At 71.4% G+C, this 115,343-nt stretch carries 90 protein-coding genes and 1 pseudogene (2 of these 91 cut by a window edge); 22 read left to right on the top strand and 69 right to left on the bottom strand.

Features of this window, described 5'->3' with window-relative positions; genetic code table 11:
• The 3 genes from DEI99_RS07445 to DEI99_RS07435 all read right to left on the bottom strand — a co-directional run.
• On the bottom strand, positions 1–240 hold the beginning of the coding sequence (locus DEI99_RS07445; protein ID WP_111042774.1) for a DUF1990 domain-containing protein. Its footprint begins 408 nt before the window's first position; the window shows 240 of its 648 coding nt (coding positions 1–240); it begins with the start codon at positions 238–240; the stop codon falls past the left edge of the window.
• Positions 241–307: 67 nt separating this feature from the next.
• Positions 308–2,155, bottom strand: coding sequence for a translation elongation factor 4 (gene lepA / locus DEI99_RS07440; RefSeq protein ID WP_111042773.1), 1,848 nt, complete (start codon positions 2,153–2,155; stop codon positions 308–310).
• Positions 2,156–2,310: 155 nt separating this feature from the next.
• Positions 2,311–3,477: a pyridoxal phosphate-dependent aminotransferase gene (locus tag DEI99_RS07435; RefSeq protein ID WP_111042772.1), complete on the bottom strand. Its 1,167-nt coding sequence runs from the start codon at positions 3,475–3,477 to the stop codon at positions 2,311–2,313.
• A 200-nt stretch (positions 3,478–3,677) separates the two neighbouring features.
• On the opposite strand from DEI99_RS07435, the gene rpsT reads away from it, so the two are divergent.
• On the top strand, positions 3,678–3,938 hold the full coding sequence (gene rpsT / locus DEI99_RS07430) for a 30S ribosomal protein S20 (protein WP_071254639.1): 261 nt from the start codon (positions 3,678–3,680) through the stop codon (positions 3,936–3,938).
• 840 nt (positions 3,939–4,778) lie between these two features.
• On the opposite strand, the gene holA is transcribed toward rpsT, so the two are convergent.
• From holA to DEI99_RS07365, 13 genes and pseudogenes are all read right to left on the bottom strand, one after another.
• The gene (gene holA, locus DEI99_RS07425; RefSeq protein ID WP_111040571.1) at positions 4,779–5,798 is read right to left on the bottom strand and encodes a DNA polymerase III subunit delta; all 1,020 of its coding nucleotides are present in this window, start codon (positions 5,796–5,798) and stop codon (positions 4,779–4,781) included.
• A 673-nt stretch (positions 5,799–6,471) separates the two neighbouring features.
• Positions 6,472–7,494 (bottom strand): annotated as a pseudogene (locus DEI99_RS17255) (ComEC/Rec2 family competence protein); the annotation flags it as partial.
• A 715-nt stretch (positions 7,495–8,209) separates the two neighbouring features.
• Entirely contained in the window at positions 8,210–9,007 is a 798-nt protein-coding gene (locus DEI99_RS07415) for a helix-hairpin-helix domain-containing protein (protein WP_284180983.1), read from the bottom strand.
• A 99-nt stretch (positions 9,008–9,106) separates the two neighbouring features.
• Positions 9,107–11,647, bottom strand: coding sequence for a leucine--tRNA ligase (gene leuS, locus DEI99_RS07410; protein WP_111040573.1), 2,541 nt, complete (start codon positions 11,645–11,647; stop codon positions 9,107–9,109).
• A 50-nt stretch (positions 11,648–11,697) separates the two neighbouring features.
• Positions 11,698–13,386, bottom strand: coding sequence for a thiol reductant ABC exporter subunit CydC (gene cydC, locus DEI99_RS07405; protein ID WP_111040574.1), 1,689 nt, complete (start codon positions 13,384–13,386; stop codon positions 11,698–11,700).
• A complete protein-coding gene (gene cydD / locus DEI99_RS07400; RefSeq protein WP_111040575.1) occupies positions 13,383–15,035 on the bottom strand; it encodes a thiol reductant ABC exporter subunit CydD in 1,653 nt (550 codons plus the stop codon). The genes cydC and cydD overlap by 4 nt, the downstream gene beginning before the upstream one ends.
• Positions 15,036–15,045: 10 nt before the next feature.
• Positions 15,046–16,050 (bottom strand): cytochrome d ubiquinol oxidase subunit II, encoded by a 1,005-nt coding sequence (gene cydB / locus DEI99_RS07395; RefSeq protein ID WP_111040576.1) that lies wholly within the window; start codon positions 16,048–16,050, stop codon positions 15,046–15,048.
• Between the two features lie 16 nt (positions 16,051–16,066).
• The gene (locus DEI99_RS07390; RefSeq protein ID WP_111040577.1) at positions 16,067–17,479 is read right to left on the bottom strand and encodes a cytochrome ubiquinol oxidase subunit I; all 1,413 of its coding nucleotides are present in this window, start codon (positions 17,477–17,479) and stop codon (positions 16,067–16,069) included.
• A gap of 273 nt (positions 17,480–17,752) precedes the next feature.
• Complete coding sequence (locus tag DEI99_RS07385) at positions 17,753–18,673, bottom strand: ABC transporter substrate-binding protein (RefSeq protein ID WP_111040578.1); 921 nt, start codon at positions 18,671–18,673, stop codon at positions 17,753–17,755.
• Complete coding sequence (locus DEI99_RS07380) at positions 18,670–19,398, bottom strand: ABC transporter permease (RefSeq protein WP_111040579.1); 729 nt, start codon at positions 19,396–19,398, stop codon at positions 18,670–18,672. The genes DEI99_RS07385 and DEI99_RS07380 overlap by 4 nt, the downstream gene beginning before the upstream one ends.
• A complete protein-coding gene (locus DEI99_RS07375; protein ID WP_111040580.1) occupies positions 19,395–20,111 on the bottom strand; it encodes an ABC transporter permease in 717 nt (238 codons plus the stop codon). The genes DEI99_RS07380 and DEI99_RS07375 overlap by 4 nt, the downstream gene beginning before the upstream one ends.
• Positions 20,108–21,022, bottom strand: coding sequence for an ABC transporter ATP-binding protein (locus DEI99_RS07370; RefSeq protein WP_111040581.1), 915 nt, complete (start codon positions 21,020–21,022; stop codon positions 20,108–20,110). Before DEI99_RS07370 ends, DEI99_RS07375 begins: the two co-directional genes overlap by 4 nt.
• A 239-nt stretch (positions 21,023–21,261) precedes the next feature.
• Entirely contained in the window at positions 21,262–21,909 is a 648-nt protein-coding gene (locus DEI99_RS07365; RefSeq protein ID WP_111040582.1) for a TetR/AcrR family transcriptional regulator, read from the bottom strand.
• 144 nt (positions 21,910–22,053) lie between these two features.
• Between DEI99_RS07365 and DEI99_RS07360 the strand changes: the two genes are divergently transcribed.
• Positions 22,054–23,118 carry an App1 family protein phosphatidate phosphatase gene (locus DEI99_RS07360; RefSeq protein WP_071297300.1) on the top strand — a complete coding sequence of 355 codons (1,065 nt, stop codon included), beginning with the start codon at positions 22,054–22,056 and terminating at the stop codon, positions 23,116–23,118.
• Positions 23,119–23,173: 55 nt separating this feature from the next.
• Positions 23,174–25,060, top strand: coding sequence for a glycoside hydrolase family 15 protein (locus DEI99_RS07355; protein ID WP_111040583.1), 1,887 nt, complete (start codon positions 23,174–23,176; stop codon positions 25,058–25,060).
• A 703-nt stretch (positions 25,061–25,763) separates the two neighbouring features.
• Here the strand turns inward: DEI99_RS07355 and DEI99_RS07350 are convergent.
• From DEI99_RS07350 to DEI99_RS07325, 6 genes are all read right to left on the bottom strand, one after another.
• Positions 25,764–27,137 (bottom strand): glucose-6-phosphate dehydrogenase, encoded by a 1,374-nt coding sequence (locus DEI99_RS07350; RefSeq protein ID WP_111040584.1) that lies wholly within the window; start codon positions 27,135–27,137, stop codon positions 25,764–25,766.
• Between the two features lie 168 nt (positions 27,138–27,305).
• Positions 27,306–27,722, bottom strand: a complete 417-nt coding sequence (locus tag DEI99_RS07345) for a cytochrome c oxidase subunit 4 (protein WP_111040585.1) — start codon at positions 27,720–27,722, stop codon at positions 27,306–27,308.
• Between the two features lie 4 nt (positions 27,723–27,726).
• Positions 27,727–29,463: an aa3-type cytochrome oxidase subunit I gene (gene ctaD / locus DEI99_RS07340; RefSeq protein WP_181434316.1), complete on the bottom strand. Its 1,737-nt coding sequence runs from the start codon at positions 29,461–29,463 to the stop codon at positions 27,727–27,729.
• 11 nt (positions 29,464–29,474) lie between these two features.
• Complete coding sequence (ctaC, locus tag DEI99_RS07335; protein WP_111040586.1) at positions 29,475–30,377, bottom strand: aa3-type cytochrome oxidase subunit II; 903 nt, start codon at positions 30,375–30,377, stop codon at positions 29,475–29,477.
• Positions 30,378–30,643: 266 nt separating this feature from the next.
• On the bottom strand, positions 30,644–31,015 hold the full coding sequence (locus DEI99_RS07330; RefSeq protein ID WP_111040587.1) for a HesB/IscA family protein: 372 nt from the start codon (positions 31,013–31,015) through the stop codon (positions 30,644–30,646).
• 58 nt (positions 31,016–31,073) lie between these two features.
• Positions 31,074–32,519, bottom strand: a complete 1,446-nt coding sequence (locus DEI99_RS07325; RefSeq protein ID WP_111040588.1) for a dipeptidase — start codon at positions 32,517–32,519, stop codon at positions 31,074–31,076.
• A gap of 53 nt (positions 32,520–32,572) precedes the next feature.
• Here DEI99_RS07325 and DEI99_RS07320 point away from each other — a divergent pair, with 53 nt between their 5' ends.
• Positions 32,573–33,148, top strand: coding sequence for a DUF3043 domain-containing protein (locus tag DEI99_RS07320; protein ID WP_111040589.1), 576 nt, complete (start codon positions 32,573–32,575; stop codon positions 33,146–33,148).
• Between the two features lie 735 nt (positions 33,149–33,883).
• Here DEI99_RS07320 and DEI99_RS07315 read toward each other — a convergent pair.
• From DEI99_RS07315 to hisD, 3 genes are read right to left on the bottom strand one after another with little or no spacing between them, the layout of a single operon-like run.
• Positions 33,884–34,960, bottom strand: coding sequence for a quinone-dependent dihydroorotate dehydrogenase (locus DEI99_RS07315; RefSeq protein WP_111040590.1), 1,077 nt, complete (start codon positions 34,958–34,960; stop codon positions 33,884–33,886).
• Positions 34,957–35,451: a transcriptional regulator NrdR gene (nrdR, locus tag DEI99_RS07310; protein ID WP_071297302.1), complete on the bottom strand. Its 495-nt coding sequence runs from the start codon at positions 35,449–35,451 to the stop codon at positions 34,957–34,959. The genes DEI99_RS07315 and nrdR overlap by 4 nt, the downstream gene beginning before the upstream one ends.
• A gap of 12 nt (positions 35,452–35,463) precedes the next feature.
• Positions 35,464–36,771: a histidinol dehydrogenase gene (hisD, locus tag DEI99_RS07305; protein WP_284180982.1), complete on the bottom strand. Its 1,308-nt coding sequence runs from the start codon at positions 36,769–36,771 to the stop codon at positions 35,464–35,466.
• 53 nt (positions 36,772–36,824) lie between these two features.
• On the opposite strand from hisD, the gene DEI99_RS07300 reads away from it, so the two are divergent.
• The 5 genes from DEI99_RS07300 to DEI99_RS07280 all read left to right on the top strand — a co-directional run bounded on the left by DEI99_RS07300 (position 36,825) and on the right by DEI99_RS07280 (position 43,539).
• On the top strand, positions 36,825–38,183 hold the full coding sequence (locus tag DEI99_RS07300; RefSeq protein WP_111040591.1) for a rhamnosyltransferase WsaF family glycosyltransferase: 1,359 nt from the start codon (positions 36,825–36,827) through the stop codon (positions 38,181–38,183).
• Positions 38,180–39,625 carry a glycosyltransferase family 2 protein gene (locus DEI99_RS07295; RefSeq protein ID WP_111040592.1) on the top strand — a complete coding sequence of 482 codons (1,446 nt, stop codon included), beginning with the start codon at positions 38,180–38,182 and terminating at the stop codon, positions 39,623–39,625. Before DEI99_RS07300 ends, DEI99_RS07295 begins: the two co-directional genes overlap by 4 nt.
• Positions 39,625–42,207: a glycosyltransferase family 2 protein gene (locus tag DEI99_RS07290; RefSeq protein ID WP_111040593.1), complete on the top strand. Its 2,583-nt coding sequence runs from the start codon at positions 39,625–39,627 to the stop codon at positions 42,205–42,207. The genes DEI99_RS07295 and DEI99_RS07290 overlap by 1 nt, the downstream gene beginning before the upstream one ends.
• A 101-nt stretch (positions 42,208–42,308) precedes the next feature.
• Positions 42,309–42,464, top strand: a complete 156-nt coding sequence (locus DEI99_RS07285) for a hypothetical protein (RefSeq protein ID WP_181434317.1) — start codon at positions 42,309–42,311, stop codon at positions 42,462–42,464.
• A gap of 22 nt (positions 42,465–42,486) precedes the next feature.
• Positions 42,487–43,539, top strand: a complete 1,053-nt coding sequence (locus DEI99_RS07280) for a glycosyltransferase (protein WP_111040594.1) — start codon at positions 42,487–42,489, stop codon at positions 43,537–43,539.
• Here the strand turns inward: DEI99_RS07280 and DEI99_RS07275 are convergent, their stop codons facing one another.
• Complete coding sequence (locus DEI99_RS07275) at positions 43,540–44,232, bottom strand: SGNH/GDSL hydrolase family protein (RefSeq protein ID WP_181434318.1); 693 nt, start codon at positions 44,230–44,232, stop codon at positions 43,540–43,542.
• 37 nt (positions 44,233–44,269) lie between these two features.
• Complete coding sequence (locus DEI99_RS07270) at positions 44,270–45,946, bottom strand: glycosyltransferase family 2 protein (RefSeq protein WP_181434319.1); 1,677 nt, start codon at positions 45,944–45,946, stop codon at positions 44,270–44,272.
• A gap of 134 nt (positions 45,947–46,080) precedes the next feature.
• On the opposite strand from DEI99_RS07270, the gene DEI99_RS07265 reads away from it, so the two are divergent.
• From DEI99_RS07265 to DEI99_RS07250, 4 genes are all read left to right on the top strand, one after another.
• Entirely contained in the window at positions 46,081–48,768 is a 2,688-nt protein-coding gene (locus tag DEI99_RS07265; RefSeq protein ID WP_111040596.1) for a bifunctional glycosyltransferase/CDP-glycerol:glycerophosphate glycerophosphotransferase, read from the top strand.
• Between the two features lie 63 nt (positions 48,769–48,831).
• Entirely contained in the window at positions 48,832–49,980 is a 1,149-nt protein-coding gene (locus DEI99_RS07260; RefSeq protein WP_111040597.1) for an acyltransferase family protein, read from the top strand.
• 95 nt (positions 49,981–50,075) lie between these two features.
• Positions 50,076–51,668: a polysaccharide pyruvyl transferase family protein gene (locus DEI99_RS07255; protein WP_181434320.1), complete on the top strand. Its 1,593-nt coding sequence runs from the start codon at positions 50,076–50,078 to the stop codon at positions 51,666–51,668.
• A gap of 70 nt (positions 51,669–51,738) precedes the next feature.
• A complete protein-coding gene (locus tag DEI99_RS07250) occupies positions 51,739–53,409 on the top strand; it encodes a glycosyltransferase family 61 protein (RefSeq protein WP_146247048.1) in 1,671 nt (556 codons plus the stop codon).
• Between the two features lie 28 nt (positions 53,410–53,437).
• Here DEI99_RS07250 and DEI99_RS07245 read toward each other — a convergent pair whose 3' ends face one another.
• Both DEI99_RS07245 and DEI99_RS07240 read right to left on the bottom strand, forming a co-directional pair.
• The gene (locus DEI99_RS07245) at positions 53,438–54,151 is read right to left on the bottom strand and encodes an ABC transporter ATP-binding protein (RefSeq protein WP_258369176.1); all 714 of its coding nucleotides are present in this window, start codon (positions 54,149–54,151) and stop codon (positions 53,438–53,440) included.
• An 11-nt stretch (positions 54,152–54,162) separates the two neighbouring features.
• Positions 54,163–54,984: an ABC transporter permease gene (locus DEI99_RS07240; RefSeq protein ID WP_111040601.1), complete on the bottom strand. Its 822-nt coding sequence runs from the start codon at positions 54,982–54,984 to the stop codon at positions 54,163–54,165.
• A 162-nt stretch (positions 54,985–55,146) separates the two neighbouring features.
• Here DEI99_RS07240 and DEI99_RS07235 point away from each other — a divergent pair, with 162 nt between their 5' ends.
• Both DEI99_RS07235 and DEI99_RS07230 read left to right on the top strand, forming a co-directional pair.
• On the top strand, positions 55,147–56,517 hold the full coding sequence (locus tag DEI99_RS07235) for a glycosyltransferase (RefSeq protein ID WP_111040602.1): 1,371 nt from the start codon (positions 55,147–55,149) through the stop codon (positions 56,515–56,517).
• Entirely contained in the window at positions 56,514–57,971 is a 1,458-nt protein-coding gene (locus DEI99_RS07230; RefSeq protein ID WP_181434321.1) for a glycosyltransferase family 2 protein, read from the top strand. The genes DEI99_RS07235 and DEI99_RS07230 overlap by 4 nt, the downstream gene beginning before the upstream one ends.
• 168 nt (positions 57,972–58,139) lie before the next feature.
• Here the strand turns inward: DEI99_RS07230 and DEI99_RS07225 are convergent, their stop codons facing one another.
• The 22 genes from DEI99_RS07225 to DEI99_RS07120 form a co-directional block, all read right to left on the bottom strand.
• A complete protein-coding gene (locus DEI99_RS07225) occupies positions 58,140–58,370 on the bottom strand; it encodes a hypothetical protein (RefSeq protein ID WP_146247049.1) in 231 nt (76 codons plus the stop codon).
• A 58-nt stretch (positions 58,371–58,428) separates the two neighbouring features.
• Positions 58,429–61,911, bottom strand: a complete 3,483-nt coding sequence (gene dnaE / locus DEI99_RS07220) for a DNA polymerase III subunit alpha (protein WP_502867024.1) — start codon at positions 61,909–61,911, stop codon at positions 58,429–58,431.
• A 453-nt stretch (positions 61,912–62,364) separates the two neighbouring features.
• Positions 62,365–63,288 (bottom strand): RluA family pseudouridine synthase, encoded by a 924-nt coding sequence (locus tag DEI99_RS07215; protein WP_111040606.1) that lies wholly within the window; start codon positions 63,286–63,288, stop codon positions 62,365–62,367.
• Positions 63,285–63,965, bottom strand: coding sequence for a signal peptidase II (gene lspA / locus DEI99_RS07210; protein ID WP_181434322.1), 681 nt, complete (start codon positions 63,963–63,965; stop codon positions 63,285–63,287). The genes DEI99_RS07215 and lspA overlap by 4 nt, the downstream gene beginning before the upstream one ends.
• A gap of 2 nt (positions 63,966–63,967) precedes the next feature.
• A complete protein-coding gene (locus DEI99_RS07205) occupies positions 63,968–64,669 on the bottom strand; it encodes a DivIVA domain-containing protein (RefSeq protein WP_181434323.1) in 702 nt (233 codons plus the stop codon).
• A 184-nt stretch (positions 64,670–64,853) separates the two neighbouring features.
• Positions 64,854–65,150, bottom strand: coding sequence for a YggT family protein (locus DEI99_RS07200; RefSeq protein ID WP_071254551.1), 297 nt, complete (start codon positions 65,148–65,150; stop codon positions 64,854–64,856).
• Positions 65,151–65,218: 68 nt separating this feature from the next.
• On the bottom strand, positions 65,219–65,794 hold the full coding sequence (locus DEI99_RS07195; protein WP_071254549.1) for a cell division protein SepF: 576 nt from the start codon (positions 65,792–65,794) through the stop codon (positions 65,219–65,221).
• A 43-nt stretch (positions 65,795–65,837) separates the two neighbouring features.
• The gene (locus DEI99_RS07190; protein ID WP_111040609.1) at positions 65,838–66,563 is read right to left on the bottom strand and encodes a YggS family pyridoxal phosphate-dependent enzyme; all 726 of its coding nucleotides are present in this window, start codon (positions 66,561–66,563) and stop codon (positions 65,838–65,840) included.
• Between the two features lie 8 nt (positions 66,564–66,571).
• Positions 66,572–67,735 (bottom strand): cell division protein FtsZ, encoded by a 1,164-nt coding sequence (gene ftsZ, locus DEI99_RS07185; protein WP_071254545.1) that lies wholly within the window; start codon positions 67,733–67,735, stop codon positions 66,572–66,574.
• A 156-nt stretch (positions 67,736–67,891) separates the two neighbouring features.
• Entirely contained in the window at positions 67,892–69,112 is a 1,221-nt protein-coding gene (locus DEI99_RS07180) for a cell division protein FtsQ/DivIB (protein WP_284180981.1), read from the bottom strand.
• Complete coding sequence (murC, locus tag DEI99_RS07175) at positions 69,109–70,512, bottom strand: UDP-N-acetylmuramate--L-alanine ligase (protein ID WP_111040611.1); 1,404 nt, start codon at positions 70,510–70,512, stop codon at positions 69,109–69,111. The genes DEI99_RS07180 and murC overlap by 4 nt, the downstream gene beginning before the upstream one ends.
• Positions 70,509–71,657, bottom strand: coding sequence for a UDP-N-acetylglucosamine--N-acetylmuramyl-(pentapeptide) pyrophosphoryl-undecaprenol N-acetylglucosamine transferase (locus DEI99_RS07170; protein ID WP_258369177.1), 1,149 nt, complete (start codon positions 71,655–71,657; stop codon positions 70,509–70,511). Before DEI99_RS07170 ends, murC begins: the two co-directional genes overlap by 4 nt.
• Positions 71,654–72,907, bottom strand: coding sequence for a putative lipid II flippase FtsW (gene ftsW, locus DEI99_RS07165; protein ID WP_111040612.1), 1,254 nt, complete (start codon positions 72,905–72,907; stop codon positions 71,654–71,656). The genes DEI99_RS07170 and ftsW overlap by 4 nt, the downstream gene beginning before the upstream one ends.
• Entirely contained in the window at positions 72,870–74,402 is a 1,533-nt protein-coding gene (gene murD / locus DEI99_RS07160) for a UDP-N-acetylmuramoyl-L-alanine--D-glutamate ligase (RefSeq protein ID WP_111040613.1), read from the bottom strand. The genes ftsW and murD overlap by 38 nt, the downstream gene beginning before the upstream one ends.
• A complete protein-coding gene (gene mraY, locus DEI99_RS07155) occupies positions 74,392–75,495 on the bottom strand; it encodes a phospho-N-acetylmuramoyl-pentapeptide-transferase (RefSeq protein ID WP_071254536.1) in 1,104 nt (367 codons plus the stop codon). Before mraY ends, murD begins: the two co-directional genes overlap by 11 nt.
• Positions 75,492–76,997 (bottom strand): UDP-N-acetylmuramoyl-tripeptide--D-alanyl-D-alanine ligase, encoded by a 1,506-nt coding sequence (locus DEI99_RS07150; protein ID WP_111040614.1) that lies wholly within the window; start codon positions 76,995–76,997, stop codon positions 75,492–75,494. Before DEI99_RS07150 ends, mraY begins: the two co-directional genes overlap by 4 nt.
• On the bottom strand, positions 76,994–78,619 hold the full coding sequence (locus tag DEI99_RS07145; RefSeq protein ID WP_071256198.1) for a Mur ligase family protein: 1,626 nt from the start codon (positions 78,617–78,619) through the stop codon (positions 76,994–76,996). The genes DEI99_RS07150 and DEI99_RS07145 overlap by 4 nt, the downstream gene beginning before the upstream one ends.
• 14 nt (positions 78,620–78,633) lie before the next feature.
• On the bottom strand, positions 78,634–80,403 hold the full coding sequence (locus tag DEI99_RS07140) for a peptidoglycan D,D-transpeptidase FtsI family protein (RefSeq protein WP_111040615.1): 1,770 nt from the start codon (positions 80,401–80,403) through the stop codon (positions 78,634–78,636).
• A 61-nt stretch (positions 80,404–80,464) separates the two neighbouring features.
• Positions 80,465–81,196, bottom strand: a complete 732-nt coding sequence (gene ftsL / locus DEI99_RS07135) for a cell division protein FtsL (protein ID WP_111040616.1) — start codon at positions 81,194–81,196, stop codon at positions 80,465–80,467.
• 1 nt (position 81,197) lies between these two features.
• A complete protein-coding gene (gene rsmH, locus DEI99_RS07130) occupies positions 81,198–82,157 on the bottom strand; it encodes a 16S rRNA (cytosine(1402)-N(4))-methyltransferase RsmH (RefSeq protein ID WP_111040617.1) in 960 nt (319 codons plus the stop codon).
• Positions 82,158–82,263: 106 nt separating this feature from the next.
• Complete coding sequence (gene mraZ, locus DEI99_RS07125) at positions 82,264–82,695, bottom strand: division/cell wall cluster transcriptional repressor MraZ (protein WP_071254530.1); 432 nt, start codon at positions 82,693–82,695, stop codon at positions 82,264–82,266.
• A 1,010-nt stretch (positions 82,696–83,705) separates the two neighbouring features.
• Positions 83,706–84,113: an SCO2097 family morphological protein gene (locus tag DEI99_RS07120; protein ID WP_111040618.1), complete on the bottom strand. Its 408-nt coding sequence runs from the start codon at positions 84,111–84,113 to the stop codon at positions 83,706–83,708.
• A gap of 111 nt (positions 84,114–84,224) precedes the next feature.
• Between DEI99_RS07120 and DEI99_RS07115 the strand changes: the two genes are divergently transcribed.
• Positions 84,225–85,343, top strand: coding sequence for a polyprenyl synthetase family protein (locus DEI99_RS07115; protein WP_111040619.1), 1,119 nt, complete (start codon positions 84,225–84,227; stop codon positions 85,341–85,343).
• Positions 85,344–85,414: 71 nt separating this feature from the next.
• On the opposite strand, the gene DEI99_RS07110 is transcribed toward DEI99_RS07115, so the two are convergent.
• Positions 85,415–85,771: an Rv2175c family DNA-binding protein gene (locus DEI99_RS07110; RefSeq protein ID WP_181434324.1), complete on the bottom strand. Its 357-nt coding sequence runs from the start codon at positions 85,769–85,771 to the stop codon at positions 85,415–85,417.
• A gap of 171 nt (positions 85,772–85,942) precedes the next feature.
• Here DEI99_RS07110 and DEI99_RS07105 point away from each other — a divergent pair, with 171 nt between their 5' ends.
• Positions 85,943–87,250, top strand: coding sequence for a LysM peptidoglycan-binding domain-containing protein (locus DEI99_RS07105; RefSeq protein WP_111040620.1), 1,308 nt, complete (start codon positions 85,943–85,945; stop codon positions 87,248–87,250).
• An 82-nt stretch (positions 87,251–87,332) separates the two neighbouring features.
• Positions 87,333–89,384, top strand: a complete 2,052-nt coding sequence (gene pknB / locus DEI99_RS07100) for a Stk1 family PASTA domain-containing Ser/Thr kinase (protein ID WP_111040621.1) — start codon at positions 87,333–87,335, stop codon at positions 89,382–89,384.
• Between the two features lie 573 nt (positions 89,385–89,957).
• Here pknB and DEI99_RS07095 read toward each other — a convergent pair.
• The 3 genes from DEI99_RS07095 to DEI99_RS07085 form a co-directional block, all read right to left on the bottom strand.
• On the bottom strand, positions 89,958–91,343 hold the full coding sequence (locus DEI99_RS07095) for a class II 3-deoxy-7-phosphoheptulonate synthase (protein ID WP_111040637.1): 1,386 nt from the start codon (positions 91,341–91,343) through the stop codon (positions 89,958–89,960).
• A gap of 88 nt (positions 91,344–91,431) precedes the next feature.
• Positions 91,432–92,157: a lysophospholipid acyltransferase family protein gene (locus DEI99_RS07090; protein ID WP_071254525.1), complete on the bottom strand. Its 726-nt coding sequence runs from the start codon at positions 92,155–92,157 to the stop codon at positions 91,432–91,434.
• A 30-nt stretch (positions 92,158–92,187) separates the two neighbouring features.
• Positions 92,188–93,141 (bottom strand): ROK family protein, encoded by a 954-nt coding sequence (locus DEI99_RS07085; RefSeq protein ID WP_111040622.1) that lies wholly within the window; start codon positions 93,139–93,141, stop codon positions 92,188–92,190.
• 121 nt (positions 93,142–93,262) lie between these two features.
• Between DEI99_RS07085 and DEI99_RS07080 the strand changes: the two genes are divergently transcribed.
• Positions 93,263–95,164: an AMP-dependent synthetase/ligase gene (locus DEI99_RS07080; RefSeq protein WP_258369180.1), complete on the top strand. Its 1,902-nt coding sequence runs from the start codon at positions 93,263–93,265 to the stop codon at positions 95,162–95,164.
• Between the two features lie 241 nt (positions 95,165–95,405).
• On the opposite strand, the gene DEI99_RS07075 is transcribed toward DEI99_RS07080, so the two are convergent.
• The 3 genes from DEI99_RS07075 to DEI99_RS07065 form a co-directional block, all read right to left on the bottom strand.
• Entirely contained in the window at positions 95,406–95,537 is a 132-nt protein-coding gene (locus tag DEI99_RS07075) for a hypothetical protein (RefSeq protein WP_258369181.1), read from the bottom strand.
• A 117-nt stretch (positions 95,538–95,654) separates the two neighbouring features.
• The gene (locus tag DEI99_RS07070; protein WP_111040623.1) at positions 95,655–96,158 is read right to left on the bottom strand and encodes a peptide deformylase; all 504 of its coding nucleotides are present in this window, start codon (positions 96,156–96,158) and stop codon (positions 95,655–95,657) included.
• A gap of 1 nt (position 96,159) precedes the next feature.
• Entirely contained in the window at positions 96,160–99,570 is a 3,411-nt protein-coding gene (locus DEI99_RS07065) for a pyruvate carboxylase (protein ID WP_111040624.1), read from the bottom strand.
• 60 nt (positions 99,571–99,630) lie between these two features.
• Between DEI99_RS07065 and DEI99_RS07060 the strand changes: the two genes are divergently transcribed.
• The gene (locus DEI99_RS07060; protein ID WP_071254517.1) at positions 99,631–100,443 is read left to right on the top strand and encodes a ParA family protein; all 813 of its coding nucleotides are present in this window, start codon (positions 99,631–99,633) and stop codon (positions 100,441–100,443) included.
• 520 nt (positions 100,444–100,963) lie between these two features.
• On the opposite strand, the gene DEI99_RS07055 is transcribed toward DEI99_RS07060, so the two are convergent.
• The 7 genes from DEI99_RS07055 to DEI99_RS07025 form a co-directional block, all read right to left on the bottom strand.
• Entirely contained in the window at positions 100,964–101,524 is a 561-nt protein-coding gene (locus DEI99_RS07055; RefSeq protein ID WP_071254515.1) for a MerR family transcriptional regulator, read from the bottom strand.
• Between the two features lie 184 nt (positions 101,525–101,708).
• On the bottom strand, positions 101,709–102,413 hold the full coding sequence (gene ftsR, locus DEI99_RS07050) for a transcriptional regulator FtsR (RefSeq protein WP_071254514.1): 705 nt from the start codon (positions 102,411–102,413) through the stop codon (positions 101,709–101,711).
• Positions 102,413–102,892 carry an FHA domain-containing protein gene (locus DEI99_RS07045; protein ID WP_111040625.1) on the bottom strand — a complete coding sequence of 160 codons (480 nt, stop codon included), beginning with the start codon at positions 102,890–102,892 and terminating at the stop codon, positions 102,413–102,415. The genes ftsR and DEI99_RS07045 overlap by 1 nt, the downstream gene beginning before the upstream one ends.
• Positions 102,893–103,082: 190 nt before the next feature.
• Positions 103,083–104,636, bottom strand: coding sequence for a chitinase (locus DEI99_RS07040; protein ID WP_111040626.1), 1,554 nt, complete (start codon positions 104,634–104,636; stop codon positions 103,083–103,085).
• Positions 104,636–107,281 carry a glycosyltransferase family 2 protein gene (locus DEI99_RS07035; RefSeq protein ID WP_181434325.1) on the bottom strand — a complete coding sequence of 882 codons (2,646 nt, stop codon included), beginning with the start codon at positions 107,279–107,281 and terminating at the stop codon, positions 104,636–104,638. Before DEI99_RS07035 ends, DEI99_RS07040 begins: the two co-directional genes overlap by 1 nt.
• Positions 107,282–108,434: 1,153 nt before the next feature.
• A complete protein-coding gene (locus DEI99_RS07030) occupies positions 108,435–109,412 on the bottom strand; it encodes a FecCD family ABC transporter permease (RefSeq protein ID WP_258369182.1) in 978 nt (325 codons plus the stop codon).
• 17 nt (positions 109,413–109,429) lie between these two features.
• Positions 109,430–110,464: a FecCD family ABC transporter permease gene (locus DEI99_RS07025; protein ID WP_220037111.1), complete on the bottom strand. Its 1,035-nt coding sequence runs from the start codon at positions 110,462–110,464 to the stop codon at positions 109,430–109,432.
• A 160-nt stretch (positions 110,465–110,624) separates the two neighbouring features.
• On the opposite strand from DEI99_RS07025, the gene DEI99_RS07020 reads away from it, so the two are divergent.
• Positions 110,625–112,166, top strand: coding sequence for a S1C family serine protease (locus DEI99_RS07020; RefSeq protein ID WP_111040629.1), 1,542 nt, complete (start codon positions 110,625–110,627; stop codon positions 112,164–112,166).
• A gap of 5 nt (positions 112,167–112,171) precedes the next feature.
• Here DEI99_RS07020 and DEI99_RS07015 read toward each other — a convergent pair whose 3' ends face one another.
• Both DEI99_RS07015 and DEI99_RS07010 read right to left on the bottom strand, forming a co-directional pair.
• Positions 112,172–113,329, bottom strand: a complete 1,158-nt coding sequence (locus tag DEI99_RS07015) for a hypothetical protein (protein WP_111040630.1) — start codon at positions 113,327–113,329, stop codon at positions 112,172–112,174.
• Between the two features lie 59 nt (positions 113,330–113,388).
• Entirely contained in the window at positions 113,389–113,646 is a 258-nt protein-coding gene (locus tag DEI99_RS07010) for a hypothetical protein (RefSeq protein ID WP_217639485.1), read from the bottom strand.
• A gap of 33 nt (positions 113,647–113,679) precedes the next feature.
• Between DEI99_RS07010 and DEI99_RS07005 the strand changes: the two genes are divergently transcribed.
• A complete protein-coding gene (locus tag DEI99_RS07005) occupies positions 113,680–114,042 on the top strand; it encodes an RNA-binding S4 domain-containing protein (RefSeq protein ID WP_071254500.1) in 363 nt (120 codons plus the stop codon).
• Positions 114,043–114,067: 25 nt separating this feature from the next.
• On the opposite strand, the gene DEI99_RS07000 is transcribed toward DEI99_RS07005, so the two are convergent.
• The gene (locus DEI99_RS07000) at positions 114,068–115,015 is read right to left on the bottom strand and encodes a nuclease-related domain-containing protein (protein ID WP_111040631.1); all 948 of its coding nucleotides are present in this window, start codon (positions 115,013–115,015) and stop codon (positions 114,068–114,070) included.
• 67 nt (positions 115,016–115,082) lie between these two features.
• On the bottom strand, positions 115,083–115,343 hold the 3' end of the coding sequence (locus tag DEI99_RS06995) for a phosphotransferase enzyme family protein (protein WP_111040632.1). The gene runs 486 nt beyond the window's last position; only the last 261 of its 747 coding nucleotides appear in the window; its start codon lies beyond the right edge, outside the window; the stop codon is at positions 115,083–115,085.

Genomic DNA, 115,343 nt, shown 5'->3' with positions numbered 1-115,343 from the left:
CCGGACCTCGTCGTCGTCGGGCTGGTCGTCCACCTGGACGCGGATGCCGCTGCGCTCCTGGATCTGCCACGTCAGCGCCTGCACCACGGCGGTCTCGAAGCGCTGGTCGCCGTGGCCGATCCGGGCCCGTGACTCGGACGGCGTGAAGCCGTCCGGCGGGTACGTCATGAGGTCCGACGCCTGGGTCGCCCCCACCGCGCCGTACGTCAGGGCGGTCCGGTAGCTCCCGCGGGTACTCATGCCGCCATGCTACCGGGAGCGGCCGGTGCACCGGCCCGCGCGGTGCGGACCGACACGACGCGCCCCGCTACTTCTTCTTCTCCTCGACGTCCCCCGAGAGGGCGGCGATGAAGGCCTCTTGCGGGACCTCGACCCGGCCGACCATCTTCATGCGCTTCTTGCCCTCCTTCTGCTTCTCGAGGAGCTTGCGCTTGCGGGTGATGTCACCGCCGTAGCACTTCGCCAGGACGTCCTTGCGCATGGCACGGATGCTCTCGCGGGCGATGATCCGGGCGCCGATGGCTGCCTGGATCGGCACCTCGAACTGCTGGCGCGGGATGAGCTTGCGGAGCCGCTCGGTCATGAGCGTGCCGTAGGCGTACGCCTTGTCGCGGTGCACGATCGCGCTGAACGCGTCGACCTGGTCACCCTGCAGCAGGATGTCGACCTTGACGAGGTCGGCCGCCTGGTCGCCGGTCGGCTCGTAGTCGAGCGAGGCGTAGCCCTGCGTCTTGCTCTTCAACTGGTCGAAGAAGTCGAAGACGATCTCGCCGAGGGGCATCTCGTAGCGGATCTCGACGCGTTCCTCGCCGAGGTACTCCATGCCGAGCATGCTGCCGCGACGCGACTGGCACAGCTCCATGATCGCGCCGACGTAGTCCTTCGGCGCGAGGATCGCGGCGCGGACCATCGGCTCGCGCACCTCGACGATGCGGCCGCCCGGGAACTCGGAGGGGTTCGTGACCTCGGTGACGGTGTTGTCCTCGTTGGTGACCTCGTACACCACGCTCGGGGCGGTGGTGATGAGGTCGAGACCGAACTCGCGCGAGAGCCGCTCGGTGATGATCTCGAGGTGGAGCAGCCCGAGGAACCCGCAGCGGAACCCGAACCCGAGCGCCACCGACGTCTCCGGCTCGTAGACCAGGGCGGCGTCGGACAGCTTCAGCTTGTCGAGCGCTTCGCGGAGGTCCGGGTAGTCCGACCCGTCGATCGGGTACAGGCCCGAGAACACCATCGGCTTCGGGTCCGTGTAGCCCGGCAGTGCCTCGGTCGCGGGCTTCTGCGCCGTCGTGACGGTGTCGCCGACCTTCGACTGGCGGACGTCCTTCACGCCGGTGATCAGGTACCCGACCTCGCCGACGCTGAGGCCCTTGGTCGGCTTCGGCTCGGGCGAGGAGACGCCGATCTCGAGGATCTCGTGCGTCGACTTCGTCGACATCATCTGGACCTTCTCGCGCGGCTTGATCGACCCGTCGATCATGCGCACGTAGGTCACCACGCCGCGGTAGCTGTCGTAGACCGAGTCGAAGATCATCGCGCGCGGGGCCGCCTCGACGTCGCCGACCGGAGCGGGCACACGCTGCACCACCCGGTCGAGGAGCTCGGGCACGCCGACGCCGGTCTTGCCGGACACGCGGAGGACGTCCTCCGGCTTGCCGCCGATGAGCTGCGCGAGCTCGGCGGCGTACTTGTCCGGGTCGGCCGCGGGCAGGTCGATCTTGTTGAGGACCGGGATGATCTCGAGGTCGTTCTCGAGCGCCAGGTACAGGTTCGCGAGCGTCTGCGCCTCGATCCCCTGGGCGGCGTCGACGAGCAGGATCGCACCCTCGCACGCCGCCAGGGAGCGCGAGACCTCGTACGAGAAGTCGACGTGGCCCGGCGTGTCGATCATGTTCAGCGCGAAGGTCTCACCGTCGAGCTCCCACGGCATGCGGACGGCCTGCGACTTGATCGTGATGCCGCGCTCACGCTCGATGTCCATGCGGTCGAGGTACTGCGCGCGCATCGCGCGGTCCTCGACGATGCCCGTGATCGAGAGCATGCGGTCGGCCAGCGTGGACTTGCCGTGGTCGATGTGCGCGATGATGCAGAAGTTGCGGATCGCGTCGGCCGGGGTCGCGGCGGGCTCGAGCGGAGCGGATGCTTGTGGGCTCACGGTTCCTCAGGTGGGTCGGACGGTCGAACGATTGTCCCACGGTTGCGCGCCGACGCGCGCACCCGCGGCCGACCTGTGGAGACCGGTCACCGCCCTGGACGCGGTGCGGGGCGGACGGGAGGCACGGGGCGGGCCCGCACCGTGCCTCCCGTCCGTCAGACGGTCGCGCCGACCGGCGCGGGCAGTGCGCCCAGGCCGCGCCGCAGGTCGTCCGGGGTGGCCGCCAGGCAGACGCGGATCCAGCCCTCGCCGGTCCGGCCGAAGGCGCTGCCGGGGGCGACCGCGACCCGTTCCCGCTGCAGGAAGCCGAGCGCCCACTCGGCGACGTCGCCCTCGGAGGCGTGCGACACGTCCACCCACAGGTAGAAGGCGCCGCGCGGGTCGAGGTACCGGATGCCGGCGGCGTCGAGCGTCTGCTTCGCGACCTCGAGGTTGGCGCGGTAGTGCTCGCGGGCGTCGCGCACCGCGGAGTGGTCCCCCACGATCGCCGCGAGGGCCGCGTACTGGTCGGGCTCGGCGACGCAGCTGATCATCGCCTCCTGCGTGGTGCGCATCGTCGGACCGAGGCCCTTCGGGGTCACGAGGTAGCCGACGCGCACGCCGGTCATCGCGTACGTCTTGCTGAGCGAGAAGGCGGAGAAGACCCGGTCGTCCTCGTCGAGGGCGGCCAGGCTGACGTGCCGGGTGCCGTAGGTGAAGTACTCGTAGACCTCGTCGCTGATCACCCAGAGGTCGTGCCGCTTCGCGAAGGCGAGCAGCGCACGCAGCGTGTCCTCGCCGAAGACCGAGCCGAGCGGGTTCGACGGCGAGTTCACGACGAGGACCCGGGTGCGTTCGGTGACGCTCGCCTCGAGGGCCTCGAGGTCGGGCTCGAAGCCGTGCTGCGGTTCGAGCCGGTACGGCACCGGGGTCGCGCCGAGGATGTGCGCGTTCATCGTGAAGGTCGTGTAACCGGGGTCGGGCACCAGGACCTCGTCGCCCGGGCTGAGCGTCAGCGTCATCGCCTGGAACAGCGCCTGCGTCGCCCCGATCGTCATCCAGATCTGCTCGAGGTCGACCTCGATCCGGTTCTCCCGCCGGAGCTTGTCGCGGAGGGCCGACCGGAGTGGCGCGATCCCACCGTTCGGCGTGTAGTCCGTGCGGTCCTCGGTCCAGGCACGCCGGGCCGCTTCGCCGATGTGCGGCGCGACCGGCACGTCGGGCTCGCCGATGACGAGCATCGTCACGTCGGTACCGCCGGACTGCAGCAGGGCAGCCTGCTCGAAGACCCTCCGGATGCCGGAGGCGGGCACGGTGTCGATCCGAGGTGCGAGGGATGGCATGTCCGTCACCGTAGCCCGTCGTTGTTGCCGCGGCGTTTCGCCGATCCGGCGGTGTTTCGTGCTTTGGTGGCAGCCCGTCCGCCTGGTAGTGTTGGTGGCTGGCTTCCGCGTTCCCCGCCCACGGGTGGAACGCGATGCGACCAAGGGCCCCTCTACCCTGCGGTCGCGCCCACCCGTACGAGACGAAGCAGGAGCAACACATGGCGAACATCAAGTCGCAGATCAAGCGCATCAAGACCAACCTCAAGGCCACCGAGCGCAACAAGGCGTACAAGTCGGAGCTGAAGACGTACATCCGTCACACCAACGACGCCGTCGCCGCGGGCGACAAGGACAAGGCCGTCGCGGCCCTGGCCCTCGCCTCGAAGAAGCTCGACAAGGCCGTGAGCAAGGGTGTCATCCACAAGAACCAGGCCGCGAACCGCAAGTCGGCCATCGCGAAGAAGGTTGCCTCGCTCTGATCTCCTGAGCGTCGCACGAAGGCCCCGTACCGGAAGGTGCGGGGCCTTCGTCGTGTGTGGGGCGCGGGGTGGGGGTGCGGGACGGGGCGGGGCGCTGGGGCGGGGGCGCGGCGCGCTTCGTGAGCAGGAATGGTCGGGTCGCGAGGGCGCGCTCGACCATTCCTGCTCACGAAGTGCACGCCGAGGGGCTCCAGCCCGCCGAACGGGCACGGGCACGGGCACGGGCAGGCCGCAGCAACGCGGGCGCGGGCGCGGACCCGCAGCGGGCACGAGCGTCGGGGCGCGTCGGGCGCTGCGCTCGTCCAGTGAGCAGAAGACGTCGAGTCGTGCGGGCGCACCCGACGTCTTCTGCTCACTCGGTGCGCGCTGCCCAGCACGGGGTCGTCGCGCTGCACCGCACGGAAGCGGCGGTCGGGCGTGCGTGCGAGGGGGCGCGAGGCGCTGCGCTCGCTCAGGGAGCAGAAGTCGTCGGGCCGCGAGGCCGCACCCGACGTCTTCTGCTCACTCGGTGCACGACGCGGGCACGGGCACGGCAGCACGGGCTCGACCGCGGGACCGCCGGGACCCCTCGCCGGGAGCCTCGCCGGGCGATCGTGAGCAGGAATGGTCGGGTCGAGCGGGCGCTCCCGACCATTGCTGCTCACGAAGTACACGCGACCGGCGCACGACCGCCAGGACGCCCCGGCGACGGCGATGGTGAGCAGGAACGGTCGGGTCGAGCGGGCGCTCCCGACCATTGCTGCTCACAAAGTGCACGCCGTCCGGCGCGGGACCACCGACGCCGACGGGCGCAGGACCTCGACGCCGACGGGCCGGGTCAGCCGACGGGCTCGCCTCGCCTCAGCGGGCCTCGCCGCGCCGGGCGATCGTGCGCACCATGACCTCGAGGGCGTAGTGCGCGTCGCGGGAGCCGCCCTTCACCGCGGTGTCCGCCTCGGCGATGCTCGTGATCGCGTTCGCCAGCCCGGACTCGGTCCACGAGGCGACGTCGCGCTGCGCCCGTTGCACCTGCCACGGCGCCATGCCGAGCGCGGAGGCCGCCTGCCCGCTCGGACCACGGAACGCGCTGACCTTCGCCATCGTGCGGATCTTGCTCGCGAAGGCGGCGACGATCGGTACCGGGGCCTCACCCGTGGCGAGGGCGTGCCGCAGCTCGACGATGGCCGGGGCCGAGCGGCCGGCCAGGGCGATGTCGGCGACCTTGAACGCGTTCGTCTCCACCCGGCCGCCGTAGTACTTGTCGACGACCTTGTCGGTGATCTCCTGCGCCTCGTCGGCGAGGAGCTGCCGGCACGCCGCGGCGAGCTCGGCGAGGTCGTCCGCGAACGCCGTCACCAGGGTGCGCACGGCCGAGGGCGCGATCTTCCGTCGCGCGGCCCGGAACTCGGCGTTCACGAAGTCGATCCGGTCGGTCTCGCGCTTCAGCTCGTCGCAGAGGACCTCGATGCCACCGCCGACCCCGCTGCGGATCGTGTCGAGCAGCTTCTTGCCGCGCACGCCACCGCCGTGCCGGAGCACCAGGGTGACGTCGTCGGCGGGGGCTTGCAGGTACGCGATCGTCTCGGTGATGAAGGCGTCGGTGCACTTCTCGACGTTCGTGACCCGGACGAGTCGGGGCTCGCCGAAGAGCGAGGGGCTCGCCAGGGTCGCGAGGATCCCGGGCGCGTACTGGTCGGCTTCGAGGTCGTGGACCTCGAGCGCGGGGTCCTCGCCGACGAGCAGGTCCTTGAGCACGCCGCGGGCACGGTCGGCGAGGAACGCCTCGGGACCGGTGATGAGCACGACGGGGGCCGGCCGGATCCCCGACCAGGGGACCTGGTCGATCTTCGCTGCGGCGCGCGCGGGCTTCTTGGCGGGCATGCGGTCCTTCCGGGGTCGCCGGTCCGGTCGGTACCGGGGCGGGTGGTGCACCTCCGATCCTACGGGCGGCCGCCGACGACGACCGCTCGCTCCACACCCGCACCCCGTCGGTGCCGGCACGGGCGAGCACGATCGTGCCGAGCTCGTCGGTGCGGAGCGGCACGGTGCCCGCTGCCCGGAGGTCGTCGAGGGCGGAGCGCGTCGGGTGCCCGTAGGTGTTGTCCGCGCCGACGCCGATGAGCCCGACGCGGGCGGCGAGCTGTCGGGTGAGCTGCGGGTCCTGGTCGGCCGAGCCGTGGTGCGACACCTTGAGGACGTCGACGGGCCCGGTCGGCAGCAGGCCGGAGGTGCGCAGCCGTCGTTGCGACGACTCCCCCAGGTCGCCGAGCAGGACCCCGGTGAGGCACGCCGCGCAGGACGCCGGGTCCGCCGGACCGATCGTGAGCACGATGCTCGCGTCGTTGCCGGAGGTGCGGTCACCGGCGCGTGGCCACACCGCCCGCCACGCGAGCGGCCCGAGGGCTCCCGACACGCGGTCGTCCGCCCGGCGGACGTCGACCCCGGCGCGCCGGAGGTCCTCGACGACCCGGTCGTCCGACGAGCGGCCGGTCGGCCCCACCAGGACGGTGTCGACCGATCCGGCGACCGTGTCGACCGCGCCGACGTGGTCGCGGTCGAAGTGCGTGAGGACGAGCAGGTCGATCCGCGTGGTGCCGAGCAGGCCGAGGCACGCCCGGAGCCGCACCGGGTCGTCGCCGGTGTCGACGAGCGCCACGGCGTCACCGCCCCGGAGCAGCACCGCGTCGCCCTGCCCGACGTCGCACGCCGCGACCGACCAGTCCCGCGGCACCGAGCCGCGGACCACGAGCACCGGGACGGTCACGGCGGCGACCCCGACCGCGACGACCAGCGCCGACGCGAGCAGGAGCCACCGGGCGGCCCGCCCCCGGACCAGGACCGCGGTGGCGATCCCCGCACACACGAGGACGGCCGCGACGACCCCGACCGGTCCGGCAGGCCAGGGCGTCGCGGCGTGCGGCAGCGACGCCGCCCCGCGGGCGATCCCGCCGACGACGGCGGCGGGGACCCAGGCGACGGCGGCGAGCACCTGCGCGCCGCCCGGGGACACCGGCGCGAGGACGCAGGCCGCGAGACCGACCACCGTGACGACGGGGGCGAAGGGTTCGGCGAGCAGGTTCGCCGGCACGGCGTAGGTGGGCAGCGCCGGCGACAGCGGGATCGTCACCGGCCAGCAGGCGACCTGGGCGGCGACGGGGACCGCCAGGGCGGCGGCCACCGGTGCCCACAGCCGACGGGCGAACAGGTCGGTCAGCGACGGCCCGAGCACGACGATCCCGCTCGTGGCGAGCACGGACAGCGCGAACGCGAAGGACCGTGCGACCCACGGGTCGGCGACGAGCATCCCGGTGGCGGCGAGGGCGATGAGCGGCACGCCCCGCACCGGGCGGCCCGCCAGGTGCACCACGAGCACCACGACGGCCATCACCGTCGCGCGCACGATCGACGGATCGGGGCGGACGAGCACCACGAACGCCAGGAGCACGCAGACGGCCACGGCGGCCCGCACCACCCGCGGCAGGCCGCAGGCCCGACCGAGCACCACGACGAGTCCGACCACGACCGCGCAGTTGGCCCCGGAGACGGCGGTCAGGTGCGTCAGCGCGACGGTCTCCATCGCGGCCTCGGTGTCGGGGTCGAGCCCGGACCTGTCCCCGATCGCCATGCCGCGGAGCAGCGCTGCGCCGGGCTGGGGCAGACCGGCCGTGGCGCGCACGAAGGCCTGCCGGGCGGTGTCGGTCGCACCGAGCACTCCCCCGGGCGGCACGGACGACGGCGCGCCGCGCAGGAATGCCACGACGGCGGTCGCCGAGCCCACGCGGTCGAACTGCAGCGCAGCGGTGCCGGTGACGTGGGAACCGGCCGGCAGCACGGCGCCGGGCGGATCGTCGCGCGCGGGGACGAGCCGGACGGGGACGCGGAGACCGCGGACGGCGTCCGCCCGCTCGAGCGTGCCGACGACCGACCGGTCTCCGGGGACGAGGTCGCGGGACAGGACCGCCTCGACCTCGACGCGTGCGGCGCCCTCCGCCCCGACGACGGCGTGCAGCGACTGCGGGGACCGGCGGGCCTCCGCCACCGTGACCGACACGGCGAGCAGCGTGGTGAGCGCGGCGGCCACGAGGACCAGCGCGGCGACGACCGCGGGTCCGCCGCTCGGCCGTCGGCCGAGCACGACGCCGCTCACGACGGCGAGCACGACCGCGACCGTCCCGACGACCGGTGCGGCGTCCGGCGCGCCGACGAGCAGGGCGACGACGACCCAGGCGACACCGACGGGTCCCGCCACGCGCAGGTCCGCCGCACTCGGGGCGAGGTGCACGCGCCCCTCCTCAGACTCGCACGCGGTCGCGCAGCTCGGCGAAGCGGACGTCGCCGATGCCGCTGACGTCGAGCAGGTCCTCGACCGCGCTGAACCCGCCGTGTTCGTCGCGCCACGCGATGATGCGGCCGGCGAGCCCCGGCCCGATGCCGGGCAGGGTCTCGAGCGCCGCCTGGTCGGCACGGTTCAGGTCCACGACTCCGGCTCCCGGCGCCCCGGCCGGCGCACCGTCCGCAGCGCCACCGCCACCCGCCGCAGAGCCAGCGCCGCCCCCACCATCGCCACCGCCACCGCCGGACACCGGGTCGAGCGCCTCGGGCACGTCCTGCTGCCCCTGCCGCGGCACGTACAGGCGCTCCCCGTCCGTCAGCGGCCGCGCCAGGTTCAACCGGTCGAGGTCGGCGTCCTCCGTCGCACCGCCGGCACGCTCGAGCGCGTCGGTGACCCGGCTCGCCGCGGGCAGGTCGACGACGCCGGCCCGACGCACGGCCCCGAGCACGTGCACGACGACCCGCCCCGAACCCGCGTCGGCAGCAGCACCGGCACCGCTACCGGCACCGGCACCGACACCCGCGGACCGCGACGGGGACGCCACCGCCGACGAGTCGGCACCCGGATCGCCTCCGGCGGACGGCGCACCCCGCACGACCACCCCGTCGGCATCACCGTCACCCCCACCAGCGCCGAGGACCCCGACCAGCGCCACGACGAGCGCGACGGCGACCACGACACCGGCGAGCACCACGGCCGCCCGCGGGGACAGCGTGAGGCGGGACCACCAGGGCCCGGGTGACGACGGCGAGGACATGTCCGAACGCTACGGAGCCCGGCCGATCCTCCGGGCTCCGTCGGTCACGTCTGTGGACGGGCGGCGCAGCCGCCCCCGCTGTGCAGGGACGGCCGCGCGCTACCCCTTGATCGCGATGTTGACGAGCTTCGGCGCCCGCACGATGACCTTCACGATCTCGCGGTCACCGATGTAGCGCTGCACGTTCGCGGACGACCGCGCGAGCTGCTCGAGCTCGTCCGCCTCGATGGACTTCGAGACCTCGAACGAGTCGCGCACCTTGCCGTTGACCTGCACGACGGCGGTCAGGGTCTCCTGCACGAGCAGCGTCGGGTCGGCCTTCCGCCAGCCGTACGTGGCGACGGTGGCCTGGTAGCCGAGCTGCTCCCACATCTCCTCGCCGGTGTACGGCGCGAAGACGCTGAGGGCGAGGGCGACGGTCTCGACGGCCTCGCGCACGGCGGGGTCACCGGCACCGGGGCCGCCGTCGATCGCCTTGCGGGTGACGTTGACCAGGTCCATGAGCCGCGCGATGACGACGTTGAACTTGAACGACTCCATCATGCCGGGGGCGTCGGCCAGGAACCGGTGGGTGACCTGACGGAGCGCCCGGTCGCCCTCGGCCCACACGGCGTCCGGCGTCGAGGTGACGTCGGTCGCCAGGCGGTACGCCCGGGCCAGGAAGCGCGCGGACGCCGACGGGGAGACGTCCTCCCAGTTGATGTCGTCCTCCGGCGGGCCGGCGAAGCCCATGACGAGGCGGATGGCGTCGACGCCGTTCGCGTCGAGTTCGTCGCCGAGCGAGACGCCGCCCTTCGACTTCGACATCTTCGAGCCGCCGGACAGCACCATGCCCTGGTTGAGCAGTGCCGAGAACGGCTCGGTGAAGTCGAGGTACCCGAGGTCGAACAGCACCTTCGTCACGAAGCGCGCGTACAGCAGGTGCAGGATCGCGTGCTCGATGCCGCCGATGTACTGGTCGACGGGCGCCCACTTGCGCGCGATCGCCGGGTCGAACGCCTGGGTGTCGTCGTTCGCCGCCAGGAACCGCAGGAAGTACCACGACGAGTCGACGAAGGTGTCCATCGTGTCGGTGTCGCGGAGCGCCGGGGTGCCGTCGACGGGGTTGGGCACGTTCACCCAGTCGGTCGCGCCGCCGAGCGGCGACGTGCCCTTCGGCTTGAGGTCGAGCCCCTCGGTGTCCGGCAGTCGCACCGGCAGCTGGTCCATCGGCACGGGGTGCTCGGTGCCGTCGGCGCCGTGGATGATCGGGATCGGCGTGCCCCAGAACCGCTGGCGCGAGATGAGCCAGTCGCGCAGGCGGTAGGTCTTGGCGGCACGACCGGTGCCGCGCTCCTCGAGCAGGGAGATCGCCGCGGTGATCGCGTGCTGCTTCGACATGCCGTCGAGCGGACCGGAGTTGATCATCCGACCGGTGCCGGTCAGCGCCTCACCCGTCGACACCGGGTCGAGAGCGGGGAGTTCCGTGTCGGGGGACACGACCGGGATCGCCCCGGTCACGGCGGCGTTCGTGTCGACCACGACGCGCACGGGCAGGTCGAACGCCCGCGCGAAGTCGAGGTCGCGCTGGTCGTGCGCCGGCACGGCCATGACCGCACCGTGGCCGTAGTCGGCCAGCACGTAGTCGGCGGCCCAGATCGGCAGGCGCTCCCCCGTCAACGGGTGGATCGCGAAGCGGCCGAGCGGCACACCGGTCTTCGGCCGGTCGGCGTTCTGCCGGTCGATCTCCGAGGTCTTCTGCGTCGCGGTCAGGTACGCGTCGAAGTCAGCCCGCACCTCGTCAGGGGCGACGGAGACCAGCGAAGCGGCCAGGTCCGAGTCCGGCGCCACGACCAGGAACGTCACGCCGTGGATCGTGTCCGGGCGCGTGGTGAACACGGTGACCGGCTCGTCGCGGCCCTCGATGACGAAGTCGACGTCCGCGCCGACCGAGCGGCCGATCCAGTTGCGCTGCTGCGCGATGACCTTCGCCGGCCAGCGGCCCTCGAGCTGGTTGAGGTCGTCGAGCAGGCGGTCGGCGTAGTCGGTGATCTTGAAGTACCACTGCGTGAGCTTCTTCTTCACGACGACGGCGCCGGAGCGGTCCGAGGTGCCGTCGGGCAGGACCTGCTCGTTCGCGAGCACGGTCTGGTCCACCGGGTCCCAGTTGACCCAGCTGTCCTTCCGGTACGCCAGGCCCTTCTCGTACATCTGCAGGAACAGCCACTGGTTCCACTTGTAGTACTCGGGGTCCGAGGTGTGGATCTCGGTGGTCCAGTCGAACGACGGCGCGTAGCGCTTGAAGGACGCCTTCTGCTGCGCGATGTTCGCGTAGGTCCAGTCCTTCGGGTCCACCCCGCGCTTAATCGCAGCGTTCTCGGCGGGCAGGCCGAACGAGTCCCAGCCGATCGGGTGCAGCACGTTGAAGCCCTGCTGCCGCCAGTACCGCGCGACGAAGTCACCGAGCGCCCAGTTCTCGGCGTGCCCCATGTGCAGGTCGCCGGACGGGTACGGGAACATCTCGAGGATGTACTTGCGCGGACGGGTGTCGTCGAGGTCCGTGGTGAAGAGCCCGAGCTCTTCCCAGCGGGGCTGCCACTTGTCCTGGATACGACGGAAGTCGTAGGCGTTCGGGTCCTCGGCCTGCTGCTCGGTGGTCACGGTCCTCAACGATACAAGCCGGGAGGCCCGTCCCGCGTCCGCCTGTCGGCTCACCCGGCGAGCAGGCGTCCGTCCCGCATCCGCAGGGTCCGGACGACCAGGTCCGGCGCCACCGGGACGTGCGACACGATGACGACCGTCCGCCCCGCTGCGCGGGCGGTGGTGACGAGGTCGCGGAGCACGGCGTCGCCGAGGTCCGGGTCGACGTCGGCGGTGGGTTCGTCGAGCACGAGGACCGGGAACGCGTGCAGCAGCGCCCGTGCCAGGGCCAAGCGGTGCGCCTGCCCGCCGGAGACGAGGCCGCCGCGCTCCCCGACCGACGCGTCGAGACCGCCGCGTCGCGTGGCCCACGCGCCGAGGCCGACCCGGTCGAGCACGGCGAGGAGCTCGTCGTCGGTGGCGGTGTCGCGCGCGAAGAGCAGGTTCTGCCGCACCGACTGGTCGAACACGAACGGGTCCTGCTCGATGAGCCCGACCCTCGCGCGGACGGCGTCGGGGTGCATGTCGCGTGCGTCGACCCCGTCGAGCGTGTACGAGCCCTCGTGCTCGACGAACCGGACGAGCGCGTCGACGAGCGTGGACTTGCCGGCGCCGCTCGGCCCCTCGAGCACCACGACCTCGCCGGGGTGCAGGTCGAGCGTGACACCGTCGACCGCGGGCCGGTCCGCGCCGGGCCACCGCACGGTGACGTCGCGCAGGGCCACGGCGACCGGACCGTCGACGACCAGGTCGGCGGGGTCGGCGTCGGCGTCGGGCTCCGGCACGATGCCGACGGGGACGTCGGCGGGCACGGTCTGTTCGACGCGGTCGGCGGCGGCGCGCACCCGGCGGAGCGTGAGGACGGCGAGCGGGACGGTGCCGACGACCTCGAAGAGCGCGAGCGGCACGAAGACCGCGAGGGCCCAGAGCGGACCGTCGAGTGCCCCGGACACGACCGCGGGGGCACCGGCCGCGAGGATCCCGATCACCGCGCCGCCGCCGAACAGACCGACGAGGGCGCCGACGAGGGACTCGACGGAGCCGCGCCGACGGACGGCCCGGGTGACGCGGGCGTCGAGGCGGGCGATGTGGGCGAGCCGGTCGTCGAGCGCGCCGTACGCCGCGAAGACGTCGAGCGTGCGGACGGTGTCGAGCACGAGGTCGGCGACGCGGCCGCGGTCGGCGGCGGTCTCGCGGTCGGACCGTTCGGCGATCGCCCGGGTGACCACCGACCCGACGAGGGCGGCGATCGCGAGCGCGACGACGAGCACGAGCGCAGCGGGCACGGACACGAGCGCCACCGCGACGACGGACAGCACCGCGACGACCGCCGCGGACACGAGCGGGCCGACCACTCTGATGGGCAGGTCCTGCAGGCGGTCGGTGTCGGTGACGAGCCGCGTCAACAGGTCGCCGCGACCGGTGCTGCCGAGTCCGACCGGTGCGACCGAGGCCAGGCGTCGGTACATCTCGGTGCGCACCACGGCCAGCTGCCGGAACGAGGCGTCGTGCCCGGCGAGCCGGTCGACGTACCGCAGGGCGGCGCGACCGAGCGCGAACGCGCGGACCCCGACCATGACGAGCGTCAGGTACAGGATCGGCGGGTGCTCCGCGGCGCGCGTGATGAGGTAGCCGCTCGCGGCGAGGAGCGCGACGGCGCAGACCGCGCTGAGCGAGCCGGCGGCGACCGCCTTCGCCCAACCCGACCCGTGCGGCATGGCGAGCCGCAGGACCGACGTGCCACGGGCCTCCCGGCTCATGCGCGCACCCCCGGTCGGACCGTCACGGACCCGTCGGAGGCGACGTCCAGTCGGAGGTCGGCCGCGGCGATCACCGCCGGGCGGTGGCTGGCGACCACGACGACCGCACCGTCGGCCGCCAGGCGGCGGACGGACGCGACGACGTGCGCCTCGGCGTCGACGTCGAGTGCCGAGGTGGGCTCGTCGAGCAGGACGAGCGGGGTCTGCTCGCGGCGCGCCCGGTAGAGCGCGCGGGCGACCGCGACGCGCTGCGCCTGGCCGCCGGACAGGCCGCTGCCGCCGGCGCCGACCGGGAGGCCCGGGTCGACTCCCAGCCCCGCGTCACCGAGCGCGGTCCGCACGTCGTCGACGTCGGGGGTCGCGCTGAGCGCGACGTTCTCGGCGACGGTCCCCCGCACGAGACGCGGGCGCTGGTCGGCCCAGGTGGTGCGGTCGGCCGCCGGGGCACCGGCCGCTCCGGGCACCGTGACCGTTCCTTCGTGGGGCAGCACTCCGCGCAGGGCGGCGATGATGCTCGACTTGCCGGAGCCGCTCGGGCCGGCGAGCACGACGACCGTGCCGGCCTCGGCGTGCAGGTCGACGGGGCCGATCACGACGTCGGGGCGGCGGACCGTCAGCCCGCGCACCGTCAGCGCGGTCGCCGCAGCGGGTGCAGGGATCGGTGCCGTCGCGGTCGGGGCGTCGCGGTCGTCGTCGAGCACGTCGAGGACCGCGGCCGAGGCCTCGACGCCGTCCTGCGCGGCGTGGAAGTCGGCGCCGACCTGCCGGATCGGGGCGAAGGCCTCCGGTGCGAGGACGAGCACGAACATCGCGGCACCGAGGCCGAGCGAACCGTCGACCAGGCGGATGCCGATCGACACCGCGACCAGGGCCACGGACAGGCTCGCGGCGAGTTCGAGGGCGAACCCGCTCACGAACGACAGCCGGAGCACCCCGAGGGTCCCCCGCCGGTACTCGTCGGTGACCGCGCCGATCCGACCGACCTGGCGCCGCGCGCGGCCGAAGACCTTGAGCGTCGCGAGCCCCTCGACGGCTTCGGTGAATGCGCCGCCGAGCGTCGCCAGGGCGTCGGACTGCCGTCGCTGCAGCGCCTGCGTCGCCAGGCCGATCAGGATCATGAACACCGGGATGACCGGCAGGGCGAACAGGATGATCAGCCCGCTCGTCAGGTCGCCGATCCCGATCGCGACGAGGAGCACCGGGGTCGCGATCGCGGTGAGGGCGAGCTGCGGCAGGTACCGGCCGAAGTAGGCGTCGAGGGCGTCGAGCCCCGGTCCGAGCGTCGTGGCGAACCCGGCGCTCGACCGGCCGGACAGCCACGCCGGCCCGCGCTCGGCCGCCCGGGCGAGCACGGTGGTGCGCATCTCGCTCTTCACCCGTGCCGCGGCCCGTGCGGCCAGGTCGTCCGTGGCCCAGGCGGCGACCGCCCGGAGCACGAACGCCCCGCCGAGCAGCCCGAGCGCCTGCCCGAACGCCGCCGGGACGCCCCCGCCCCCGGCCGCGTCGACCCCGAGGGTCACCGCCGCGGCGATCCCCCACGCGATCGCGATGGTCGCGATCGTGCGCAGGACGCCCGTCCCGGCGGCGGCGACGATGAAACCGCGCGCCGTCCGGGACAGTCGCAGGAGTCGGGGGTCGAGGGGTTTCACCGTCGTCCGCCTAGTGCGCGGCCGCGGTGATCTGAGCGCGGGAGACGCGCTTGCGGAACACCCAGTAGGTCCACGCCTGGTACGCGAAGACGAGCGGCACGAAGATCAGCGCGACCCAGCTCATCACGGTGAGCGTGTACGAGCCGGACGACGCGTTGTACACGTCCAGGCTGTTCGCCGGGTCGTTCGAGGCGGGCATGACGTCCGGGAAGATCGCCGTGAACATCGCGAGCACGACGGCGGCGATCGTGACGGCCATGAGCGTGAAGGCACGGCCCTCCTTGCCCCAGGCGTTGCAGAGCACCGCGAGCACGAGCGCCAGGGCCGCGACGACGGAGAGCACGAGCGAGGCCGGGGTGGCACGGACGAAGGCCATCGACACCAGGAACGCGGCGGCGACGACGATCGTCACGGTGCCGGCCCGGGTGGCCAGGCGCTTCGCACGCTCGCGGATCTCGCCCTCGGTCTTCAGCGCGACGAACACGACGCCGTGGGTGAAGAAGACGAGGAGCGTCGCGGCGCCGGTCAGCAGCGCGAACGGGTTGAGCAGGTCGAACAGGGTGCCGGTGTAGTTGTGCCCGGCGTCCATCGGGATGCCCCGGACGACGTTGCCGAACGCGACGCCCCACAGGAACGACGGCACGGCGCTGCCGACGATGATCATGAGGTCGAAGCGGCGCTTCCACTCGAGGTGCTTCTCCTGGTGCCGGTACTCGAACGACACCCCGCGGGCGATGAGCGCGGCGAGGATGAGCAGCAACGCCAGGTAGAAGCCGGAGAACATCGTGGCGTACCACTCCGGGAACGCGGCGAACAGGCAGGCACCGGCGACGATGACCCACGTCTCGTTGAGGTCCCAGACCGGGCCGATGGTGTTGATGAGGACCCGACGGTCGGTGTCGTCCTTGCCGAGGAACGGCAGGGACATGCCGACACCGAAGTCGAAGCCGTCGAGGACGAAGTAGCCGACGAAGAAGACGCCGACGATCGCGAACCAGAGGACAGGGAGATCCATCAGACAGCGTCCATTCCTAGTAGACCGTCACTTCGTGCTTGACCTCGCCGGTCGTCTCGTCGACCTCGGCCGGGTCGGCCGGGCCCTCCTGTGCGACCTTCTTGATCAGCTTGAACTCGACCACGGCGAGCGAGCCGTAGATCAGGGTGAAGACGAGGAGCGAGATGAGGACCTCGATGCCCGTCACGTTCGGCGAGACGCCGTCCTTCGTCTGCAGCAGGCCGAACACGAGCCACGGCTGCCGGCCCATCTCGGTGAAGACCCAGCCGACGATCATCGCGGCCATCGGCAGCGGGACCGTCCACGTGGCCACGCGCCACACCCAGCGCTGCGTCGGGAACCGGCCCTTGCGGGTCAGCCAGAGCCCGGCCAGCGACACGAGCACCGCACCGATGCCGAGCGCGATCATCCAGCGGAACGACCAGTAGGTGACCCAGATGATCGGCTTGTAGTCACCGGGGCCGTACACCTGGGTGTACTGCGCCTGCAGGTCGTTGATGCCCTCGACGGTGCCGTTGAAGGTGTGCGTCGACAGGAACGACAGCAGGTACGGCACGCGGATCGAGAACAGCTCGTGCACGCCGTCGGGGGTGCCGAGCGTCAGGATCGAGAACGAGGCGTCCTTGCCGGTCGAGGTGTTGTAGAGCGCCTCGGCCGCCGCCATCTTCATCGGCTGCGTGTCGACCATGGTGAGACCGAGCTGGTCGCCGGTCAGGACCGTGAGCGCACCGGCCGCGACCATCGTCCACATGCCGAACTTGAGCGCCGGCATCATCGTCTCGAGGTGCTGGTTGCGCGCCAGGTGGAACGCGGCGACGGAGATGATGACCGCGGCGGCCACCATGAAGCAGGCGAACAGGGTGTGCGGGAAGGCCGCGAGGGCGACCTTGTTGCCGAGCACGGCCCAGATGTCGGTGAGCTCCGCGCGCCCCTTCGCCTCGTTCATGGCGAACCCGACCGGGTGCTGCATGAAGGCGTTCGCGGCGATGATGAAGTAGGCCGACATGATCGTGCCGGCGCTGACGCACCAGATGCTGGCGAGGTGCAGCCCCTTCGGCAGGCGGTCCCAGCCGAAGATCCAGATCCCGATGAAGGCCGCCTCGAAGAAGAAGGCGAGGATGCCCTCGAGCGCGAGCGGCGCCCCGAAGACGTCACCGACGAAGCGCGAGTAGTTCGACCAGTTCATGCCGAACTGGAACTCCTGCACGATGCCGGTCACGACGCCCATCGCGAAGTTGATGAGGAAGATGCGCCCGAAGAACCGCGTCAGCTGCAGGTAGTGCGCACGACCGGTGCGGTACCAGGCCGTCTGGAACACCGCCACCACCGCGGCCATGCCGATCGTCAGCGGCACGAACAAGAAGTGGTAGATGGTCGTCAGGCCGAACTGCCACCGCGAGAGCAGCAGGGGGTCGAGGAGGTCGTTCATGCGGCGTTCCCCCGCCGGGTCGCCGCGCGCAGTTCGTACACGTCAGATGCTTCCTGTTGATCGGTTCCATCAGGTGTCACAGCCGTTGGGACACTGCAACGGTATCGCCGGAGGAAGCCACTCGACAAGTTGTAGAAGCCCCGCCTGCACAAACGTGCAGGAGAAGTGCACGGCACAACCGTGCGGAAAACATGTTCATCGGGAGCACCCCCGGGAACGACGACAGGCGCCGGGCAGATGCCCGACGCCTGTCGTTCTTCTTGCGGAGCGTGCCTAGAGCAGGCCCTTCTCGGTCAGGAAGTCCTTCGCGATCTCGGACGCCTTCTCCTTGTCGACGGTGCTCTTCAAGTTGAGCTCGATGAGGGCATCGGTCGACAGGACCTTGCTCACCTTGTCGATGTCGGCCGCGGCCTTGTCGTCGACCTTCTTCGACACCACGGGGATGACGTTCTGCGGCAGGATCAGGTTCTCCGGGTCCTTCAGCGAGACGAAGTCGTTCGCCTTGATGCTCGGGTCGGCGCTGTAGATGTCGGCGAGCTGGACGGTGTCGTCCTTGAGCGCCTTCACGGTGAGCGCTCCGCCGGAGTCCTCGACGACCTTGAAGTCGACGTCGACGCCGTAGACCGACTTGAGGCCCTTCGGGCCGTACGGACGGGTCTGGAACTCGGAGTTCGCGCCGACGGTGAGCTTGTCGGAGACGTTCTTCAGGTCGGCCAGGCTCGTGACGTCGTTGTCCTCGGAGAACTTCTTCGTGACGGTGTAGCTGTCCTGGTCGGTCGCCTCGGCCTCGTCGAGGACGCGCAGCCCGGACGGCAGCGCGTCGGGCAGGGCCGCGTCGATCTCGTCGGCGGTCTTGGCGTCCGAGTCCTTGTCGAAGTACTGCAGCAGGTTGCCGCTGTACTCGGGCATGACGTCGATCGCGCCCTTCTCGAGCTGCGGGATGTAGATCTCGCGCTGCCCGATGTTGAAGCTGCGCTTGACCGTGAAGCCGTCCTTCTCGAGGACCTGGGCGTACAGCTCGGCGATGATCTCGTTCGAGTAGTACTGCTGCGAGCCGATGACGATCGTCTTGGAGTCGCTCGACGTGCTCGAACCGCTGTCGAGCGGGTCACTCGACGCGCAGCCGGTCAGGGCGGCGGCGACGCCCAGTGCCAGCGTCGCTGCGACGCCGACACGGATCTTTGCTGTGATCACGATGGATTTCCTTCCGGGATGGGATTGCGGGCTCGCTCGCGCGATCCCTGGCGCTGCCGGGCCGTGGGGTCGAGGGTGCCCTTCGGCACCGCCGCCCGCTGCAGCACGGCGAACACGATCTCGAACGCGATCGCGAGCGCGATCACGAGGATGGAGGCGCCGAGCATCTGCGCGTAGTCCTGGGTCTTCAGACCGAGGAAGAAGTACCCGCCGAGGCCGCCGGCGCCGACGTAGGCGGCGAGCGTCGCGGTCGCGACGACCTGCAGCACCGCGGCGCGGAGCCCGCCGATGAGCAGCGGCAGGCCGAGCGGGACCTCGACCTTCCACAGGATCTGCCAGCCGGTCATGCCCTGCGCCTTCGCGGCGTCGACCGTCACCGGTTCGACGGACTCGATGCCCGAGTACGCGCCGGCGAGCACCGACGGGATCGCGAGGACGACGAGTGCGAGCAACGGGGCCTGCAGGCCGATGCCGAGCAGCAGGCCGAACAGTGACAGCACGCCGAGCGTCGGCAGCGCGCGGACCCCGCCCGAGACGGCGATCGAGAACCCGCGGGCGCGCCGGGTGTGCCCGATGGCGTACCCGATCGGCACGGCGATCACCGCGGCGATGAGCACCGCGAGCAGGGTGATCCAGACGTGCTCCCAGATCCGGGCCGGGATCGCGTTGTAGCCGGCGTAGTTCGCCGGGTCGAACACCCAGCCGAATGCCTGTCCGATGATCACGAGGTCACCTCTGCCTGCTGGAGCACGCGCCGGGACGCACGCTGCGTCCGGGTCGTGCGGCGGTTCCACGGCATCGCGATGCGGCCGAGCAGGACGAGCAGGCCGTCCAGCGCGAAGGCCAGCACGAGCACCATGACGATGCCGGAGATGATCTCCTCGTAGATGCCGCGGGCGAGCCCGTCGGTGAAGAGCGACCCGAGGCTCCGGATGCCGAGCACCGCGCCGACCGTGGTCAGCGAGATCGTCGACACCGAGACCACCCGGAGCCCGGCGAGCAGGACCGGCCCGGCGAGCGGCAGCTCGACGCGGAAGAACCGCTGCGCGGACGAGTAGCCCATCGCCGTCGAGGCGGCCTTCGTGCCCGCGTCGACCGAGGTGAGACCGTCGACCGTGGACCGCACCATGAGCGCGAGGCCGTAGAGGGTCAGGCTGATCACCACGTTGAGCGGGTCGAGCAGGTCGGTGCCGATGATGCTCGGCAGCGCCACGAAGAGCGCGAGCGACGGGATCGCGTACAGGAGCCCGGCCACCGTGACGATGCCGCTGCCCACGCCCGCCGCGAAGCGCGAGCCGCCCGGTCGCTGCAGCCGGACGACGAGCCACCCGATCGGGATCGACAGCAGGAACGCGACGACGATCGGCGGGAGGGCGATCGCGAGGTGCGACAGCGTGGCGTCACCGATGGTGTCGAGGTTCGACAGCACCCACTTCACCGGGTGCCCCCACCCTGCGCCGGAGCACCCGGGGCGGTTGCACGCGCCCCGGCCTCTGTTCCCTGCGGCACCGCGGACGCGGCGTCGACGACGCTCACCGGACCGGTGAGCACACCTGCGGCGCGACCGTCACCGTCGACCACGATCGGTCCGGTCGGCGTCTGCTCCACACGGAGCGCACGGCGACCACGGCCGACGCCGATGAAGTTCGCGACGAAGTCGTCGGCCGGTTCGGCGAGGATCTCGGACGGGGTGCCCTGCTGGGCGATCTCGCCGCCCTTCTTGAGGATGACGACCTGGTCGCCGAGCTTGAAGGCCTCGTCGATGTCGTGGGTCACGAACACCACGGTCTTGCCGAGCTCGCGCTGCAGCCGGATGAGCTCGTCCTGCAGGTCGTTGCGGACCAGGGGGTCGACGGCGCCGAAGGGCTCGTCCATGAGCAGGATGTTCGGGTCGACGGCCAGCCCGCGGGCGACGCCGACGCGCTGCTGCTGCCCACCGGACAGCTGCGACGGGTAGCGGTCGGCGAAGGCGCGGTCGAGGCCGACCGTGTCCATCAGCTCGAGCGCCCGCGCACGGGCGTCGGCCTTGGACACGCCGGTCAGGAGCGGGACGGTCGCGATGTTGTCGATCACCTTGCGGTGCGGCAGGAGTCCGGAGTTCTGCATGACGTAGCCGATGCTCCGGCGGAGCTTGACGGGGTCGACACCGGACACGTCCGAGCCGTCGATGGAGACGGACCCCGAGCTGGGGTCGACCATCCGGTTGATCATGCGGAGCAGCGTGGTCTTGCCACAGCCGCTGGAACCCACGAAGACGGTGGTGGTCCGCGAGGGGATGACCAGGTCGAATCCGTCGACGGCGGTGGTGCCGTCCGGGTAGGTCTTGCGCACCGAGCGGAACTCGATCATGGGTGCCCTTCTGTTCGGAGGTAGCCCGACTCCGGACGACAGTACCCGTCGGCTGCGACAACGGTGCACCCCGTGTCGCAAACGTGACGTGTCCCGGACAGCCGGCCGGCGCGGGGTGGCAGCCCGGCTGCCGGACGTGAGCAGACCGGCCGACCGGCACCGGGCCTCCTGGCCGACGCCCCGGACACGACGACGCCCGCGCCGCTCGGCGAGCGGACGCGGGCGTCGGTGACGGTGGGTCAGGAGGCGGCGAGCACCGACTGCAGGTGGGCCCGACTCATCGTGCGGTACTCCTCGATGATCGCGGTGTCCGGGTTCGCCGGGTCGCGGTGCGCCCGGGCGAACACGGCGTGCGACGACTCGGCGAGGACCACCCAGGTGCGGGCGATCCGCTCGTCGAGCGGCAGTCCGAAGCGGTCGTGCATGATCTGCCCGACGGCCCCGCCGAGCGCCCCCATGCGGTCCTCGGCGTCGCCGGTGCCGGTGTCCGCGGCGTCGCCGAAGCGGATCGCCCGGAAGCCCGGCTCGGTGCGGTACATCTCGTCCGTCGCGCGGATGAGCGCGTCGCAGCCCTGCTGCCAGGTCTCCGCGCCGCTGGCGTCGAGCGCCTCGACGAAGCGCGACGCCAGGCGCTGCGTGCAGCGGATCGCGAGCGCCTCGACGACGGCGATGCGGTCGGGGAAGTACCGGTAGACGGTGCCGATGGACGCCCCCGCCCGTTCGGCCACCATCGCGGTCGTGAGCCGCTCGAACCCGATCTCGTCGATCACCGCGGCGGCGGCGTCGAGGAGACCCGCGAGGCGCGCCGAACTGCGGGCTTGGACCGGCTCGTTCCTGAGCAGTGATGATCCCCCCGGCAGAGCGTTCGTTACCTCGGTGACGAGCACGTGTTCTCCTCTTGCGCTCCTGCGCGGTCGGTTTGGTCTGACGGTGACAACCTTCGCAGAGACCGGCTGGAACGTGGCTGCGACTCACCCGATCGCGATGAGCGTCTTCGTGGACTTCGACCGCCCACATGGTTTGATGGGGCCATGCCCGACCCGACGCACCACGAGCCGTCGCTGGCCGAGCCCCTCCTGCACCGAGCCGCCCGCATCGAGGACGCCGTCCAGGAGTTCCGCGAGCAACGCGCGCGGCGCCGTGGCCTCGTGCCGACGGTCGTCCCCTACACCGGGTACGGCGCACCCGGGTGGGTGCGGATCCTCTGCCGCGTGCTGCTGACACGGCGCGGTCTGGCGTCCGACGTGTCCTACTCGGGGGTGCGCGGGTGGCGCAGCTTCACGAGCGTCGCCGTCGACCACACCGAGGTGACCGTCAGCGCCGGCGGGGTGTCGCACACCGTCGAGACCGACCGTGGCGGCGTCGTCGACACCATCGTGCCGCTCGACCTCGAACCGGGGTGGCGCACCGTCCGGCTGTCGGCCGGTGGCGGGCGGAGCGTCGAGGCGGACGTCTTCGTCGTGCACCCGGACACCCGGTTCGGCCTGCTCTCGGACATCGACGACACGGTCATGGTGACCTCGCTCCCCCGGCCGATGCTCGCGGCGTGGAACTCCTTCGTGCTCACAGAGCACGCCCGCCGCCCCGTGCCGGGCATGTCGGTGCTCTACGAACGCGTGCTCGCGCAGCACCCGGGCTCGCCGACCGTGTACCTGTCCACCGGCGCCTGGAACGTGGCGCCGACCCTGAAGCGCTTCCTGACGCGGAACATGTACCCGTCGGGCACGCTGCTGCTCACCGACTGGGGCCCCACCCACGACCGGTTCTTCCGCAGCGGACAGTTGCACAAGCAGGAGAACCTGCGCCGGCTCGCCCAGGACTTCCCGGACGTGCGCTGGCTGCTCGTCGGCGACGACGGCCAGCACGACGAGTCGCTGTACGGCGACTTCGCCCGCGAGCACCCGGACAACGTCGCCGGGGTCGCCATCCGCCAGCTCTCCACGAGCGAGGCGGTGCTCGCCGGCGGTCGCTCCCGGGCGCAGGAACGCTCCCGCGACTCGTCGGCGCCGTGGGTCTACGCACCGGACGGCTCGGGCCTCTGGCGTGAGCTGACCCGGGTCGGTCTGGCCGAGCCGGACGCCGCCGACCACGTCTGAACGGTCCCTCAGCGAGACCGGCGGCGCTCCGGCCGGGGTGTGGTTCGATCGGGGCATGAGCAACGGCGCACCGGCAGCCCGCATCGAGGACCACGCGGTCATCGGGGACACCACGACCGCGGCGCTCGTCACCCGGGACGGCACGGTCGACTGGTTGTGCCTGCCCCGGTTCGACAGCACGTCCACCTTCGCCGCCCTGCTCGGCGACGAGGAGCACGGCCACTGGACCCTGCGGCCCACCGACCCCGACGCGACCGCGAAGCGCCGGTACCACGGCGAGACCCTCGTGCTCTCGACGGTCTGGACGACCGCGACCGGCGTGGTCGAGGTCACCGACTTCATGCCCGTCGGCGCCCACCGGCCCTCGCTCGTCCGCCGGGTGCGCGGGCTGCGCGGCAGCGTCGAGGTCGAGCAGGTGCTGCGCATCCGCTTCGACTACGCGCTCGCGCTGCCGTGGGTGCGCCAGGTCGGTGGCGACGACGACCCGGCGCTGCTCGCGACCGCGGGCCCGGGGTCCGTCGTCGTCCGCGGCGTCCGCTTCCGGGCGTCCGACCACCGGCACACCGCCACGACGACCGTGCACGACGGCCAGGTGCTCGACACCGTCCTCACCTGGTACCCGTCGTACCGCGACGCCCCGGAGCCCGTCGACGTCGACGCCGCGCTCGCGCACACCGTCGACTGGTGGACGGACTGGATGGCGACCGCGCACACCGAGGGGCGCCACGCGGCCGCGACGCGACGGTCGCTGCTCTTCCTGCGCGCGATGACCCACGGCGACACCGGCGGCGTCGTCGCCGCGGCGACCACCAGCCTGCCCGAGGACCCGGGCGGCGAACGGAACTGGGACTACCGCTACGTCTGGCTCCGCGACGCCTCGCTCGCCCTCGCCTCGCTCATCGCGCACGGCTACCGCGACGAGGCCGAGCACTGGCGCGGCTGGCTCCTCCGCGCCGTCGCCGGCGACCCGGCCGACGTGCAGATCATGTACGGCATCGCCGGCGAGCGGGAACTGCCCGAACGCGAGCTCGCGCACCTGCCCGGCTACGCCGACTCGAAGCCGGTCCGCGTCGGCAACGGCGCCTCGACGCAGTACCAGGGCGACGTCTTCGGCGAGGTGCTCGCCGCGCTGCACGACGCCCGCGAGCTCGGCGTCGAGGAGAGCGCGGACTCGTGGGCGCTGCAGCGCGCCCTGCTCGGCTACGTCGAGGAGCACTGGCAGGAGCCCGACAACGGCATCTGGGAGATGCGCGGACCGCGCCGCCACTTCACGCACTCGCGGGCGATGATCTGGGCCGCGTTCGACCGCGGGGTCGCCGCCGTCGAGGAGTTCGGCCTCGACGGCCCCGTCGAGCGCTGGCGCACCCTGCGCGAGACCGTCCGCGCCGAGATCGAGGAGCACGGCTGGAACGCCGCGCGCGGGTCCTACCGGCAGCACTACGACACCGACGAGGTCGACGCCAGCCTGCTCGTCCTGCCCCAGATCGGCTTCTGCGCCGCGGACGACCCGCGCATGACCGGCACCGTCCGGGCCATCGAGGAGGACCTGCGCGTCGGCGACGACGGACTCGTCCTGCGGTACCGCACCACCGCGGGCTTCGACGGGCTCACGGGCACCGAGCACCCGTTCCTGGCGTGCTCGTTCTGGCTCGTCGAGCAGTACGCCGGCTCCGGCCGCCTCGACGACGCCGAACGCCTGATGGACGTGCTCGTCGGCTACGCGAACGACGTCGGCATGCTCTCCGAGGAGATCGACGTCGCCACCGGGCACCACATCGGCAACACCCCGCAGGTGCTGTCCCACCTGACCCTGGTGTCGGCGGCCGACGCTATCTCGCGCGCGAGGGGCGGCACGACCGGGCACCGGACCCGCACGGCCTCGCGCAGCGGCGGCACCCGCTCGTGGACCGGCCAGGGCGGCCGTGCCGGCTCCCCCGGGTGAGGTGCGCGGGGCTGGGGCTTCGCTGGTGCCGGGCGCTGTTCCGCGCGTGGGGTGCAGTTCCGCGCGTGGGGTGCCGTTCCGCGCGTGGGAGGTCGTTCCGCGCCTAGGAGGTCGTCCCGCGCGTAGGCAGCAGGTTCTTTCGGCCACCTAAGCGCGAGAGTGCTTCCTACGTCACGTGCGATGGGACGGAACGCTCGAGGGACATCGGCGGCGTGTGGCTCGCGAGGGCAGCCGTTACGCGCGGAGGAGGTCGTTCCGCGCGTCGGCAGCAGGTTCTTCCGGCCACCTACGCGCGAGAGTGCTTCCTACGTCACGCGCGATGGACGGAACGCGCGAGGGGCATCGGTGGAGGGTGCTACGCGTGGGCAGCTGATCCGCGTGTAGGAGGTCGTTCCGCGCAAAGGCAGCAGGTTCTTCCGGCCACCTACGCGCGAAAGTGCTTCCCACACCACGTGCCATGGGACAGAACGCGTGCGGTGCATCGGCGGCGAGTGCTTCGCGAGGGCAGCCGTTCCGCGCGTCGGCAGCAGGTTCTTCCGGCCACCCACGCGCGAAAGTGCTTCCCGGGCCCTGCAACGGGCGGCACGCACGCCGCGCTGGCTGGACGCGACGCACCGACAGACGGACGGGAGGCACGGTACCGACCGGCACCGTGCCTCCCGTCCGTCAGGTGCGCCCGTTCAGGGCGCGACGAGCGCGTCCGTCAGGACGACGACTCCCAGTCCGCGGGGCCGCGGGAGCCGGCGCGGTACTCCTCGAGCGGGACCTCGTCGGCCTTCCAGGCCTTCACCACGGGCTCGACGATCTCCCAGCAGCGCTCGGCCACGTCGCCGCGGATCGAGAGCAGCGGGTCGTCGTGGAAGATCCCGTTGAGGACCTCGCCGTAGGGGGTGAGCTCGCCGTCCGCGAAGGACGACGACAGGGTGACCTGGCCCATCTCGAACGGGTTGCCGCCGCCGTTCGCCGAGACGGTGAGCTCGATCTCGTCCGGGTTGAGGACGATGCGGAGCGTGTCGCTCTTCGGCCGACCGGAGAGACCGGAGGGCAGGCGGGTGACCGGCTTGAAGGTGATGAGGACCTCCTTGCGGCTGGCGCCGAGCGCCTTGCCGGAGCGGAGGGTGAAGGGGACGCCCTTCCAGCGGGCGGTGTCCACCTCGACGGAGATCTCGGCGAGGGTCTCCGTCTGGCGAGACGGGTCGACGCCGTCCTCCTGCTGGTACGAGGGCAGGTCCTTGCCGTCGATCGTGCCGGCGGTGTACACCGCACGGCGGGAGGCGACCTTCGCGTCGTCGCCCTTCAGGCGGGTGGAGCGGAGGGCACGTGCGAGCGAGGAGCGGAACTCGACGGCGTCGATCGCGGCCGGGGCGTCCATCGTGACGAGACCGAGGATCTGCAGCAGGTGCGACTGGATCATGTCGACCATCGCGCCGGCCTCGTCGTAGTACTGGGCGCGGTTCTCGAGGCCGAGGGTCTCGTCGTAGAAGACGTCGACCTTCTCGATGTTCTCGGCGTTCCAGATCGGCTCGAGCAGGCGGTTCGCGAAGCGCAGACCGATGATGTTGAGGACCGTGGTGCGACCGAGGAAGTGGTCGGTGCGGTGCACGCGCTCCTCGGGGACGAGCTTCAGCACCGTCTCGTTGAGGGCGCGGGCGCTGTCGACGTCGGTGCCGAAGGGCTTCTCGAACGCCAGGGTCGTGCCCTCGGGGAGCTCGACCTGCTGCAGTGCCTCGCAGATGTCGGAGGCAATCTGCGGCGGGAGCGCGAAGTAGAGGATGGGCTCGGCGTCGGCGGCGTCGAGCAGCGCCTTGAGGTGCTCCGGGTCGGTGGGGTCGCCCTGGATGAAGCTCGTCGACTCGAGGGTCGCGTCGACCTCCGAGCCCTTGACGTCCTGCGACGCGAAGGACTTCGTGACGACGTCCTTCCACTGCTCCTCGCTGCGGGCGCTGCGGCCCGTGCCGATGAGCTGGACGGGAACCGCTCGACCGCTCTGCAGGAACGTGCCGAGGCCCGGCAGCAGCAGGCGGGAGGCGAGGTCGCCCGTCGCGCCGAAGATGATGAGGGTGCGCTTGTCAGTCACCTGAGGTGACTCCTTTCGCTGTGGTTGGAGGTCCGTTCCAGTCAAGCCCCGGGCGGGCCGCTTTGTTCCGGATCGGACCGGAGGTCGTCGCCGCGACGCACCCCGGACACGACTCGGGCGGCACCGGAAGGTGCCGCCCGAGGGTGTCAGGTGCGCTGCAGCGCGGGGTCAGTGCCCGAAGTTGCCGCGGTAGTACTCGAAGACCCAGCCAACGAGGGTCACCGTCACGAGGACGAGGCCGATCGGCACGATCCAGAGCCCGGCGGCGACGCCGAGGAAGCAGACGCCGACCGCGGCGGCCAGCAGGATGGGCCACCACGACCAGGGGCTGAAGTGCCCGAGCTCGGCGTCGCCGTCCTCGATGTTCGCGTCGGGGCGGTCCTCCGGCAGGACGCCGCCCTGCGACGACATGACCCTGCCGAGGTAGAAGGCGATGAACGCCGACATGATGCCGGTGAGGCCGATCGCGACGGTGCCGACCCATTCCGGGCGACCGTAGTAGAGCATCGCCCAGATCGTGTAGGCGGCGTCCGCCAGGATGAAGAACCCGAAGAGGATCCAGAACAGGTTGGTGTTGGCGCGCATCGCCTTACTTCACCTCGCCCTTCGCGGCGTCGTAGGTCGGGGCATCCGGGGCGTCCTTGGCCGGACCGACACCGATCGGCACACCTGCCTCCGGGTGGTTCAGGTCGAACGCCGGGGACTCCGAACGGATGCGCGGGATCGACGTGAAGTTGTGGCGGGGCGGCGGGCAGGAGGTCGCCCACTCGAGCGAGCGGCCGTAGCCCCACGGGTCGTTCACGGCCACCTTCGGAGCGTTCCGGGCGGTCACGTAGACGTTGAAGATGAACGGCAGGAACGAGACCGCGAGGATCATCGAGCCGATCGTCGACAGCTGGTTCATCCAGGTGAAGCCGTCGTTCGGCAGGTACGTCGCGTAGCGACGCGGCATGCCGATGACGCCCAGCCAGTGCTGGATGAGGAACGTCGTGTGGAAGCCGATGAACAGGAGCCAGAAGTGGATCTTGCCGAGGCGCTCGTTGAGCATCTTGCCCGTCCACTTCGGCCACCAGAAGTAGAAGCCGGAGAACATCGCGAACACGACGGTGCCGAAGACCACGTAGTGGAAGTGCGCGACGACGAAGTACGAGTCGGACACGTGGAAGTCGAGCGGCGGCGACGCCAGGATGACGCCGGTCAGACCACCGAAGGTGAAGGTGATCAGGAAGCCGAGGGCCCAGAGCAGCGGCGTCTCGAAGGTGACCGAACCGCGCCACATGGTGCCGACCCAGTTGAAGATCTTCACGCCGGTCGGGACCGCGATGAGCATCGTCATGAGCGAGAACCACGGGAGCAGCACGCCACCGGTGACGTACATGTGGTGCGCCCACACCGTGACGGACAGCGCCGCGATGGAGATGGTCGCGTAGACGAGGGTCTTGTACCCGAAGATCGGCTTGCGGCTGAACACCGGGAAGACCTCGGAGACGATGCCGAAGAACGGCAGCGCGATGATGTAGACCTCGGGGTGCCCGAAGAACCAGAAGAGGTGCTGCCAGAGCAGGGCGCCGCCGTTGGCCGGGTTGAAGATCTGCGCGTCGAACACGCGGTCGAGGCCGAGGCCGAACAGCGCGGTCGCGAGGACCGGGAAGGCCATCAGGACGAGCAGCGCCGTCACGAGGGTGTTCCACGTGAAGATCGACATGCGGAACATGGTCAGACCCGGGGCACGCATCGTGATGATCGTGGTGATGAAGTTCACCGCGCCGAGGATCGTCGAGAAGCCGGTCATGCCGAGGCCGAAGACCCAGAGCGTGCCGCCGAGCCCTGGTGTGAACGTCGTGTCGCTCAGTGGCGCGTAGGCGAACCAACCGAAGGACGCGGCGCCCTGCGGGGTGAGGAAGCCGCCGACCGCGATGAGCGAACCGAACAGGTAGAGCCAGAAGGCGAAGCCGTTGAGTCGCGGGAAGGCGACGTCGGGGGCACCGATCTGCAGCGGCATGATCGCGTTCGCGAAGCCCGAGAACAGCGGCGTCGCGAACATCAGCAGCATGATCGTGCCGTGCATCGTGAAGAGCTGGTTGTACTGCTCCTTCGTCGCGACCACGTGCAGGCCGGGCTCGAAGAGCTGGGCACGGATGACCAGCGCCATGATGCCGGCGAGCAGGAAGAAGACGAACGAGGCGATCAGGTACATGTACCCGATGGTCTTGTGGTCGGTGGAGGTGATCCACCGGACGATGATGTTGCCCTTCCGCCCGACCTTCGACGCCTGGAAGTCCGGCGTCGAGGTCTGGGTCGGTCGGCCGACGAGTGACGTTGTCATCTGACGGGCCCCTACTTGTTCTCGGCGGACGCCTCGACCGGCGCCTTGTTGTTCGGTTCGTTCGTGTTGGTGTTGTACTCGTTGCCGAGCAGCCCGACCTTGCCCTGATCACGCAGGGTCTCGAGGTAGGCGTCGTACTCGGCCGGCGACACGACCTTGACCTGGAAGAGCATCAGGGAGTGGTACTCGCCGCAGAGCTCGGCGCACTTGCCCTGGTAGGTGCCCTCCTTGGTCGGGATGAAGTACTCCCAGTTCGTCTTGCCGGGGAGCATGTCCTTCTTGTAGAGGAAGTCGATGACCCAGAAGGAGTGGTCGACGTCGCGCGAGGACAGCTCGATCGCGACCTTCTTGCCCTTCGGCAGGTAGAGGGTCGGCAGCTGCGACTCGTCGATCGCGCCCTTGCCGTCTTCTTCTTCCTGGGCCTGGATGCCCTGGTAGTAGACGCTGTCCTCGGGGTTCTGCTTGTCGATGTAGTTGAAGTCCCACGCCCAGCGCTTGCCGTACACGTGGACCGTGGCGTCCGGCTTCTCGAACGGCTTCTCGATGGCGGCCTGGTCCTTCGCGGTGAAGGCGAAGAAGCCGAGCACGAGGATGAGCGGCACGATCGTGTAGAAGATCTCGAGCGGCATGTTGTAGCGCATCTGCACGGGCAGGCCGGTCTGGCCCTTCCGGCGGCGGTACACGATGGCGGCCCAGATGATGAGCCCCCAGACGATGAGACCCACGGCGAGCAGGACGACCCAGCTCGTGGTCCACAGGCCGACGACACGGCTCGTGTGGTTCGTGACGTCCGTCTTGCCCTCGGTGCCGGGGAGCCATCCGTTCAGCTGCTGCTGCGAGCAGCCAGCCAGTGCGATGACCAGACCGACGGCCACCGGGACGGCCGCCCAACGTATACGGCGATTCGAACGCACTGTTACCTCTCGGAAGAACGTGAGCCCGGGAGCGAGCCGGTCGACGGTGCGACAGCGGGGCTCCCAGCCTGATTGGAACACTCCTAGCTTACTCGCAGCTCGCCACCGCTCGCGCACACCCGACACGCTCCTCGCCGCGATCCGCACTCCCGCGGCCCGCCACTCCCCCGTTCCCGCGCGCGCCCGGAGTGTCCTCCGGACGACGAAACGCGAGCGGGGAACGACCGTGACGGCCGTTCCCCGCTCGCGTGTCGGGTCCGGGGTGATCAGTGGAAGCTGTCACCGCACGCGCAGCTGCCCTGCGCGTTGGGGTTGTCGATCGTGAAGCCCTGCTTCTGGATCGTGTCCTCGAAGTCGATCGTCGCGCCGGCGAGGTACGGGACGCTCATCTTGTCGACGACGACCTCGACCCCGTCGAACTCGGCGGTCGTGTCCCCGTCGAGCAGGCGCTCGTCGAAGTAGAGCTGGTAGATCAGGCCCGAGCAACCACCGGGCTGCACGGCGAGACGCAGGCGCAGGTCGTCGCGGCCCTCCTGCTCGAGGAGGCTCGCCACCTTGCCGGCCGCGGCGTCGCTCAGGAGCACGCCGTGCGACGGTGCCTCGGTCGCCGGTGCGTCAGGGGTGATGGTGTCGCTCATCGCGCGTCTCCCTCCGGGCGGTGCGGTTCACCGCGCCTGGCGTCGATTGTAAGCACCGTCAGCTGCGCGTCGCGAGCCTGGCGAGCAGGATCGCCTCGGACGCGATCGCGCGGTGCAGCACGCCGAGGTGCTGGGACTCGTTCGGGCTGTGCGCACGGGTGTCCGGGTCCTCCACACCGGTGACCAGGATCTGGGCCTCGGGGAACTCCGCCGCCAGGTCCGAGACGAACGGGATCGAGCCGCCGATGCCCTGCTCGACCGCCTCGGCACCCCAGCCCTCCTGCATGGCGACCCGGGCCTCCTGGACGGCCCACCCGGCCGTGTCGACGAGGAAGCCGTCACCGGCGTCCGGCTCGCTGATCTCGAGCCGCGCACCGAACGGGACGTGCTCGCGCAGGTGCCGCTCGACGGCGGCGTGGGCGTCGGTGGCCGACTGACCGGGCGCCACGCGCACGGAGACGCGGGCCGACACCGTCGGCAGGAGCGTGTTCGAGGCGTTCGCGACGCTCGGCACGTCCATGCCCGTCACCGTGATCGACGGCTGGAACCACATGCGGGACAGGACCTCGCCGGTGCCGATCGGCCGGACGCCCGCCACCAGGGCAGCGTCGACGGCGAGCTGGTCGTCGGTGCGCGACGGGACGTCCGCCTGGTACGAGGTGAGCCCCTCGACGGCCACCGAGCCGTCGTCGTCGTGCAGCGAGGCGAGCAGGCGGACCATCGGGATCATGGCGTCCGGAGCCGCTCCCCCGAACATGCCGCTGTGGCTCGCGTGCTCGAGGGTGGTGAGGGTCAGCTTGAAGGTCACGTTGCCGCGGAGCGAGACCGTGATCGACGGGACGTCGACCGACCAGTTGTCGCTGTCCGCCACGACGATGACGTCGGCGGCGAGGTGCTCCTTCTGCTCACGCAGGAACGTGCGGAACGACCGGGACCCGAACTCCTCCTCACCCTCGACGAAGAGCACGACGCCGAGGTCGAGGTCGTCGCCGAACTGCGCGTGCAGGGCCCGGAGCGCCGCCACGTGCGTCATCACGCCGGCCTTGTCGTCCGAGGCGCCGCGCCCGTACAGGCGGTCGCCGCGCAGGGTCGGCTCGAACGGCGGCGTCTCCCACAGCGCGTCGTCGCCCTGGGGCTGCACGTCGTGGTGCGCGTAGAGCATCACCGTGGGCTTGCCGTTCCGCGCCGGCCGCACCGCGAGGACCGCGGGCTGGCCGAGCTCCGCACCGGAGGCCTCGGCGTCCGCCGTCGAGCCGTCGACGGCCGAGCGGACGATGCGCACCGCGTCGTCCGCGAAGACGCCCGTCGACCGCGCGAGGTCCGCGACGGCTGCGGCGCTCGCCTGCACGTTCGCCGGGTCGAACGCCGACCACGAGACCGACGGCAGCCGCACCAGTGCGGACAGGTCGGCGATCGTCACGGGCAGTGCGCCGTGCACCTGTTCGCGCAGGGCGTCGAGGAGCGCGGGGTCGGTCGCGGAGCTGTGCTGTTGGGTGTCGGTCATGCCCGGTAATCTAGAGGACGATCCAGCACGCACACCGCCGTTAGGAACGCACCGTGGCGAAGGCAGCCCCCAAGACCAACACGACCGTGAACCCGTCCGAGGGCGAGCTCCTCGAGCAGGGCAAGGGTCGGCCGACGCCGTCCCGCCGCGAGCGTGAGGCCGCGAACCGCCGCCCCCTGGTCGGCAACACGCCGGTCGACAAGAAGGCCGCCCGCGCGCGCCTCAACTCGGAGCGCGAGCGCGCCCGGGTCGGCATGGCCAACGGCGAGGAGCGCTACCTGCCCGCGAAGGACCGCGGTGACCAGCGTCGCTTCCTGCGCAACTGGATCGACGCGCGCTGGAACCTCGGCGAGATCATGATGCCGGTGCTCGTGCTCTTCCTGATCGTCGGGTTCGCCGCGGCGCAGACGCCCCTGGCGTCCTACTCGCTGCTGCTCGTCTGGGCGTTCGTGGCGCTGTTCGTGCTCGACTGCGTGGTGCTGTGGCTCTCGATTCGCCGCAAGCTCGCGTCGAAGTTCGGCGAGGTGCAGCGCGGCACGTTCCTCTACATCCTGACCCGCACGTGGCAGCTGCGCTTCCTGCGCCTGCCGAAGCCGCAGGTCAAGCGGGGCGACTACCCCACGCTCTGACGACGTCGCGAAGCGCCTCCCGGCCGGCCCGGGAGGCGCTTCGTCGTTCATGGGGGTGGGCGTCGCGTGGCATGTGCGGCATCCGGTGCGGGCGTCGCGGGCCGCGTGCGGCATCCGGTGAGCAGAAGATGTCGGGTCGACGGCCCCCACCCGACATCTTCTGCTCACGAAGCGACGCAGCACCTTCCGGCCGATCCGGCGGGGCGCTTCGTCGTTCTCGGGACGCGCGTCGCGGGCCGTGTACGGCATCCGGTGAGCAGAAGATGTCGGGTCGACGGCGCCCACCCGACATCTTCTGCTCACGAAGCGACGCAGCACCTTCCGGCAGGTCGGTTCGGGGCACTTCGTCGTTCTCGGGACGCGCGTCGCGGGCCGCGTGCGGCATCCGGTGAGCAGAAGATGTCGGGTCGACGGCCCCCACCCGACATCTTCTGCTCACGAAGCTCGCTGGCCGCGCAACACGCCCCTCAGCGCGGGCAAGCGCGCGGACGCAAGGGGCGCCAGCACGCGCCGTGACGGACGGGAGGCACGGCGCGGCGCCGCCACGGGCCTCCCGTCCGGCGGACGGCCGGGTCGACCACGGGGCGGGCGTCGCGCCCTGCCTGCTGCACCGAGTGAGCAGAAGACGTCGGGTGAGCGACCTCGACCCGACGTCTTCTGCTCACTCGGCGAAGGCACCGGGCCGCGCGAACGCGCCGGGCCGCGCGAAGGCACCGATCGCGCCGGACGCGATCCTCAGCGTGCGGCGCGGCGCAGCCGGCGACGGCGCAGGTGGTTGATCCGGGCTGCCCAGGTCGGCCCCTCGTAGAGGAACGCCGTGTAGCCCTGCACGAGCGTCGCACCGGCGTCGATGCGGTCCTGCACGTCCTGCTCGGTGGTGACGCCGCCGACCGCGACGACGCAGAAGTCGGCGGGGACGGCGGCACGGACGCGGCGCAGGACCTCGAGCGAGCGGGCGGCGAGCGGTGCACCCGACAGGCCGCCGGCGCCCATGGCCTCGACCTGCTCCGTCGGGGTCGTCAGGCCGGTGCGCGCGATCGTGGTGTTGTTGGCGATCACGCCGGCGAGACCGAGTTCGACCGCGAGGCCGGCGATGGCGTCGATCTGCTCGTCGGTCAGGTCGGGCGCGATCTTCACGAGCACCGGCACGGTGCCCGCGGCGTCGCGCACGGCGGTGAGCAGCGGACGGAGCTGGTCGAGTTCCTGCAGGCCGCGCAGGCCGGGCGTGTTCGGCGAGCTGACGTTGACCGCCAGGTAGTCGGCGAAGGGCGCGAGGCGGCGGGCGGACTCGAGGTAGTCGTCGATCGCGTCCTCGACGGCGACGACCCGGCTCTTGCCGATGTTGACGCCGATGACCGGGCGACCGGGGTTGCGTCGGGCCCGTTCGAGGTGGCGGGCAGCGGCGGCGGCGCCGTGGTTGTTGAAGCCCATCCGGTTGATGAGTGCGCGGTCGGCGATGAGCCGGAACAGGCGCGGTCGCTCGTTGCCGGGCTGCGGCTGCGCGGTGATGGTGCCCACCTCGACGTGGCCGAACCCGAGCACGCCGAGGCCGCCGATGCCCTTGGCGTCCTTGTCGAAGCCGGCGGCGAGGCCGAAGCGCGACGGGAAGTGGATCCCCATCGTCGTGATGCCGTCGGCCGCCGACGGGCGGCAGTACCGCTCGACGAGGCCGCCGACGAACGGCACGTGCGGCACGACCTTGATCACGGCGAACGCGATGTGGTGGGCCCGCTCCGGGTCCATGTTGGCGAAGACGGACCGGAAGACGGCGGCGTAGCCGTTCCGGACCAGGCGCTCCACGACGCCGTTCACGCGTCAGCGCCTGCCGCGGGAGCGACGGCGGCCGCACCGGCCGCGTGGTGGTCGCGGCGGAGCTGACCGATGGCGTCCTCGAAGTCCTCGAGGGACTCGAACGCCTGGTAGACGCTCGCGAAGCGCAGGTAGGCGACCTCGTCGAGCTCCCGCAGCGGCGCGAGGATCGCGAGCCCGATGTCGTTCGCGTCGATCTGGCTCGACCCCGACGACCGCACGGTCTCCTCGACGCGCTGGGCGAGGACCGCCAGGTCGCCGTCGGTGACGGGGCGCCCCTGGCAGGCCTTGCGCACGCCGGAGACGATCTTGTCGCGGCTGAAGGGCTCGGTGACGCCGTTGCGCTTCACCACGTTGAGCGACGCCGTCTCGGTGGTCGAGAAGCGACGCCCGCAGTTCGGGCACTGGCGGCGTCGACGGATCGAGGTGCCGTCGTCGCTCGTCCGCGAGTCGACGACGCGGGAGTCCGGGTGGCGGCAGAAGGGGCAGAACATGTCGGTCCCAGGCTATCGGTTCGTGCGTTCCGTCACGGCGGCGCCGTGCGCGGGGAGCTGCTCCTCGGTCGAGAGCGCCACGATGTGGTCGGCGACATCGCGCAGTGCGGCCGGCGTGTACCGCACGACCTGCTGCGGGCGCAGGAACGTGGACGCCGAGAGCCCCGACCCGAAGCGCGCCTGTCCGCCCGTCGGCAGGACGTGGTTCGATCCGGCGAGGTAGTCGCCGAGGCTGACGGGCGTGCTCGGTCCGACGAAGACCGCGCCGGCCGCGTCGACGTCGGCCAGCACGGCGTCGTCGTCCGCGGTCTGGATCTCGAGGTGCTCCGGGCCGTACGCGTTGCTGACGGTCGCCGCGTCGGCGAGCGAGTCCACGAGGACGATCGCGGACTGCGGGCCGTCGAGGGCGGTCTGGAGGCGCGCGGCCGTCCCGAGCACCGCCGTGCGTTCCGGGATGGCTGCCTCCACCGCGTCGGCGAAGGTCGCCGACGTCGTCACCAGCACGCTGCCGGCCTGCTCGTCGTGCTCGGCCTGGCTGACGAGGTCGGCCGCGACGAACCCGGGGTCGGCGGTCTCGTCGGCGATGACGAGGATCTCGGTGGCGCCGGCCTCCGAGTCGATGCCGACGGTGCCGCGCACGATGCGCTTGGCAGCGGCGACGTAGTTGTTGCCGGGACCGGTGACGAGGTCGACCGGGTCGAGGCCGAGCTCGGCCACGCCGTACGCCAGCGCGCCGATCGCGCCGGCGCCGCCCATCGCGTAGACCTCGTCGATGCCGAGCAGCCCGGCGGCCGCGAGGATCGTCGGGTGCACCGCGCCGCCGTGGTCGCGCTGCGGCGGGGACACGAGCGCGATCGACCGGACTCCGGCCACCTGCGCCGGCACGACGTTCATGACGACGCTCGACGGGTACACGGCCTTGCCGCCGGGCACGTACAGCCCGACGCGGCGCATCGGCTGCCAGCGCTGGTGCACCTCGGCGCCGTCGGCGAGCGTCGTGACCGCGGCTGCGGGCACCTGTGCGGCGCTCGCGGCCCGGACCCGGCGGATCGCCTCGTCGAGGGCTCCTCGCAGGGCGGGGGTCAGGCCGGCGACGGCAGCGGCGATGTCGGCGGCGGGGACCCGGACGTGCTCGGGGGCTCCCCCGTCGAAGCGCTCGGCCTGCTCGCGCAGCGCATCGGCGCCGCGCTCGCGCACGGCGTCCACGAGCTCGCGCGCGGCGTCCACCGCGTGCGAGACGTCGCCGACGGCACGGGGCATGAGGCGGAGGAGGTCGGCGCGGGCGGGGAGGCCACCGCGGAGGTCGATTCGCTGCATCATCAGGGGGCAAGCCTACCGAGGGCGCCCGGCGTCCCCCGGTAACGTGAGCGCCGATGAACTTCGAGAAGGCACGGCGCCTCGTGAGCGACCTCGTCCGGGTGAACGAGCGCTACGCCCGGGACGGCCACTACCGCAACGACGTCCGGGAACGACTGGGCCGCACGGTGTCCCGGGTGGACGTCCGCGTCGCCCGCCGTGAGCGCGACCGGGCACCGCTGACCGCCCGACCGTTCGAGGGACTGGTCGAGACGAGCCTGGCGATCGCCGGCATCACGACCGCCGACCGGGCCCCCGAGGTGGTGCTCGTCGTCGACGAGCTGCGCGAGGGCGCCGCGTTCGCCGGTGTGCAGACCGCCATCGCGGTGGCACTCGCCCTCGGCGAGCAGCTGGGCCGACCGGTCCGCGTCGTGATGGTGCGGTGGACGACGCCGGGCAACAGCGCCGCCGCGGCCGAGGCGCTCATCGCCGACCGGTTCCCCGAGTCCCGCGTCGACGGCCGTCCCGGCGTCCGGGTCGTCCGCCGCGAGGACGTCCTCGACACCACGTTCGGCCGCGAAGACGTCTGGATCGCGACGCACTGGAAGACCGCGCACCCGCTCGACGTCGCCGTCACCGCCGGGGTGGTCCCCCGCGAGCACGTCGTCTACCTGGTGCAGGACTACGAGCCCGGGTTCAGCCCGTGGTCGACGGAGTACGCCGTCGCCGCCTCGACCTACCGTGCCGGGTTCCGCATGCTCGTCAACTCGGAGCCCCTGCGCCGGTACCTCGTCGACGTCGAGGGGCTCGACGTCGGGAGCGAGCAGACCTTCGCGCCGCACCTGGACCTCGACCTGCTCGAGCGGGTCGCTGCAGCGCGGCAGCACGAGGACGTCGTCCGGGTCCTGTTCTACGGCCGCCCGAGCAAGCACCGCAACCTGTTCCGTCTCGGCGTCGCCGCCCTGCGCGTGGCCGTGCAGGAGCTCGCGGCCGACGGCATCCGGGTCGAGTTCCACTCGGCCGGCGAGCAGCACGGCGACGTCGAGCTCGACGGCGGACGCGGCGACGTGAAGCTCGTGTCGCACGGCACCATGCCGTGGGACGACTACTTCCGCTTCATCGCGTCGACGAACGTCGTCCTCTCGCTGCAGCACAGCCCGCACCCGAGCCACCCGCCGTTCGACGGCGCGGTCTCGGGCGCTCGGGTCGTGACGAACGAGTTCCGCGGTACGCGCGGCGACCTGCACCCGAACCTCGCCGCGGTCCCCGCCGACGCCCGCTCCCTCGGCCTCGCCGTCGCGGACGCCGTCCGGCGTGCCGCGGCCGACGGCCCCACCGGCTGGACCCCGCTCGCCGGGGACCGGCTCGGCGGCCCGCTCGAGGCGGCCGTCGTCGCCCTCGCCGCCGCCCTCACCGACGAGGAGACCACCCGATGACCCGTCCCACGCTCGTCGTCGTGCCGATCTACGGCGACCTCGAGTCGCTGTTGCGGTGCATCGACGGTCTGCTCGAGCACCTCGACACCGGTGTGCACCGGGTGCTGCTGCTCAACGACTGCGGTCCGGACGCGGACACCATCGAGCGGGCCGTGCTCGAGCGGGTCGCCGGGCACGACGGCTTCCGGTACGAGCGCAACGAGCGCAACCTCGGCTTCGTCGGCACCTGCAACCGCGCCGTGCTCGAACTGGACCCCGGGGCCGAGGACGAGGCCGTGCTCCTGCTGAACAGCGACGCGGTGCCCACCGCCGGCTTCCTCGACGCGATGCTCGAGGTGCTCGACGAGGACCGCACCGGCGTCGTCACCGCCCGGAGCGACAACGCGACGATCGCGAGCATCCCCTACCGGCTGACGAACCGCGGGGCCGCCCGCACAGAGGCCCGTACCCGCGAGGTCTGGGCCGAGATCGCGCCACTGCTGCCCCGTTCGCAGGTGATGCCCGTCGCGATGGGCTTCTGCTTCCTCACCCGCCGGTCGCTCGTGACCGAGCACGGCCTGTTCGACGAGGCCTTCGCGCCCGGCTACGGCGAGGAGAACGACTACTGCCTGCGCATCGCCGCGCACGGCTGGCTGGCGAAGATCGCGAACCGCGCGCTCGTCCTGCACGCCGGCGGCAAGAGCTTCTCGGGCAACCGGAACGCGCTCCGGGCGGCGCACCAGCGGGAGCTCGAGCGTCGGTACCCGTTCCTGCCCGACGCCGTCGCCGCCTACCAGCGGCACGGCACGACGGCCACGGAGCGGTTCGCCGACGTGCTCGTGCCGGCCGGTCCGGCAGCGCGGCTGTCGGTCGACCTGCGGTACGTCGACGACGCCGCGGCGTGGGTCCGGCAGGTCGACCTGGCGTTCGGCGACGGCTTCGCGGTGGAGGCCCGGCTCCCCGCCGGCACGTCGGCCCCCGACGCCTGGACGGTCACGACCGGCGACCCGGACCCGGACGACCTCGTGACGGTGACGATCATGGTGGACCCGTCGCCGGCGGAGCTCGTCCTGGCGAACCGTCGCGCCCTGCACTGGGTGATCGCGCGCACGGACACCCCGAGCACCCCCTGGTCGTCCCGCGTGCACCGCACCGGCGGCGACGTCCTGGCGGCGCTCGTCGGCCGCTTCGCCGAGGTCACCGGGTTCGACGAGCTCGAGTCGGCGCGCGAAGGCGTCGAGAACAGCCTGATGGCCCCCGTCGACGGCATCGCGGCGGCACTGGGAGAACGTCGGGCGGCGATGCTGCCCTTCGACCTGGTCGCCGCCGACGGCGCCGCCGCCGGCACCGCCGACGAGGTCGCTCGGCTGCGGAGGGAGCTCGACGACCTGCGGGCCAGCCGTTCGTTCCGCACCGGCCAGGCCATCGCCAAGGTCGCCGCGCGGCTGCCGGGGCGTCGCTGATGGCCGAGAACGGGGGGCTCGGCCGGGTCGCACGGCGGCTCGCCCGCGGACTCCGCGGCCCCGAGAAGCCCCTGACCGTCACCGATCGGCTGGACCGCTGGGCGCGCCGGATCGGCGAGTTCGGGATCACCGACCGCGCGTACCTCGAGGCGCAGACCGGCCGCACGTTCCCGAGCGACGACGAGGCGATCACGTTCTACGTGCACAACGACGGTCGGCGCGGTCTCTCCCTGAGCCCGCTGGTCGAGCACGAGTGGATGCGCGAGCACCAGCCCGTGCCGACGATGTCCTGGTACGACGCCCTGCACCAGGAGGGTCCCGAGCTCTTCCAGACCGGTCCGCTGTTCGACGCCGGCGTGTACGCCGCCTCGCTGCCCGCAGCGGACCGTCCGTCGTCCACCCTCGACGCGCTCCGTCACTTCCTGCGGAACGCGACGGACGCGACCACGCTCCCCGTGCCTCCCGGCCGACGTGGCCCGGCACCCACCTGGGGCGCCGCACGCGCGTCGGCCGTGTCGGCGGCCCGCGCGTTCGCCGAGGCGCAGCACCGCACCCGGCGCCGCTACCGGCCGACCTGGGACGGCCCCGACACCGCCGAGGTGCTCGCACGCTCGCCGCGCGGTGCAGCGCGACGTGCCGCCGAGCAGCCGCTCGTCTCGATCGTGATGCCGGTGCACCGCCGAGCCGACGTCGTCGGCGCGGCCATCGACTCGGTCCGCGCGCAGGAGCACACCAACTGGGAGCTGCTCGTCGTCGACGACGGATCCGGGGACGACACGGTCGACGTCGTCCGCAGTCGCGCCGAGGGCGAGCCCCGGATCCGGCTGCTCGAACGCGACAACGGCGGAGCCGGCGCGGCCAGGAACACCGGGCTCGCCGCCGTCCGCGGCGACTTCGTCGCGTTCCTCGACGCCGACAACACCTGGCGCCCGGCGCACCTGTCCGCGGCCCTCGCCGTCCTGCTCGAGTCCGACGGACCCGGTGTGCACACCGGCGTGCGCATGGTCGGCGCGAACAACGCCGACGACTCCACCGCGCCGGTCGAGACGTACCGCGGCGAGGACGGCACGCTCGAGGACCTGCTCGCCGGCAACTTCATCGACCTCAACGCCCTCGTCGTGCGCCGGGACGTCGCCGCCGCGGTCGGACCCTTCGACGAGACCCTCCGCCGCTGGATCGACTGGGAGTGGCTGCTGCGCATCGGTGCCCGCTTCGGTGTGCCCGCGTACGTCCCCGTCATCGGGGTCGACTACGACAACGTCCGCGACCCCCGCCGGGTGTCGTCCGCGCAACCCGCGTCGTGGCAGGAGGTCGCGCTCGCGCGGCACCGCATCGACTGGGACGCCCTCACCGCGGCCGCGCCGGACCGCGACGCCGGCCTCGTGTCCGTGGTGATGCCGGTGTTCCGCGACTGGACGATGACCCGACGCGCCGTCGACGCCGTGCTGCACGCGGCCGACCACGACGGCGACCGCGTCGAGGTCGTGGTCGTCGACAACGGCTCGCCGCGGTCCGTCAGCGCCGTGCTCGGCGCCTGGTTCGGCGACGACCCGCGGGTGGTCCTGCAGCGCGAGGACCGGAACCGGAACTTCGGACTCGGCAGCGACCTCGGGCTGGCACGCTCGACCGGGGCGACCGTCGTGATGCTCAACAACGACACCGAGGTGACCACCGGCTGGCTCCGCCCGCTCGTCGCCGCGCTCGACGACCCGACCGTCCTCGGCGCCCAGCCCCTGCTCGTCTACCCCGACGGAGTCGTGCAGGCCGCCGGCACCGTCTTCGGCGGCGACAAGGTCCTGCCGTGGCACTTCCTCGGCGACCACCCCCGGTACGACGCTCCGCGGGCGTTCGCCGACCCGGCAGACCGTCGCTTCGCGGCGATCACCGCCGCCGCCGCAGCCTTCCGCGCCGCCGACCTGATCCGCTGGCACGGGTTCGACCCGGTGTACGCCAACGGGCTCGAGGACGTCGACCTCTGCCTCCGTGCCCTGGCGTCGTCCCCGACCGGCTCGTCGTTCGCCGTCGTGCCCTCGTCCGTGGTCGTGCACCACGAGAGCCGCTCCCCCGGACGCGACGACGCCCGGATCGACAACCGGCGCGTCTTCGACGAACGCTGGCGCGGACGCTACCCCGACGCCGACGCCGCCCCGCGGTACGAGGCGGCCGGCCTGCGCTGGCTCGGCGTCGAGCCGGGGCTGCCGAAGGGGCACGCCGTCATGGTGCGGTCCTCGCGGCCCCTCGTCGTCCGGGACCACCGGGAAGCGGCCGGCGCGGCGCTGCGGATCGCGGTGAAGCACGACGGCTCGCGCAGTGACGACGTCACCGCGCTCGTCGGCCGGCTCGGAGCAGCCGGCCACGACGTGCAGGTGGACCTGCCGACGTCCTGGTACCGGGGCTCCGCGTCGCTCGACGACGTGACGATCCTGGTCGGCGGCCGCGGCGACGGACCGGTCTGGGTGCCGCAACCCGGTGCCCGCAACGTCGTGTGGCTCGCTGCGGGGCAGGTCGTCACCGAGCAGGACTTCGCCGCCGCGGTGTCCGGCTCCGCGGACCAGGTCGTCGAGGCGCTCGGAGGGTCCTGACGCGAGCCCCCCTCGCGTCCGGGGCGGGTTCTTCGGCATCGTTCACCCGGCTCGGAGGTGGGCGAAGCCTGCCGTTCACCTCCGGCGCGCAGGATGTCCGCATGTCCCTTCTCTCCGATGCGGTGCGGTCGACCTTCACGACCAGGTGCGCGGTGTGCGACGCGGTCATCAGTCGGCGCGACGCGATCGACCACGCCGGGCGGGCGTTCTGCTCCGTCCTGCACGAGGCCGAGTACGTGGTGGCCACGCTGGACTGACCACTCCCCGTAGGATCGGGCGGTGCCCGATCGCTCCCTCGCGGTGTTCCCGGCCTACCGGGACAACCCCTACCTGAACCTGATGCTGCTGGCCCCGCGGGCCCGCGGCTGGAACGTCCTCGAGAGCCTGCGCCTGGAGCAGCTGGAGCAGCACCTCGGCCGGCTCGGCACCGGTGACGTCGTCCACGTGCACTGGACGTCCCCGATCGTGCAACGCGAGAACGACGACCTGGTCCAGGCACGGGCTCGGCTCGATCGCTTCCGCGCCGCCGTGGACGGGGCACGCGGGCGGGGCGCGAGCCTCGTCTGGACCGTCCACAACGTGCTCCCCCACGACGCCCGACACCTGGACCTCGAGCGCGAACTGGCCGGCTGGCTGGCCGACAGCGCCGACGTCGTGCACGTCATGAACCAGGCGACTCCCGACGCAGTCGGCGACTTCTACAGGCTCGACCCGGCGAAGGTCGTCCACATCCCCCACCCGAGCTACCAGGGCGTCTACCCGTCGACGATGACCCGCGCCGACGCGCGCGCGTCACTCGGTATCGACGAGGGCGACCGAGCCGTGCTGGCGTTCGGGCAGATGCGCCCGTACAAGGGCCTCGACGTGCTGGTGGACGCCGTCCGGCGGGTCGCTCCGACGGAGCGGCCGGTGCTCCTGCTCGCCGGTCGGACCTCCGCCCGGGACCGTGAAGCGATCGACCTCATGCTCGGCGACGACGTCCGCGCCGTGCGCGAGCACGACCACGTCGCGGACGTCGACGTCCAACGGTGGTTCCGAGCCGCCGACGTCGCCGTGTTCCCCTACCGCCGGGTGCTCAACTCCGGCGCCCTGCACCTCGCAGCGTCGTTCGGGCTCCCCTCGGTGCTGCCCGACGAGCCGCACCTGCGCGTGGAGTTCGGCGACGAAGAGTGGGCGCGGTGGTTCGACACCGCCGAACCGGCGTCGTCGCTCGCTGAGGTGCTGGGCGCATCGGCGCCCAGCCCCGGGGGCGCGGAGCGGTTCAGCCGACGGCTGGCTCCGTACGCCCTCAGCCGTCGGTACGCAGACCTGTTGGAGTCGGCGGCAGGCTGATCACGATCCAGCAGCAGTCGCGGTGTTGCGGTCCTGCAGGATCAGCTCCCTGAACGCTTCGCCGAGCACCGCGTACTCGGCAGGTCCAGCCGGATGGATGCCGTCGACGCTGAAGCCGCGGATCCAGTCCTCGCCGTCCACTGCTGCAACCCACGGGTCGACCCACGTCCACCCTTCCGCTTCGGTGAGTGATCGAAGATCACGGTTGTAGACGCGGGCGTCAGCGGCGTGCGCACTGTACGGCGGGATCGAGGAGACCAGGACGCGCTCGGGCTCGAGGACGTCGACCATGCGCCTGTAGGCATCGGCTTCGTCGGCCACCGTCTCACCGAGGCGAACCGCATTCGTACCGGCGAGGATGACGAGCACGTCCACGTCGTCGATCGGTTCGATCGCGGACGCCATCTCGTCCGGTGTCGCTCCCGACCGCGCCCACCCTCCGACGAAGTCGATGCCGTCCCCTCGGGCGTAGGACATCCAGCTCTCGTCATCGAGCCCGTTCCCGAGGAACTTCGACCGGCCGGCACTGAGCGAGTCCCCGACGACGGCGACCCGGAGTTCATCCTGCGGATCCGCGGTGCCCACCGCGCTCACGGAAGGTTCCGTGACCCGCGAGGCCGAGACGATCGCGAACGAGACGAGCACGAGCGCGAGCAGAGCTGCGACGAACGCGGGCAGGAGGAAGCGGCGCACCGGAACATTGTGCAACATCAGGCTCGCGGCTTCGCCGTCACCGTCCCCGTCCGATGGCCCGTCCCAGGAGGCCTCGGACGCCCGGCCGCCGTGTCGGCCGACGGTCGACGAGGAACCGCCAACCGTTCTTGCGGTCTGCGAGCGGTTGGAGCGCGAAGGCCGCATCGACGGGCGGGAGGGGCATCCGAGCGGTCACGACCGGGAACCGACCGCTCACGCCCGGTACCAGCACGTGTACCTCGTGACGGCCGATCCCGAGGTCTCCTGCTGCGACGCGAGCGCTCCACTGGTGCCCATCGGAGTTCCTCTGCAGCGGGACCCGTACCGTGGTGGCCCCGCTGAGTTGGATCACCATCACCGTGGACGGCCCGCTTCCGGGCAATCGGCCCCCGATCAGCAGGCCGTCCGCCGACGACTCGGCGTGCGACACCACCACCGGTACCAGGTGGCGCAGCGCTGCGACGGTCGAGACGAGCGCCGCTTCTCCGCTCGACACCGCTGAAGCCATCGCACTGACGAGCTCGGACTGGCTCGGCACCGGCGTCAAGTCACGCAGACGCGGAAGCCGAGCTTCGAGCCACTCGTCGGGCACCGAGTCAGCGGTGTTGACCAGCACGGGAAGCAGACCGCCCGACGCGAGAGCCGATGCCGTCGTCTCGTCGTCTTCACGGAGCGCCACGACCGCGTCGATCCACGCGCCGAGCTCGTCGACCGCGCTCCCGCTGGAGACTCCGTCGGCGAACGCAGCCGCGGCGGCCCAGTGGTCCGCGAGCGCCAGCGACCAGAGCATCTGCCGGACCGGGGCCGCTGCGTGTGCAGGTGTCGGGATCGTGCGCACGAGCGCGCTGGTCGCGCGGGCGACGGTCCGGATCGCGGCCGCGTCGGGCTTCGCCGCGAGGAATCGCTGCAGGTGCGCCCAGCCGTCGGCGTCGTACACGACTTCCGCGTGCTGCTGTCGCAGGCGTTCGTCGCGGTCGACGAGCAACCGTGCGCAGCGCAGTTCCTGTTCGAGGTAGCGCAGAGTCGACTGCTCATCCGAACGAACGGAGAGCGACGAGGTGTCGCCTCGGTCGCGGTAGAGGTAGACACAGGCGCTGACGACGTCGATCGATCGCGCCTCGACGAAGGCTCGGGTCATCGGCTCGATGTCCTCGACGCTCGCGACATCGGGGAACCGCAACGCCGTATCGTCCCAGAACGACCGCCGGAACAGACGGTTCCAGCAGGCGCGCCCGCCCAGCAGCGGAGCGACTTCGACCGGACGCGCACCGGAGACGTCCCCGTCGAAGGCGTACCAGCGTCGCGTCGGGCTCCACGTGCGGGTGGCCGAGAACTTGAGGTGGTCGCCGATGACCATGTCCGAACCGCTCGACTCGAGCGACTCGAGCATCATCCGGTACGCACCTTCCGGAACGATGTCGTCGGAGTCCGCGAAGGCCAGGTACGTCCCGGTGGCCGCATCGATCCCGTCGTTGCGAGCGGCGCCGGCTGAACCAGCTCCTGACCGGACGACGCGCAGCACCGGATGTGCAGCAGCCCAGGCCTCCAGTATCGAGGAGGTGCCGTCACGCGATCCGTTGTCGACCAGGACGACCTCGAGCCCGGACACGTCCTGAGCGAGGACGGATTCGAGGAACTCCTCAGCCCATGCCGCCGTGTCCTTGACGGGCACGACCACCGAGAGCAGAGGACGGGGAGACGACGATCCTGGCACGCCATGACCGTACCAACGCCGCGGAGGACGCTGGCCCGTCGAGGCTACTGATAATCTCTCGTGGCGCCCGCGACCCCGGTGCGTGCACGGGTCCGACCCCACGGGCTCAGAGGACCCGATCGAAAGGAACGCGCTTGCCACGCGAGTCCCGTCCCACCATCACCGCAGTGATCCCCTGCTTCTCGGTCGCACGGTACCTGCCGGAGTTCTTCAGCTCGCTCGACGCGCAGACTGCCGGACTCGACGGCGTCGAGCTCGTGTTCGTCAACGACGGCTCCCTCGACGACACGTTGGCGCTCGTGGAGGCATGGGCGGCAAGCCGGGACAACGTCATCGTGGTCGACCAGCCGAACGCCGGGCTCTCTGCGGCCCGGAACGCGGGTATGCGCCGCGCTTCCGGGCGCTGGATCACCTTCCCCGACCCGGACGACCGGCTCGCGCCCGAGTACTTCGCCGAAGCGCGGAAGTTCATGGGGCTCTACGACCTGCCGGACCTCACCTTGCTCGGCACACACCAGGTGGTCTGGGACGAGAGTTCCGGAGAGCTCACGGACACCCACCCGTTGCGGCACAAGTTCGCCTCGGGTAGTCGGATCGCCGATCTCCACGTGGAACCGCTCGTCCACATGAGTGCGAACTCCTCCTTCATGCGCCTCGACGTCATCCGTGAGCTCGGTGTCGAGTTCGACCCGGCCGTCCGCCCGAACTTCGAGGACGGACACTTCATCGCGCGGTACCTGCTCCTCAGCGGGACGCACAAGCTCGGTCTCCTGGCATCAGCCAAGTACCACTACCGCACCCGGACCGACGGCAGCTCGCTGGTGCAGGTCAGTTACCTGAAGGAAGAGAAGTACACGCAACTCCTCGAGGCGGGGTACCTCGACCTCCTCCGGACCGCCGAGGAGGTGGTCGGTCGTCCGCCCCGATGGCTCGAGAACGTCCTGCTCTACGAGTTGTTCTGGTACTACAAGAACGAGCGGAAGATCCGATCGATCACGGCCGCAGCACCACGCGCCGTCCTGCCGAGGTTCCACGAACTCGTCGGCGACGTGCTCGGTCGGATCAGCGATGATGCGATCCGGGAGTTCAACGTCATGGGCGTCGAGTACGCCATCAAGGCGACCTTCCTGCACAGCTACCAGGGCAGACCGTGGGCTCCTGAGTACGTGCGGCTGAACGAGGTCGACGAACTCCGGCAAGAGGTCCACCTCACGTACTGGTTCACGGGTCCGAACCTCGACGAGGAGTTCACCGTCGACGACCAGTCGGTCCGGCCCCTGGCCGCCAAGACCGAGGACTTCGAGTTCTACGGAACCGTCACGATGCGTCGGCGGCACATCTGGCTCGCTCGTGGCAGCCGCACGCTCGTCACGGTCGACGGCCGGACACTCCCGAGTGTCCGTTCGGAACAATGGGGACACACGGAGGCCGTCACGATCAGGGACCTCGCCCCGGTCATCCACGACACTCGCCGGAGGGCGACCCCTCGTCTGGGAGCACCCGAGGAGACCGTCCGGCAGCGCACCGGACAGCTCGTCCGTCGCATCCGAGGAGATGCACGGAAGTACCTCTCGAAGCAGGCCCTCGCCGACGCTAAGGTGTCGCGACGCCTCCACCGCAAGGCCACTCGCGAGCGATTCGCCCACGCATGGGCCTTCATGGACAAGGACACGCACGCAGGGGACAACGCCGAGCACCTCTACCGCTGGGTGTCGATCAACCGGCCCGACATCAACTCCTGGTTCATCCTGGACCGAGGATCGCCCGATTGGGACCGGCTCGAGGCCGAGGGATTCCGACTCGTCGAGTACAAGTCGGACGACTGGGTCTCGCTCCTCCTGTCCGCCGACCACCTCGCGTCCTCGCACATCGACCACTACGTCATCCATCCGCTCGACGCTCGACGCTTCGGCAGGTCACACTTCAAGTTCACCTTCCTGCAGCACGGGGTCACGAAGGACGACCTGTCCCGCTGGTTGAACATCAAGCCGATCGACGTCTTCGTCACCGCCACACCTCCGGAGTGGCGGTCCATCGCCGGCGACGGCCCCTTCGCCTTCACGTCCCGCGAGACGGTGCTCACCGGGTTCCCACGACACGACGCGCTCCTGCAGAAACGCGCCGCGCTGACCGACGAGGAGCGCGACTCGATCGTGATCATGCCGACATGGCGTCAAGTGCTCCTCGGTGCGTCGATCCCCGGGTCCAACGCGCGGGCCAAGGGCGAGAACTTCGCGGCCAGCGAGTACGCCCAGCAGTACGGCGCCCTCCTGAGATCGGAACGACTCCGAGCCGTCGCAGAACGTCACGGCAAGCGGATCGTCTTCATGCCGCACCCGAACATGAAGCCGCACCTCGACGAATTCGACGTCCCGTCCTCGGTGTCGTTGCTCGGGTACGACGACAACGACGTGCAGGCAGTCCTGGCTCGGGCGTGCCTGGTCCTGACGGACTACTCGTCGCTGGGTTTCGAGGCGTCCTTCCTGCACCTGCCGGTCGTCTACTTCCAGTTCGACGCTCAAGAGTTCTTCAACGGCATGCACATCGGGCGCCGGGGGTACTTCGACTACGAGCGTGACGGCTTCGGTCCGGTCGCCCCGGACGTCGACGCAGCGCTGACCGCGATCGACGAGTACGCCGAACAGGGCTGGCAGATCGGGACTCCCTACCGAGAGCGCGTGGCTGAGACGTTCACGCTCCGCGACGGACGGAGCAGCGAACGCGTCGTCCACGCGATGGAGGCGGTCTACGGTCGCCGAACGCCGACGACGGCGGCGGTCCCTGGCTCGGTGCGGGACGACGCACCGTTGCGGCAGGCATGACCGAACCGCTCCGCGCCCTGCTGGTGTCATCCAGCGCCGTACTCGACGAGATGATCCGCACCGATGGTTGAAACCGCTCCTGCTCCGCGGTCGCAGTACCTCCCCGGTCAGCAGACCCGGGACCGCTTCGCCCTGCTCGACGGTCTCCGCTTCGCTGCGGCGCTCATCGTGCTCGCGTTCCACTACACGGCGCGGGAGACGAACGCTTGGAGCATCCCGATCGCCGAACGTGCACCGGCCCTGTTCGACGTCACGAAGTACGGCGTGCTCGGGGTCGACCTGTTCTTCGTCATCAGTGGGTTCGTCATCCTCATGACGGCGTGGAACCGCCCGCTGGCCGACTTCACCGCGTCCCGCCTCTCGCGCCTCTTCCCCGCGTACTGGGTGTGCGTGCTGCTCACCGCGATCGTCCTGATCGCCGACGGCCGAGACCTGCTCGTCAGTCGTGTCCTGGTCAACCTCACGATGCTGCAGTCCGCATTCGGCGTTCCGCACGTCGACGGCGTCTACTGGACCCTCTGGGTGGAGATGCGGTTCTACGCACTCATGGCGGTGTTCATCCTGGTCGGCATCACGAAGAACCGGATCATCTGCTTCGCGGTGCTCTGGCCCGTCATCGGTGCGATCGCCGAGACCACGCATCTCGACATCGTCGCCTACCTCCTCGTCTGGCAGCATGCCGCGTTGTTCGGTGGCGGCATGCTCCTCTTCGTCATCGTCCGGACCGGGCACTCGCTGGTCGTCTGGCTCGCCCTCGCGGCGGACATCCTCATGGCGTTCGCCTCGTCGGCGCCGGAACTCGCTGGACGAATCTCGAGCACCACCGGATCAGGCATCCCTTCCGTCGCCGCGTGGGGCGGTGTGCTCCTCTGCTTCGCGTTGGTCGCCCTCGTCACCCTCACCCCGCTCCGCCGGGTGCGATGGCGCTGGCTGTCGGTGAGCGGCGCGCTCACCTACCCGCTCTACCTCCTCCACGAACAGATCGGCTGGTCGGTGATCCGGCACACCGAGCAGTTCGGCTGGGTCAACGCCACGCTCCTCGCCACCGCGGTCTCCCTCGCCCTCGCGATCGCCGTGCACCAGCTCGTCGAACGTCGAGGTGGCCCTGCCCTGCGTCGCGCGCTGCGGAAGGGGTTCGACAGCCCCTCGACCCGACTCCCAGCTGATGACGCGGGACCGGCGCAGGTCAGCGCACGCCACCGAGAACGGTGACGGCCCGAACGCGACTCGTCGGTGATCGGTCGCGCGCTGGTGCACACGGCCTGATGCCTGATGAAAGCAATCCACGAACCAGGAGGACCGAGCGAATGAAGATCGTTGTAGTCGGCGACATCGGCTGGAAAGACCTGTACCACCTCGGCGACGAAGCCATGACGGATGCGGCGATCGAGCTCCTGCGCGCACGCGGCGTCACCGACATCACCGTGACGGCCGGCAACCCGGACATCGCTGCTGCGTTCTACGGCGTGTCGGCTGTCTCGCGCATCGGGTACGTGGGCCGTTGGTCCCGCGCTCGGATGGAGGCTCGGCTCGCTCAGCTCGACGACGAGCTCGAGGCGTTCGAGGACGACGGCGGTGAAGCGAAGGACGCGATCACGGCGATCGCCCGAGCCGATGCGGTCCTGATCGCTGGTGGCGGGAACCTGAACTCCCGACACGTGCAGCACGTCTTCGAACGGGCATCGATGGCCCGCATCGCGCGACACTTCGGCAAGCCCCTCGCACTCACCAGTCAGACGATCGGTCCGGACATCGCAGACGGTGATCGCGCGCTGCTCCAGGAGATCCTCGACGATGCCGTCGTGATCGGCGCCCGGGAGACGGACACCGAGGCGCTCCTCCTGCGCCACGGTGTCGACCGGGCGAAGGTACAGCACTGCATGGACGACGCCCTGATGCTCACCGCGTCCGACGACGACCACTCGGCGATGCAGCAGTACGTCTCCGACCGGTACGTCATCGGTAGCTTCGCGGGCCACTCGAAGGGCACCCATCTCGACGACGACCAGTACTACCGCCTGCTCGCTTCACAGCTCGACGCCGTCGCTGAACGGTTCGACGCTCGGGTCCTGCTGGTGCCGCACGCCGGGTCACTGCACGACGACCGCCGTCGGCACGACATCGGCACCCACGAGGAGATCCTCCGGCGGTCCCGGTCCGGGCGGATCGAAACGCTCCCGATGATCACCGCACGGCAGCTGGTCGCGCTCACCAGCCGCGCGTTGCTCACGGTCTCGAGTCGGTACCACCCTGCCGTCTTCGGACCGGCTGCCGGCGTGCCGTCCTTGACGGTCGTCCCCTCGTACTACTCGTCCGTGCGCATGCGTGGAGCCCTGCGCAACGTCGGGCTCGAGGGGTTCGCGCTTCCCGTCGACGCCGTCGAGAGCGGCACCTTGCAGACGGTCGTCGCGGATGTCCTCGAGCACCGCGAGGCGTTCACCGCACACATCTCGAAGACGGTGCAGACACGGCAAGCCGAGCAGAACCTCTGGTGGGACACCTTGGTCGCCCGGCTCCGCGGCGCAGCTGATCCCCTCGTCACGTTGCAGGAGGTGCCCTCCTGGACCGCTCAGTTCGCCTGGAGCTCCCCTGTCAAGGCGGTGTTCGCCGTCGTCCACCGGCTCTGGGAAGCAGAAGATCGCCTCCGTCGCCAGCGGCAGGAGTTCGAGGATGCCGCCGTGCGCGCTCGCGATGCGCGGGACGAGGCGTCTGCCGCCGAGCGGCAACTCCGTGACGAGCTGCGCTCGTCCCAGGAGCAGGTCGCGCTCGCAGAAGCGGGCATCGCCGAGCGCGGCCGCATCATCCGCGGGCTGCGACGCGACCTCACCGAGGAGCGGGCGAGGCGCGTGGTGCGGGTGGCCGACGCTGTCGCCTCCCTGAAGAAGGCGCTACGGCGCTGACGCCCTCCGGGCAGGCTCCGGGCGCTCGCCCTGGGCGAGGAGCGCCTCTGCATCAGATAGCCTCGTGAGCATGTTTGGAGCCGTCTCGCGCAGGAACCGACGCAATCGACGGCGGGATGACAACGGGTCTGATCGGCTCGATGCGGTCATCGCGGAGCTCCAGGAGCTCCGGCGCCCCGTCGTCCTCATCGCCGGCTCCGGATCGGTGCAGGAGCTGCCGCGGTGGCGACGAGCCTTCGAGTACCGGCTCCACGTGATGACGGAGGGCGAGCTCTCCGACTTCGAGGGGGTGACGGCAGTGCGGACACAGAACAACAACGAGATGGCCGCACACCTGACGTCGATCGGCCCTGTGGCGGCGGTCATCGACGAGCTCTCCTCCACGATCCCCGAGCAGCTGCAACGATGGCAGCGCCTGTTCTTCCACGTGGCGGCCGGGGGCGCGTTCCTCGGGCTGGAGATCCCGACTCCGACGTCCTGGGAAGCGGCGGTCTCCGCACTCGGATCACGACGCATCAGTCCGCGGGAGATCACAGAACTCCAGCGGACCGCTGCGGCGGGTGTCGTGTCCGGAGGCTACGTGATCACCGGGAAGACCCGAGAGCACCTCGTCAAGGTGAAGGACGAGGAGACGCTGGACCTCTTGCCCTCACGTCTCGGAGCGAACAACGTCCGGCTGCTCGGGTCGCGACCCGCAGGTTCGGTGACGACCGCGCTGCAGGTCCACTCGTACGGCTCCTCGTCGGAGCCTCGCCTCCCCGCGACGAGGGCCACCTACCCCGAGTTGACGCTTCGCGAGTTCACCGGTCGCTCGGAGCTCCGCGCCGGGATGCTCGCCGTCAACACGTCGACCGTCCTGCCGAGTTCGTTCAAGCACCCCTGGCGTGCACACAGCACCGAGTTGCGGAACGTGAACGACCGCATCGCAGTCCTGCGCCAAGATGCGGAAGAGCCGGTGCCGCTCGAGGGAGCGTTCTACGACGTCACCAGCGCGGACCCCGGTGACCCCGCTCACTTCTTCACCGAGTCGATCCCGAAGCTCTGGGGGTGGCGCGAAGCCAAGGAGCGAGACCCTTCCCTCCGCGCGTTCTACCGGACCCCGTCCGCTGGATGGCAGGCTGACACAGAGAAGGCGCTCCTCGATGCGTTCGGGATCCGCGGCGAGGACGTGCACTGGGAGCACCGCGCCGTCGCTGTCGAGACCTTCGTGAGCGCGTCCCAGGGCTGGCAGAACGGAGGCAGTCACTTCGCGCACCCCGTCAACCGGGAGCTCTGGAAGCAGCTCCGCTCGGCGCTCGTACGAGCAGACCCATCGAGTCCGGCACGACTCTTCGTGACACGCGGAGCGACCACGGAGACACCCGGCCCGCGGAATGCGGAGGACGTCGAGCGGTTCTTCGGCGACCACGGCTTCACTGTGGTGGACGTCGACGCCATCACCGTGGCGGAGCGTGCTCGTCTCTTCGGGAACGCGACCGTGGTCGCCGGCTTCGCGGGCGGAGGCCTCTACAACATGGCCTTCGCTGAGCACCTCGAGCGGGTCATCGTGCTCTCGCACGAGGCGAACACCGGCCGCAACGAGCACCTCTTCGCATCGATGATCGCCGACGAGATCCACTACTTCTGGTCGAAGCCGGACGTGGAGCAGCCGGAGGACCGCTTCTCGGGAGCCGCCTACAACTCGGCATGGGACTTCGACTTCGCCAGCAACCGGGGCGACCTCGAGCGCATCGTGGGCTGAGCGACGAGAACGGTCGGAAGGCGCGCCGTCAGACCGTCTTGTTGTACGCGGCGACGACGTCCTTCGTCTTGCCGATCATCTTGAGGTCACCCTGGTTCAACCAGGCGACTTCGTCGCACATGTCCTTCACCGTGCTCATCGAGTGAGAGACGAGGATGACGGTGCGGCCGTCCTGCTTCATCTCCCGGAACTTCTCGCGGCAGCGCTTCTGGAACGTGGCATCACCCACGGCCAGCACCTCGTCCACGACGAGGATGTCCGGGGTGACCGCCACGGCGACGGAGAACCCGAGTCGGACGTACATGCCCGACGAGTAGTTCTTCACCGGCTGGTCGATGAAGTGGCCCACGCCGGAGAACGACACGATCTCGTCGAACTTCCGCGCGACCTCCTTGCGGCTCATGCCGAGGATGGAGCCGTTCAGGAAGACGTTCTCACGCCCGGAGAGCTCCGGGTGGAAGCCCGAGCCCACCTCGAGCAACGAGGCCTGCTTGCCACGAGCGGTGATCGACCCCTCTTCCGGCCACAGGATCTTCGCCAGGCACTTCAGCAGCGTCGACTTGCCCGAGCCGTTCTTGCCGATCAGCCCGAACGTCGTTCCGTGCGGCACCTCGAAGGAGACGTCCTTCAACGCCCAGAAGTCCTCGTGCACGGACTTCTTCCCCCGCATCACCATGCTCTTCAGCGAGTCGTTCCGCTCGTGGTACATGCGGAAGCGCTTGGACACGTGTTCGACGGTCACGGCAGCATCGGTCACAGCAGTTCGGCCAGCTTCTTCTCGTTGCGGGAGAACACGACGTAGCCGAGTGCGAGCGACACGCATCCTGCGAGGGCGCACGCGACCAGGTCGGTCCAGTTCGGGAGACGGTTGTCGTACATCAGGTTGCGGAACACCGTCGAGAACCGCTCGATGGGGTTGAGCTTGTATACGTGGATGATCCACGGGTGTCCCGCCTTGTTCGCGGCGTCCTCGACGAGCGACAGCGGGTAGATGATCGGCGACAGGTACATCCACATCTGCAGCGCGATGCCGACCAGGTGCTGCATGTCGCGGAAGTGCACGTTGACGATCGACAGGATGAGCCCGACCCCGGCCGCGAACATCGCGAGGAACACCATCGTGAGCAGGATGAGCGGCAGGAACAGCCAGAAGTTGGACCCGGCGATCGCGAGTGCGATCAACAGCACGCCCATCTCGACGAGCCAGGTGAAGCCGAAGGAGCCGACCGCCGCGAGCGGCAGGGTCATGCGCGGGAAGTAGACCTTCTTGATGAGCGAGCCGTTCGCCACGATCGAGGTCATGCCGGAGTTGATGACGTTCCGCGCGAAGATCCAGGGCAGCAGCCCGCACATGAGCCAGAGCGGGTAGATGTTCAGACCGCTGGGATCGCCCACCTCGAGCCGCGCGCGGAAGATGAACGAGTACACGATCGTGTAGATCAGCATCGTCGCGAGCGGGTTGATCAGCGACCACAGCTGGCCGAAGACCGTGCGGCGGTACTTGCCCTTGACCTCGCGCGCGGTGAGGTTCGCCAGCAGCTCGCGCGACGACATGAGCTCGTTCAGGTACGTCATGCTTCGGGTGCTGGCTCCTCCGGAGCGCAGGGACGCTCCTGATCGGATGGGGGACGAGGCATTCTCGCACAGGCGCCAGACGAATCCCCCGCATCGCGCTGTCGAACCAACAAAACGTGTCGAGATGACGAACACTCGGCCAAACGTTTGTAGAGTTGCACAGTGCTCGTCAGCTTCGCCAACCACTCGACGGCGCCCGTCAACCTCGGTGGTGCGGAGCGCTCGCTGTTGCGGTTCGTCGAGGACTGGCTGGCGACCGACCCGACGATGACACCGACCTTCGTCACGAAGGCTCCTCGCGGCAAGTTCATCGAGGCCCTCGACGAGCGCGGCTGGTCGTACGACGCGCTCCGGTTCCGCGGCTGGGCACTGCCGAGCCCGCAGCCCGCGCCCGCCGCCGAGCGGGCCGCGTTCGCCACCGTCGACTACGCCGCGGTGAACGCGCTCATCCGCCTGTACGAGCGTCAGCGGCCGGACCTCGTCGTGACGAACACGCTCGTGGCGCCGTGGGCGTCGTTCGCCGCCGCGGTCCTCGGCATCCCGCAGGCCTGGTTCGTGCGCGAGTACGGCGACCTCGACCACGGGCTGCAGTTCCAGACCGGACGTGCCGGCGTCCTCGGCGACATCGGGCTGCTGGCCGGTGCGGTCGTGACGAACTCCGAGGCGATGCGCGAACACCTCGCCCGGTACATCCCGGCGGACAAGCTCTCGGTCGCGTACCCCACCGTGGACAGCGAGCGGCTCCGTGCGACGCGGACCGACGCCCCGGCGGTCGCCCCGTTCCCCCAGGCCGACCCCGGACTCCGCATCACCGTGGTCGGACGGGTCGAGGAGTCGAAGGGCCAGCACCGCGTCGTCGACGCGCTCGGCGCACTGCGCGCTCGTGGGGTGACGGCGAGCGTCTGCTTCGTCGGCAGCTGGAAGCACCCCGGCGAGGACCAACGCCTCACCGACCGCGCCCGCGCCCTGGGCGTCGCCGACCATGTGGTGTTCACCGGCGAGCAGCGCACACCCGCTCCCTACGTCGAGGCCGCGGACGTCTGCATCACCCCCTCGACGATCGAGGCGTTCGGTCGCACCACCGCCGAGTACATGACGCTCGGCAAGGCGGTCGTCGCGACCCGCCAGGGCGGCAGCGCCGAACTGGTCGAACCCGGCGTGACCGGTGCGCTCGTCGACGCCGACGACACCACTGCGCTGACGGACGCCCTCGCCGCGTACGCGGCCGACCCGGCATCGGTCAGGAGGCACGGTGCGGCTGCCCCGGACCGTCTCACCGCCGTCATGGGTGCAGGACACGACAACGCGGCCGCGATCGCGCGGCTCGTCGCCCTGGTCGGGACCGAGGGCTACCGACTCCCCCAGGCCGCGCGCTACTGGTTCGAGCTGCCGGGCGCCTACGCCGCCCTCGGCGCCACGAGCGCGAGGGCCGCGGTCGGCCTGCTCGCGAACCGGGTGCGCACGCGGTCCGGCCTGGTCGGCCGGGTGTTGGCGCGGCCGGGTGCCGCTGTCCGGAAGCTCGTGCGCCGGTGACCCGCGACGAACGCCGTCCGGTGACGATCGTCGTCCCGATCTACGACGACCTGCCCGGCCTCGAGCGCTGCATCGAGGCGCTCCTCGACTCGGTCGACTTCACGACCGACCGGGTGCTGCTCGCCAACGACGTCGGGCCCCGCGTCGACGAGATTGAGGCACGGGTCCTCGAGCTGGTCGGCGACCACGACGGCTTCGAGTACACCCGCAACCCGCGCAACCTCGGCTTCGTCGGCAACTGCAACCGCGCCGTCCTCGAGCTCGACCGCACCGGCAACGACGTCCTGCTGCTCAACAGCGACACGGTGCCGCTGCCGGGCTTCCTCGACGAGATGACCGCCGTCCTGGCTTCGGACGACACGATCGGCGTCGTGTGCGCCCGGAGCGACAATGCGACCATCGCCTCGTTCCCGTACGCGCGACGCAACCCGCGGGCGAACCTGTCGCCGCGCCGCACCCGCGAACTGCACGGACGGACGAAGTACCTGCTGCCGCGTTCGACGGTGTCGCCCGTCGCGATGGGCTTCTGCTTCCTCATCCGCCGCGAGATGGTCGACCGCTTCGGCCTCTTCGACGAGCGGTTCTCCCCCGGCTACGGCGAGGAGAACGACTTCTGCCTCCGGATCAACGAGCAGGGCTTCACCTCGGTGCTCGCCAACCGGGCCCTCGTGCTGCACACCGGTTCGACGAGCTTCAGCGGCGACCGCGGGCCGGCCCTCCGGCTCGAGCACGAGCGCATCCTGCTCGAGCGCTACCCGTTCTACGCCGGCGCCGTGGCCCTCTTCCTCGCCCGGCACCGCGACGCCGTCGACGTCTTCGCCGACGCCTTCATGCCCGACGACGACGTGGTCCGGGTCGCCCTGCACCTGCCGGAGGACCTGACGGACTCCGTGCTGGCGTCCGCGCGCGCCACCCTGGCCGCGGCTCCGGAGGACGTCGTCGTCACCGTCATCGTCGCGAAGTCGCAGATCCGTGCCGCCCGCCAGGCGTTCCCGGGTGCCGCGATCGCGGTGAACGGACGCCCCCGCCAGATCTTCGACGTGGCCGTCGCGCTCGGCGCCCTGACCACGTTCGGCCAGCTGACGGCGCTCAACGCGAACGCTCCGCGCTGGATCCTCGTCGACCCGGTGGCGCACGACCTCCGGTGGTCCCACGCGGTGGCGAACCACCGGGCCGCCGCAATCGACCGCATCCAGCGGCGGTTCGAGAACCAGACGACCACCTGGCGCAGCGGCGAAGACCTGGTGGCACTCGTGCGCACCGCCGCGTCCACCGAGATCGACGTGGAGTCGCTCCGGGCGCGCTGGCTCGCCGTCTCCGACATCGCCGAGGCCACCGGCCTGCTCGTGCACCGCGCCACGGTGTCCCTGCGGCGGCTCACGGCACTGAGCTTCGGCGCCCGGAACCCCCGCGTGGTCGCGCGCATCCGGGCGATCACCGGCCGCGGCGCCTGACGCGACCACGACGTCGGCCTGGGCGTTCCTCGCAGGGCCGAGCCGGGCCTCCCGACCGACCGGGGGCGACCGCCTGACCGGAGGCGACCGGCCGACGGCGTGTGACCGGCCGACCGGAGGCACCCGGCCGACGGCGGGCGGCCAACCGAGTGGCCGCGACCGGGGTCCTCAGCCGCTCGCCGACCAGGCGTCGCGCCAGGCCTGCGCGTTGCGCTGGGCCGTCTCGTTGCTGCTGGTGGACGCGTCGGTCGGGTCGGTGAGCGTGGCGTTGACGGTCGAGGAGCCGCCCGTGGTGTCGGTCGGCAACCGGATCTGCAGGTCCGCACCGTCCAGGCGGAGTGCGCGCAGCGACCGCGCGAGCGCCGGGAACACCGCGGTCGACCCCACCGAGACACGCACGCCGGCCTGCCCGGCCGCGGTGCTGGGTAGTGTGCTCGCTCCCCCGCCGCTCGACCGATCAGACCAGGCAGCGCGGGCCGAGCAGGCTCTTCAGCTCGCCGAACAGGTCCGGTGTCAGGTTCACCGGGAACGGCAGCTCGAAGGTCCGGGCGACGTCGTCCTTCAGGAGCTTCAGCCGCACCTCGGTCTCGCCCTGGTGCCGGCCGAGGACGGCTGCGAGCTCGGTCACCGTCGTCGTGGTGGCCTGCCGCTCGGGCAGTGACAGGGTCAGCGGACCGGAGCCCATCCCGTCGCCGATCGCCGGCTGGAACATGCTCACCGCGTGCAGCGCCTTGCCGTCGTCGCGCACGTTGACCCGACCACGCAGCACGACGATCGAGTCGGCGACGAGGGACGGTCCGAACTCCTGGTAGGTCTTGCCCAGGAACATCACGCCGATCTGGCCGCCGAAGTCCTCGATGTCGACGATGCCGTACGGGTTGCCGCTCGACTTCGCCACCCGGTGCTGCACGCTCGTCAGCAGCCCCGCGACGGTGACCGTCTCGCCCTCGATCGAGTCGTCGGCCCCGATGAGGTCGGCGATGGTGATCGACTGGTGCTTGGCGAGCTCGATCTCGAGCCCGGCGAGCGGGTGGTCGGACACGTACAGGCCGAGCATGTCCCGCTCGAACGCGAGCTTGTCGCGCTTCGACCACTCGGGGCGGTCGGGCACCTGGGACACCGCGGCGGCGGACGGCTGTTCCTCGGCGACCTCGGCGAAGAGCGAGTCGAAGTCGAAGCCGACGTTGCCGTGGGCCTCGTCACGCTTGACCTTCACCGCGCCTTCGACGGCGCCCTCGTGGATCTCGACGAGCGCGCGCCGGGAGTCGCCGAACTCGTCGAACGCCCCGGCCTTGATGAGCGACTCGACCGTGCGCTTGTTCGCCGACGAGATCGGGATCTTGCGCAGGAAGTCGTGGAAGGACTCGAACGCGCCCTTCTCCGTTCGCGCCTGCACGATGTCGTCGACGACGTTGAACCCGACGTTGCGGATCGCGCCCATGCCGAAGCGGATGTCCTCGCCCACGGCGGCGAAGAAGCCGATCGACTCGTTGACGTCCGGCGGCATCACCTTGATGCCCATCCGGCGGCACTCGTTCAGGTACAGCGCGAGCTTGTCGCGGGCGTCGCCGACGCTCGTCAGCAGCGCGGCCATGTACTCGGCCGGGTAGTGCGCCTTGAGGTACGCCGTCCAGAAGGAGACCACGCCGTACGCCGCCGAGTGCGCCTTGTTGAAGGCGTAGTCGGAGAACGGCAGCAGGATGTCCCACAGGGTCTTGATCGCGGCCGCCGAGTAGCCGTTGTCCTGCATGCCCTTCTCGAAGCCGGCGTACTGCTTGTCGAGCTCGGACTTCTTCTTCTTGCCCATCGCGCGGCGGAGGATGTCCGCCTGGCCGAGGGAGAACCCCGCGACCTTCTGCGCGATGGCCATGACCTGCTCCTGGTAGATGATCAGGCCGTAGGTGCCGCCGAGGATCTCCGCCAGGGGCTCCTCGAGCTCCGGGTGGATCGGGGTGATCGGCTGCTCGCCGTTCTTGCGCAGGGCGTAGTTCGTGTGCGAGTTCGCACCCATCGGCCCCGGTCGGTACAGGGCGATGAGCGCGGAGATGTCCTCGAAGTTGTCGGGCTTCATGAGGCGCAGCAGCCCGCGCATCGGTCCGCCGTCGAGCTGGAAGACCCCGAGGGTGTCGCCGCGCTGCAGCAGCGCGTAGGCCTCGGGGTCCTCGAGGCCCATGGTCTCGAGGTCGAGGTCGATGCCGCGGTTCGACTTGATGTTGTCGAGGGCGTCACTGATGATCGTGAGGTTCCGCAGCCCCAGGAAGTCCATCTTGATCAGGCCGAGCGACTCCGCTGCCGGGTAGTCGAACTGCGTGACGATCTGGCCGTCCTGCTCCCGCTTCATGATCGGGATGATGTCGATGAGCGGGTCGCTCGACATGATGACGCCGGCCGCGTGCACGCCCCACTGGCGCTTCAGCCCCTCGAGCCCGAGTGCGGTGTCGAAGACGGTCTTCGCCTCGGGGTCGGTCTCGACCACGGTGCGGACGTCGACGGCCTCCTTGTAGCGCGGGTGGTCCTTGTCGAAGATCCCGGTGAGCGGGATGTCCTTGCCCATCACGGGCGGCGGCATCGCCTTCGTGAGCTTCTCGCCCATGCCGAACGGGAAACCGAGCACGCGGGACGAGTCCTTCAGCGCCTGCTTCGCCTTGATCGTGCCGTAGGTGACGATCTGCGCGACGCGCTCCGACCCGTACTTCTCGGTGACGTACTTGATCGCCTCACCGCGGCGCCGGTCGTCGAAGTCGACGTCGAAGTCGGGCATCGAGACGCGGTCCGGGTTGAGGAAGCGCTCGAAGATCAGGCCGTGCCGGATCGGGTCGAGGTCGGTGATGCGCATCGCGTACGCCACCATCGAGCCGGCACCGGAACCACGGCCGGGACCGACCCGGATGCCGTTGTCCTTCGACCAGTTGATGAAGTCGGCGACGACGAGGAAGTACCCCGGGAAGTTCATCTGGTTGATGATGCCGACCTCGTAGTCGGCGCGCTCCTGCACCTCGGCCGGGATGCCGCCGGGGTAGCGGTACTGCAGCCCCTTCGCGACCTCCTTCTCGAACCACGTGTGCTCGGTCTCGCCCGCGGGGACCGGGAACTTCGGCATGTAGTTCGCCGCGGTGTCGAACTCGACGTTGCACCGCTCGGCGATGAGCAGCGTGTTGTCGCAGGCGTCGGGGTTGTCGCGGAAGACGTGCCGCATCTGCTGCGGGGTCTTCAGGTAGAACTCGTCGGCGTCGAACTTGAAGCGGTTCGGGTCGTTCAGCGTCGAACCGGACTGCACGCAGAGCAGGGCCGCGTGGGACTTCGCGTCGTGCGAGTGCGTGTAGTGCAGGTCGTTCGTGCCGACGAGCGGGATGCCGAGGTCCTTCGCCAGGCGGATGACGTCGCTCATGACCCGGCGCTCGATGTCGAGCCCGTGGTCCATGATCTCGGCGAAGTAGTTCTCCTTGCCGAAGATGTCGCGGTAGTCGGCAGCTGCCTGGCGCGCTTCCTCGTACTGCCCGAGGCGCAGGCGCGTCTGGATCTCGCCCGAGGGGCAGCCCGTCGTCGCGATGATGCCCTCGTGGTACTCCTGCAGCAGCTCGATGTCCATGCGGGGCTTGAAGTAGTAGCCCTCGATCGAGGCCTTCGACGACAACCGGAACAGGTTGTGCATGCCCGTCGTGTTCTCGGCGAACATCGTCATGTGCGTGTACGAACCCGCACCGGACACGTCGTCGCCGCCGCCGTCGCCCCAGCGCACACGGGTCTTGTCGGTGCGGTGGGTGCGGGGCGTGATGTACGCCTCGGTTCCGATGATCGGCTTGACGCCGCCGGCCTTCGCGGCCTTCCAGAACTCGAACGCGCCGAACATGTTGCCGTGGTCGGTCACCGCCACGGCGGGCATGCCCTGCGCAGCCGTCTCGGCCACCAGGTCGCCGAGTCGGGCAGCGCCGTCGAGCATCGAGTACTCGCTGTGCACGTGCAGGTGGACGAAGGAGTCGGAATCCGCCACGGAGCCTCCGGTCGAACGGTCTTGCTGCTGGGTCCGACAAGCCTAACCGCGGCCGAGGACAATCCCGCGCGTGTCCGTCGCCCCGGCGCACGAGGTCGCGCGACACGCCGCTGGACGGCGCCGAGGTCGCACGGACTGCCGGTCGGCGGCGTCGCGGGCGGCAGGATGCGCGCCCTCGCGGCGCGACGCGGACCACGCCGCGGTGCACCGGACAGGAGGCGCGGGGCGGCGTCGACCCGCGCCTCCCGTCCGGCAGGCGGTCGGGACACGCGCGGGGCGCGACTCCGAGCGGGCACGACGCGCCGTGAGCGGGACGTCCAAGGGGCACGATGTGTCTCCTAGAGACGCTCCGGACGACACATCGCGCCCTCTCGCCGAGCGAGCGCCGGCGTCCCGGCCCGCCTACGCGGCGCGGATGCGGTCGAGCGCGGCCTGCAGGTCGTCGGGGTAGGACGCCTCGAACGACACCCACTCCCCCGTGCGTGGGTGCGCGAAGCCGAGCCGCACGGCGTCGAGCCACTGCCGGGTGAGGCCGAGCTCCGCGGCGAGCACCGGGTCGGCGCCGTACATCGTGTCGCCGACCAGCGGGTGGCGGGTGGCGGCCATGTGCACGCGGATCTGGTGCGTGCGACCGGTCTCCAGGTGCACCTCGAGCAGGGTCGCGGCGCGGAAGGCCTCGAGGGTCTCGTAGTGCGTCACGCTCGGCTTGCCGTCGGCCGTGACCGCGAACTTCCAGTCGCTCGACGGGTGCCGGCCGATCGGCGCGTCGACCGTGCCGGACGTCGGGTCGGGGTGGCCCTGGGCGAGGGCGTGGTAGACCTTCTCGACCGTGCGCTCCTTGAAGGCGCGCTTGAGGTGCGTGTACGCGAGCTCGGTCTTCGCGACGACCATCAGGCCCGAGGTGCCGACGTCGAGGCGGTGCACGATCCCGGCACGCTCGGCGGCACCGGACGTCGCGATGGTGAACCCGGCGGCCGCGAGCCCCCCGGGCACGGTCGGGCCGTCCCAGCCGGGCGACGGGTGCGCGGCGACGCCGACGGGCTTGTCCACGACGACGATGTCCTCGTCGTCGTGGACGACCGTCATCCCGGGCACGACGGCGGGGACGATGCGCGGCGGCTCCTTCGGGGACCACTCGACCTCGAGCCACGAGTCGGCGTGCAGCCGGTCGGACTTGTCGACGGTCACGCCGTCGACCCGCACGCCACCGGCCGCGACGACGTCCGCGGCGAAGGAGCGGCTGAAGCCGAGGAGCTTGGCGATGGCGGCGTCGACGCGCTCACCGGCGAGCCCGTCGGGGACGGGCAGGGAACGGCTCTCGGTCACGTGGCGTCGTGCCCCAGGGTGTCGCGTCGGTCGTGCTGCTCCGGACGGGAGGCCCGGTCCGGCTCCGGCGCGTCGGCTGCGGTCGGCGCGGGTGCGAACGCGGCACCACCGTCGAGCGGCGCGGCCGGGTCGGTGCCCGCTGCGGCGGCACGCTTCGTCGACACCGTGCGGGTGCCGTCGAGGTTCACGCCGAGGACCACGAGGAGCACGAAGACCACCATGCTGATGCAGATGAACGAGTCGGCGACGTTGTAGATCGCCGGCATCATCCACGGCGTCGAGATGAAGTCGACGACGTGGCCGCGCGCGAAGCCCGGCTCACGGAACAGACGGTCGACCAGGTTGCCGAGCGCGCCGCCGAGCAGCATGCCGAGCACGATGGCCCACCACATCGACCGGATGCGGCGGGCGAAGACGATGATGCCCACGACGACCGCGGCCGAGATGACGGAGAAGACCCAGGTCATGTTCACCGCGAACGAGAACGCGGCACCGGGGTTGCGCACGTACAGGAACTGGAGTGCGCCACCGAGGACGGGTACGGGCGTGCCGTACGGCAGGTTCGCGACGACGAGCGCCTTCGCGATCTGGTCGGCGGCCACCACCACGACAGCGGCGAAGGCCAGGCCCGCGATCGCGCGGGCACTGACCTTCGCCGGTGAGGTCGGACGGGACAACGTCAGTTGCCGAAGCCCTGCGCCGATGCCGGCGCCGGGGCGAGGCCCGAGGACTGCTCGCCCGAGGAGTCGAGCTCGGAGAGCTGCCCCTGGATGTAGCTCTTGAGCTGCGCACGGTAGTCGCGCTCGAAGGTGCGGAGCTCGTCGATCTTGCCCTCGAGCTGCGTGCGCTCCTGGTCGAGCACCGCGACACGCTGACGGTTGGTGTTCTCGGTGTCGGCGATGATCTGGCGCTGCTTCGCCTCGGCCTCGGAGACCAGGCGGGCGGCCTGCGCGGTGCCCTCGGCAATGAGCGCGTCGCGCTTCTCGATGCCCTCGCGGACGTGCTCCTCGTGCAGACGACGAGCCAGCGTGAGCAGGTTCGTGGTGCCCTCGGTGTCCTCGTCGGCGGGGGCCGTCGACACCGGAGCGGCGGCGGGCGCCGGAGCGGCGGCGACCGGAGCGGGCTCCGGTGCTGCCTCGACCGGGGCGGGCTCGGGCTCGGCGGCCGGAGCGGGCTGCTCGGACTTCTCGAGCGACGGCGCGGGGCTGGCCGACTCGGCCGCCTGCAGGCGCTGACGGAGCTCGTCGTTCTCCGCGGTCAGGCGACGGAGCTCGACGACGACCTCGTCGAGGAAGTCGTCGACCTCGTCCTGGTCGTAGCCCTCGCGGAACTTCGTCGGCTGGAACCGCTTGTTGACTACGTCTTCCGGCGTCAAAGCCATTGCCGTCACCTCAATAGAACTGCTGAACGTGTGGAACCACTTCGGGTCGGACCGAATCTACCAGTCGTACCGGGTGGTGCGGATGCCACGCAGGCGCGGCATCGATCCCGACCACCGTACACCGACGGTGGGGCGGAGCCGTGCCGTCCGTGCGGCGTGGCGCGTGTCGCGATGACCGGGGTCGTCAGACGACCGCGGCCAGGAAGGGCATGAGACGCATGAGGATGATCGTCACGAGCATGACGATCGTCCACCCGAAGTCGAGCGCGATCGGCCCGAGTCGGAGCGGCGGGAGCACCCGTCGGACGGCCCGGATCGGCGGGTCGGTCACCGTGTACACGAACTCGGACACGACGAGCAGCCCGCCGCGCGGACGCCAGGAGCGGTTGAAGCTCTGCACCAGGTCGAGCGCGAACCGGCCCCACATCACCAGGAAGTAGAGCAGCAGGACGTAGTACAGGAGCGTGAAGATCGCGGACACGGTGTGGCTCGCTCGTCTCGTGCGAGTGCCGTCCGGGGACGACGCTCAGGGGCGGGTGCGCCTGGGACTCAGGGCTGGGCGAAGAAGTTCGCCTCGATGTCGGACTCTACCTCAGCCGGCTCACCGCTCACTGCGACGTGGGCGGGCGAGAGCAAGAAGACCTTGTTCGTGACGCGCTCGATCTTGCCGAACAGGCCGAGCGAGAGCCCGGAGGCGAAGTCGATCATGCGCCGCGCGTCGCCCTCGGTCATCTGCGAGAGGTTGATGATGACGGGGATCCCGTCGCGGAAGCTCTCGGCGATGGACTGCGCGTCCTTGTACTCGCGGGGGTGGACGGTGAGGATCTCGTTCATTTCCTGGACCGGGGTCGCCTTCTGTGCGGTCGTGTTCGCGCGGCGGAGCGGGGTGACCTGGGCGCCGCGCTGGTGGGTGTGCGTCTTCGTCGGGGCCGGCGCGGCGGCAGCCGGAGCTGCTGCAGGCGCGGCCGCCGGGGTCTCCGGAGCGGGGGCGGCGGCCGGGGCAGCAGCCGGAGCGGCCGCGGCCTGCTGGCGTGCGGGTGCCTGCTGCGGCTGCTCGTCCTCGTAGTCGAGTTCCTCGTCGGCGAGGCCGAGGTAGACCATCGTCTTCTTCAGCGGGTTGGCCATGGTTCCTCCGGAGGTGTCTGCTCGTGGATGCCCTGAGTCGAGGCTAGGGCGCGACCGGCCGGTTTCCCGTGATTGCGGTGCCGATCCGCAGGTGTGTCGCGCCCTCGGCGACTGCGTCGGCGTAGTCGCCGCTCATGCCCGCCGAGATGTCGGTCGCCGTCGGCTCGAGCGACACCACGCGGTCGGAGATCGCGCGGAGCCGGGCGAAGGCGCGACGCGGTTCCTCGTCGAGCGGCGCGACCGCCATGACCCCGCGCAACCGGATCGTCCCCGTGCCGAGCACCCGGCCGACCATCGCCTCGACGTCGTCCGGCTGGACGCCGCCACGGCCGGGGTCGTCGGTCAGGTTCACCTGCACGAACCCGTCGACGATCCGCGGCGACGGCTCGGCCTCGGTCGGGGCGAAGGCGTCGACGACCGAGTCGCGGTCGAGCGACTGCACCACGTCGGCGTACCGGCGGACCTGACGGGCCTTCTTCGACTGCAGCTGCCCGACGAAGTGCCAGGTGAGCGGCAGATCGGCGAGCTCCGCAGCCTTCGCCTGCGCCTCCTGGTGGCGGTTCTCCCCCACGTCCGTGACGCCCAGTGCGGCGAGCTCGCGCACCAGCGAGGCAGGGTGGTACTTGGTCACGACGACGAGTGTCAGCTCGTCCACCGAGCGCCCCGCGGCTCGCGCCGCGTCGGCGATGCCTGCCCTGACGGACGCAACGCGCGCCTCCAGTCCGTCGCCGTGGGACGAGGCGGTCTGGAGGCGCGGTTCGGCTGCCAAGGAGACGGTTACTTCAGGAAGTCGGGGACGTCGAGCTCGTCGGCGTCGTCGTCGAAGGCCGGGTCGGCGGCGCGCTGCACCGGCGGCTGGTGCTCCTGCGAGGCCCAGGACGGGCTCGACGTGCTCGAGTCCTCGATCGCACCGGTCGACGCGGCGACGGGGACCGTCGCGCTCGACTCGGGGTCGACGTAGCTCGAACGACGCTCCTTCTGCTGCGTGGTGGGTTCGCCACCGTCGAAGCCGGCGGCGATGACGGTCACGCGGACCTCGTCGCCCAGGGTGTCGTCGATGACGGCACCGAAGATGATGTTCGCCTCGGGGTGGACGGCTTCCTGCACGAGGCGGGCCGCGTCGTTGATCTCGAAGATGCCGAGGTTCGAGCCACCCTGGATCGACAGCAGCACGCCGTGCGCGCCGTCGATCGAGGCCTCGAGCAGCGGCGACGCCACCGCGAGCTCCGCGGCCTTGATGGCACGGTCGGCACCGCGCGACGAGCCGATGCCCATGAGCGCGGATCCCGCACCCTGCATGACGCTCTTCACGTCGGCGAAGTCGAGGTTGATGAGACCCGGGGTGGTGATGAGGTCGGTGATGCCCTGCACGCCGGCGAGGAGCACCTGGTCGGCGGTCGCGAAGGCCTCGACCATGGAGATGCCACGGTCGCTGATCTCGAGCAGGCGGTCGTTGGGGACGACGATGAGCGTGTCGACCTCGTCCTTCAGCCCGGCGACGCCGTTCTCGGCCTGGGACTGGCGGCGCTTGCCCTCGAAGCTGAACGGCTTCGTGACGACACCGATGGTGAGCGCGCCGATCGACTTCGCGATGCGCGCGACGACGGGAGCACCACCCGTGCCGGTCCCGCCGCCCTCGCCGGCGGTGACGAAGACCATGTCGGCACCAGCCAGGGCTTCCTCGATCTCCTCGGCGTGGTCCTCGGCGGCACGACGGCCGACCTCGGGGTCCGCGCCGGCACCGAGGCCGCGGGTGATCTCGCGGCCGACGTCGAGCTTGACGTCGGCGTCGCTGAGGAGCAGCGCCTGCGCGTCGGTGTTGATCGCGATGAACTCGACCCCACGCAGGCCGAGCTCGATCATCCGGTTGACGGCGTTGACGCCGCCGCCGCCGACACCGACGACCTTGATGACGGCGAGGTAGTTGTGGTTCGTGGTCACGTCAGTCAGGCCTCCGGTCGAACCCTCAACCTCTACTTGAAGTTCAGGGGCAATGCTGGTAGATGTGGTGCTGGTTCCGACGCTACGGGTGCGCTCGTCGCACTGTCGCCTCGCCACGCCGCGTGTCGCCGATCGCGCCCGGCAATTCTCCGCCGCTCACCGCTTCGCGCGGATGACGCCGTTGTCCGGGGCGGACACGTCGTACTCGACGACGACACCGGGGTTGCGCGCCTCGTGGTCCTTGACCAGTGCGGCGAGCAGAGCGGCCTTCGCCCGAGGAGCGTCGGGGCTCCCCCACACGACCGTCGACTTGTCACGCAACGTCAGCGTCACGTCGTCGGCGGTCGAGCCGGCGACCCGGGTGACCTGCGACCGCACCGAGGACGGCAGCGCGAGCACGACCTCGGTCATCGTGCGGAAGCTCATCGACCCGAGCTCCGCGCGGGCGATGTCGGCGAGCGGCATCGTCTCCGGGCGCTTCGGCGACGACTGCACGACGATGCCCGCCGGGTCGACGAGGTCGAACGTCCTCCCCGACTTCACGGCGACGACCGGGGTGCGCTCGGTGACCGTGATGACGAGCGTGTGCGGCGGGGCCTCCTCGGTCACGTAGCTCTCGATGAGCGGGAACCCCGCGACGTCGCGCTTGATCGCGTCGAAGTCGAGCCGGGCGAGCGGCGTGCCCACCTGGTCCGACAGTGCCTGGCGCAGCGCGGACTCGTCGACGCGGTCCGTCCCCTCGACCTTGATCGTGCGGAGCGCCATGAGCGGCGAGTACACGGCGACCAGGATCGACGCCCCGAGCACGACGACGACGCCGGCCGCGGTGATCCACGCGGCACGACGGTGACGGCTCCTGCGGGTGAACCGCCGGACCTCGGCACGTTCGAGGAGCCGACGACGGCGCTTCGCGATCCGCGCCTCGCGGGCGGTCTCGGCGGCGCGGACCCCGGTGCCGATGGGCGACGCGAGCACGTCCGTGACCTGGGCGTCGCCCGTCGCCGGTCCGCCCCGGCGCGCGCCCTCGACCCGCGGGAGCGACTCGTGGTCCTCGTCGGGCGTGTACTCGCGCAGCCGGTCGGCGACGGTGGACAGCCCGGCGCCGAAGCGGCGACCGGCAGCACCTGCGATGGCGCCGACGCGGTCACGCGTGGAACCGGCGGTGTCCTCGGGTGCCGGGGCGGACGTCGGGGCCGGGGCGTCGTCGGCGGCGACGTCCGCGTCGGACGCGGGTCGGGCCTCCTGGCCGTCCGTCGAGCGGCCGCGGAACGGCAGCCGCGGCATCGAGGGGGCACGACGCTGCCGGGGCGCCGCGGCGTCCTCGGCCGGGGCGTCCGCGCGGGCGTCCCCCTCGTCGAATCCCTCGGGTCGCCTCACCGGGACAGCGCTCCCAGCACCTGCGGGATGATCCGGTACACGTCGCCGCAGCTCAGCGTCATGATGATGTCGCCGTCCTCGGCCACCGCGGCCGCGCGGGCCGCCGCCTCGTCCCAGTCGGGCAGGAACTCGACACGCGACTGGTCGGCGAAGCGCTCCTGCACGAGGGCGCCGGTGACGCCGGGCTCCGGGTCCTCGCGGGCGCCGTAGACGTCGAGGACGACCGTGTGGTCGGCGAGCTCCTCGTAGACCTTCGCGAAGTCCCCGGCCATCAGGCGGGTGCGCGAGTACAGGTGCGGCTGGTGGATCGCGATGATCCGGCCGTCGCCGACGACGTTGCGGGCGGCCTTGAGCGCCGCGGCGACCTCGGTCGGGTGGTGGGCGTAGTCGTCGTAGACCGAGACGCCGCGCTCGACCCCGTGCAGCTCGAAGCGGCGCTGGGTGCCGCCGAACGCCTCGAGCCCGCGGATCGCGTCGGCCGGGGCGACGCCGAGGCCGGTCAGGACCGCGAAGGCACCGACGGCGTTGATCGCGTTGTGCCGACCGGGCACGCGGAGGGTCAGGTGGTGTGCCTCGCCACCGGCACGGAAGTCGACCTCGACGCCGGCGGACTCGGTGATGCCCTCGATGCGGACGTCCGCGTCGACGGCCTCGCCGAACGTGACGACCTCGGGGGCGCCCGGGCGCTGCCGGATGCCGGCCGTGACCGTCTTCGCGCCCGCGTCGTCGCTCGAGATGACGACGCGCTCGCTCGCCTTCGCGGCGAACTCGACGAAGGCCTCGGTGAACGCCTCCTCGCTGCCGTAGTGGTCCAGGTGGTCGGCGTCGACGTTGGTGACGAGCGCCACGGCGACGTCGTAGAGCAGGAACGAGCCGTCGGACTCGTCGGCCTCGACGACGAACAGGTCGCTCGACCCCGGGGCCGAGCTCGTGCCGAGGGACTGGATGACCCCGCCGTTCACGTAGCTCGGGTCGAGGCCGAGCTCGACCATCGCGGTGACGATCATGCCGGTCGAGGTGGTCTTGCCGTGCGCACCCGCGACCGCGACGAGCCGGTGCTCGGCGATGAGGGCGGCCAGGGCCTGCGACCGGTGCAGGACCGGCAGGCCGCGGCGCTGCGCTTCGAGGAGCTCGGGGTTGTCCGGCCAGAGGGCGCTCGTGACGACGATGGTGTCGGCGTCGGCGAGGTTGGCGGCGTCGTGCCCGATGTGCACCGTCGCGCCGAGGTCGCGCATCGCACCCGTGGTGTCGGTCTCACGGGCGTCACTGCCGGACACCCGGTGGCCGGCGGCGAGGAACATCCGCGCGATGCCGCTCATGCCGGAGCCGCCGATGCCGACGAAGTGCACCGTGCCGAGGTCGTCCGGGATCGGCTGCGTCAGGTCCGGCTTGATGGTCATGCTTCCTCCGTGGTGCTGGCGGGGCGGGGCGCGCCCCCGGACCCGTCGGGCGCGTGCCCGACTCCGTGCTGCGTGTGCTTCGCCGCGTCGAGGACCAGGTCGGTCATGCGGTCCGCACCGTCGCGGTGGCCGACGCTGCCGGCGCGGACCGTCATGTCCGCGATGCGGGAGCGGTCCTGCAGGATCGTCAGGAGCTGGAACGTCACCCAGTCCTGGTCGAATTCCCCGTCGGCGACGAGGACCGCGCCGCCGGCGTCGACGACGTCCTTCGCGTTGTGCCGCTGCTCGCCGTTGCCGACCGGGTACGGCACGAGCACGCTCGGCAGCCCCACCGCGGTGAGCTCGCAGACCATACCGGCTCCGGAACGGGACACCACGAAGTCGCTCGCGGCGTACGCCAGGTCCATGCGGTCGCAGTACGGCAGCACGTGGTACCCGTCGAGGTCGCTCGGCCCGATGTCCGACTTCGCACCGACGACGTGCAGCACCTGCCAGCCGGCACCGACGATGGCCGCCGCCGACCGGTTGACGGTCCGGTTGATGCTCCGGGCGCCCGACGACCCACCGGTGACGAGCAGCACCGGGCGGTCCGGGTCGAGTCCGAACTCGGCGAGGCCCTCGGCCCGTGACGCCCGACGGTCGAGCGACTCGATCTCGCGGCGCAGCGGCATGCCGACGACCCGGCCGTGGCGCAGCCGCGTGTTCGAGAAGGTCAGGCCGACGTGCTCGGTGAGGAACGCCGCGAGGCGGTTCGCGAGCCCGGGCTTGGCGTTCTGCTCGTGCACGACGATCGGCGTGCCGGTCCGCCGGGCCGCGATGTAGGCGGGCGCGGCGGCGTAGCCGCCGACCCCGAGCACGACCTCGATCTGCTCGTCACGGATGAGCTGCTCGGTCTGCCTGACCGCGGCGGCGAACCGCTGCGGGAACCGCAGGGCGGCACCGTCCAGGCGCCGCGGGAAGGGCAGGCGCGCGATCGTCCGCAGCTCGTAGCCGCGCATCGGCACGAGGCGGGACTCCAGGCCCTCGGCGGTGCCGAGCACGAGCACCTCGGCATCCGGCACGCGGTCGGTCAGGCGGTCGGCGACCGCGAGCAGGGGGTTGACGTGGCCGGCGGTGCCGCCGCCGGCGAAGAGGTACTTGCTCACCGGAGTGTTCCGTTCGTGGTGGGGAGGGCTGCGGCGCGGGCCTCCTTGCCCGGCAGGTCTCGGGCGAAGGACAGCACGACGCCGATCGCGACGAGGGTCATGATGAGCGCCGACCCACCGGCGGAGATGAGCGGGAGCGGGACGCCGAGCACGGGCAGCAGGCCGAGCACCACGGCGATGTTGACGAGCGCCTGGCCGATGATCCACGCCAGCACGCCGCCGGTGACGGTCTTCACGAAGGGGTCGCGCGACTGGCGGATGACCTTCATCATGCTGATGGCGAGCACCACGAACAGGGCGAGCACGACGATCGCGCCGATCAGCCCGAGCTCCTCGCCGATGATCGCGAAGATGTAGTCGTTGTCGGCCTCGGGCAGCCACGACCACTTCGCCTTGGAGTTGCCGAGCCCGACGCCGAAGACGCCGCCTGACGCCAGCGCCCACATGCCGTGCACGGGCTGCCAGCAGAGGTCCTGGAACGCGTTCGAGTCGGTGCAGCCGGACAGCCACGCAGCGATGCGCACCTGCCGGGAGCTCGACGCCATCGTGACGAACGGCAGCATCACCGCGAAGGCGAGGACCCCGACGAGCAGGTGCCGAGCGCGGGCACCACCGACGTAGAGCGCGCCGAGGATCAGCAGGAGCATGATCATCGCGGTGCCCTGGTCGCCACCCAGGACGACGAGCCCGAGCGACACCATCGAGGCGATCCCGATCGGGATGAAGACCTCTTTCCAGTCGTCGAGCTTGTCCCGCTTGACGTACATGATCGCGCCGATGCCGAGCGCGAGCCCGAGCTTGACGACCTCGGACGGCTGCGCGGTGAACGACGACCCGATCTTGATCCAGTTCCGGTTGCCCTGGACGTCGATGCCGAGCGGCGTGTACACGAGCAGCTGCAGCACCAGCGCGGCGCCGAGCAGGCGCATGGCCCACTTCCGCCACCAGCGTGCCGGCACGCGACTCGCGATGAGCATGAGCGGTACGCCGAGCACGGCGTACAGCCCCTGGCGCGACGCCGCCCCGAAGAAGTCGTGGGTCGCGGCGTACTGCTCGACGCTCGACGACGACAGGACCATGACGACCCCGAAGACGACCAGGAACAGGGTCACGCCGAGGATCGCGTAGAAGGTGCCGGACTCGGCGACGAAGACGTTCTTGACGGCGACGATCGCGCCGTTCGTCCGTCGGGACGTCCCCGTGGGCCGTGCGTTACGGCTGTTCGGGAGATCCGTCGGTGTGGTCGCCATCCGCGTCTCCTCCCAGGTGCTCGTGGACCGCCGCCGCGAAGCGCTGCCCCCGGTCGGCGTAGGAGCCGAACTGGTCGAACGACGCGGCCGCCGGGGCGAGGAGGACCGTGTCGCCCGGCCTCGCGACCGATGCGGCATGCCGGACCGCCTCGGGCATGACCTGATCAGTGTCCGTCGTCTCCACCTGGAGCACCGGCACCGAGGGCGCGTGTCGCGCGAATGCCTCGAGGACCGGCGTGCGGTCGGTCCCGATCACGACGACGGCCCGGACGTCGGGGCCGAAGCGCGCGACGAGCCCGTCGACGTCGACGCCCTTGAACAGGCCGCCGACGATCCACACGACCGTGTCGAACGACGCGAGCGACGCCGTCGCGGCATGCGGGTTCGTCGCCTTCGAGTCGTCGACCCAGGCGATCCCGCCCGACTCGGCGACGCGCTCGGTGCGGTGGTGGTCGGCGCGGAAGGCCCGCACGGCGCCCTGGATCGCGCTCGGCTGCACGGTGCCGGCCCGGGCGAGGGCGGCCGCGGCGAGCACGTTCATCGTCATGTGCGGGCTGGCGAGCCCGGCGACCTCGAGGTCGGCGACGGTCGCGAGCTCGAAGGCGCTGTTCCGGCGGTCCTCGGTGAAGGCGCGGTCGCAGAGGACGTCCTCGACGATCCCGACGTCACCGGGCGCGGGCACACCGGGCGTGAAGCCCACGGCCCGGCAGCCCTCGACCACGTCGGCCTGCTCGACCATGTGCCGGGTGACCTCGTCGGTCGTGTTGTAGACGCACGCCATCACGGTGCGCTCGTAGACCTTGGCCTTGGCGGCGCGGTAGGCCTCGGCGGAACCGTGCCACTCGAGGTGGTCGTCCGCGATGTTCAGGCAGGCGCTCGCGAGCGGCACGACCGCACCGTCGCCGGAGGTCGCCATGTAGTGCAGCTGGTGGCTGGAGAGCTCGACGACGAGCACGTCGTAGCCGTCCGGGTCGCGGACGACGTCGAGCACCGGCACGCCGATGTTGCCGCAGGCCACCGCCCGCAGCCCGCCGGCCTCGTACATCGCCGTGGTGAGCTGCGTGGTCGTGGTCTTGCCGTTCGTGCCCGTGATCGTGATCCAGGGCGCGGCGACCGGGCCGCGGACGACCTTGTCGCGCACGCGCCAGGCGAGCTCGATGTCCCCCCAGACGACGCTGTTCGCCACGGCCCACTGCACGGTCGGGTTGTGCGGGGGCAGGCCCGGCGACACGACGACGACGTCCGGCGCCTGCTGCACGAGGGCGTCCGGCACCGCGTCGAGGGGCGTCTGCACGAACCGCGCGCCGATGACGTCGAGGAGCTCGACGCTGTCCGACGGCGCGTCGGTCGAGTAGACCGTCACGGCGCTGCCGAGCTCGACGAGCGTGTCGGCCACCGAGAACCCGGTGGCACCGAGGCCGAGGACGGCGACGTCCAGTCCCTTCCACCCCTCGGCGTACCAGCTGTCGAGCGAGGCGAGACGGTCAGCCGACACGGGCGATCCATTCGAGGTAGAAGAGGCCGACACCGGCGGCGACGAAGAGGCCGGCGATGATCCAGAAGCGGACCACGACGGTCACCTCGGCCCACCCCTTCAGCTCGAAGTGGTGGTGCAGCGGGCTCATCAGGAAGATGCGCTTGCCGTGCGTGATCTTGAAGTACGCCCGCTGCAGGATGACCGATCCGGTGACGATGAAGAACAGGCCACCGATGAGCACGAGCAGCAGCTCCGTGCGGCTGAGGATCGCGAGACCCGCCAGCGCGCCGCCGAGACCGAGCGAGCCGGTGTCCCCGAGGAAGATCTGCGCCGGCGAGGTGTTGTACCAGAGGAAGCCGATGAGCCCACCGCAGACCGCGGCGGCGACGACCGCCAGGTCGAGCGGGTTCGACACCGTGTAGCAGGCGTCCGCGGCCCGCTCGTCGAGCCGCGCCCCGCCGCAGAGCTGGTTCGACTGCCAGAAGCCGATGATGACGTACGAGCCGATCGCCAGGATGCTCGACCCGGTGGCGAGGCCGTCGAGGCCGTCCGCCACGTTCACGCCGTTCGACGTGGACACGGTGAGCAGGACGATCCAGGCGAGGAACAGCACGGTGCCGATGACGGTGCCGAGCGCCATGAAGTCGAGCCACGGGACGTCGCGGATCGCCGAGATCATCGTGGACGCCGGCGGCTTGCCGTTCGACGTCGGCACGACGAGGGCGATCGTGGCGAAGATCACACCGACGATGACCTGACCGAGCACCTTGGCCCAGCCGCCGAGGCCGAGACTGCGCTGCCGCCGGACCTTGAGGAAGTCGTCGATGAAGCCGACGAACCCGAGCCCGACCATGAGGAACAGGACGAGCAGGCCGGACAGCGTGACCGAGTCGCCCCCGACCAGGTGCCCGACGAAGTACCCGATGACCGCACCGATGATGAGCACGATGCCGCCCATCGTGGCGGTCCCGCGCTTGGTGTGGTGCGACTGCGGGCCGTCGTCACGGATGAACTGTCCCCAGCCGAGGCGGTGGAACAGCTTGATGAAGAACGGGGTGAGCAGCAACGTGAACACCAGCGACACAGCGCCGGCGACGAGGAGCGCGATCATTCGGTGACACCTCCGAGGCGGTCGCCGAGGAATCGCAGTTCGGCAGACTTCGAGGACTTGACGAGGACCACGTCGCCGGGGCGGAGCATGTCCTGCAGGGTGTGGACGGCGTCGTCGACGTCCTCGATGTACACGGACTCGCCGTCCCACGATCCCTCGAGGGTGGCGGCCTGGTGGATGGGCATCGCGCCGCGGCCGACGACCACGAGCTGTCCGATGCCGAGGCGGACGACGAGCCGACCGATGCGGTCGTGCTCCTCGACGGAGTACTCACCGAGCTCGGCCATCTCGCCGAGCACGGCGACGGTCCGCTCCCCCGGACGCACGATCTGCGCCAGGGTCCGCAGCGCCGCCGCGGTGGAGTCGGGCGACGCGTTGTAGGCGTCGTTGATGACGGTGACGCCCTCGGGGCCGCCCTGGAGCAGCTCCATGCGCCAGCGCTCGGCGCGCGTCATCGACGCGAGCGCCGCGGCGCCGTCGGCGAGCGGGACGCCCCACCGATGGGCGACCGTGAGCGCGGCGGACGCGTTCATGGCGTGGTGCTCACCCAGGATCGCGAGGCGCACGTCGACGTGATCCGGGCCTCCCGGTCGGCCGCCGTCTGCAGACGGGTCGTCCGCTGGTACGGGAGGCGCGGTGAGGGTGAAGCGGGTGCCGCTGCGGTCCGTCTCGATGCCGGTGATGCGGTAGTCGGCATCCGCCGACGTGCCGAAGCCGACCACCTGCGCGGCCGTCAGGTCGCGCATCGACGCGACCCGGTCGTCGTCGACGTTGAGCAGGGCGGTGGCGGTCGCGGGCAGGTCGGTGACCATCTCGGACTTCGCGCGCTGCGTCGCCTCGATGCCGCCGAACTCGCCGGCGTGCGCCAGGCCCACCTTGAGCACGACACCGGTGTCCGGCTCGGCGATCGAGACGAGCTTGGCGATGTGGCCGACGCCGCTCGCCCCCATCTCGACCACGAGGTACCGGGTGTCGTACGTGACGCGGAGCATCGAGATCGGTGCGCCGACGTGGTTGTTGAACGACCCCTGCGGCGCGACGGTCTCGCCGTGCTGCTCGAGGATCGTGCGGAGCATGTTCTTCGTGCTCGTCTTGCCGTTGGAACCGGTGATGCCGACGACGTGCAGGGGCGCCGGGCGGCCCTCGGCGTCGACACGGTCGGCGGAGGCCGTCCGGACGCGCGTGACGACCTCGTGCGCGAGCGCGGCGAGAGCGGCGTACCCGTCGGCGACGACGATCTGCGGCGCGGTCGTGTCGACGCGCTCGGGTGTGATCACCAGTGCTGCGCCGGCCTCGGTCGCGGCGGGCACGAAGCGACGTCCGTCGGTGACCTCGCCGGGCAGGGCGAAGAAGACGCTGCCGGGGCGGACCAGGCGCGAGTCGGTCTCCACCGAGCCGTCGACGACGAGGTCGCCGGGCTCGGCGACGTCGGTCGCCTGGGCACCGCCGATCAGCTCGCCGTCGACCGCGCGGGCGATCTCGGCGAGGGTCAGGGCGATCATCGGATGTCCTCCGCCGGGCCGGCGTTCGGCTCCCAGCCGGCCTCGCGCAGGGCCGCACGGGCCTCGTCGCGGGCGGAGTACGGCGTGCGGACGCCCTGGATGTCGCGGTAGTCCTGGTGGCCGGGACCGGCCCAGAGGATCGAGTCGCCCTCGCCGAGCAGGCTCACCGCCTTGCGGATCGCCGCCTCGGGCGGACTCACCTCGTACAGCTCGTGGTCCGGGTAGGCCTCGCGTGCGGCGTCGACCAGGGTCTTCCGGATCGACGCGGCGTCCTCGAAGCGGGGGTGGTGGTCGGTGACGACGAGGACGTCGCTGCCGGCAGCTGCCACGCGCGCCATGTCGCCGCGCTTGGTCGTGTCGCGGTCGCCGTCGGCGCCGAACAGCATGAGGACCCGGCCGGCCGTGAACTGGCGGACCGCGGCGAGGGTGTTCTCGAAGGCGTCGGCGCTGTGGCCGAAGTCGACGTAGACACTCGGGCCGTGCTCGCCGGACACCCGCTCGGTGCGACCGGGCAGGTAGCACTCGATCGCGGACACCGGACGGTCGTCGCCCTGGTCGGCGTACTGCCGGTGGTTCGTCTCGAGCGCCTGGGCGATCGCGCCGAGCTCGAAGCCGCCCTCGACGAGCATGACTATCGCCAGCGCGGCGTTCGCGGCCATGTGCCAGCCGATGAGCGGCACGCGGGTGGTCAGCTCGCGGCCCTCGGGGCCGGTCAGGCGGAACTCGGTGTACGCGGCGTGCGCCTCGACGATGTCGACGTGCCACTCGGCCTCGACGTCCGGGTGCACGGTGATCGTGGTGACCGGGATGCGGGAGTCCTGCACCACGCGGTGGCCCCAGTCGGTGTCCAGCGAGACGACGCCGCGACGGGCGTGCTCGGGCTGGAACAGCGGGAGCTTCGCCTGGTAGTACTCCTCCATGTCGGCGTAGTCGTCGAGGTGGTCGTGCGACAGGTTCGTGAACGCCGCGACGTCGAAGACGATGCCGTCGACCCGGTGACGGCTGAGGGCCTGCGCGCTGACCTCGACCGCGACCGCGCGCACCTCGCTCTCGCGCATCCGGGCGAGGAGCGCGTGCATCTCGCTGGCCTCGGGCGTGGTCAGGCGGCTCGTGACGCTGAGCGAACCGATGTGGCGCTCCGCGGTCGAGCTGAGGCCGGTGACCAGGCCGAGCTGCTTGAGGATCCCCTCGAGGATGTACGACGTGCTCGTCTTGCCGTTCGTGCCGGTGACGGCGAACAGCTGCGGCAGGTCGGTCGCCTCGTCCGGGTGGGTGCGGTAGACCCAGGCCGCGACGTCGCCGAGGGCGGCGCGCGGGTCGTCGACGACGAGCACCGGCAGGCCGGAGGGCTCGACGAGCGCGACGCCGTCCTGGTCGGTGAGGACCGCGACGGCACCGCGCTCGGCGGCCTCGGTCGCGAACTGCGCACCGTGGCGGTTGGCGCCGTGCACGCCGACGAACAGGTCGCCCGGCTGCACCTCGGTGGCGCTCAGGGTGACACCGGTCGTCTCGACGGCGTCGACCGAGCCGACGACTCGCATGCCGAAGGCGTTGGCGAGTTCGGCGACGGCCCTCGGGGTCGGGTGTTCGGGTCGGAGGACCGGGGGGATCCGTGCGGACAAGTGTTCCTTCTTCCTCACCACGTCGACGGGTAGAGCTTCGCCGGCGTCGTGGAGGGGGCTACTCGGTACTTCTCGAGCACCTGGGACATGAGGGTTCGGAACGCCGGAGCCGCACCACTGGACCACTTGTTGGTCTGCGGCTTCGTGAACGTCACCGTGACAACATACTGGGGGTCCTCGGCGGGTGCCATTCCGGCCACCGACGTGATGCGCTGTCCGCCGTAGCCCTTCGAGCCCTCGGCGACCTCGGCCGTACCGGTCTTGGCGGCGATGTTGTAGCCGGAGATCCGCTCCATGCCGACGAGCGTGCCGCCCGTCACGACGCTCTGCAGCATCTGCGTGGTCTGCTCCGCGGCGGACGCCGACACGACGCGCTGCTTCTGCACGTCGGGCGCGTCGATCGTCGTGCCGTCGGCCGTGGTGCAGCCGGTGACGAAGTGCAGCGGGATGCGCACGCCGTCGTTGGCGATGGTCTGGAAGACGCTCGCGACCTGCACGGCGGTCGTCGAGATGCCCTGGCCGAACATCGAGTTGATGTTCGTCTGCTGGTCCCAGTCCGGCGTCGAGCCGTAGTCCATCGACGGCTGGCCCGGGTAGTCGATCGCGCTCTCCGGCTCGAACAGGCCGAACTTCTTCATGTAGTCGTAGCGCTGCTGCGACGTCAGCCGTTCGCCGAGCTCGGTGATGCCGACGTTCGACGAGTTCTGCAGGATGCCGGTCAGGGTCAGGTTCTCGGTCTGGTGGAACTCCGAGTCCTGGATGCGGCCGCCCCAGGGGAACGTGCGCGAGTAGGGCACGACGGCCTGGTCGGTGGGACTCGACTTGCCCTGGTCGAGCAGGGCCGCGGCGATGGCGGCCTTGATCGTGGAGCCCGGCTCGTACGAGGCCGTCAGCGCCCGCGAGCCGAAGGCCCCCTTGTCCGTGGTGGCGTCGACGTCGTTCGGGTCGACGGTCGGCCAGTCGGCGACCGCCAGGATCTCGCCGGTCTTGACGCTCGTCACCGTCGCCGTCGCCGACTCCGCCTGCAGCTCCTTGCCGGCGGACGCGATCGTCTGCTGCGCCATGTACTGCAGGTCGCTGTCGATCGTGGTGTGGAGGGTGCCGCCGTCCTTGGCCTTCGTCTTCGTCACGGTGCTGCCGGGCAGCTGCACGCCGTCCTCGCCGCGCTCGTACGTCTCGGAGCCGTTCGTGCCGGCGAGGCACCGGTTGTACGCGTACTCCAGGCCGGCCTGCGCGCCGTCGGTGCCCATGAAGCCGGTCAGGTTGCCGGTCGTCGCCCCGGCCGGGTAGACCCGGGCCGCCTGCTGCTCCTTGTAGACCCAGGGGATCTCGAGCGCCCGTACCGCCTCGAAGTGCTTCACGTCGAGGCCCTTGACCAGGTACGCGAAGTTCGACCGCGGGTCCGCCGCGATGTTCTGCCGCATCGTCGCCGCGTCACCCCCGGACGCCTTCGCGAGGGCCTGGAGCGCCGTGTCGACCGACACCTGCTTCTTGCGCGTGCCGCCGAGCGTGCCCGTGAACTTCTTGACGAGCCGGGGCGCGGTGGTGATGTTGTAGCGCGTCACGCTGTCCGCCAGGGCGGTGCCGCTGCGATCGACGATCGACCCGCGGGTGCCGTAGACGGTCACCGGGATGCTGCGCTTCGCCGCCGACTGCTTGTTCATCTCGGCCGCCTGCACCACCTGGATGTCGACGAGCCGCACCACGAAGACGCCCACCAGGGCGATCACGGCGAGCATCACGATGCTGTAGCGCAGTCGGCGGTTGCGGATCGTCCTGGTCACGCGTGCGGTCCTTCCCGGGGTGGTGCTGGGTGGGGCTGGAGGGGAGCGTCAGCCCCGTCGGTCACCGGGTCGAGGGCGCCTGGAGCTGGTTCGCGTCGGACTCTACGGAGGACTTCGACGAACCCCCGTCCGACGCGCTGGCGTCGGAGGTCTTCCCAGAGGGAGCGGCGGCCTGGGCGGGCTGCTCCGTCGTCGTCGCCGCCTGGTCCGTCTTGTCGGTCGTGGCGGTCTTGTCGGTCGTGTCCGTCGTGGCGGTCTTGTCCGTCTTGTCCGTCTTGTCCGTGCCGGATGCCGTGCTGCCGGGCTTCGCCGCGAGCGGGACGTCGTTCAGCAGGGCGTTCGGCACCTGGTTGTCCGTCGACACCGTGGACTCGTCCGGCTTCGCCGGCGTCGGCGTGCCGTAGACCTGGCCGGTCTTCGGGTCGAGGTAGACCGGGGTCGAGTTGGCGATCATGCCCAGCCCCTGCGCGTTGCGCGCCAGGTTCTGCGGCGAGTCCAGCACCCGGAGCTCCTCGGACAGCGACTGCTGCGTCCGGGACAGGTCGGTCCGCTCGGCGCTCAGCGAGTCGAGCGTGTAGGCCCCCTGGCTGAGCACCATGCTGATGCCGAGCTGGGCGAGCAGCAGGATGCCGAGGGCCGCCACGGCGACCACGGCGTAGCCGATGCGCGGACGGGCCCGACGCTGCGCCTTCGACGGCGTGACCTCGACGAGCTCCGGGCGGTGCTGCCGGTCCGGGCGCGGGGCCCGCGACGGGACGACGGCGGGGTCGACGAGTGCGAGGTTCGTGCTCATGTCACTTCCGGATCCGCTCGGCCGCGCGCAGGCGCACGGGGGTTGCTCGGGGGTTGGCGGCGCGTTCGGCCTCGTCGGCCAGCTCGGCGCCCTTGACGACCAGTTCGTACGTCGGCCGGTGCTCGGGCAGTTCGACCGGCAGCCCGGCGGGGGCGCTCGACTTCGTGCGCTCCACGAGGGCCCGCTTGACGATGCGGTCCTCGAGCGACTGGTACGACTCGACGACGATGCGTCCGCCGACCGCGATGGCGTCGAGCGCCGCCGGGATCGCGCGTTCGAGCACGCTCAGCTCGGCGTTGACCTCGATGCGCAACGCCTGGAACACCCGCTTGGCGGGGTGCCCCTGCCGCTGGACGGCAACCGGGGTCGCGTCGTGCAGCACCTGGACCAGGTCGCCGGACATCGTGAAGGGCTTGCTCGCGCGACGCTCGACGATCGCCCGGGCGTACCGACCGGCGAGCTTCTCCTCGCCGTAGCGCTGGAAGATGCGGCGCAGCTCGCCCTCGTCGTAGGTGGCCAGCACGTCGGCGGCGGTCTGCCCCTCGGTCCGGTCCATCCGCATGTCGAGCGGGGCGTCCTGGCTGTAGGCGAAGCCGCGCTCGGCACGGTCCAGCTGCAGCGAGCTCACCCCGAGGTCGAAGAGCACGCCGTCGACGGTGGTGAACCCCTCGCCCTCGATCGCGTCGACGATGCCGTCGTACACGGTGTGCACGAGGCGGACACGGTCACCGAAGCGAGCGAGCCGCTCCCCCGCGATGCCGAGCGCGTCGGTGTCGCGGTCGAGCCCGATGAGCGTCAGCTCCGGGAACCGCTCGAGCAGCCCCTCGGAGTGACCGCCCATGCCGAGGGTGGCGTCGACGACGACCTTGCCCGGCCCTTCGAGGGTCGGCGTGAACAGGTCGACGATGCGATCGAGCATCACCGGCGTGTGCGGGAACTTCGGAGTCTCGTCCTCGGCCATGTGCAGCCCCTCGTCTCCTGGGCCGCGGGTCCGGATCCCCATCCATGCGACCTGACATCGGGGAAGTGATGTCAGGGCTCCACGGCTGGGAGTCCCGATCCACGGATCAGAAGATCCCCGGGATCACCTCCTCGTCGTTGTCGGCGAACGCCTCTTCGGCTTCGGCGTAGTAGGCCTCCCACGCGGTGGTCGACCAGATCTCGGCACGGTCACCGCTGCCGATGACCGTCAGGTCTCGCTCGAGCCCCGCGTACTCGCGGAGGTTCTGCGGGATGGTGACGCGGTTCTGCTTGTCGGGCTGTTCCGCGCTCGCTCCGGACAGGAACAGGCGCATGTAGTCCCGGGTGCGCTTCGACGTCATCGGGGCGGTCCGGATGCGCTCGTGGAGTTCCTCGAACGTCCGGGCACTGAAGACCACGACGCAGCGTTCCTGCCCGCGGGTCATCACGAGTCCCCCGGACAGTTCATCCCGGAACTTGGCGGGCAGGATCACGCGACCCTTCTCGTCGAGCTTCGGGGCATGGGTACCGAGCAGCACGTCGGGCCTCCCCTCCGCTCCACCGGACCGTTGCGTGCCCCACTTTACTCCACTCCCCTCCCCCTGCCCAGGTTCCCGCTCCCTTTTCGGCCCGCGACACCCCTTCTGGGGGCGCTCCGGACGGTCACCAGGCCCGTCGCCGGATCGGCGAGGCCCGGAACCGCGCGGATCGGCACCCGCGGCCGCCCGGTGGAGCGAAGTGGAGGACTTTCGCAGCCAGTGGAGCACGCCAGGGCGCGGCGAGGTCGTCGAGGTCGCACTCCGGGCCGGATTCCGGTGGCCGAGGCGGGTCGAAGTGCGACGTCACCGCCGGCCGGAGCCGAGGCGCGCTCCCTCAGAGGCGCCGGCGAGAGGTCACGACATGCCGCACGCACCCCGCCGAGGTCGCTCGAACCGTCGCTCGCGCGCGCCCCGAGCGACAGTTCGTGCGACCTCGCCGCCAACCCGAGGCTGAAACGTCAGCACGCTGGGCCGCGGCGAGGTCGGTGAGATCGCAGTCCGGACCGGATCCCGGTGGCCGAAGCGGGTCGGAGTGCGACCTCACCGGCGGCCGGGCACGGTGGGGCGCGGCGAGAGGTCACGACATGCCGCACGCACTTCGCCGAGGTCGCGCGGACCGTCGCTCGCGCGGGCCTCGCGCGACAGTTCGTGCGACCTCGCCGGCGGCCGGAGGCCCAGACGCTGGGCCGCGGCGAGGTCGGTGAGATCGCACGCCGGACCGCATCCCGATGGCCGAAGCGGGTCGGAGTGCGACCTCACCGACGACCTGGGCACGGTGGGGCGCGGCGAGAGGTCACGACATGCCGCACGCACTGCGCCGAGGTCGCTCGGACTGTCGCCCGCACGGGCCTCGCGCGACAGTTCGTGCGACCTCGGCGCCGCCCGGGCCGACCAGGCCAGGCCGACCGAGCCGACCGGGCCGACCGGGCCTGACCGGGCGCCACCACCCCCGGGAACACAGAACGGGGCCGACCCGAAGGCCGACCCCGTGGAGGACTGTGGAGGGAGCGCTAGTTCTGGTCGTTCCGCTTGTCCCAGCGCTCGTTCATGCGGTCCATGAAGGAGCCGCCGCCGTTCGACGGTCGCGACGACCCACCGGGACGGGCGGACCCGCCGGTGGAGGGGCGTCCGGACCGCGGCGCCTTCGCCTTGGGCGCTCCGAGACCGGGGCGCAGGGCGAACAGCACGCCGGCGAGCATCACGACGAAGCCGAGGATGCCGAGCAGCGGCGCCTTGATGGCGAGCCCGACGATGACGACGGCCACGCCGGCGAGGGCGCCGAGCACGCCGAGCGTGATGGACGTGTACGTCGGACGGCCCTGTCGACGTGTGACACGCGCCACGAAGTCGGAATCGTTCTGGTAGAGGCTGCGCTCCATCTCTTCGAGAAGGCGCTGCTCCTGTTCCGAGAGCGGCATCTTGGTTCCCTCTGTTCCTGGGATCGACGCGGGGTTGGTGAACCGGGCTGGAAAACACTCGTCTTGAGTGGGCCGATTCTATGTCCGGACCACTCCACTAGGCTAGGCACCGTGGCTGAGAGTACGCGATTAGTGGACCTCGTATCGGCGCGTATCGACCGGGCACTCGACGAGCAGCGTGAGCGGCTCCTCGCGATCAGCCCCGACCTCGCGCCGTTCGACCAGTACGCCCGAGACCTGCTGTCCGGCGGCAAGCGCTTCCGGGCGCTGTTCTGCTACTGGGGATGGCAGTCGGTCGCGGGGCGCTCCGGCTCGTTCGACCCCCTCGCCGAGGGCTCGCGGCAGACCACCGCCGAGGCCGTCGTCACGGTCGCCGCCGCGCTCGAGGTCTTCCACGCCGCAGCCCTCGTGCACGACGACATCATGGACCGCTCGGACACCCGCCGCGGGCGCCCGGCGGCGCACCGCCGCTTCGAGTCCCTGCACGAGGAGTCCGGGTTCACCGGCGACCGGGCGCAGTACGGCACGAACTCGGCGCTGCTGCTCGGTGACCTGCTGCTCTCCCTGAGCGACTCCGTCTTCGACGAGGGCCTGGCGCTGCTCGACCCGGTCCGGGCGCGGATCGTCCGCCAGGAGTTCCACGCGATGCGCCTCGACGTCACCGCCGGGCAGTACCTCGACGTGCACGAGGAGACCGCCTGGCCCGTGATCGACGAGTCCGAGCACCTGCTCCGCGCCCAGCGTGTCATCGTCTTCAAGTCCGCCAAGTACTCGATCGAGGCCCCCCTCGTCATCGGCGCACTCGTCGCCGGCGCGAGCGACTCGCAGCTCGAGGGCCTGCGGTCCTTCGGTCTGCCGCTCGGAGTGGCGTACCAGCTGCGCGACGACATGCTCGGCGTCTTCGGCGACCCCGAGGTCACGGGCAAGCCCGCCGGCGACGACCTGCGCGAGGGCAAGCGCACCGTCCTCATCGCGTCCGCGCGCAAGGCGCTGCCGAGCGGCCCCCGGCAGCTGCTCGACGAGCTCCTCGGCGACCCGGACCTCGACGAGGCCCAGGTGCAGATGCTCCGCGCCACCCTCACCGAGTCCGGCGCGGTCGCCGCGGTCGAGCGGTCGATCGACCGGCACGTCGCGCGCGCCAAGGCCGCGCTCGAGTCCTCCCCGCTCACGCCGTCGGCACGCGACCAGCTCGCGTCGCTGGCCGACACGGTCAGCCGCCGCTCCGCGTAGACGCGACCCCGGAACGGACGGGAGGCCCGTGGCGACACCGCCACGGGCCTCCCGTCCGTCAGGGGGTGGGTCTAGAGCAGCGACTGGGCCACGCGGCGCACCTCGGCCTTGCGTCCGGCACGCAGCGCCGCGATCGGCGTCGCGCCCATCGCGTCGTCGACGGTGAGCATCCAGCGGACCGCCTCGTCGTCGGTGAAGCCGTTGTCGCCGAGCACGATGAGCGTGCCGCGGAGTTCGGGCATGGGCTCGCCGTCCTCCAGGAACTCGACCGGCACGCGGAGCACACCGCCGACGCGGGCGGCGAGCAGGGTCTTCTGTTCGAAGAGTCGGTGGATCCGTCCGGGGCTCGTGCTGAACATGTCCACCAGCTCGGGGACGGTCAGCCAGCGTTCGGAGAGGGACAGGTCGTCGGCGGGTGCGGCACTCACACGCCCATGGTGCCAGAGCGCGCGTCGGTCCGGCGCGACCTCGTTCGTCACACCAGTCACACGCGTCACGTCCGACTCTCTGGTTGACTTGGAAACCACACCATGCCAGCGTGGGGCCACCTGTGAGTGCGCGCACGCACGAGCACGGCTCACCGAGGTCAGGAGAAACCCGTGGACAACGCCGCAGACGACGCCGCCCGGCGCGCGCGATCCGCCCGCTTCGCCACCGTTCCCATCGTCCTCGCGGGGACCATCGCGGTCACCGCCGGGCTCACCGGCCCCGTCGCGCACGCCGAACCGCGGCACGACGACCAGGACGCGAACCACGAGCGCCACGTCGACCAGGACCGCGTCGTCAGCGACCGCCCGGTGTTCAGCACCGCCGTCGCCCGTCCGACACAGACCGTCGTGACCACCGTCGCGGCGACGGCCTCGGTGCCGTCCTCGTACACGGTCCGTCAGGGCGACACCGTCTCCGGCATCGCGGCACGCTTCGGCCTCTCCGCGCAGGAGGTCCTCGTGCGCAACGGCCTCGGCTGGAACACCATCATCCACCCGGGCCAGACGCTGCACCTCGCGTCGACGCCCGCGGTCACCACCGCGTCCACGCGCACCTCGGGGTCCGCGACGCCGGGCACCACCGCGTCCACCGGGTCGAGCACCTCGAGCTACCACGTGAAGTCGGGCGACACGGTCTCCGGCATCGCCTCGCGCGTTGGCGTGTCCACGTCCGCGCTCCTGTCGGCGAACCGGCTCTCGCAGCGCAGCGTCATCTATCCGGGCCAGACGCTCCGGGTGCCGCACGGCGCCACGACCTCGGCATCGTCCTCGACTGCGTCGTCCACGTCCGGCTCCGGCGGGACGTGGGCGTCCCGTTCGTCCTCGGTGAAGATCGCCGCGGGCGACACCGTCGGCTCGATCGCCGCCGCGCACCACGTGTCGGTCGCGTCGCTCCTGTCCGCGAACGGCCTGAGCTACACGAGCACCATCTACGCGGGCGGCACCCTCGTCCTGCCCGGTGCCGCGTCCACCGTCGTCGCCGCGCCCTCCGGTGCCGCGGTGAGCTCCGCCGTCGGGCTGAGCGCCCAGCAGCGGCAGAACGCCGCGACGATCGTCGCCGTCGGACGCTCCCTCGGCGTGCCGGACCGTGGCATCGTCGTCGCCCTCGCCGCCGCGATACAGGAGTCGAGCCTCCGCAACCTCGCGCACGGCGACCGCGACTCGGTCGGCCTGTTCCAGCAGCGGCCGAGCCAGGGCTGGGGCAGCGCCGCGGCACTGCAGGACCCGACCCACGCCGCGAAGCTGTTCTACGGCGGCCGGTCGAACCCGAACGCCGGCAAGACGCGCGGCCTGCTCGACGTGCCCGGTTGGGCGTCGATGAGCGTCACGGACGCGGCCCAGGCCGTGCAGCGTTCCGCCTACCCGAAGGCCTACGCCCACTGGGCGAGCGCCGCCGAGGGCTGGCTGGCCACGCTCTGAGTCTCATCCGCAAGATCGAGATTGCATCACGACCGGTGCGTCAGTGCGGCCGTGTGCAGTCTCGATTCGTAGAATGCCGCCGATGAGCACGAACGCCGCCACGGATCCGATGATCGGTCGCATGATCGATCAGCGGTACCGCGTCCGCTCCCGCATCGCGCGCGGGGGCATGGCGACCGTGTACCTCGCGACGGACGTCCGCCTCGAGCGGCGCGTCGCGATCAAGATCATGCACGGGCACCTGGCGGACGACCAGGCGTTCCGGGAGCGCTTCATCCAGGAGGCCCGTTCGGCCGCCCGCCTGTCGCACCCGAACCTCGTCGGCGTCTACGACCAGGGCGCCGAGGACGACACCGCCTACATCGTCATGGAGTACATCCCCGGCATCACGCTGCGGGACCTGCTGCAGGAGCACCACGCCCTGACGCCGGAGCAGGCAACCGACATCCTGCGGGCCGTGCTCGCCGGACTCGCTTCGGCGCACCGCGCCGGCATCGTGCACCGCGACCTCAAGCCCGAGAACGTCCTGCTCGCCGACGACGGCCGGATCAAGCTCGGCGACTTCGGACTCGCCCGAGCCACCACCGCGAACACCGCGACCGGTGCGGCGCTGCTCGGCACGATCGCGTACCTGTCCCCCGAACTCGTCACCCGCGGCGCCGCGGACTCGCGCAGCGACATCTACGCGCTCGGCATCATGCTCTACGAGATGCTCACCGGCGAGCAGCCCTACAAGGGCGAGCAGCCGATGCAGATCGCGTACCAGCACGCCAACGACATCGTGCCGCTGCCGAGCGCCGCGGTCGACGGCGTGCCGCCCGAGCTCGACGACCTCGTCGCCTGGGCGACCGCGCGCAATCCCGACGACCGTCCCCGCGACGCCCGCGAGATGCTCGACCACATGGCCGGCAACCAGCAGCGCGCCACCGGGCAGTACCGGACCGCGGTGCTCCGACCCGAGAACGCCACGGCGATCCTGCCCTCCGGCGGCGGCGGCAGCGTCGGCTCCGGAGCGGGTGCCCCTGCTTCCCCGCCGGCCACCGACGCGACGGCCGTCATCCCGCGCGACCGCGCCACCGACCCCGGTCGTGCGGCGCGGGGCCGGAACGCGCCGCCCGGACCCCGGCGCACCGGTTCGCAGCCGGGAGCGCTCTCCCCCGCCGCGCAACGTCTGGCCGACCTGTCCGGCAAGCGGCGGAAGCGCGGCTGGGCCGCCCTGGCGATCGTCGTCGTGCTCGCCCTCGTCGCCGCCGGCATCGCCTTCTGGTTCGGGCCGGGCCCCGGTGGCAACGTGCGGATCCCGGCGGTCGCGGGCAAGTCGGTCTCACAGGCCCGACAGCTGCTCGAAGCGCAGGGCCTGCACACGGCGTCGAAGACCGGGACACGGTTCGACGCCGTCGTCGCGAAGGGACAGGTGTCGGCCACGGAACCGGCCGCGGCGCGCGAGGTCCGGAAGGGCACCGCCGTCCGGATCGTCGTGTCGAACGGTCCGCGGATGATCGCGCTCCCGGCGATCGTCGGCCAGCCGCTGTCCACCGTCACCGCCGCCCTCGACGACGACTTCGAGCTGCAGGACGACCGCTACCAGTTCTCCGCCGACGCCCCCGAGGACACCGTCATCGCGGCCACCGGGCGCGGCGCCGACGGCGAACGCCTCGACCTGAGCACCGTGAAGGCCTACGGGGAGACCGGGCCGGTCACCCTGACGGTCTCCCTCGGTCCGGTCCCGGACCTCGCGGGCAAGACCGTCGAGCAGGCCACGGCAGCGCTCGACGACGTCGGCCTGGTGCTCGGCGCGCAGACCGAGGAGTACGACGAGTCCGTGCCGCAGGGGCAGATCGTGTCCGCCGCGGTGCAGGACTCCCCGGCCGTCCGCGGCAGCACCGTCGACGTCGTCGTGTCGAAGGGTCCGACGCCCATCGTCATCCCCGAGGACGGCGTCGTCGGCGCGACCATCAACGAGGCCACGGCGACCCTGCGCGGACTCGGACTCCAGGTCTCGGTGCCGGACTGCACGAACATCCTCTGCGGCTTCTACGACTGGAAGTCGAAGCTCCCCGTCACCGGCACGGACCCGGGCGTCGGCGCCACCGTGCACCGGGGCGACACCGTCACCCTCGCCTACGACCAGTAGCGGGGCGAGCAATCCGGCCCACCATGGCGACACACGTCCGCCTGGTCTTGCCGAATGCTTCGCCAAAGCGGCAGTCCGGCGCCACACATCAGCGGCACACTGTCGCTTTCGCGGAACGGCACCGCCGGCACCGCCGCCGCTGCCGCAGGGGCCGGGGCGAGACGGGCAGCGGAAAGTCCCGCGAGAGCGACAGTCTGACGCCACACATCGGCGGGACACTGTCGCTTTCGCGGAACGGGACCGCCAGCGCCGCCGCCTCCGGGGCCGCGGCCGGGCCCGGGCCGGGCGCGCAGCGGAAAGTCCCGCGAGAGCGACAGTCCGGCGCCACATCGGCGGGACACTGTCGCTCCCGCGGGACGGTAGGGCGGGTGGCCGCATCGGACGCGCGCGGCGGGCAGTGGACGCGACCGGCACGGCGGACGGGAGGCGCGGTGCGGGCCCGCCACGGGCCTCCCGTCCGGCCCGCGGAAGCGACAGGACCAGGGAAGCGACACGACCCCGGAAGCGACAGGACCCCGCGAACTGCTCGCGGGGTCCTGTCGCTCTGCCGGGACCGACCCGACCCGTGTCGCGCTAGGCGCGGACGTGCGGGTGCGCGCCGAGCTCCTCGGCCACCAGGAAGGCGAGCTCGAGCGACTGCATGTGGTTGAGCCGCGGGTCGCACAGCGACTCGTAGCGGGTCGCCAGGGTGGCCTCGTCGATGTGCTCCGAGCCGCCGAGGCACTCGGTGACGTCGTCGCCGGTGAGCTCGACGTGCATGCCGCCGGGGTAGGTGCCGACCTGACGGTGCGCCTCGAAGAAGCCGAGCACCTCGTCGACGACGTCGTCGAAGCGCCGCGTCTTGTAGCCCGTGGGCGTGGTGAGGCCGTTGCCGTGCATCGGGTCGGTGACCCACAGCGGGTTCGCGTCCATGCCCTTGATCGCCTCGAGCAGCTTCGGCAGCTCGTCGCGGATCTTGCCGGCGCCCATGCGGGTGATGAACGTCAGGCGACCGGGCTCGCGGTTCGGGTCGAGCTTGTCGACCAGGGCCTGCATGTCGTCGACGCTCGTCGTCGGGCCGAGCTTCACGCCGATCGGGTTCCGGACGCGGGACAGGAAGTCCACGTGGGCACCGTCGAGGTCACGCGTGCGCTCCCCGATCCAGATGAAGTGGCCCGAGGTGTCGTACGCCTGGCCGGACCGGGAGTCGATGCGGGTCATCGGGCGCTCGTAGTCCATGAGCAGGCCCTCGTGCGAAGCGTAGAACTCGACGTTCTTCAGGGCATCGAAGTCCGCGCCGCAAGCCGCCATGAAGCGGATGGCACGGTCGATCTCCTGCGCCAGGTGCTCGTACCGGGCGTTCGCCGGGTTCGACGCGAAGCCCTTGTTCCACGAGTGCACCTGGCGCAGGTCGGCGAACCCGCCCTGCGTGAAGGCGCGGACGAGGTTCAGGGTCGACGCGGCGGTGTGGTACCCCTGCACCAGGCGGCGCGGGTCGGCCTGTCGGCTCTCCGGGGTGAAGTCGTAGCCGTTCACGATGTCGCCGCGGTAGGCCGGCAGTGTGACGTCACCACGGGTCTCGAAGTCGCTCGAGCGTGGCTTGGCGAACTGGCCGGCCATGCGCCCCATCTTGATGACGGGCATCGAGGCGCCGTACGTGAGCACGACGGCCATCTGCAGGATCGTCTTGACGCGGTCGCGGATGGAGTCGGCGGTGGCACCGGCGAAGGTCTCGGCGCAGTCGCCGCCCTGCAGCAGGAACGCCTTGCCCTGGGCTGCGGCGGCGAGCCGCTCGCGCAGCTTGTCGACCTCGCCGGCGAAGACGAGCGGCGGCAACGTGGCGATCTCGGCCGAGGCGGCCTCGGCAGCGGCGGGGTCCGGCCAGGTCGGCTGCTGCTTGATCGGCAGGGTGCGCCAGTGGTCCAGGCCCTCGATCGCGTCCGGATCCTGCAGGGCGACGAAGTCGGGCGACTCGGACAAGGGCGGTACCTCGGTGTTCTGTGCGATCGGCGCGGCGTGCACGTCGGCGACGCCGTGCGCCCCAGGCGGGTGCCGGGACCATCAGAGCCTAACGTGCGGGCGTGCTCCCGCGTTCCCGCATGACGGCCTCGCGCGCGGAGCTCGCACGCTCCTTGACGCTCGTCGCGTAGACGTCGACGTACTCCTGGCGGCTCAGGCCGGCGAGCTCGTGCATGACCTCGTCGGTGACGCTGCGCAGGATGAAGCGGTCCGTCTCGAACCCCTGGAAGCGCGAGAAGTCGAGCGGCTTGCCGAACACGACGCCGACGCGCTTGATCTTCGGGAACTTCTGCCCGATCTGCTGGACCTCACGCGTGCCCACCATCGCGACCGGGACGACGAGCACGCGGCCCTCGAGGATCATCCGCGCGATGCCGGTGCGACCCCGGTACAGCTTGCCGTCGGGGCTGCGGGTCCCCTCGGGGTAGATGCCGAGCTGCTCGCCGCGGGCCAGGACCTGCAGTCCGGTGCGCAGGGACGCCTCGGACGCCTTGCCGCCGGAGCGGTCGATGGGCAGCTGGCCGATCGCGTTGAAGAACGTCTTCGTCGCCCACCCCTTCAGGCCGCGCCCGGTGAAGTAGTCGCTCTTCGCCAGGAACGACAGCCGCCGGTCGAGCACCGCGGGCAGGATCACCGAGTCGATGAACGAGATGTGGTTCGACGCGAAGATGACCGGTCCGGTCGTCGGCACGTTCTCGCGGCCGATCACCCACGGACGGAACAGGGTGAGGATGAGCGGGCCGAGCACGAAGTTCTTCAGCAGCCAGTAGGTCATCGACGACTCCAGGTGGTGGGTGGCCCGACCCTACGCCGTCCGGGCGTGGATCCGGGCGAGGTCGGCCGCGCCGACGACGCCCGCGTCGTTCACGAGCTCGGCGATCACGAAGTCGGGCTCCGGGTGGTAGCCCCGCGCCGGCAGGTTGTTGAGGTACGCCTGCTTGATCGGGTCGAGCAGCCGGTCCCCCGCGCTCGCGACCCCGCCGCCGAACACGAACAGCTGCGGGTCGAGCACCGCGGACAGCGACGCGCAGGCCTCGCCGAGGTGCCGGCCCAGACGGCGGAGCGCCGCGAGGGCACCCGGGTCGTCGGCCAGGATGAGGTCGCCGACGATCCCGCCGTCGAGCTGCCCGCCGTTGGCGGCTCGGGCGTCGGCGAGGGCCGACCCGATGCCGCCGGCGTCGGCGACGTCGTTCGCCATGCGCTGGAGCGCGCGGCCGGAGCCGTACTGCTCGATGCAGCCGCGGGCGCCGCAGCCGCAGGGCAGGCCGTTCGGCACGATGCGCAGGTGCCCGATCTCACCGCCGGTGCCGAAGCCGCCGCGGAACAGGCGGTCCTCGGTGACGATCGCGCCGCCGACCCCGGTGCCGATGGTGAGCATGGTCATGTCCGACACGAGTCGCCCGGCGCCGAACCGGAACTCGGCCCAGCCGGCGGCGTTCGCGTCGTTGTCGACGGTGATGTGCAGGTCGCCGAGGCGCTGCTGCAGCTTCTGCCGCAGGGGCTCGTTCCGCCACCGGATGTTCGGCGTGTAGTAGACGATCGACTGCGACGCGTCGATGAAGCCCGGTGCGGCGACGCCGACCGCTCCCACGTCGCTCGTCGCGCGGAGCCGCGAGACCATCGCGACCACGTCGTCCAGCATGGCGTCCGGGTCCGCAGCGTTGGTGGCCACGCGGTCCTCGGCGATGATCTCGCCCAGTTCCGTCACGACCGCCCCCGCGATCTTGGTGCCCCCGATGTCGATTCCGATGGCCTGCACGGAGAACGAGCCTACCCGTTCGTCCGGGACCCACGGAACGCCCGGTGACGCGTCCTATGCTGAGCGTGTCGTCTCGAGGACGAGTCGACACCGAATCGAACCGGCAGACAAGGGAGTCACCGTGAACGATCAGCGGCCCGCACCGCGCAGCACCCCGACCCCGGACCGCGCCCGGTCCGCCTCCGGCAGCAGCACCGGCACCGGTCCGGTCGCCCCCGACCACGGCTCCGCCGCCCGGCTGCTCGAGGCCCGGGCCGCCAGCACGCCGGACCGACCGGTCCTCGCGCAGCGCCACGGCGACTCGTGGAGCACCGTCACCGCCGCCGAGACGCTCGCACGCGTCCGCGGCATCGCGAAGGGGTTCGTCGCCGCCGGCCTGGCGCCGGGTGCCCACGTGGCGATCCTCTCCCGCACCCGCATGGAGTGGACCCTCGTCGACTTCGCCCTGTGGCAGGCGGGCCTGGTGTCCGTCCCGGTCTACGAGACGAGCTCCCCCGACCAGGTCCGCTGGATCCTGTCCGACTCCGAGGCGGTCGCGATCGTCGTCGAGCAGGAGGAGCACGCGCGCCGCGTCGCCTCGATCGCGCCGGACCTGCCGCACCTCGGGCAGCACTGGACGATCGACGGGGGCGGCCTCGACGACCTGGTCCGGCTCGGCGAGCACGTCACCGACGACGAACTCGACGCCAGGACCGCGGACGTGCACGGACACGACGACGCCACGATCATCTACACGTCGGGCACCACCGGCCGGCCGAAGGGCTGCGTGCTCCGGCACGACAACTTCACCGCCACGGTCGAGGGCGCGAGCGAGGCCATGCCCGAGGTGGTCGCCGACGGGTCCTCCACCCTGCTCTTCATCCCGATGGCCCACGTCTTCGCCCGGTTCATCGCGGTCATGTCGATCTCGACGGGCGTCTTGGTCGGCCACGAGCCGGACACGAAGGACCTCATGCGTGCGGTCTCGACCTTCCGCCCGACGTTCCTGCTCGCGGTGCCGCGCGTGTTCGAGAAGATCTACAACTCCGCCGAGCAGAAGGCCGACCTCGGCGGCCGCGGCCGGGTGTTCCGCGCGGCGGCGGCCACCGCGGTCGCGCACTCCGAGGCCGTCGCGGCCGGCCGGGTGCCCCTGGGCCTCGCGCTGCGCTTCCGGCTGTTCGACAAGCTCGTCTACGCCAGGCTCCGCGACGCCCTCGGCGGCCGCACCCGGTACGCGGTCAGCGGCTCGGCGCCGCTCTCACCGCGGCTGTCGCACTTCTTCCGCTCGATCGGCGTGCTCATCCTCGAGGGCTACGGCCTGACCGAGACGACGGCCCCGGCGACCGTGAACCGCGCCACCGACCTGCGCATCGGGTCGGTCGGCCCCGCCCTGCCCGGCGTCGAGGTCCGCATCGCCGACGACGGCGAGATCCTCATCCGCGGCGTCGACGTCTTCGACCGCTACTGGCACAACGAGGAGGCCACGGCATCCGCCTTCGTTGACGGCTGGTTCCGCACCGGTGACCTCGGCCGACTCGACGGCGACGGCGTGCTCACCGTCACCGGCCGGGCCAAGGAGCTCATCGTCACCGCGAGCGGCAAGAACGTCGCGCCCGCGCCCCTCGAGGACGGCATCCGCGAGCACCCGCTCGTCGGACAGGTCGTCGTGGTCGGCGAGGGCAAGCCCTTCGTCGCCGCGCTCGTCACCCTGGACCGCGACATGCTGCCCGGTTGGTGCGAGAGCCGGGGCATCTCGCCGGCGCTCGAGCCCGGCGCCGCGACCCGCGACGACCGGGTGCTGGCCGCCGTGCAGGAGGCCGTGGACGCCGCGAACGGACGGGTCTCGCGCGCCGAGTCGGTGCGGTCCTTCACGATCCTCGACGCGGACCTCACCGAGGCTTCGGGGCACCTCACCCCGAAGCTCACGATCAAGCGCGCGGTGGTGCTCCGCGACTTCGCCGCGGACGTCGAGCACATCTACTCGGGGTCGAAGGTGCAGACGACGGCGACGCCGGTCGTCGAGGGCCGGCGCCGTCGCGCGTAGGGGGCCGTCCCGCGCGTGGGACGGCATTCCGCGCGTGGGAGGTCGATTCGCGCGTGGGCGGACGATTCGCCCGTAGGAGGACGGAAGTTCTGCCCTCCGACGCGCGGATCACCTTCTCATCTCGCGTTCGATGGGCAGGAACGTCCGTCCTGACGAATCGGAGGCCTGGTGCCGGTCCCAGAGACCGGCACCGGGCCTCCAGAGCATCACGGATGCGCGCGGGGCGCGACCCGCATCTGCGTCAGCGGTCCGTCGTCTGCTGGGCGTCCGGGTCGTCGAGGACGGCCGTCGAGCCGGTCGGGGTCTGGCCCTGCTCCGGGCGGAGGTTCGTGCGGGTGCGGTGCGAGCTGAGCTCGTCGTTCTGGGGTGCCATGGTGCGTCCTGTGGTGTGGGAGACCGTGTCGGCGGGGTGACCGACCCGCACACGGTACCCCGTCGGCGCGACGCGACGACAATCCCGCTTCCGGGTGTCACCGGAACGGGCGTCCGATCAGTGGAACCAGTCCTGCGCGCGGATGTCACGCAACGCCTGACGCCGGACCTCGGGGTCGAGGGTCATCACGTAGACGGTGCCGTCGAGGTGGTCGACCTCGTGCTGGAGCGCCTCGGCCATGAGCCCGGTGCCCTCGAGCACGACCTCGTTCCCGTCGACGTCGACCCCGCGCACCTTGGCGTACGGGTGCCGACGGGTCGGGTAGCCGAGGCCGGGGACGGACAGGCAGCCCTCCTCCATGAGCTCGGGCTCGCCGGAGACCTCGACGACCTCGGGGTTGAGCACGTAGCCGACCTCGCCGTCCACGTTGTACGAGAACGCACGGAGTCCGACGCCGATCTGGGGCGCGGCCACGCCGGCACGTCCGGGTTCCTTGACGGTGTCGACGAGGTCCTGCACGAGGTCGCGGACCCCCTGGCTGCCGAGGGACTCGGGTCGGATCGGGTCCGCCGGGGAACGGAGGACGGGGTCGCCGAACAGGCGGATGGGACGGACGGTCAATTTACTGCAGCACCACCAACAGGTCGCCGGCGTCCACCTGCTGGGTCGCCGGGATCGCGAGACGGCCGACGGTGCCCGACACGGGCGCCGTGATGGCCGCTTCCATCTTCATCGCCTCGATGGTCGCCACGGGCGTGCCCGCCTCGACGACGTCACCGACGGCGACCTTGAGCGTCACCACGCCGGAGAACGGCGCGGCCATGTGCTTCGGGTCGGACGGGTCGGCCTTCTCGGCGGCCTTCGTCTCGACCTCGACCGAACGGTCGCGGACCGACACCGGGCGGAGCTGCCCGTTCATCGTCGCCATGACCGTGCGGATGCCCTTGTCGTCCACCTCGCCGATCGCCTCGAGCCCGACGAACAGGTCGACGCCCCGGCCGAGCGGGACGACGTGCTCCTGGCCGGGACGCAGCCCGTACAGGTAGTCGACCGTCGGCACGACGGACAGGTCGCCGTACTGCTCGCGGACACGGGCGAACTGCTGGGTGGGCTGCGGGAAGAGCAGGCGGTTGAGGGCCTGCTGCCGCTCGGGGCCGGGGGTCTCGAGGTGCGCGCGCTCGGCGTCGGGCACCGGGGCGATCTCGAGTCGGACGTCGCGGCCTGCCAGGACCTTCGAGCGGAACGGCTCGGGCCAGCCGCCGGGCAGGTCGCCGAGTTCACCGGCCATGAACCCGACCACGGAGTCCGGGACGTCGTACTTGTCAGGGTTCTGCTCGAAGTCGGCCGGGTCGGCGCCGACCGCGGCGAGCTGCAGTGCGAGGTCGCCGACGACCTTCGACGACGGCGTCACCTTGGTCGGGCGGCCGAGGATCCGGTTCGCCGCGGCGTACCAGTCCTCGACCTGCTCGAAGCGGTCGCCGAGGCCGAGGGCGATCGCCTGCTGCCGGAGGTTCGACAGCTGGCCACCAGGGATCTCGTGCTGGTAGACGCGACCCGTCGGCCCGGCCAGCCCCGACTCGAAGGGGGCGTAGGCGCGGCGGACGGCCTCCCAGTAGGGCTCGAGGTCACCGACCGCGCCGAGCGACAGACCGGTGTCGCGCTCGGTGTGCGCCAGGGCGGCGACCAGGGCGGACATGCTCGGCTGGCTCGTCGTGCCGGCCATCGGCGCGGACGCGACGTCGACGGCGTCGGCACCGGCCCGCGCGGCGGCGAGGAGCGTCGCGAGCTGCCCGCCCGCGGTGTCGTGCGTGTGCACGTGCACCGGCTGGTCGAAGCGCTCGCGCAGCGCACCGACGAGCTTCTCGGCCGCACCGGCGCGGAGCAGGCCGGCCATGTCCTTGATCCCGATGACGTGGGCGCCCGCCTCGACCATCTGCTCCGCGAGCCGGAGGTAGTAGTCGAGCGTGTAGAGCTCCTCGGCCGGGTCGAGCAGGTCGGCGGTGTAGCAGAGCGCGGCCTCGGCGACGGCCGTGCCGGTCGCGAGCACCGCCTCGAGCGCCGGGCGCATCTGGCTGACGTCGTTCAGCGCGTCGAACACCCGGAACACGTCGACACCGCTCCGTGCGGCCTCGTCGACGAACGCGTCGGTGACCTCGGTCGGGTACGGCGTGTAGCCGACCGTGTTGCGACCGCGCAGCAGCATCTGCACCGGGATGTTCGGCATCGCCTGCCGCAGCGAGGCCAGGCGCTCCCAGGGGTCCTCGCCGAGGAACCGCAGGGCGACGTCGTACGTCGCGCCGCCCCACGCCTCGACGCTGAGCAGCTGCGGGGTGAGCCGGGCGACGTACGGCGCCACCGCGACGAGGTCCTTGGTCCGGACCCGGGTGGCGAGGAGCGACTGGTGCGCGTCGCGCATCGTCGTCTCGGTGACCGCCAGGGCCGTCTGCGCGCGGAGTCCCCGCGCCCACTCGGCCGGCCCCACCGCCAGCAGGCGGTCGCGCTGGCCCTCGGGCACCGCGGTGCCCAGGTCGACGTCGGGCAGCTTGACGCCCGGGTCGACGACGAGCGGCGACCGTTCACCGTTCGGCTTGTTCACCGTCACGTCGGCGAGCCAGTTGAGCACCTTCGTGCCGCGGTCCTTCGAGACGTGGCCACCGAGCAGCTGCGGACGCTCCTCGATGAACTTCGTCGACACGTCGCCGCGGGCGAAGTCCGGGTCCTCGAGCACGGCCTGCAGGAACGGGATGTTCGTGCTCACGCCACGGATGCGGAACTCGGCGAGGGCTCGCTTCGCGCGCGCCACCGCCGCGGGGAAGTCACGACCGCGGCACGTCATCTTGGCGAGCATCGAGTCGAAGTGCGGGCTGATCTGCGCGCCGGTGGCGACCGTGCCGCCGTCGAGGCGCACGCCCGCGCCGCCCGGGCTGCGGTAGGTGCTGATCCGGCCGGTGTCCGGGCGGAAGCCCTGCGTCGGGTCCTCCGTCGTGATGCGGGTCTGCAGCGCCGCCCCGTGCACGCGGACGGTGTCCTGCGACAGCCCGAGGTCGGCGAGCGACTCGCCCGAGGCGATCCGCATCTGCGACTGCACGAGGTCGACGTCGGTGACCTCCTCGGTCACGGTGTGCTCGACCTGGATGCGCGGGTTCATCTCGATGAAGACGTGCTGGCCGGCGCGCTCGCCCTCGGTGTCGAGCAGGAACTCGACCGTGCCGGCGTTGACGTACCCGATCGACCGGGCGAACGCCACGGCGTCGCGGTGCAGCGCCTGCGCGATCGCGGGGTCGAGGTCCGGCGCCGGGGCGATCTCGACGACCTTCTGGTTGCGCCGCTGCACCGAGCAGTCGCGCTCGAACAGGTGGATCGTGCCGGCGTCGGTGCCGGTCGCGTCGGCGAGGATCTGGACCTCGATGTGCCGCGGCCGGATGACGGCCTGCTCGAGGAACATCGTCGGGTCGCCGAAGGCGCTGTCGGCCTCGCGCATCGCGGCCTCGAGGGCGTCGCGGAGCTCGGCCTTCGTCTCGACCCGGCGCATGCCGCGCCCGCCGCCACCGGCGACGGCCTTCGCGAACACCGGGAACCCGATGGCGTCGGCGCCGGCCACGAGCTCGTCGACGTCGCGGCTCGCCGGCGTGCTCGCCAGGACCGGGACCCCGGCCGCGATGGCGTGCTCCTTCGCGGTGACCTTGTTGCCGGCCATCTCGAGCACGTGCTCCCCCGGACCGATGAACGTGATGCCGGCGGCCGCAGCCGCTGCCGCCAGCTCCGGGTTCTCGGACAGGAAGCCGTAGCCGGGGTAGATCGCGTCGGCACCGGACTCCCGCGCCACGCGGACGATCTCGGCGACGTCGAGGTAGGCCCGGACCGGGTGTCCCCGCTCACCGATGCGGTACGCCTCGTCGGCCTTCAGCCGGTGCAGCGAGTTGCGGTCCTCGTACGGGTAGACGGCGACCGTCTGCGCCCCGAGTTCGTACGCAGCGCGGAATGCTCGGATGGCGATCTCGCCACGGTTCGCGACCAGGATCTTGCTGAACACGAGGTCCCTTTCAGCCCGGGTTGAGGTGGGACAACCCTATCGGCGGTAACGTGGCTCACCGTGCATGTACTCAGCGTGAGCTCCCTCAAGGGTGGTGTCGGCAAGACGACGGTGACGCTCGGCCTGACTTCGGCCGCGTTCGCCAAGGGACTGCGCACGCTGGTGGTGGATCTCGACCCGCAGTCCGACGTCTCGACCGGCCTCGACATCAACATCGCCGGACACCTCAACGTGGCCGACGTGCTCGAGAACCCGAAGGAGAAGATCGTCCGCCAGGCGATCGCCCCGTCGGGCTGGACGAAGGGCTCGCAGGGCAAGATCGACGTCATGGTCGGGTCGCCCTCCGCCATCAACTTCGACGGCCCGCACCCCTCCATCCGCGACATCTGGAAGCTCGAGGAGGCCCTGGCCAACGTCGAGCAGGACTACGAGCTCGTGCTCATCGACTGCGCGCCGTCCCTGAACGCCCTCACGCGCACCGCGTGGGCCGCATCGGACCGCGTCACCGTCGTCACCGAGCCCGGTCTCTTCTCCGTCGCCGCCGCCGACCGTGCCCTGCGGGCCATCGAGGAGATCCGCCGCGGCCTCTCCCCCCGACTGCAGCCGCTCGGCATCATCGTGAACCGCGCCCGCGTGCAGTCCCTCGAGCACCAGTTCCGCATCAAGGAGCTCCGGGACATGTTCGGCCCCCTCGTGCTCTCCCCCCAGCTGCCCGAGCGCACCTCGCTCCAGCAGGCCCAGGGCGCCGCGAAGCCCCTGCACGTCTGGCCGGGCGAGTCCGCGCAGGAGATGGCGAAGAACTTCGACCAGCTGCTCGAGCGCATCATGCGCACGGGCAAGATCGGCCCGTACGCCGAGGGCGGCGCCGCGTAGGTCGTCGCGGTCGGGCGGTCACGACGTGCCGCTCACCTCCGCCGAGGGGTCACCACCTGTCGGTCGGCAACGTCGCAGACGACAGTTCGTGACCGTTCGACGAGGTGCCGACGGCGGTTCGAGACCACTCGGCGTCTGCCAGGAGGCCCACCCCGGCCCCGGCAGACACGCCCGACTCCGGCTCGCCCACCGGCTCGCCCAGCGGTCACGACGTGGCGCTCACGTCCGCCGAGCGGTCACCAACTGTCGGTCGGCAACGTCGCAGGCGACAGTTCCTGACCACTCGACGAGGTGCACCCGGCGGTTCGCGACCACTCGGCGACTGTGGGGAGGCCCACCCCGGCCCCGGCAGACACGCCCGACTCCGGCATGCTCAGCGGTCACGACATGCCGCTCACGTCCGCCGAGGGGTCACCAACTGTCGGTCGGCAACGGCGCAGGCGACAGTTCGTGACCACTCGGCGACACGCACACGGCAGTTCGTGACCACTCGGGCCGAGCCGCAGGGACGAGAACCTGGTCAGGACGCGCGCGTCGCCCGGCGAGCGGCGAGCTCGTCGGCCGGGTCCGCCGCGGCGGTGGCGTCGAGCTCGACCAGGGAGCTCTCGACCTCGCGCAGGACCTTGCCGACCGCGATGCCGAAGACGCCCTGGCCGCGGGACACGAGGTCGATGACCTCGTCGTCGGAGGTGCAGAGGTAGACCGAGGCCCCGTCGGACATCAGGGTGGTCTGGGCGAGGTCCGACACGCCCGACTCGCGGAGCTGGTTCACGGCGGTGCGGATCTGCTGCAGGGAGATGCCGGTGTCGAGCAGGCGCTTGACGAGCTTGAGGACCAGGATGTCGCGGAAGCCGTACAGGCGCTGCGACCCGGAGCCGGCGGCCCCGCGGATCGTCGGCTGCACGAGTTCGGTGCGGGCCCAGTAGTCGAGCTGGCGGTAGGAGATGCCGGCTGCCCGGGCGGCGACGGTGCCGCGGTAGCCGTTCTGCTCGTCGTGCTCGGGCAGGCCATCGGTGAAGAGCAGCCCGAGGTCGTACCGGGTCGTGTCCGACTCGGTGCCAGGGGTGTCGTTCCCACTCATGAGCTTGCCTTCCACGACGATCGAGCTCCCACCCGAACGTTCAATGACGGGTTGAGAGTTGTTCCGAGGTCCACGGTAGCGACTCCGACCGCTCCCACGCGGGACATCCGACCCGGCGCGTCCGGCGTGTCGAGGATACGCCCCACCTTCCGACACACAAGCCCCCGCGGAGCGCCCGACAGCGTCATGTGTCGAGTCGACCGATGGCGGCGCGGATGAGGTTCGAGCGGATGACCTCGAGGTGCCCCGCGATCTCACGCGCGGCCTCGGCGGCCTTCGCCCGCGAGGTCGCGTCGCCGCGTCGCGACACCGGCATGAGCGCGGACTCGATGAGCCCGACCTCGCGCTCGGCGGTGCTGCGGAGCGTGCGGAGGTGACGCGGTTCGATGCCGGTGCGCTGCAGGTCGACGAGCGCCTTGAGCACCGACACGCTCGCCTCGTCGTAGGTCTCGGTCGCGGGCAGCAGCGACGCCGACACCGCGTCGGCGAGCAGCATCGGCGACGCGCCGGCGGCCCGGACGGTCTCGTCGCGGGTGTAGCGGCGCTCCCGACCGAGCATCGACGGCCGGGGAGCATCGCCGCCGCCGGGCAGGACCGGCTCGCGACCGGCGTCGAGGTCGGCAAGGTAGTCCTTGATGACCTTGAGCGGCAGGTAGTGGTCGCGCTGCAGGCCGAGCACGACGCGGAGCCGGTCCACGTCGGCGGGCGAGAACTTGCGGTAGCCGCTCGCCGTGCGGATCGGGGTGACGAGTTCGCGCTCCTCGAGGAAGCGGAGCTTCGAGCTCGACAGGTCCGGGAACTCGGGCTTGAGGCGCGCGAGGACCTGCCCGATGGTGAGCAGGTCCGGTGCCGCGTTCCCCGCCCGGGCCGCAGCGGACCGTGCGGCCACTACGCGGTCGCCAGGCGCGCCAGGTCGACCCGGGAGGCGTAGAACGTCAGGCGGAACTTGCCCACCTGGACCTCGGCACCGTCGGTGAGCGGCGCCTCGTCGATGCGCACGCCGTCGAAGTAGGTGCCGTTGAGGGAGCCGTTGTCCTTCACGGTGAAGGCCGTGCCGTGCCGCAGGAACTGCGCGTGCTTGCGGGAGACGGTGACGTCGTCGAGGAAGATGTCGGCGTCGGGGTGCCGGCCGGCCGTCGTGACGTCGGAGTCGAGGAGGAACCGCGCGCCCACGTTCGGGCCGCGTCGGACCACGAGCAACGCCGAACCGGACGGCAGTGCGTTGACGGCGTCGCGTTCCTCGGTCGAGACTCCGGACTCGGCGGTGAGCGCCGCGCCCATGTCCATGCTGAAGGTCAGCGTGGTGTCGACCAGCCGCTGCTCCGGGGTCTTCTGACCGTCGGGCTGCGGGACCACTGGATCTGGCATCGGTGGACCTCCTCCTCTTGGCCCACAAGCGTATCGGAAAGAAGTGCCCGAACCACAGCCCCGAACGGGGCTGTGGACAGCGTCCGCGCTCCGCGAACGCCGCACGGGCCCTGCAGGTCCCCCGACATGCGGACGGGAGGCGCGGTGCGGGCCGGCACCGTGCCTCCCGTCCGGCGGGTGGTCCGGTCGGCTACCGGTCGTCGCCGGACAGGAGCCGCTGGATCTCCGAGTCCTTCAGGCGCACCCAGGGCGAGCCGTCCGGGTCGCTCGTCGAGGCCTGCGGGCTGTCGCCCGTGTTCCACCACTTCGCCTGGTACGGGACACCCGCGAACAGCACCCGGTCGCCGGTGTCGTACTGCTTCGTGCCGGTCCACGCCGGGTAGGTGCCGTCCGGCAGGGTGGGCTGCTCGACGGGCTTCTCCCCCGGCAGCACGGGGCCGATGAGCTGCCACGGCGTCTCGTACGCGCTGAGCACCGGGTCGTCCGGCAGGTCGCCCGAGGTCCACCACTTCGACTCGTAGACGTTGCGGTGCCAGACGATCTTCGTGCCCTCGAGGTACGACGCGTCGGCGTCCCAGACCGGGTACGGGCTCGTCTTCGGGTCGTCGGTCGGCTGGATCGTCGCCGACGGCTCCGCCTGCGTCACGTCGGAGGCCGCGGCGACGATCCCGCCGCCGAAGCCCTTGCCCAGGACGTCGGCGAACAGCCGCCCGCCCTGGTCGACCCCGGAGCACGAGTTCGACACCGTCGACAGGTTGACGTAGTTCGAACCGCACGTCGTGTCGCGGTTCAGCGACCACATCGACATCCGGCCGAGCCCCTTGTCGCGGGCCCACGCGTTCAGCTTCTCGGCGTCCGTGAGGGTGAAGACCTCGTCCTGCACGTCGTTCTGGCCGATCATCGGCGTCGCGCCGGTCTTCCGCCAGAGCGTCGCGGCGGTGAGCGGGGTACCAGCACGCTGGTAGAGCACGCCGAGCTGCCGGTGGACCTCCTGCAGGGTCTGGACCGACGCCGAGTACATGCTCTGGCTCGACCCCTTCGAGTCGCCGTAGTCCATCGTCATCGCGTTGACCCCGGCGAGGTCGACGCCGGCCGCCAGGAACTGCGCGACCGCGGTGGTGCCGTCGGCGGTGAGGCCTCCGGGAGCGGCGGGCAGCGTCAGCCAGACCGCGAGCGGGTGCCCGGCGGCCCGACGCTGCTCCTGCAGGGCGGCGACGGCCTCGGCGCGGCGCTTGCCGGCGGCGTGGTTCATCAGGTCGTCGCCCTCGACGTCGTAGTCGACCGTGCTGACGTCGTAGCGCCGCACGACCGTGTCGTACGCGCGCAGCAGGTCGTCGCCGTCCCGGCAGGTGGTGGCGAGCTCGTCGTTCGCGAGTCCGCCGAACGACACCCCGACCTCACCCTCCTGCTGCTGCAGGCGGGCGATGCGCCGGTCGAGGTCGAGGGAGTCCGACGCGCCCTGCAACGTGTAGGCGGAACCCCACGTCGGGGTGCACGCGGCGTCGTGGTCGGCGACGACGAAGGACAGCATGACGTCGCGGCCCTTGGCGGACTTGACGTCCTCGAAGGCGAACGTCGGCGTGACGGTGACGTCGGTGTACGCCGCGAACCACGGCTGCTCGGCGCCGTCGGCGTGGGCAGCCTGCCAGCGGCCGAGGCCGACGTACGCGGTGGCGGCGAGGGCCGCGGTGAGCACGACGGCGAGGCCGACGCGGAGCGGGGAGAGTCGACGGGTCGTGGCCATCAGGCGGCGGTCCTGTTCGTGTCGGGGGTCGTGGTGCCGGTGGCGGTGGTGCCGGCGGCGGTGGTGCCGGCGGTCCGGCCGTCGGCGTGGCGGCCGGCGGACACCGCCGGCACGACGGCCGCGGTCGGGCTCGGGCTCGGTGCTGACGGGAGCGGTGCGGACGGGATCGGCGCGGTCGGGCTCGGAGCGGTCGGGCTCGGTGCCGCGGTCGGGTGGGTCGTCGCGCGGCTGCCGGTGGCCCGGCGCCCGTGGGTCGCGCCGACGACGTCGGCGGAGTGGCGCACCGGCATCCGACCACCGCGGTGGCCGAAGTACAGGGTGGCGCGCCAGTCCTCGGCGGGGAGCTCCTCGGGGAGGACCCCGCGGGAGGCGTCCTTCCGGGCTGCCCGCTCCGCACGACGTGCCGCACGGGCGGCCGCCCTTGCGGAGGGGTCGTAGTACATCCACTTCGTCGCCCAGATCCAGACGTCGACGACCGAGTTCCAGATCCCGATGTAGGCGACGATCGCGTACATCGCCAGCAGGGCGTTGAACGCGGCGAACACCGCGTTGCCCCAGTTCTGTGCCTGGTAGTCCCGAGCGAAGGTGAAGACCGAGAAGACGACGATCGCGTACGGCGCCAGGACGTACAGCGCCGGCGACGCCGTCCGGTCCCGCACCTTCGGCGTGCGGGCGAACGGGATCTTCTTCGCGGTGAGCGCCTGCTGGATGCTCTTCAGCACACCGGCCACGTTCACGGGCATGAGGATGAGGTTGAAGCCGTAGATCCGGAACACGTCGGTGCGCTTGTAGCCGCAGTACCGCAGGTCGCTGCTGAGCAGCCAGAAGTAGGGCAGCGCCGCGAGCAGCACCATCGGGCTGAGCAGCCGCGAGTCGTACGGGTACGCCAGCAGGAAGATGAGCCCGAACGACGCCCACGCGATCGACGCCATGTAGTTCACGCGGAGCGAGAACTCGACGATGCCGACGCGCTCGCCACGGGCGCGACGCTCGCGCACCTGGCGCAGGTACTTCGGCAGGATGAGCAGCCCGCCGTTCGCCCAGCGCCGCCGCTGCACGATGAGCGATCCGAAGTCCGGCGGCGTCGCACTGTAGGACAGTCGCTCCGGGTAGTTCACGAGGGTCCAGCCGTGCATGCCGAGGTCGACGCTCGACTCGGTGTCCTCGATGACCGTGCGGTCCTGCACGTAGCGCTTCACCTCGAAGCCGCCGACCGTCTCGACCTCCTCGATGTCGCGGAGCGCCCGCGTGCGGATGACCGCGTTCGCCCCGACCCAGAAGGTGGCGTCGTGGCGTGACATGCCCTGGTGCAGGATGTGCTGGATGTCCGTGGTGGCACCCGCGAGCCGCTCGATGCGGGTCGCGGCGCCGCGGAAGGACGAGTACGGGGTCTGCGTGACGGCGACCTTGGCGTTCTCCGGCTGCTCGAGGAAGTACACCAGGCGCAGGCAGTAGTCCCGCAGCAGCACCGAGTCGGCGTCGAGCGTCAGGACGTAGTCGGAGGCGGGGACCACGAGGTCCGCCGTCGTCGGGTCCTCGACGGTGCGCAGGATCGTGCCGCTCGCCGTCTCCTCGAACGCGTACGAGCCGCCGAGCAGCCCGATGTAGGCGTTCAGGTTCATCGCCTTGTTCGCCTCGTCGGACAGGTTCGCGAAGCGCTTCCGCTCGAAGGTGGTGATCTCGGCGGTGAAGGTCCACGCCAGGCGGCGCTGGAGCTCGACCGCGCGGGCCGAGGTGATCTCCGTGAAGACGACGCCGTCCGCGCCGTCGGTCGCCGTGCCGGGCTCGGTCGTCCCCTCGGCCGCGCTGTCGAGCGCGTCGACGATGGCCGCCTCGAGCGCCTCGGAGGTCAGGCGGAACTCGTCGGCCAGCCCCACGAGCACCTGGTCGTGGAAGAACCGGTCGACGTGGTCGACGACGTCGTGCTCCCGTGCGTGCCGCCGCAGCCAGGCGTCAGCCCAGCGGTGGTGTTCGACCAACGTGCGGAGGGCGTCGACGCTCGCGAAGGGCGCGTTCGCCGCCTCGACCTCGGCCGAGAACAGGGCCTCGCGGAACCGGTTCGCCGGTGCCGCGAGCTGCGCCTGGATCGTCGCGGCGACGGCGCGGGTGCGCTCGAGCTTCGCCAGGGTCTCCGGGTCGGAGGGGAAGGGCGCGTCGTCGACGAGCAGCACCACGCGCAACGAGGGGTACTCCTGCAGCGCGGCCGACCACAGCGTCGTGGCGACGACGTCGGGCTCCTCGGCGTAGCTCGGCACCAGGACCGTCATCGGCGACTCGTGGCCCTCGGCGAAGTGCCGGTCGAGTTCGGCGCGCGGCACCCGGACGTGGCTCGCGAAGCGCTCCATCGCCCCCTGTCGGGCGACGAGGTGCATGAGCGCGGAGAACGTCAGGAAGGTGACGACCACGAGGTACGAGATCGCCTCGGTCGTGAAGCGGAAGCTCTCGGTGCCGGAGTCCAGGAACTGCCGGATCACCGTGTAGACGACGTAGGCGGACCAGAACGCGATGGTCAGGATGATCGCGACCCGGCCGGAGACGAGCTTCCGATCGGAGGGACGTTCGTGGAGGGTGTCGAGCGGACGGGTACGACGCTCGGATCCCCACTGTCGACGGCGCACGCTGGCGCCGTCACGCTGTTCGGGCATGACGGTCCTTCAGTCCTCGGGGGCAGCGTGCCTTCGGGTCGGCGTGCTGTCGGGACCCCCGCGGGTCCTCCGACCGTAGGGGGACGGACGGACCGGTACGGACACCCGTACGGGGGGTCTCCGGCATGGCGTGCGGCTTCCCGCAAGGCTGCGCGGAGGCCCGCACCGCCCGCGTGTCGCAGCAGCCCGGAGCGCGTGTCCCGCGACGCGCCGCTCACGTCCGGCCGCGGGCGGCTGGCGCGCCGGCAGACAGCGGGTGAGGTGATGCGGTCCGGCGGCTGACGGTTCCGGTGCCCGAGCGCCGGGGCTTGCGAACCAGATCCGTCAGGGGCCCGACGAACCCGATGCCCACAGCGTTGTCGACCGCCGCCGGCTCGGATCCGGAACCGACGCCGGCAGCGGTCCTGGTCATGGTGCCGGTCCCGGTTCTGGTCTTGGTTCTGGTTCCGGCTCGGTTCCGGTTCGGTTCGGTTCCGGTTCCGGTCCCGGGTCTGGTTCTGGGTCTGGGTCTGGGTCTGGTTCTAGTTCTGGTTCCGGTTCCGGTTCGGTACCGGTTCCGGTTCCGGTTCCGGTTCCGGTTCCGGTTCCGGTTCCGGTTCCGGTTCTGGTTCTGGTTCTGGTTCTGGTTCTGGTTCTGGTTCCAGTTCCAGCTCCGGTTCCGGTTCTGGTTCCGGTGTTGGTTCCGGGCCTGGGTCCGGTTCCGGGTCTGGGTCCGGTTCCGGAGAAGGACTAGAGGACGCAGCGGTGAGCGGCCGGCGACGGCCGCCGTCGGTGCCGCGGGATGCGACGTGGGCGGGGCGACGTGTCCGGCGCCGGCAGTTGACGGTTCCGGTTCACGACCGCCGCGGTCCGCGAACCGGGACCGTCACGCGTCGGTGGGTGCATGCGCTCCCGACGGAGCGAAGACAAGAACCATCGCGGGAAGGCAGGGACCTCGACGGGGGCGCGGCGGGAGGACAGGGCCCACGGCGGGAAGACAGGAACCGCGGCGGGAAGACGGGAACCGCGGCCAGCGAACCGGAACCGCGTGCGGAGGACCGCAACCGCGCTCCTCGCTGGAGGTCCGTCACCGCGACCGAGGATCGCGGTCGGAGACCGGTCCCGCGACGAGTGCGTCGCAGTTCCCGAACGTTCCCGGGCAGCGCGCCCGCGGTCAGCGCGACCGGACGAGCAGCCAGAGCAGGTACGGGGCACCGACGACCCCGGTGACGACACCGACGGGCAGCGCGTTGCCCGGGATCGCGAACTGGGCCACGAGGTCGCTGCCCAGGGTGACGACGGCGCCCACCGCGGCGACGGCTCCGAGGGCGACGCGGCCTCCGCCGACCAGGCGTCGGGCGATCGGGGCGGCCATGAGCGCGACGAACGACACCGGCCCGGCGGTCGCCACGGCGGCGGCGGTGAGGCACACCGCGGTGAGCAGGAGCAGCACCTTCGCGCGGTCCGGCCGGAGCCCGAGGGCCGCGGCGACCTCGTCCCCGAGGCTCAGCACGGTCAGCCGCGAGGACTGCACGAGTGCGAGCACCATGAGCACCACGAAGGCGACGCCGAGCACGCCGATCAGGCTGCGGTCCACGGCGTTGAGGCTGCCGGACAGCCAGAGCAGCGCGGTGCCCGCCTGGGTCACCGTGCCGCTCGTCAGCATCCACCCCGTGATGCTCAGGCAGATGGCGGCCACCCCGATCCCGACGAGCACGACCCGGTTGCCCGTGATGCCCCGACGCCAGGCGAGCGCGGCGATGACGAGCGACACCACGACGGCGCCGGCGAGCACGACGGAGAACAGCGTGCCGCCGGAGGCACCGAACAGGACGATCGCGGTGATGCCCGCGGCGCTCGCCCCCGAGGTGATGCCGATGACGTCCGGGCTCGCGATCGGGTTGCGCACGACGCTCTGCACGATGCCGCCGGCGACGCCGAGGCTCGCACCGACGAGCACGGCAGCGAGGACCCGTGGCCCGCGCAGCTGCCCGATGACGAAGTCCGAGATGCGGTCGCCGTGGCCGACGAGGGCCCCGACGACCTGGGCGGGGCTGAGCGGGATCGAGCCGACGCCCAGCCCGACGAGCACGAGGGCGACGAGGACGACGAGCACGGCCGCGAGCACGACGAGCTCGCGGCGCAGCCCCACCGGGCGACGGTCGGCCCTCACAGTCCCCGCACCGCCTTCGACCGGACGAGTGCGATGAAGACGGGGGCACCGATGAGCGCCGTGACGAGACCGACCTGCAGCTCCCCCGGGTACGCGACGACCCGGCCGACCACGTCGGCGACGAGCAGCAGCGCGGGGGCGACGAGCGCGGAGAGCAGGATCGTCCACCGGTGGTCCGGGCCGCTCAGTCGGCGGACGGCGTGCGGGACGGCGAGCCCGATGAAGGCGATCGGGCCGGCCGCGGCCACGGCGGAGCCGGCGAGCAGCACGGTGACGAGGCCCCCGACGGCACGGACGAGCACGACCCGCTGTCCGAGCGACGCGGCGAGCTCGTCCCCGAGCGCCAGGGTGTTGAGCGAGCGGCCGAGGGCGAACGCGATGCCGAGGCCGAGGAGCACCGGCACCGTGATGACGCCGGCGGTGCCGAGGTCCTTGCCCGCGAGGGCGCCGACCTGCCAGAACCGCAGCTGGTCGAGCAGGCTCTGGCTCGTCACGAGCACCGCCGTGGTGATCGACGACAGGGCGGCGGCGACGACGGCACCGGAGAGCGCGAGGCCCACCGGCGAGAGTCCACGGCGGGCGAGGGCCGCGATCCCGTAGACGAGCAGGGCCGCGAGGGCGGCTCCGACGAAGGCGAACGGCAGGTAGGCCGCGGTGCCGCTGACGCCGAAGACCGCGATGCCGGCGACGACCGCGAGCGCGGCCCCGGAGTTGATGCCGAGGACGCTCGGGTCGGCGAGCGGGTTGCGGGTGACGCCCTGCATCACGGCGCCGGCGACGCCGAGGGCCGCGCCCGCGAGCAGCCCGACGACGGTCCGCGGGACACGGTTGCCGAGCACGATGAGGCCGACCTCGTCGGTCCGTCCGGGGTGCAGGACGGTGTCGAGCACCGTCGCGAGCGGGATCGGGCGGGACCCGAAGGCGATCGAGAGCGCGCACGCCACCGCGAGGACGACGACCGCCAGCACGGTCGCCCCGACGAGTCGGGGGACGGAGCTGGGAGCGGGGGGCGCGGGCGACGGGGAACGCATGAGAAGTAAGGCAACCCTAACGCGCTCCCGGCGTACGGCGACTCCCGAGCGCACGGTGAGCGATCGCAGGGTCCGTTCATAGGCTCGTCATGGGGAACGGTCCTGTACTGGTCTCCATCGACGCCCGCCCGGGCAGCCGATGGACGACCGGAGAGCACCGATGAACGAGACCCCGAACCCCGCCGCCGCCGACCACGACGAGAACGGCACCGCCCGCACCGAGGCCGCGCAGCAGCAGGCGCACGGCCTCCGCTGGGACGCCCCGCACGCCGACCCGGCGACCCTCCGCTCGGCGTACGCCTTCGACGGCTCGGGCCCCTGGCTGTACGGCCCGGACGGCTCCGGTCCCTACGCCTACCGCCCCGACGGTCGCGGCCCCTTCCTGGTCGGCAGCCCGGCGCTCACCGGCTCGCAGCACGCCTGGGCGTCCTCGGCGGCCAGCGCGAACCACCCGGGCGCCTCGACGAAGCGTCCGCGGCGGCTCGGCCTGGTGATCGGCTCGGGCATCGCGGCCCTGGCGATCGTCGGCGCCGCCGGTGGCACCGCCCTCGGTCTGTCCACGCACGGCACCACCACGACGTCGAGCCAGTCGCAAGGCACCACGACACTGCCCGGCACCGGCACCGGCACCGGTACCGGCACCGGCACCGGCACCGGGAACGGGACGGGCGGCACCGGCACCTACGGCTTCACCGTGCCGGGCGACGGCACCGGCTCGAGCGGGGGCAGCACCGGCACCGACGGCGGCACGGGCACCGGCACCGGCACCGGCACCCAGTCCCCCGCCACCGCCGCGACCGCCGCGCAGAAGAAGGGCGTCGTGACGATCAACACGATCATCGGCTACGACGCGTCGTCACAGGCCGCCGGCACCGGCATGGTGCTCAGCTCGGACGGCACCGTGCTGACGAACAACCACGTGGTCCAGGGCGCGACGAGCATCACCGTCACCGACGAGACCACGGGCAAGGAGTACCAGGCCGACGTCGTCGGCACGGACGCCACGCACGACGTCGCCGTCCTGAAGCTCGAGGGAGCCTCGGGCCTGTCGACCGTCACGCTCGACGACGACGGCGAGCCGGCCACCGGCGACACCGTGACCGACGTCGGCAACGCGGAGGGCACCGGGGACCTCGTCGCAGCCGAGGGCACCGTCACCGCGACCGACCAGGACATCCAGGTGCAGAGCGAGTCCGGCTCCGGTACCGAGTCGCTGACCGGCATGATCGAGATCGCCGCGGACATCGTGTCCGGCGACTCGGGCGGCCCGGTCCTGGACAGCGAGGGCGAGGTCGTCGGCATGGCGACCGCAGCCTCGTCCGGATCGGCCGACGTCACCGGCTTCGCCATCCCGATCACCACCGCGAAGACCATCGCCGAGAAGATCCTGGCGGGCGAGTCCTCGAGCACGATCACGATCGGGCTGCCGGCGTTCCTCGGGGTGCAGGTGAGCGACGCGACGGGCACCACGGGCGGCGTCGCCGTCGCCGGCACGGTCGAGGGCTCCGGCGCCGCGCACGCCGGCCTGACCGAGGGCGACACGATCACGAGCGTCGACGGCACCGCGGTGAAGAGCGCGGACCAGCTCACCCGGATCGTGCAGTCCCACGCGGTCGGCGACCGGGTGAGCGTCGACTACACCGACGGCACCGGCGCCGCGAAGACCGTCACGGTCACCCTGACCGCCGGTCCCGCCGCCTAGTCCGCTCAGCCGAGCAGCGCCCGCACCACCGAGCGGTACACGTTCGCCGGGGAGTCCGTCCCGAAGACGGTCTCCCCGGCCTCGCTGCGTCCGACGCGGGCGAAGCCCTGCCCGTCGGCGTGCACGACGGTGACGGGGTTCGGCTTGCCGGGGCGGCGCAGGAACGACACCGTCCAGGGCGCTGCCCAGAAGCGTGCGAGACGCGGGTCGGCCTCGACGAGGTCGGCCGGCAGGTCCGGCGCGTCGGCGCCGCCGGTGAGGCGGCGACCGAGCAGGTGCTCCGGCAGCGACCCCGTGCGGAACGGGAAGGTCCACGCCGGGCCGATGCCGAGCCTCCCGGCCATCAGCGCGACCAGCCGGTCCGGCGGGACGGTGGCGACCACCGCACCCGTCTCGTCCGTCCCGTCGACGACGGTCTGCGACCATGCCTGGAGGCGCGTCCCGCCCCCGTCCGGCCGGTGCTGTTCCAGCGTGACCGGTTCCACGTCGCCCGCCCAGGGCGCGAGCAGGGACTGCGTCGCGTCGGGCAGGGTGCCGAGGCGTCCGACGAGGCCGGCCTCGATGAGTTCGCGTCCGGCGGCGCTGCGCAGCAGGGTGGGGTTCCAGCGCCGGCCGGCCAGGCTCCGCAGGGTGCCGACGGCGTCCCTGCTGAGCCGGGGCCCGTCGAGGACGGGTGCCGGTGCGGCCGTCGGCAGGGGTTCGAGGTCGCGCTCCGGGCGGACGGGTGTCGGCTCGGTGGCGCGGACGCTCTCGAGGACCGCGAGCACGAGGTCGTCGGTGTCGAGCAGCCGGCGGAGGGGGCGTTCGATCGTCAGGTCGACGCGGTGTCGACCGGTCACGAAGAGCAGGTGGGTACCCGCGACGTCGCCGGCGTCGTCGGGGCGGACGTACTCGACCAGCCGGGCGGGTGCCCCGACGCTCGTCCAGGGGTCGCAGCCGACGAGCAGCAGCCCCTCGACCGCCCCCGGCAGGCGGGCGAGCAGCCCGGTGTTCTCGTCGCCGATCGCACGGTCGCTCGGTCGGGACCGCACGGTCAGCTCGACGTCGTCCCCGGTGAGGCGGAGGTCTGCGCGGGGGCTGTCCTCGCGCCGCCAGTGGTCCGGGCGGCGGAGCGTCAGCCGCGCGGTGCGGTCCTCGGTGCCGAGCGCGACGGGGACTGCCATGCCACGAGGCTACGGGGCCTCGTGCGCACCGGGCGGTGCGGCTCGCCGGTGACGCGCGGTCAGCGTCGGGGCGCGCGTGCGGGTGGGGGCGGCGGGACGGGCTTCGCGGCGACGACGTCGTCGAGCCGGACCTCGACCGGACCGCGGCGGGTGGCGATCGTCACCGTGTCGGCGGTGCGGGCGAGCAGGTCCCCGAGGGCGTCCTGCGCGCCGTCGCCGTGGTGCGCCCGGACCACGAGCCGGTCCCCGACCGCGGCGTCGTGCAGCACCCCGAGCGCGCGGGCCCGGGCGATCGCTGCCTGTTCGTCCGCGCGCACCGTCCCAGGGTACGGGCCGCCTAGAGTGAGGGGATGGCCAAGGCTCGCGTGGACAGCTGGATCTGGGCCGTCCGGATCACGAAGACCCGGTCGGCCGCGACCGCCGCGTGCAAGGCCGGCCACGTCCGGGTGAACGGGGAGCGCGCGAAGCCGGCGCAGCCGATCGGCCCCGGTGACGAGGTCCGGGTGCGGCAGAACGGCTTCGACCGGATCGTCGTCGTGACCGGCATCATCCTGAAGCGAACGAGCGCTCCCGAGGCCGCGAAGCACTTCGAGGACAGGACCCCGCCGCGCCTGTCGAAGGAGGAAGCCGGGTTCGTGCCGATGCGCGACCGGGGTGCCGGGCGTCCGAGCAAGCGGGAGCGCCGCGACCTCGAGAAGCTCCGCGGCTACTGAGCGCGCAGCACCGACGCTCGCGTCGTCAGACGAACCGGACGGTCTGCTGCAGGCGGTCGCGGACGTCGAACACGTCGACCGACCCGGCGGGCGACCAGACGCCGTTGAGCACCTGGCGGAGGGCGCTCCGCCGGACGACGAGCGCCGTGGGCTTCTTCGGCGAGCCGACGAGCTGCACGTCCTCGTCGACGGCGGAGTCCGGCACGACGAGCAGCCGCCCGGTGAAGCGCACGCGCGTCTGCTTCTGCACGGCCCGCGCGGCGCGGACGAGTTCCTTGACGGGGCGCTCCCCCGGCAGCAGGGTCTCGCCGACGACCTCGCCGTGCTCGACCTGCACCGGACCGCCCCAGTCGATCGACTCCACGGCCCAGAGCCCGCTCGGGGTCAGGACGGCGTGGTCGAGCTTGCCCTCGGCGCCGGCGTCGAGGTCGTGCCAGACCGTGACGCCGATGCCCATGTCCGCGACGATGGCGGCGGTCGTCTCCTCGGCGAGTGCCTCGCCGAGCAGCCGTCGGACGTGCCGGGGTGCCGACCGCACGAGGGCGGGGTCGTACGGGTCCTCGATCGGGTCGCCGAGTCCGACCCACTCGCGCTCCGCCTGCAGGAACACCTCGCGCGACCGACCGCCGGGGTGTCCGTGGGAGCGGGCCCTGGGCCGTGTGTCGCGACGCGCCGCCGGGGGTGCGTAGGCGTCGCGACCGGAGTCGGGCCTCCACACCGAGCTCCCGGACGGACCGGGGCCGTCGCTGCCGGACGGGCCACGCGATCCCGCGTCGTAGGCGCGGCGGGCGGCGGGCGTGCCGATGCGCTCCCAGGCGAGCTGCACGCGGCGGAAGCGCTGGGCGTCGCCGCCGAGGTCGGGGTGGGACTCGCGTGCGGCGCGTCGGTACGCGCGGCGGAGTGCGTCGTCGTCGGCGGTCGCGGGGACGCCGAGGACTTCGTACGGTGTGGCGTCGGCCGGGCTGTCGGTCATGGCCCTGCGAGAGTACCGGAGGGTGGTTCCGAGTCCGCCGCGTGGTCGCTGGGGAGCGGCTGGGGCGTCAGGCGACCGCGGCTGCGATGTCGTCGGCGTGCTGCTCGATCCAGGCGACGTCGGCGCGGTACAGGTCCGCGTGCCCGTGCTCGAGGTCGCTGGTGAACTTCGGGTTGCCGGCCGCGGCCTCGGTCTCGATGGTGGTGACCATCGCGACGAGCGACGCGGTCATGGTCTGCACGAGGACGCCGCGGGACCGGTCGTCGAGGCCGTAGGCGCGGCAGAACTCGGCGGCGCGGGCGAGCCGGTCCGCCAGGTGCGGTGCCGT

This window comes from Curtobacterium sp. MCLR17_036 (assembly GCF_003234445.2).
GTDB lineage: Bacteria > Actinomycetota > Actinomycetes > Actinomycetales > Microbacteriaceae > Curtobacterium.
This window is presented reverse-complemented; position numbering and strand designations above follow the sequence as displayed.

Bases quoted from the DNA above. Each gene is read 5' to 3' on its own strand.
- rpsT (WP_071254639.1), top strand. From the start codon at position 3,678: ATGGCGAACATCAAGTCGCAGATCAAGCGCATCAAGACCAACCTCAAG.
- DEI99_RS07045 (WP_111040625.1), bottom strand. From the start codon at position 102,892: ATGCCAGATCCAGTGGTCCCGCAGCCCGACGGTCAGAAGACCCCGGAG.
- DEI99_RS07285 (WP_181434317.1), top strand. From the start codon at position 42,309: ATGTCCCTTCTCTCCGATGCGGTGCGGTCGACCTTCACGACCAGGTGC.
- mraY (WP_071254536.1), bottom strand. From the start codon at position 75,495: ATGATCGCGCTCCTCGTCGCCGGCGCTGTGTCGCTGGTGTTCACGTTG.
- DEI99_RS07325 (WP_111040588.1), bottom strand. From the start codon at position 32,519: ATGACCGACACCCAACAGCACAGCTCCGCGACCGACCCCGCGCTCCTC.
- DEI99_RS07025 (WP_220037111.1), bottom strand. From the start codon at position 110,464: ATGCGTTCCCCGTCGCCCGCGCCCCCCGCTCCCAGCTCCGTCCCCCGA.
- DEI99_RS07260 (WP_111040597.1), top strand. From the start codon at position 48,832: ATGGTTGAAACCGCTCCTGCTCCGCGGTCGCAGTACCTCCCCGGTCAG.
- DEI99_RS07205 (WP_181434323.1), bottom strand. From the start codon at position 64,669: ATGGCTTTGACGCCGGAAGACGTAGTCAACAAGCGGTTCCAGCCGACG.
- DEI99_RS07370 (WP_111040581.1), bottom strand. From the start codon at position 21,022: ATGATCGAGTTCCGCTCGGTGCGCAAGACCTACCCGGACGGCACCACC.
- ftsL (WP_111040616.1), bottom strand. From the start codon at position 81,196: ATGAGCACGAACCTCGCACTCGTCGACCCCGCCGTCGTCCCGTCGCGG.
- rsmH (WP_111040617.1), bottom strand. From the start codon at position 82,157: ATGGCCGAGGACGAGACTCCGAAGTTCCCGCACACGCCGGTGATGCTC.
- DEI99_RS07345 (WP_111040585.1), bottom strand. From the start codon at position 27,722: ATGCGCGCCAACACCAACCTGTTCTGGATCCTCTTCGGGTTCTTCATC.
- DEI99_RS07295 (WP_111040592.1), top strand. From the start codon at position 38,180: ATGACCCGTCCCACGCTCGTCGTCGTGCCGATCTACGGCGACCTCGAG.
- DEI99_RS07290 (WP_111040593.1), top strand. From the start codon at position 39,625: ATGGCCGAGAACGGGGGGCTCGGCCGGGTCGCACGGCGGCTCGCCCGC.
- ftsW (WP_111040612.1), bottom strand. From the start codon at position 72,907: ATGGCGACCACACCGACGGATCTCCCGAACAGCCGTAACGCACGGCCC.
- DEI99_RS07255 (WP_181434320.1), top strand. From the start codon at position 50,076: ATGAAGATCGTTGTAGTCGGCGACATCGGCTGGAAAGACCTGTACCAC.
- DEI99_RS07015 (WP_111040630.1), bottom strand. From the start codon at position 113,329: ATGGCAGTCCCCGTCGCGCTCGGCACCGAGGACCGCACCGCGCGGCTG.
- DEI99_RS07000 (WP_111040631.1), bottom strand. From the start codon at position 115,015: ATGACCGACAGCCCGGCCGACGCCACACCGTACGAAGTCCTCGGCGTC.
- cydB (WP_111040576.1), bottom strand. From the start codon at position 16,050: ATGGATCTCCCTGTCCTCTGGTTCGCGATCGTCGGCGTCTTCTTCGTC.
- DEI99_RS07090 (WP_071254525.1), bottom strand. From the start codon at position 92,157: ATGACCTACTGGCTGCTGAAGAACTTCGTGCTCGGCCCGCTCATCCTC.
- ctaD (WP_181434316.1), bottom strand. From the start codon at position 29,463: ATGACAACGTCACTCGTCGGCCGACCGACCCAGACCTCGACGCCGGAC.
- DEI99_RS07355 (WP_111040583.1), top strand. From the start codon at position 23,174: ATGAGCAACGGCGCACCGGCAGCCCGCATCGAGGACCACGCGGTCATC.
- dnaE (WP_502867024.1), bottom strand. From the start codon at position 61,911: ATGCTCGACGGCGCTGCCCGACTCGGCGACCTGGTGGCCGAGACGGCT.
- holA (WP_111040571.1), bottom strand. From the start codon at position 5,798: ATGCCCGCCAAGAAGCCCGCGCGCGCCGCAGCGAAGATCGACCAGGTC.
- DEI99_RS07195 (WP_071254549.1), bottom strand. From the start codon at position 65,794: ATGGCCAACCCGCTGAAGAAGACGATGGTCTACCTCGGCCTCGCCGAC.
- DEI99_RS07005 (WP_071254500.1), top strand. From the start codon at position 113,680: ATGGCCAAGGCTCGCGTGGACAGCTGGATCTGGGCCGTCCGGATCACG.
- DEI99_RS07435 (WP_111042772.1), bottom strand. From the start codon at position 3,477: ATGCCATCCCTCGCACCTCGGATCGACACCGTGCCCGCCTCCGGCATC.
- murC (WP_111040611.1), bottom strand. From the start codon at position 70,512: ATGACCATCAAGCCGGACCTGACGCAGCCGATCCCGGACGACCTCGGC.
- DEI99_RS07390 (WP_111040577.1), bottom strand. From the start codon at position 17,479: ATGAACGACCTCCTCGACCCCCTGCTGCTCTCGCGGTGGCAGTTCGGC.
- DEI99_RS07120 (WP_111040618.1), bottom strand. From the start codon at position 84,113: ATGCCGCTCTCGGAACAGGAGCAGCGCCTTCTCGAAGAGATGGAGCGC.
- cydC (WP_111040574.1), bottom strand. From the start codon at position 13,386: ATGAGCCGGGAGGCCCGTGGCACGTCGGTCCTGCGGCTCGCCATGCCG.
- DEI99_RS07300 (WP_111040591.1), top strand. From the start codon at position 36,825: ATGAACTTCGAGAAGGCACGGCGCCTCGTGAGCGACCTCGTCCGGGTG.
- DEI99_RS07035 (WP_181434325.1), bottom strand. From the start codon at position 107,281: ATGCCCGAACAGCGTGACGGCGCCAGCGTGCGCCGTCGACAGTGGGGA.
- DEI99_RS07240 (WP_111040601.1), bottom strand. From the start codon at position 54,984: ATGACGTACCTGAACGAGCTCATGTCGTCGCGCGAGCTGCTGGCGAAC.
- hisD (WP_284180982.1), bottom strand. From the start codon at position 36,771: ATGATGCAGCGAATCGACCTCCGCGGTGGCCTCCCCGCCCGCGCCGAC.
- nrdR (WP_071297302.1), bottom strand. From the start codon at position 35,451: ATGTTCTGCCCCTTCTGCCGCCACCCGGACTCCCGCGTCGTCGACTCG.
- DEI99_RS07360 (WP_071297300.1), top strand. From the start codon at position 22,054: ATGCCCGACCCGACGCACCACGAGCCGTCGCTGGCCGAGCCCCTCCTG.
- DEI99_RS07330 (WP_111040587.1), bottom strand. From the start codon at position 31,015: ATGAGCGACACCATCACCCCTGACGCACCGGCGACCGAGGCACCGTCG.
- pknB (WP_111040621.1), top strand. From the start codon at position 87,333: ATGAGCACGAACGCCGCCACGGATCCGATGATCGGTCGCATGATCGAT.
- DEI99_RS07075 (WP_258369181.1), bottom strand. From the start codon at position 95,537: ATGGCACCCCAGAACGACGAGCTCAGCTCGCACCGCACCCGCACGAAC.
- DEI99_RS07415 (WP_284180983.1), bottom strand. From the start codon at position 9,007: ATGTCCTCGCCGTCGTCACCCGGGCCCTGGTGGTCCCGCCTCACGCTG.
- DEI99_RS07020 (WP_111040629.1), top strand. From the start codon at position 110,625: ATGAACGAGACCCCGAACCCCGCCGCCGCCGACCACGACGAGAACGGC.
- DEI99_RS07250 (WP_146247048.1), top strand. From the start codon at position 51,739: ATGTTTGGAGCCGTCTCGCGCAGGAACCGACGCAATCGACGGCGGGAT.
- DEI99_RS07040 (WP_111040626.1), bottom strand. From the start codon at position 104,636: ATGGCCACGACCCGTCGACTCTCCCCGCTCCGCGTCGGCCTCGCCGTC.
- DEI99_RS07055 (WP_071254515.1), bottom strand. From the start codon at position 101,524: ATGAGTGGGAACGACACCCCTGGCACCGAGTCGGACACGACCCGGTAC.
- DEI99_RS07150 (WP_111040614.1), bottom strand. From the start codon at position 76,997: ATGATCGCCCTGACCCTCGCCGAGATCGCCCGCGCGGTCGACGGCGAG.